The sequence below is a fragment of the Kitasatospora sp. SUK 42 genome, from assembly GCF_015776785.2.
Lineage (GTDB): Bacteria > Actinomycetota > Actinomycetes > Streptomycetales > Streptomycetaceae > Kitasatospora.
Genome location: NZ_LFMD02000007.1, coordinates 338,714 through 421,116 on the forward strand (window position 1 = coordinate 338,714; position 82,403 = coordinate 421,116).

The 82,403-nt window shown below is 72.8% G+C and carries 78 protein-coding genes and 1 tRNA gene (1 of these 79 cut by a window edge); 26 read left to right on the top strand and 53 right to left on the bottom strand.

Annotated features, from left to right (window positions below; translation table 11 throughout):
- A protein-coding gene (locus RZ50_RS23185) for an ABC transporter substrate-binding protein (RefSeq protein WP_196946799.1) crosses the window boundary here: on the bottom strand, window positions 1–299 show its start. Its footprint begins 1,450 nt before the window's first position; the window shows 299 of its 1,749 coding nt (coding positions 1–299); it begins with the start codon at window positions 297–299; the stop codon falls past the left edge of the window.
- Window positions 300–515: 216 nt separating this feature from the next.
- Between RZ50_RS23185 and RZ50_RS23190 the strand changes: the two genes are divergently transcribed.
- Entirely contained in the window at window positions 516–1,967 is a 1,452-nt protein-coding gene (locus RZ50_RS23190; RefSeq protein ID WP_308272095.1) for an aminopeptidase P family protein, read from the top strand.
- 22 nt (window positions 1,968–1,989) lie between these two features.
- Here RZ50_RS23190 and RZ50_RS23195 read toward each other — a convergent pair whose 3' ends face one another.
- From RZ50_RS23195 to RZ50_RS23215, 5 genes are all read right to left on the bottom strand, one after another.
- On the bottom strand, window positions 1,990–2,319 hold the full coding sequence (locus tag RZ50_RS23195; protein ID WP_196946798.1) for a helix-turn-helix domain-containing protein: 330 nt from the start codon (window positions 2,317–2,319) through the stop codon (window positions 1,990–1,992).
- Complete coding sequence (locus RZ50_RS23200; RefSeq protein WP_196946797.1) at window positions 2,316–2,687, bottom strand: type II toxin-antitoxin system RelE/ParE family toxin; 372 nt, start codon at window positions 2,685–2,687, stop codon at window positions 2,316–2,318. Before RZ50_RS23200 ends, RZ50_RS23195 begins: the two co-directional genes overlap by 4 nt.
- 100 nt (window positions 2,688–2,787) lie before the next feature.
- On the bottom strand, window positions 2,788–3,810 hold the full coding sequence (locus tag RZ50_RS23205; RefSeq protein ID WP_196946796.1) for a nitronate monooxygenase: 1,023 nt from the start codon (window positions 3,808–3,810) through the stop codon (window positions 2,788–2,790).
- Window positions 3,811–3,882: 72 nt separating this feature from the next.
- The gene (locus tag RZ50_RS23210) at window positions 3,883–4,509 is read right to left on the bottom strand and encodes a response regulator transcription factor (RefSeq protein ID WP_196946795.1); all 627 of its coding nucleotides are present in this window, start codon (window positions 4,507–4,509) and stop codon (window positions 3,883–3,885) included.
- Complete coding sequence (locus RZ50_RS23215) at window positions 4,506–5,723, bottom strand: sensor histidine kinase (RefSeq protein ID WP_196946794.1); 1,218 nt, start codon at window positions 5,721–5,723, stop codon at window positions 4,506–4,508. Before RZ50_RS23215 ends, RZ50_RS23210 begins: the two co-directional genes overlap by 4 nt.
- 163 nt (window positions 5,724–5,886) lie before the next feature.
- Here RZ50_RS23215 and RZ50_RS23220 point away from each other — a divergent pair, with 163 nt between their 5' ends.
- Together RZ50_RS23220 and RZ50_RS23225 are read left to right on the top strand one after the other, a co-directional pair.
- Window positions 5,887–6,963, top strand: coding sequence for an ABC transporter permease (locus tag RZ50_RS23220; protein ID WP_196946793.1), 1,077 nt, complete (start codon window positions 5,887–5,889; stop codon window positions 6,961–6,963).
- On the top strand, window positions 6,960–7,640 hold the full coding sequence (locus tag RZ50_RS23225) for an ABC transporter ATP-binding protein (RefSeq protein WP_196946792.1): 681 nt from the start codon (window positions 6,960–6,962) through the stop codon (window positions 7,638–7,640). Before RZ50_RS23220 ends, RZ50_RS23225 begins: the two co-directional genes overlap by 4 nt.
- 2 nt (window positions 7,641–7,642) lie before the next feature.
- Here RZ50_RS23225 and RZ50_RS23230 read toward each other — a convergent pair whose 3' ends face one another.
- From RZ50_RS23230 to RZ50_RS23240, 3 genes are all read right to left on the bottom strand, one after another.
- Window positions 7,643–8,239: a Uma2 family endonuclease gene (locus RZ50_RS23230; protein ID WP_196946791.1), complete on the bottom strand. Its 597-nt coding sequence runs from the start codon at window positions 8,237–8,239 to the stop codon at window positions 7,643–7,645.
- A 101-nt stretch (window positions 8,240–8,340) separates the two neighbouring features.
- Window positions 8,341–9,048: a GntR family transcriptional regulator gene (locus tag RZ50_RS23235; RefSeq protein WP_196946790.1), complete on the bottom strand. Its 708-nt coding sequence runs from the start codon at window positions 9,046–9,048 to the stop codon at window positions 8,341–8,343.
- Between the two features lie 160 nt (window positions 9,049–9,208).
- Entirely contained in the window at window positions 9,209–10,093 is an 885-nt protein-coding gene (locus RZ50_RS23240) for an NAD(P)-dependent oxidoreductase (protein WP_196946789.1), read from the bottom strand.
- A gap of 106 nt (window positions 10,094–10,199) precedes the next feature.
- Here RZ50_RS23240 and RZ50_RS23245 point away from each other — a divergent pair, with 106 nt between their 5' ends.
- Entirely contained in the window at window positions 10,200–10,802 is a 603-nt protein-coding gene (locus RZ50_RS23245; protein ID WP_308272099.1) for a TetR/AcrR family transcriptional regulator, read from the top strand.
- Between the two features lie 195 nt (window positions 10,803–10,997).
- On the opposite strand, the gene RZ50_RS23250 is transcribed toward RZ50_RS23245, so the two are convergent.
- From RZ50_RS23250 to arc, 23 genes are all read right to left on the bottom strand, one after another.
- A complete protein-coding gene (locus RZ50_RS23250; RefSeq protein ID WP_308272101.1) occupies window positions 10,998–11,945 on the bottom strand; it encodes an ornithine cyclodeaminase family protein in 948 nt (315 codons plus the stop codon).
- Window positions 11,942–12,970, bottom strand: a complete 1,029-nt coding sequence (locus tag RZ50_RS23255; protein WP_196946788.1) for a proline racemase family protein — start codon at window positions 12,968–12,970, stop codon at window positions 11,942–11,944. Before RZ50_RS23255 ends, RZ50_RS23250 begins: the two co-directional genes overlap by 4 nt.
- Complete coding sequence (locus RZ50_RS23260; RefSeq protein WP_308272104.1) at window positions 12,970–14,325, bottom strand: aldehyde dehydrogenase family protein; 1,356 nt, start codon at window positions 14,323–14,325, stop codon at window positions 12,970–12,972. The genes RZ50_RS23255 and RZ50_RS23260 overlap by 1 nt, the downstream gene beginning before the upstream one ends.
- Window positions 14,326–14,357: 32 nt before the next feature.
- Window positions 14,358–15,362: a proline racemase family protein gene (locus RZ50_RS23265; protein WP_196946787.1), complete on the bottom strand. Its 1,005-nt coding sequence runs from the start codon at window positions 15,360–15,362 to the stop codon at window positions 14,358–14,360.
- A 71-nt stretch (window positions 15,363–15,433) separates the two neighbouring features.
- Window positions 15,434–16,297, bottom strand: coding sequence for a dihydrodipicolinate synthase family protein (locus tag RZ50_RS23270; protein ID WP_254803147.1), 864 nt, complete (start codon window positions 16,295–16,297; stop codon window positions 15,434–15,436).
- A 132-nt stretch (window positions 16,298–16,429) separates the two neighbouring features.
- Window positions 16,430–17,833 carry an NAD(P)/FAD-dependent oxidoreductase gene (locus RZ50_RS23275; protein ID WP_196946785.1) on the bottom strand — a complete coding sequence of 468 codons (1,404 nt, stop codon included), beginning with the start codon at window positions 17,831–17,833 and terminating at the stop codon, window positions 16,430–16,432.
- Complete coding sequence (locus tag RZ50_RS23280) at window positions 17,814–18,131, bottom strand: (2Fe-2S)-binding protein (RefSeq protein WP_196946784.1); 318 nt, start codon at window positions 18,129–18,131, stop codon at window positions 17,814–17,816. The genes RZ50_RS23275 and RZ50_RS23280 overlap by 20 nt, the downstream gene beginning before the upstream one ends.
- A 66-nt stretch (window positions 18,132–18,197) precedes the next feature.
- Entirely contained in the window at window positions 18,198–19,352 is a 1,155-nt protein-coding gene (locus tag RZ50_RS23285; RefSeq protein WP_196946843.1) for an FAD-binding oxidoreductase, read from the bottom strand.
- Between the two features lie 115 nt (window positions 19,353–19,467).
- Window positions 19,468–20,358, bottom strand: coding sequence for a twin-arginine translocase subunit TatC (gene tatC / locus RZ50_RS23290; protein WP_196946842.1), 891 nt, complete (start codon window positions 20,356–20,358; stop codon window positions 19,468–19,470).
- 136 nt (window positions 20,359–20,494) lie between these two features.
- Window positions 20,495–20,839, bottom strand: coding sequence for a Sec-independent protein translocase subunit TatA (gene tatA / locus RZ50_RS23295; RefSeq protein ID WP_196946783.1), 345 nt, complete (start codon window positions 20,837–20,839; stop codon window positions 20,495–20,497).
- 192 nt (window positions 20,840–21,031) lie between these two features.
- Window positions 21,032–21,208 carry a hypothetical protein gene (locus RZ50_RS23300; protein ID WP_196946855.1) on the bottom strand — a complete coding sequence of 59 codons (177 nt, stop codon included), beginning with the start codon at window positions 21,206–21,208 and terminating at the stop codon, window positions 21,032–21,034.
- 20 nt (window positions 21,209–21,228) lie between these two features.
- Window positions 21,229–21,459, bottom strand: coding sequence for a hypothetical protein (locus RZ50_RS23305; RefSeq protein ID WP_196946782.1), 231 nt, complete (start codon window positions 21,457–21,459; stop codon window positions 21,229–21,231).
- 3 nt (window positions 21,460–21,462) lie between these two features.
- Window positions 21,463–22,419 (bottom strand): YafY family protein, encoded by a 957-nt coding sequence (locus RZ50_RS23310; RefSeq protein WP_196946781.1) that lies wholly within the window; start codon window positions 22,417–22,419, stop codon window positions 21,463–21,465.
- Complete coding sequence (locus RZ50_RS23315) at window positions 22,416–23,396, bottom strand: YafY family protein (RefSeq protein ID WP_196946780.1); 981 nt, start codon at window positions 23,394–23,396, stop codon at window positions 22,416–22,418. Before RZ50_RS23315 ends, RZ50_RS23310 begins: the two co-directional genes overlap by 4 nt.
- Window positions 23,397–23,572: 176 nt before the next feature.
- Window positions 23,573–23,956 carry an FKBP-type peptidyl-prolyl cis-trans isomerase gene (locus RZ50_RS23320; protein ID WP_196946779.1) on the bottom strand — a complete coding sequence of 128 codons (384 nt, stop codon included), beginning with the start codon at window positions 23,954–23,956 and terminating at the stop codon, window positions 23,573–23,575.
- A gap of 175 nt (window positions 23,957–24,131) precedes the next feature.
- Window positions 24,132–25,451: an FKBP-type peptidyl-prolyl cis-trans isomerase gene (locus RZ50_RS23325; protein ID WP_196946778.1), complete on the bottom strand. Its 1,320-nt coding sequence runs from the start codon at window positions 25,449–25,451 to the stop codon at window positions 24,132–24,134.
- Between the two features lie 202 nt (window positions 25,452–25,653).
- Window positions 25,654–26,643, bottom strand: coding sequence for an FKBP-type peptidyl-prolyl cis-trans isomerase (locus tag RZ50_RS23330; RefSeq protein WP_196946777.1), 990 nt, complete (start codon window positions 26,641–26,643; stop codon window positions 25,654–25,656).
- Window positions 26,644–26,763: 120 nt separating this feature from the next.
- Window positions 26,764–28,125, bottom strand: coding sequence for a Pup--protein ligase (gene pafA / locus RZ50_RS23335; protein WP_196946776.1), 1,362 nt, complete (start codon window positions 28,123–28,125; stop codon window positions 26,764–26,766).
- Window positions 28,126–28,245: 120 nt separating this feature from the next.
- The gene (gene prcA, locus RZ50_RS23340; RefSeq protein ID WP_196946775.1) at window positions 28,246–29,001 is read right to left on the bottom strand and encodes a proteasome subunit alpha; all 756 of its coding nucleotides are present in this window, start codon (window positions 28,999–29,001) and stop codon (window positions 28,246–28,248) included.
- Window positions 29,002–29,032: 31 nt separating this feature from the next.
- Window positions 29,033–29,875 (bottom strand): proteasome subunit beta, encoded by an 843-nt coding sequence (gene prcB / locus RZ50_RS23345; protein ID WP_196946774.1) that lies wholly within the window; start codon window positions 29,873–29,875, stop codon window positions 29,033–29,035.
- Between the two features lie 161 nt (window positions 29,876–30,036).
- Window positions 30,037–30,255, bottom strand: a complete 219-nt coding sequence (locus RZ50_RS23350) for a ubiquitin-like protein Pup (RefSeq protein WP_031069167.1) — start codon at window positions 30,253–30,255, stop codon at window positions 30,037–30,039.
- Window positions 30,256–30,438: 183 nt separating this feature from the next.
- Window positions 30,439–31,950: a depupylase/deamidase Dop gene (dop, locus tag RZ50_RS23355; protein WP_196946773.1), complete on the bottom strand. Its 1,512-nt coding sequence runs from the start codon at window positions 31,948–31,950 to the stop codon at window positions 30,439–30,441.
- 228 nt (window positions 31,951–32,178) lie between these two features.
- Window positions 32,179–33,945: a proteasome ATPase gene (gene arc / locus RZ50_RS23360; protein WP_196946772.1), complete on the bottom strand. Its 1,767-nt coding sequence runs from the start codon at window positions 33,943–33,945 to the stop codon at window positions 32,179–32,181.
- Between the two features lie 284 nt (window positions 33,946–34,229).
- Here arc and RZ50_RS23365 point away from each other — a divergent pair, with 284 nt between their 5' ends.
- On the top strand, window positions 34,230–34,535 hold the full coding sequence (locus RZ50_RS23365; RefSeq protein WP_196946771.1) for a ferredoxin: 306 nt from the start codon (window positions 34,230–34,232) through the stop codon (window positions 34,533–34,535).
- 4 nt (window positions 34,536–34,539) lie between these two features.
- On the opposite strand, the gene RZ50_RS23370 is transcribed toward RZ50_RS23365, so the two are convergent.
- From RZ50_RS23370 to RZ50_RS23380, 3 genes are all read right to left on the bottom strand, one after another.
- Entirely contained in the window at window positions 34,540–35,220 is a 681-nt protein-coding gene (locus tag RZ50_RS23370) for a hypothetical protein (protein ID WP_196946770.1), read from the bottom strand.
- An 81-nt stretch (window positions 35,221–35,301) separates the two neighbouring features.
- Window positions 35,302–36,261: a tRNA (adenine-N1)-methyltransferase gene (locus RZ50_RS23375; RefSeq protein ID WP_196946769.1), complete on the bottom strand. Its 960-nt coding sequence runs from the start codon at window positions 36,259–36,261 to the stop codon at window positions 35,302–35,304.
- Window positions 36,262–36,309: 48 nt separating this feature from the next.
- Window positions 36,310–37,524 (bottom strand): site-2 protease family protein, encoded by a 1,215-nt coding sequence (locus RZ50_RS23380; protein WP_374199993.1) that lies wholly within the window; start codon window positions 37,522–37,524, stop codon window positions 36,310–36,312.
- Window positions 37,525–37,714: 190 nt separating this feature from the next.
- Between RZ50_RS23380 and RZ50_RS23385 the strand changes: the two genes are divergently transcribed.
- A complete protein-coding gene (locus tag RZ50_RS23385; RefSeq protein WP_254803027.1) occupies window positions 37,715–38,620 on the top strand; it encodes a RecB family exonuclease in 906 nt (301 codons plus the stop codon).
- Entirely contained in the window at window positions 38,620–39,291 is a 672-nt protein-coding gene (locus RZ50_RS23390) for a response regulator transcription factor (protein WP_063346919.1), read from the top strand. Before RZ50_RS23385 ends, RZ50_RS23390 begins: the two co-directional genes overlap by 1 nt.
- Window positions 39,292–39,388: 97 nt before the next feature.
- Here the strand turns inward: RZ50_RS23390 and RZ50_RS23395 are convergent, their stop codons facing one another.
- The 3 genes from RZ50_RS23395 to metH all read right to left on the bottom strand — a co-directional run bounded on the left by RZ50_RS23395 (window position 39,389) and on the right by metH (window position 45,613).
- A complete protein-coding gene (locus tag RZ50_RS23395; RefSeq protein ID WP_196946767.1) occupies window positions 39,389–41,005 on the bottom strand; it encodes an ABC transporter substrate-binding protein in 1,617 nt (538 codons plus the stop codon).
- A 251-nt stretch (window positions 41,006–41,256) separates the two neighbouring features.
- Window positions 41,257–41,961: an HAD family phosphatase gene (locus RZ50_RS23400; RefSeq protein WP_196946766.1), complete on the bottom strand. Its 705-nt coding sequence runs from the start codon at window positions 41,959–41,961 to the stop codon at window positions 41,257–41,259.
- Window positions 41,962–42,103: 142 nt separating this feature from the next.
- The gene (gene metH, locus RZ50_RS23405; RefSeq protein WP_196946765.1) at window positions 42,104–45,613 is read right to left on the bottom strand and encodes a methionine synthase; all 3,510 of its coding nucleotides are present in this window, start codon (window positions 45,611–45,613) and stop codon (window positions 42,104–42,106) included.
- A gap of 142 nt (window positions 45,614–45,755) precedes the next feature.
- Here metH and RZ50_RS23410 point away from each other — a divergent pair, with 142 nt between their 5' ends.
- Window positions 45,756–46,847 carry a hypothetical protein gene (locus RZ50_RS23410; protein WP_308272113.1) on the top strand — a complete coding sequence of 364 codons (1,092 nt, stop codon included), beginning with the start codon at window positions 45,756–45,758 and terminating at the stop codon, window positions 46,845–46,847.
- 333 nt (window positions 46,848–47,180) lie between these two features.
- The gene (locus tag RZ50_RS23415; RefSeq protein WP_196946764.1) at window positions 47,181–48,134 is read left to right on the top strand and encodes a PAC2 family protein; all 954 of its coding nucleotides are present in this window, start codon (window positions 47,181–47,183) and stop codon (window positions 48,132–48,134) included.
- 94 nt (window positions 48,135–48,228) lie between these two features.
- Here RZ50_RS23415 and mshC read toward each other — a convergent pair whose 3' ends face one another.
- The 6 genes from mshC to RZ50_RS23445 all read right to left on the bottom strand — a co-directional run bounded on the left by mshC (window position 48,229) and on the right by RZ50_RS23445 (window position 53,901).
- Window positions 48,229–49,458, bottom strand: coding sequence for a cysteine--1-D-myo-inosityl 2-amino-2-deoxy-alpha-D-glucopyranoside ligase (mshC, locus tag RZ50_RS23420; RefSeq protein ID WP_196946763.1), 1,230 nt, complete (start codon window positions 49,456–49,458; stop codon window positions 48,229–48,231).
- 203 nt (window positions 49,459–49,661) lie between these two features.
- Entirely contained in the window at window positions 49,662–50,498 is an 837-nt protein-coding gene (locus RZ50_RS23425) for a carbohydrate-binding protein (RefSeq protein WP_254803028.1), read from the bottom strand.
- 122 nt (window positions 50,499–50,620) lie between these two features.
- A complete protein-coding gene (locus RZ50_RS23430) occupies window positions 50,621–51,550 on the bottom strand; it encodes an AraC family transcriptional regulator (protein ID WP_196946761.1) in 930 nt (309 codons plus the stop codon).
- Between the two features lie 47 nt (window positions 51,551–51,597).
- Entirely contained in the window at window positions 51,598–52,470 is an 873-nt protein-coding gene (locus RZ50_RS23435) for an SCO1664 family protein (RefSeq protein ID WP_374199975.1), read from the bottom strand.
- On the bottom strand, window positions 52,440–53,009 hold the full coding sequence (locus RZ50_RS23440; RefSeq protein ID WP_196946760.1) for a DUF3090 domain-containing protein: 570 nt from the start codon (window positions 53,007–53,009) through the stop codon (window positions 52,440–52,442). The genes RZ50_RS23435 and RZ50_RS23440 overlap by 31 nt, the downstream gene beginning before the upstream one ends.
- 199 nt (window positions 53,010–53,208) lie before the next feature.
- A complete protein-coding gene (locus RZ50_RS23445) occupies window positions 53,209–53,901 on the bottom strand; it encodes a histidine phosphatase family protein (protein WP_196946759.1) in 693 nt (230 codons plus the stop codon).
- 107 nt (window positions 53,902–54,008) lie between these two features.
- Between RZ50_RS23445 and RZ50_RS23450 the strand changes: the two genes are divergently transcribed.
- Window positions 54,009–54,989 carry a magnesium and cobalt transport protein CorA gene (locus RZ50_RS23450; protein WP_308272116.1) on the top strand — a complete coding sequence of 327 codons (981 nt, stop codon included), beginning with the start codon at window positions 54,009–54,011 and terminating at the stop codon, window positions 54,987–54,989.
- 25 nt (window positions 54,990–55,014) lie between these two features.
- On the opposite strand, the gene RZ50_RS23455 is transcribed toward RZ50_RS23450, so the two are convergent.
- Complete coding sequence (locus RZ50_RS23455; protein WP_196946757.1) at window positions 55,015–56,061, bottom strand: LLM class F420-dependent oxidoreductase; 1,047 nt, start codon at window positions 56,059–56,061, stop codon at window positions 55,015–55,017.
- A 261-nt stretch (window positions 56,062–56,322) separates the two neighbouring features.
- On the opposite strand from RZ50_RS23455, the gene RZ50_RS23460 reads away from it, so the two are divergent.
- Both RZ50_RS23460 and RZ50_RS23465 read left to right on the top strand, forming a co-directional pair.
- Window positions 56,323–57,303, top strand: a complete 981-nt coding sequence (locus RZ50_RS23460; RefSeq protein WP_196946756.1) for an aldo/keto reductase — start codon at window positions 56,323–56,325, stop codon at window positions 57,301–57,303.
- A gap of 82 nt (window positions 57,304–57,385) precedes the next feature.
- Complete coding sequence (locus RZ50_RS23465; protein ID WP_217680804.1) at window positions 57,386–59,557, top strand: helix-hairpin-helix domain-containing protein; 2,172 nt, start codon at window positions 57,386–57,388, stop codon at window positions 59,555–59,557.
- 97 nt (window positions 59,558–59,654) lie between these two features.
- Here the strand turns inward: RZ50_RS23465 and RZ50_RS23470 are convergent, their stop codons facing one another.
- The gene (locus RZ50_RS23470) at window positions 59,655–60,254 is read right to left on the bottom strand and encodes a hypothetical protein (RefSeq protein WP_196948001.1); all 600 of its coding nucleotides are present in this window, start codon (window positions 60,252–60,254) and stop codon (window positions 59,655–59,657) included.
- A gap of 352 nt (window positions 60,255–60,606) precedes the next feature.
- On the opposite strand from RZ50_RS23470, the gene RZ50_RS23475 reads away from it, so the two are divergent.
- Entirely contained in the window at window positions 60,607–60,816 is a 210-nt protein-coding gene (locus RZ50_RS23475) for a DUF5703 family protein (protein WP_033350848.1), read from the top strand.
- A gap of 191 nt (window positions 60,817–61,007) precedes the next feature.
- Here the strand turns inward: RZ50_RS23475 and RZ50_RS29945 are convergent, their stop codons facing one another.
- The 3 genes from RZ50_RS29945 to RZ50_RS23490 all read right to left on the bottom strand — a co-directional run bounded on the left by RZ50_RS29945 (window position 61,008) and on the right by RZ50_RS23490 (window position 63,973).
- Window positions 61,008–61,808 (bottom strand): chaplin, encoded by an 801-nt coding sequence (locus RZ50_RS29945; RefSeq protein WP_308272121.1) that lies wholly within the window; start codon window positions 61,806–61,808, stop codon window positions 61,008–61,010.
- 321 nt (window positions 61,809–62,129) lie between these two features.
- Window positions 62,130–62,372 carry a chaplin gene (locus RZ50_RS23485; protein ID WP_374199976.1) on the bottom strand — a complete coding sequence of 81 codons (243 nt, stop codon included), beginning with the start codon at window positions 62,370–62,372 and terminating at the stop codon, window positions 62,130–62,132.
- Between the two features lie 269 nt (window positions 62,373–62,641).
- On the bottom strand, window positions 62,642–63,973 hold the full coding sequence (locus RZ50_RS23490) for a M20/M25/M40 family metallo-hydrolase (RefSeq protein ID WP_196948004.1): 1,332 nt from the start codon (window positions 63,971–63,973) through the stop codon (window positions 62,642–62,644).
- Between the two features lie 290 nt (window positions 63,974–64,263).
- Here RZ50_RS23490 and RZ50_RS23495 point away from each other — a divergent pair.
- The 13 genes from RZ50_RS23495 to RZ50_RS23555 all read left to right on the top strand — a co-directional run bounded on the left by RZ50_RS23495 (window position 64,264) and on the right by RZ50_RS23555 (window position 79,725).
- Window positions 64,264–64,351 (top strand) — tRNA-Leu (locus tag RZ50_RS23495).
- Window positions 64,352–64,589: 238 nt separating this feature from the next.
- On the top strand, window positions 64,590–65,795 hold the full coding sequence (locus RZ50_RS23500; protein ID WP_196948005.1) for a cytochrome P450: 1,206 nt from the start codon (window positions 64,590–64,592) through the stop codon (window positions 65,793–65,795).
- A 335-nt stretch (window positions 65,796–66,130) separates the two neighbouring features.
- Window positions 66,131–67,186: a type III polyketide synthase gene (locus RZ50_RS23505; protein ID WP_196948006.1), complete on the top strand. Its 1,056-nt coding sequence runs from the start codon at window positions 66,131–66,133 to the stop codon at window positions 67,184–67,186.
- A 452-nt stretch (window positions 67,187–67,638) separates the two neighbouring features.
- Window positions 67,639–69,357 (top strand): multicopper oxidase family protein, encoded by a 1,719-nt coding sequence (locus RZ50_RS23510; RefSeq protein ID WP_196948007.1) that lies wholly within the window; start codon window positions 67,639–67,641, stop codon window positions 69,355–69,357.
- Window positions 69,358–69,601: 244 nt separating this feature from the next.
- Window positions 69,602–70,798 carry an MFS transporter gene (locus RZ50_RS23515; RefSeq protein WP_196948008.1) on the top strand — a complete coding sequence of 399 codons (1,197 nt, stop codon included), beginning with the start codon at window positions 69,602–69,604 and terminating at the stop codon, window positions 70,796–70,798.
- 116 nt (window positions 70,799–70,914) lie between these two features.
- Complete coding sequence (locus tag RZ50_RS23520; RefSeq protein ID WP_196948009.1) at window positions 70,915–72,135, top strand: sedoheptulose 7-phosphate cyclase; 1,221 nt, start codon at window positions 70,915–70,917, stop codon at window positions 72,133–72,135.
- Complete coding sequence (locus tag RZ50_RS23525) at window positions 72,132–73,415, top strand: serine hydrolase domain-containing protein (protein WP_196948010.1); 1,284 nt, start codon at window positions 72,132–72,134, stop codon at window positions 73,413–73,415. The genes RZ50_RS23520 and RZ50_RS23525 overlap by 4 nt, the downstream gene beginning before the upstream one ends.
- Window positions 73,412–74,269, top strand: a complete 858-nt coding sequence (locus RZ50_RS23530) for a TIGR03619 family F420-dependent LLM class oxidoreductase (RefSeq protein WP_196948011.1) — start codon at window positions 73,412–73,414, stop codon at window positions 74,267–74,269. The genes RZ50_RS23525 and RZ50_RS23530 overlap by 4 nt, the downstream gene beginning before the upstream one ends.
- Entirely contained in the window at window positions 74,266–75,951 is a 1,686-nt protein-coding gene (locus RZ50_RS23535; protein WP_217680806.1) for an FAD-binding oxidoreductase, read from the top strand. Before RZ50_RS23530 ends, RZ50_RS23535 begins: the two co-directional genes overlap by 4 nt.
- Before the next feature lie 4 nt (window positions 75,952–75,955).
- Window positions 75,956–76,657, top strand: coding sequence for an HAD-IA family hydrolase (locus RZ50_RS23540; protein ID WP_196949605.1), 702 nt, complete (start codon window positions 75,956–75,958; stop codon window positions 76,655–76,657).
- Window positions 76,654–77,625, top strand: a complete 972-nt coding sequence (locus RZ50_RS23545) for an ROK family protein (protein ID WP_196949604.1) — start codon at window positions 76,654–76,656, stop codon at window positions 77,623–77,625. The genes RZ50_RS23540 and RZ50_RS23545 overlap by 4 nt, the downstream gene beginning before the upstream one ends.
- Before the next feature lie 70 nt (window positions 77,626–77,695).
- Window positions 77,696–78,922, top strand: coding sequence for an alcohol dehydrogenase catalytic domain-containing protein (locus RZ50_RS23550; RefSeq protein WP_196949603.1), 1,227 nt, complete (start codon window positions 77,696–77,698; stop codon window positions 78,920–78,922).
- Window positions 78,919–79,725: an SDR family oxidoreductase gene (locus tag RZ50_RS23555; RefSeq protein WP_196949602.1), complete on the top strand. Its 807-nt coding sequence runs from the start codon at window positions 78,919–78,921 to the stop codon at window positions 79,723–79,725. The genes RZ50_RS23550 and RZ50_RS23555 overlap by 4 nt, the downstream gene beginning before the upstream one ends.
- Here the strand turns inward: RZ50_RS23555 and RZ50_RS23560 are convergent.
- The 4 genes from RZ50_RS23560 to RZ50_RS23575 form a co-directional block, all read right to left on the bottom strand.
- A complete protein-coding gene (locus tag RZ50_RS23560; RefSeq protein ID WP_196949601.1) occupies window positions 79,629–80,165 on the bottom strand; it encodes a MerR family transcriptional regulator in 537 nt (178 codons plus the stop codon). The two genes, RZ50_RS23555 and RZ50_RS23560, sit on opposite strands and share 97 nt — an antisense overlap.
- A gap of 562 nt (window positions 80,166–80,727) precedes the next feature.
- A complete protein-coding gene (locus RZ50_RS23565) occupies window positions 80,728–80,997 on the bottom strand; it encodes a hypothetical protein (RefSeq protein ID WP_196949600.1) in 270 nt (89 codons plus the stop codon).
- Window positions 80,998–81,269: 272 nt separating this feature from the next.
- Window positions 81,270–81,956, bottom strand: coding sequence for a TetR family transcriptional regulator (locus RZ50_RS23570; protein ID WP_196949607.1), 687 nt, complete (start codon window positions 81,954–81,956; stop codon window positions 81,270–81,272).
- Between the two features lie 144 nt (window positions 81,957–82,100).
- On the bottom strand, window positions 82,101–82,403 hold a 303-nt coding region (locus RZ50_RS23575; protein WP_256463757.1), incomplete at its 5' end, for an acyl-CoA dehydrogenase family protein.

Genomic DNA, 82,403 nt, shown 5'->3' on the forward strand with positions numbered 1-82,403 from the left:
TCGGACTTGAAGGTGGTCAGGGTGCGGTAGATCAGCCGGGCGCCGAAGTCCATCTGCGGGAGGGTCCAGTTGCGGGCCGGGTCGAGGTGGGTGAAGTCCTGGTTGGTCAGGACGTTGAGGGTGCCGCCCTTGACCGGGGTGCCGCCGATGACCGAACCGGACGCGGCGCCCGGGCCCTGGCCGTTCGAGGGCGCGGCGTCGCCGCCGCTGTCGCTCTTGTCGTTCTTGCAGGCCCCGAGGCCGAGGGTGAGGGTCGCCGCGAGGGCCGCCGCGAGGGCGGCGTGGGTGCGCCTGGTCATGTGCAACTCCGCTGTGGGGGGCCTGCCGTGAAGCCCGTGGTCCGCCCCGTCAGGTGGTCCGGGGCCCACAGGGGAGGGCGACCGTCACGGTCTGGCCGTTCCCCCGGTGTGAGCTGTAACATAGTAATGTGAAATTGCACTGCACAAGAGGTGGCGGCACCCGTTACCGAGCCGTGTCCGTGCCGCACCTCCCAAGCCCCGCCTAGGAGTTCACCGGTGACCCTTCCCCCGACCGGCCTCAACACCGGAAGCCACGACCTCCCCGTCTCCCCCGCCCTCGAAGCCTTCATGGGCACCCGCTGGGCCGCCACCCCGCTCCCCACCGACCAGCGGGTGCCCGGCTACGACCGCTTCCCCGGCCGCCGCGCCCGGCTCTCCGCCGCCTTCCCCGGCGAGCGGCTGATCGTCCCGGCCGGGCGGCTCAAGGTCCGTGCCAACGACCTGGACCACCGCTTCCGCCCGCACAGCGCGTACGTCTGGCTCACCGGCCTCACCGGCGAGGACCAGGCCGACCACGTGCTCGTCCTCGAACCCGCGGGGCCGGAGGGGCACGAACCGGTCCTCTACCTGCACCCCCGGTCCCCGCGCAGCGGCGGCGAGTTCTACCGCGACCGCCGCTACGGGGAGTTCTGGGTCGGCCGCCGCCCCGACCTCGACGAGGCCGCCCGGCTCACCGGACTGCGCACCGAACACCTCGACGACCTGGGCAAACTGCTCACCGGACCGCAGCCGCCCACCCGGGTCCTGGAGGGCACCGACCCGCTGGTGGACGAGGCCACCGGGCGGCCGGACGAGTACCTCCGGGACGGCGAACTCGCCGCCGTCCTCTCCGAGTTGCGCCTGGTCAAGGACACCTGGGAGGTCGAGCAGCTGCAACTGGCCGTCGACCACACCGTCACCGGCTTCGAGGACGTCGTCCGCGCCCTGCCCACCGCACTGCGCCACCCCCGCGGCGAACGCTGGATCGAGGGCGTCTTCGACCTGCGCGCCCGCGCCGAGGGCAACGGCACCAGCTACACCACCATCGCCGCCTCCGGCGCCCACGCCTGCGTCCTGCACTGGATCCGCAACGACGGCGCCCTCGACCCGAACTCCCTGCTCCTGCTGGACGCCGGCGTCGAGACCGACACCCTCTACGCCGCCGACATCACCCGCACCCTCCCGCTCAGCGGCACCTTCTCCCCGATCCAGCGGCAGGCCTACGAGCTCGTCCTCGCCGCCCAGAGCGCCGGCATCGCCGCCCTGCGCCCCGGCGCGCAGTACCGCGACTTCCACCGCGCCGCCATGCGGGTCATCGCCGAAGGCCTCGCCGACTGGGGCGTCCTGCGCATCCCCGCCGAAGAGGCCCTCGCCGAGGACAACGGCCTCCACCGCCGCTACACCCTCTGCGGCTCCGGCCACATGCTCGGCCTCGACTACCACGACTGCGCCAAGTCCCGCGCCGACCACTACCTCGACGGCACCCTGGAGGAGGGCATGGTCCTCACCGTCGAACCCGGCCTCTACCTCCAACCCGACGACGAGACCCTCCCCGTCGAACTCCGCGGCCTCGGCATCCGCATCGAGGACGACCTGGTCATCACGGCAGACGGCGCCCACCTGATGTCCGGCGCCCTCCCGAGGACGGTCAAGGACGTCGAATCCTGGATGTCCACCCTGCTCAGCTGAGGACCACAGCCGAAGCGGACGATCAAGCCACCTTGATCGTCCGCTCCCCGTACCGAACGGCCACCTCGACCTCCCCGCCGATCGCGGCGGCGTAGGCCCGCAGGTTGTCCAGGCTGTCCACCTGCCCGTGCTCGATCTGCGACACCCGCGCCTGGCTCACCCCCATCAGCTCAGCCACGTGCTTCTGGGTGAGCCCGGCCTTGCGCCGCAGCTCGGCCAGCTCATGCCCCCGAATCTGGGCCAGCGTTTCCTGGCGAATCCGTGCCCGCCTCGCTTCTGCCTCCGGCGTCGCCAGCTCGGGAAACCGCTTCATGACCTCGGCCCGCACCTCGGTCCAACTACGTCCCTTCATCGGCGTGCTCCGTTCCGTTGCTCCTTGACGTAATCCGCGTAGCGCTTCTCCGCCAACGGGATCGACTCCTCGTACCACTCCGACCAACGACCCGATTTGTCGCCCGCCACCAGGATGATGGCCTCTCGTTCCTGGTCGAAGACGAACAGCATGCGCACCTCACTGGCACCCGAGGACCCTGGCCTCAGTTCCTTGAGGTTGTGCAAACGACTGCGGTGGATCCGGTCCACCGCAGGCCGCCCCAGGGTCGGGCCCTCATCGGCCAACAAGTCCAAGGCTTCAAGAATGTTCTCCGCCGTTTTCGGGTCGTCCTCGCAGACCTGCAAGTACCACTCCTCAACCGGCGCCAGAAGTGTGATCTCCCACATGCGGCCACGTTAAGTTGTCCCTTATAGACTACCGCGCGCTTTCCCGCCCAATCCACTCCCGCGAGCGACAACACACCCAGGCTTGCACGCCCCCAACGCGCTACCCCCTCGCTCCCCTCCACAGCTCCGTGACGATGCGCTCCGCCGGGCCCGTGCGGGCCAGGCGGTGGGCGGTGCCGGCCCAGAGGTGCATGGCGTCGGTGTCGGCGCGGCGGGTGGCGGCGGCCCGCAGGGGGGCGGTGAGGTGGTGGACCTCGGGGTAGGCGGGCGGGGCGTACGGGCCGTGGCGGTCCATGAAGGCGTTGCGCAGGCCGCGGGCCGGTCGGCCGGTGAAGGCACGGGTGACGGCCGTCTCCGGCAGTTCGGTGAGCGCGGCCCGGTGGGCGGCCGAGGCGCCGGACTCGTCGGAGCGCAGCAGCGCCGTCCCCAGCTGCACCGCGACCGCCCCGGCCCGCAGCGCCGCCGCGATCGCCGCACCGTCGCCCAGTCCGCCCGCGGCGATCAGCGGCAGCGGCGTCACCGCCCTTACGGCGGCCAGCAGTTCGAGCAGCGGCAGCTCCCCCGGCGCGTCCGCGACCCGGTGGGTGCCGCGGTGCCCGCCCGCCTCCGGGCCCTGCACGCCCAGCGCGTCCATCCCGACCGCCTCCGCCGCCCGCGCCTCCTCCGGCGTGGTGACCGTCCCGACCTGCAGCGTCCCCACCGCCCGCAGCGCCGCCGCCTCCTCGGCCGTCGGCAGCCCGAAGGTGTACGAGACCACCGGCACCGGGTCCGCGAGCAGCGCGGCGAGCTTGGCCTCCCAGTCGTCCCGGTCCGGCCCGATCTCCTCCGGCAGCGCCACGCCCCACCGCTCGGCCTCCGGCCGCAGCCGCTCCCGGTAGGCCGAGACGGCCGCCCGGTCCCCGGGCGGGGACGGGACGAAGAGGTTCACCCCGTACGGCCGGTCGGTCAACTTCCGCACCAGCGCGATCTGTTCGGACATCCACCCGGCGGTGCGGTACCCGGCGGCCAGGAACCCCAGCCCGCCGGCCCGGTTCACCGCGGCCACCAGCTCCGGCGTCGTCGGCCCACCCGCCATCGGGGCACCGATCACCGGTACGGCGAGCTCGTCGAGACGAAGGGTCATCGGGGCCGCTCCTCACACTGCGACGGGCACGGAACGCCCCCAGCCTACGCTCGGCGGATCAGCCCGCGCCCGTCAGCGGATCAGCCCTCGCCCGCGCGCCTCGCGCACCGCCGCCGTACGCGAGTCGACCGCCAACTTGGTGTAGATGTGCACCAGGTGCGACTTCACCGTCGCCTGGCTCAGGTGCAGCCGCTGGCTGATCTGCTGGTTCGTCAGCCCGTCCGCGACCAGCCCCAGCACCTCGGTCTCCCGCGCGCTGAGCGCCGCCGCGGGCGCCCGCATCCGCTCCAGCAGCCGGTCCGCGACGCTCGGCGCCAGCGCGCTGCGCCCCGCCGCGGCCGCCCGCACCGCCTGGGCGAGCTCCTCCGGCGGCGCGTCCTTCAGCAGGTACCCGGTGGCCCCGGCCTCCAGGGCCGGCAGGGTGTCCGCGTCGGTGTCGTACGTGGTGACCACCAGCACCCGCGGCGCGCCCGCCCGGGCGGTGATCGCCGCCGTGGCCTGCGCCCCGTTCATCGCCGAGCCGGGCCCGAACTGGAGGTCCATGAGCACCACGTCCACCCCGGGCTCCGCCGCCAGCTCGACGGCCCGCTCGGCCGTCGCCGCCTCCGCCACGATGGCGAAGTCCGGCTCGCACTCCAGCACCGCCCGCAGCCCGGCCCGCACCACCGGGTGGTCGTCGGCGATCAGCAGGCGGATCACGGCGCCACCTCGGTGACCGGCGGCTGCACCGGCAGCTGCACCGCCAGCGCCGTCCCCTGCCCGGGCGCGGACTCCACCGTGAAGCCGCCGCCGAGCGCCGCGGCCCGGGCCCGCATCGTGGGCAGCCCGAAGCCGCCGTCCCCGCCGGTGCGGCCCGCGACCGCCGCCGGGTCGAACCCGGCCCCGTCGTCGAACACGTCCAACGCCACCTCGCCCTCCATGTAGCTGAGTGTCACCTCGGCCCGCGAGGCCTCGGCGTGCCGCACCGTGTTGCCGAGCGCGGACTGCGCGATCCGCAGCAGCGCGACCTCCTGCGCGGCCGGCAGCCGTACCGGGTCCCCGGAGACGTGCAGCTTCACCGGGAGCGCGCTCTGCGCCGTGGTGGTCGCGCACAGCCGCTCCAGCGCGACCGGCAGCGAATCGCCGTCCAGCGCCGGCGGGGTGAGCTCGCGGACGAACCGCCGGGCCTCGTCCAGGTTGTCCTGCGCGGCCTGCCGCGCCTGCTCGACGTACCCGGCGGCGGCCTCGGTGCGTTCCGGCAGCGCCCGCTGGGCCGCCCGCAGCAGCAGCTGGATGGAGCTGAGGCCCTGCGCGAGGGTGTCGTGGATCTCCCGGGCCAGCCGCTCCCGCTCGGCCAGCACCCCGGCCTCGTGGTGCGCGGCGGCGAGGTCGGCGCGGGCGGCGGTCAGCTCGTCGATCAGCCGGCGCCGCTCCTCGCTCTCCCGGTACAGCGCCTGGTAGCCGAGCACGGTGGCGGTGGCGACGGCCGCGCCGAGCGCGGGCCCGATCGAGGCGGCGAAGCTGAAGCTGTGCTGGTGCCAGGACCACGCGGCGATCGCGGCCGCGGCCGTCAGCCCGACGGCGACCAGCCCGGTGCGCCGCCCGAGCAGGTGCAGCTCCAGGAAGTACAGCGGGAACGCCAGCCACACCCCGTCCTGGGTGGCGACCAGCAGGCCCGCCCAGGTGACGCCGAGCAGCGCCATCCAGAGCGCGGCGCCCCGGCGGGAGGTGCGGACGACGGCCAGCCGCGGCCCGGCGGCGTAGGCGGCGGCCATCGCGGAGGCCGCGGCGGCGACGGCGGCCGGATCGCCGTACCCGTGCCCGCCGAAGGCGGCCCGGGCGACGGCGAGCAGCAGCAGGCCCGCCACGAGCAGGTGCAGGCAGACCTGGAGGACGCGGGCGACGGGGGTGGTACGGGATCGTTCGGTCGCCATCCCTCCAGCGTAAGTTCCGCGCCCGGAAACGCATCAATCAAAAGGTTGAACTCGGGCTCTGCCCTTTGATGCCCAGGAAGCAATCTCCGGCGCGATGCCCCGGGGCCCCCTGCTCGGCGACGGTGGGAGTGTCGGAAAACACCTGTGCAGAGGAAGGCCCACCGTGTTCGTCGCCTGGAGGGATCTGGGGTTCGCCAAGGGGCGGTTCGCCCTGATGGGAACCGTCATCGTGCTGATCACCGTCCTGGTCGGCCTGCTGTCCGGCCTGACCGCCGGGCTCGGCCGGCAGAACATCTCAGCGATCACCGGCCTGCCCGCCGACCACCTGGTGTTCTCCAAGCCCGCCGACGGACAGAAGCTCTCCTTCACCGACTCCCAGGTCACCCCCGGGCAGTGGCAGGCCTGGGCCCGCGAGCCCGGCGTCACCTCCGCCCAGCCGCTCGGCATCACCACCACCAAGGCCGCGGCGGGCACCCGTACCGCCGCCCTCTCCGCCTTCGGCGTCCCGGACGGCTCCGACCTGGCCCCGCAGGGATCCCGGATCGCCCCCGGCCAGGCCGTCCTGTCCAGGACCGCCGCCGAGAACCTGGGCCACCTCGCCCCCGGCGCCGACTTCACCCTCGCCGGGCACCACCTGACCGTGGCCGCCGTCGAGGGCGACGCCGCGTACAGCCACACCCCGGTGATCTGGACCAGCCTCACCGACTGGCAGCAGTTCGCCCCGGGCGGCGCCGGCCACGCCACCGTCATCGCCCTCCACACCGCCAAGGGCGCCGACCTGGGAGCCGCCGACACCCGTCTCGGCACCGAGACCCGCACCCGCGACGACGCCCTCGCCGCGATCGGCTCCTACACCTCCGAGAACGGCTCCCTCCAGCTGATGCGCGGCTTCCTGTTCGCCATCTCCGCGCTGGTCATCGGCGCCTTCTTCACCGTCTGGACGATCCAGCGCAGCGGCGACATCGCGGTCCTCAAGGCCCTCGGCGCCTCCACCCGCTACCTGCTGCGCGACGCCCTCGGCCAGGCGGTGCTGCTGCTGGTGCTCGGTACGGCCGTCGGGACGGCGATCGCGCTGGGCGCCGGCTCGCTGATCGGCTCCGCCGTCCCCTTCGTCCTGGACGCCCCGACCCTGCTGCTGCCCGCCGTCGTCATGATCGCCCTCGGCGCGGTCGGCGCGGCCCTGTCCATCCGCCGGATCACCTCCGTCGACCCGCTGACCGCCCTCGGGAGCGCCCGATGACCCTGACCCTCGACCGCGTCACCCTGACCTACCCGGACGGCGACGGCCGGCTCACCGCACTGGACGAGGTCTCCCTGACCGTCCCCAAGGGCTCGCTCACCGCGGTGGTCGGCCCCTCCGGCTCCGGCAAGTCCAGCCTGCTCGCCGTGGCGGCCACCCTGATCAGCCCGGACTCCGGGCAGGTGGTCATCGACGGCACCGACACCGCCGGGCTCAGCCGCGCCGAACTCACCGCGCTGCGCCGCGCCAGGATCGGCATCGTCTTCCAGCAGGCCAACCTGCTGCCCTCGCTCACCGCCGTGGAACAGCTCCAGGTGATGGCCCACCTCGACGGCCGCTCCCCCCGCTCCGCACTCCCCCGCGCCCTGGAGCTCCTGGACGCCGTCGGCCTGCGCGACCAGGCCGCCCGCCGCCCGCACCAGCTCTCCGGCGGGCAGCGCCAGCGGGTCAACATCGCCCGCGCGCTGATGAACGACCCGACGGTCCTGCTCGTGGACGAACCCACCAGCGCCCTCGACCACGAACGCGGCGCGGCGGTCCTGGACCTGATCACCGACCTCACCCACCGTCGGGCGACGGCCACCGTCCTGGTCACCCACGACCGCACCCACCTGACGGCCGTCGACCAGATCGCCGAAGTCCACGACGGCAGGCTGACGCTGCCCGCGGCGGTGTGAGGCTACTTCTTGACGCGGAGCAAGTCGTCCACCGCGAGCGTCACTGACGCGCCAATCGACTCCGGCAGTGTGAACGACTGCCCGGGGTGGTGGACGGCGTGCACCCGGTACTCACCGTCCTGCGGCTCGGTCAGCACCATGACCTTCAGATTCTTGCGGTCAACGATCAGGTAAACGGGCACTCCGGCGTCGGCATAGATCCCGGGCTTGACCTTCGTGTCCGAGAGATGGTTGGAAGACGTGACCTCCACCACCAGCCGAAAGACCGTCGGGTCGTAGCAATTGTGCTCGATCAGGTGGTCCTGGTAATCAGCGTCGACAACCGACAGATCCGGGATCGCGTAATCGAACGGACCTCCCGGCAGCCACAAACCGATCGCTTGGATCACTCGGGACGCATCGCCGTGAAGCCCTGCCGACCACAGCGGGATCGTGATGTCGGTGAGCGTTTCCCCGTGGGGCCCGTCGGGAGGTGGCGTCACGGTGATCTGGCCTCCGATGATCTCGACCCGGTGCCCCACGAGCTGCTTGGAGATCAGCTCCGAGGCTTCAAGCAGCGTCATCTGCTCGAAGGGCTCTTCCACTGCTGCGGCGGACATGGATTTCCTCCTGGCTGCCGATGTCGAGAGCATCATCGTAGAACGCGAGCGCCTCCCTGCACGCGATCCTCAGTTCTCACCCGAACGAGTGGTTCAGCCCCCTACCGGGCCCGCACCCGTCGGGCCGGGGCCTCGGGCTCGGGCTCCTCCTGGCCCGCCCACAGCGAGCGCACGTGGCTCAGGTGCCGGGTCATGCAGGCCTCGGCCGCCGGGGCGTCGCCGGAGATCATCAGGTCCAGCAGCTCCAGGTGCTCCTCCGCCGAGGACACCAGCTGGCCCTGCTCGTCGAGCCGGGTGAGCCCGTACAGCCGGGAGCGCTTCCGCAGGTCGCCGACCACGTCGACCAGCCGGGCGTTGCCGGCCAGCGCCAGCAGGTCGAGGTGGAACTGCCGGTCCGCGTCCAGGTAGCCGATCAGGTCGTGCTTGCGCGCCGCCGCGACGATCGCCTCGGCCTGGGGGCGCAGCCGCTCCAGCTGCTCCTTGGTGGCCGTGCGGGTCACCCGGCCCACCGTCGGGACCTCGATCAGGGCGCGGATCTCGGTGTAGTCGTCGAGGTCGCGCTCGGTGAGCTCGGTGACCCGGAAGCCCTTGTTGCGGACGGCCTCGACCAGGCCCTCGCGCGCGAGGTCGAGCATCGCCTCGCGCACCGGGGTCGCCGAGACGCCGAAGTCGGCGGCGAGTGCGGGCGCGGAGTACACCACCCCGGGGCGCAGTTCGCCGGAGATCAGGGCCGCCCGGAGCGCGTGGGCAACCTGGTCGCGGAGCCGCTCCTGTACGGAGATCAGGGTGCGGGCTTTGAGGTCGGCCATGGTGTTCCTCCGGTGGGTGCAGAACACCAGCGTACAATGTCACGTTACGTTGAGTGTGCAACAGTCCGCGATGTGAACACCCCGTCAAACGCCAACGCCCATGGTGGCAGCGGCCGTCGGCCGTGACAACGGCCGACGGCACACGATCTGCGGGACGCGCCTACGCGCGGCGGAAGCGCTCCACCATCGTGGTCAGGCTCGCCGCGCCGTCTCCGGCCGCGACGGCGCGGCCGACCGCCTCGGACAGGACGGCCAGCAGCGCGCCGTCCACACCGGAGGCCTCGGCGGTGTGCCGGACGTGCTCGATGCTGGCGTGCACCATCGCCAACCGGTCGACGTCCCCGCCGTGGTTCCCGACCGCGATCCTCGGCGCGAAGAACTCGATCATCCCCGGCATCAGCGAGGCGGTGGCGACGGCGTACGGCCTGAACTCCTCGGCCGAGATCCCGTTGGCCTCGGCGACGGCCATGGCGTGCACGTAGCCACCCATCGAGGACCAGAACAGGTCCATCTGGATCTGGTAGTACAGCTGCGCCAGCCCGGGGTCGTCGCCCCGGTAGTCGGCCCCGGTCAGCACCTCCAGGGCGGCCCGGTGCCGCCGGAACAGCTCGACCGGCCCGCTGTAGAAGGTCGAGGACTCCGGGCTGCCGATGCCCGAGGGCGGCACCTGCACCCCGCCCGTCAGCTGTCCGGCCCCGCGCTCGGCGAGCCACCGCGCCGCCTCCCGGGCCCGCGCGGGAGTGTCGGAGCTGAGGTTCGCGATCACCTTGCCGGCCAGCACCGACTCCACCGACTCCAGTACGGCGAACACCGCGTCGTAGTCGGTGAGGCTGAGCACCACCAAGTCGTTGGCCGCCACCGCCGCCTCGGCGCTCGGCGCCGACTCCGCTCCCCGGGCGACGAGTTCGTCCGCCCTGCCGGCCGTACGGTTCCACACCGTGACGGCGTACCCGGCGTCCAGGAACGCCCCCGCCATGGCCCGCCCCATCGGGCCGAGCCCGATCACCGTCACGGACGCCTTCGATTCCTGCCGCTCGACAGACATGCGCCTACCCATCCCCTAGAACGAACGCTCTACCTAGAGCCGGGAGCGACGCTAGCACAGCAACTGGAACGAGCGCTCTATTCAGTTGATCGGATAGGATCGCCCCGTGAAGACCGCCGTGAAATCCGCCGAGAAGCCCACCACCGGCACCCGCGAGCGGATCGTCCGCGCCACCTCCCGCCTGCTGCAACGCCAGGGGTACGAGGGCACCGGGATCAAGCAGATCTCCCGCGAGGCCGAAGCCACCCTCGGCTCCGTCTACCACTTCTTCCCCGGCGGGAAGCAGGAGTTGGCGGCCGAGGCCATCCGGCACGGCGACGAGGAGTTCGCCGTGCTGCTGCGCGCCGGGCTGGGCTCCTCCGAGGACCTGGCCGAGGCGGTCACCGCCTGCACCACGCTGCTCGCCCGCGAACTGCGCGCCTCCGACTGGCAGGACGGCTGCCCGATCACCAGCACCGCCCTGGAGACGGTCGGCCGCGCCCCGGTGATCGAGCAGGCCGTGGCCGAGGCCTTCGCCAACTGGCGGGCCATCGTCGAGGAGCGGCTGCGCGCCGCCGGCATCGGCCCCGAGGACTCCCGCGAACTGGCCGGCACCGTCATCAGCACCCTGGAGGGCGCCGAACTCGCCGCCCAACTCGCCCGCAGCGAGGAACCGTTGCACGCCTCCGGCCGACACCTGGCCCGACTGCTCTCCACCTACCGCCCCTGACCGGACGCCGAAGAACGCCGACACGGAACCGGAAACGCGAAGGAGCCGGCGCGGCAGGGGATCCCGTCCCGCCACGCCGGCTCCAGCTCCACAACTCCCGACCACAGCCCGGGGTAACGGACGCGGCGGGCCGAATCCGCTGTACGACGGCCGCCCGAACGACGGCCACCCGAACGACGGCCGCGGGACCGCCCGCTACCGCGACCGGCGCCGGGAGCTCTCGTACACCTCCGCCGCGACCGCCAGGTCCTCCCAGGCCATCCCGACGCTCTTGAAGAAGCGCGGCCGCCCGGAGGGCACCAGCGCGTCGCCACGCACCAGCTCGGCCAGGTTCCACACCTGCCGTCCGCCCACGCCCGCCATGATCAGGTCCCCGGCCTCGCGCCGCGCGACCGAGCGCGCCTCCACGTACAGCTCGGCCCGCCCGACCAGCGCCGCGTCCACCTCGCGGGCATCCGGCTCGTGCGAGCCGACCGCCGCGACGGCCGCGTGCCCGGGCACCAGCGCGCCGTCGAACAGCGGCGTCCGCGCGGTGGTGCAACAGACCACCAGGTCCGCCTCGGCCACGGCCTCCGGCGCCCCCACCGAGGCCGCCAGCCCGAGCCCCCGCCCGTACGCCGCGAGCGTCTCCGCCCGTTCGGCGTCGCGCGCCACCACGGTGAGCCGGCGCAACGGCCGGACGGCCAGCAGCGCGTCCAGGTGCCCGTACGCCTGCGGCCCGGAGCCGAACACCACCAGGTGCCCGGCCTCCGGCGCCGCGAGCCGCGCCAGCGCCGCCGCCGTCACGGCGGGCGTGCGCAGGGCCGTGAGGGCCGCGCCGTCCAGCACGGCCACCGGCAGCAGGGTGGGGCCGTCCAGCAGCAGGTAGCTGCCGGTGATCCGGGGCAGTCCCCGCTCCGGGTTGGCCGGCGCCACCCCGGCGATCTTGACGCCCGCGTACGGCCCGGCGGCGGCCGGCATCAGCAGCAGTTCCCCGGCGGGCACCGGTACGGCCGACCGGGCGGGTGCGGCTTCCGGGTCGAACCCGTCCAGCAGCACCCGCTCGATCGCCCGCACCGCGTCGGCGGGCCCGACCCCGCCGACCCCCGGCACGGTGCACTGGAGCGGCTCAGCCGCCGCACCGGGCAGTACGGAGCCGGTCACAGCAGGAACCCCGTTCCCAGCTCGTCCGCGGGTTCCAGCACGAAGGCGTGCTCCCCGGTGCGGTGGGCCGTCCCCGTCACCTCCGTGACGACGCCCTCGCCCAGCGGGTCGCCGCCGGCGAGCACCCGGCCGGTGAACACCGTGCCGATGACGGACTCGTGCCGCAGCTCCTGCCCCGGCGCGAGCCGCCCCTCGGCGGCGAGCACCGTGAGGCGGGCCGAGGTGCCGGAGCCGCAGGGCGAGCGGTCGATCTGCCCGTCGGCGAAGACGGTGACGTTCCGCTGGTTCAACCACCGTCCCACGGAGGGGAGTTCGTCGTACAGCACCACCCCGTAGACGCCGGACAGCCGGGCGTCCGTCGGGTGCGCCACCGCCTCCGAGTCGGCGAGCAGCTCCCTGATCTCCCGCCCCACCGCGGTGAGTTCCGGCAGCAGTCGGGGCTCCACGGCGAGCCCGAGGGCCGCCGCCGGCACCGAGGCGTAGCAGGCGCCGGAGTGCGCCACCGCGACCTCGACGGTGCCGCGCGAGGTGGTGACCGGCAGCTTGAGCGCGCTCACCCGGCTGGGCACGTTGCGGAAGGTCACCCCGGTGGTGCGCCCGTCGGCCCGGTGCACCAGGGCGGTGACCCGCCCCGACGGCACGTCGATCCGCACCCGCGCCACGCCGTCCTCGGGGGCCGCGACGAGCCCGGAGTCCACCGCCCACGCGCCGAGCGCGATGGTGCCGTGCCCGCAGGCCGTCGAGTAGCCGTCCTTGTGCCAGAACAGCACGCCCAGGTGCGCCTCGTCGTCGTCCGGGGGAACGAGGAAGCCGCCGTACATCCCGGCGTGGCCGCGGGGTTCCCGGACGAGGAGTTGACGGACGGTGTCCAGCTCGGACGGCCGGGGCGCGGTCGCGCTGCCGCCCGCGCCGATCGCGATGGCCCGGCGCTCGGCGACGGTGTCGCCGGGGATCGCGGGGACGCCGTCCAGCACGATCCGGAACGGCTCGCCGGCCGTGTGGTAGTCGACGGTGCGGACGTCCATCACAGCCCCCCGCCCGGCAGGACGCTGACGGTCCGGCCGACCGTGTAGAAGTCCAGTGCGGCCTGGCCCTGTTCGCGTTCGCCGTGGCTCGCGCCCTTGGTGCCGCCGAAGGGCAGGTGGAAGTCGACGCCGCTGGAGGGGGCGTTGACCCGGACCATGCCCGCGTCCAGCCGGTCGGCGGCGGCCAGCGCCACGTCCAGGCTGCGGGTGTGCACCGAGGTGGCGAGGCTGTGCGGGGTGTCGTTGGCGAGCGCGATCGCCGCGTCCAGGTCGGCCGCGGCGTGCAGCACCGCGACCGGCCCGAAGAACTCCTCGCGGGCCAGCGGGTGTTCGGCCGGAACGTCGGCGAGCAGGGTCGGTTCGATGAACCAGCCGGCCCGCTCGGGCACCCCGCCGCCGGTGAGCACGCTCGCCCCGGCCTCGACGGCCGAGGCCACCGCCGCCGTCAGCCGCTCGCGCGCGGCGGCGTTGACCACCGGCCCGCAGACCGTGTCGTCCACCGCCGCCAGCGCCTTGACCAGCGCCTCCCGCAGCGGCTCATGAGCCGCACCGACCGCGATCACCCGGCTGGTGGCGGTGCACTTCTGCCCGGCGTACCCGGCGACGGCGGCGGCGATGTGGGCGGCGGCCAGCGCGATGTCGGCGTCCGGCAGCACCAACGCGGCGTTCAGCCCGCCGAGTTCGGCCTGCACCGGCACCCCGCGCTCGGTGGCGGCGCGCACCACGGCCCGCCCGACGCCGGTCGAGCCGGTGAAGGACACCACGTCCACCGCGTCCACCAGCGCGGAGCCCTCCTCCGCCCCGCCCGGCAGCACGGTGAACACCTCGGCCGGCAGCTGGGCCAGTTCGGCGAGCCGCAGCGCGCAGGCGGTCGCCTCGGGCGCGGGCTTGAGCACCACCGTGTTCCCGACCGCCAGGGCCGGCGCGGCCTTCCAGGTCGGGATCGCCAGCGGGAAGTTCCACGGCGTGATCAGCCCGGCCACCCCGTACGGGCGGCGCCGGGTGAGCAGCAGCCCGGGCCCGGCCGCGGTCTCGTGCACCGCCCCGGACGGCGCGTACGGCGCCTGCGCGTAGTACCGCCAGATCGCCGCCGTCCGCGCGACCTCCCCGCGCGCCTCGGCGAGCGGCTTGCCGACCTCGCGCACGATCAGCGCGGCCAGCTCCTCCGCGTGCGCCTCGACCGCCTCGGCGATCCGGCCCAGCGCCGCCGAGCGGGCGCCGGCGCCGGCCGCCAGCCACTCGCCCTGCGCGGCCCGGGCGCGCCCGACGGCGGCCCGGACGGCCTCGGCGCCGGGCTCCTCGACGGCGACCACGAGGTCGGTCGGGTCGGCGGGGTTGTACGAGGTGATGGTCACGACTACCAGCCTTTCGAAGAGTTCACCCGGCGCTACAGCAGGAACCCGGCCGGGAACGGGTCGCTCGGGTCGAGGAAGTACTGGGCGGTGCCGGTGACCCAGGCCCGTCCGGTGACGGTGGGAACCACGGCCGGGTGCCCGGCGACCTCGGTCTCCCCGACCAGCCGCCCGGTGAAGGTCGTCCCGATGAAGGAGTCGTTGCGGAAGTCCCGCCCGAGCGGGAGCTCGCCGCGGGCGTGCAGCTGCGCCATCCGCGCCGAGGTGCCGGTGCCGCAGGGCGAGCGGTCGAACCAGCCGGGGTGGATGGCCATCGCGTGCCGGGAGTGCTCGGCGGTGGAGCCGGGGGCGAGCAGCTGCACGTGGTGACAGCTGTGGATGGACGGGTTCTCCGGGTGCACCGGGCGGTCGGGGCCCGTGTTGATGGCGTCCATCAGGGCGAGGCCCGCGTTCAGGATCTCCTGCTTGCGCTCCCGCTCGAACGGCAGCCCGAACTCGGCGAGCGGCAGGATGGCGTAGAAGTTGCCGCCGTACGCGAGGTCGTAGCCGATGGTGCCGTAGCCGGGCACCTCGATCTTGCGGTCCAGCGCGACGGAGTAGGCGGGCACGTTGCGGATGGTCACGGCCTTGGCGGCGCCGTCCTCGACCCGCACCTCGGCGACCACCAGCCCGGCGGGCGTGTCCAGCCGCACGGTGGTGACCGGCTCGACCACCGGCACCATGCCGGTCTCGACCAGCACCGTGGCGACGCCGATGGTGCCGTGCCCGCACATCGGCAGCAGCCCGGAGACCTCGATGAAGAGCACGCCGAAGTCGGCGTCCGGCCGGGTCGGCGGCTGCAGGATGGCACCGCTCATCGCGGCGTGGCCGCGCGGCTCGTACATCAGCAGGGTGCGGAAGTGGTCCAGGTGCTGCTGGAAGTGCACCCGGCGCTCGGCCATGGTGGCGCCGGGGATGACCCCGAAGCCGCCGGTGATCACCCGGGTCGGCATGCCCTCGGTGTGCGAGTCGACGGCGTGGAACACGTGACGGCTGCGCATGGCTCACAACTCCCTTGACGAAACGGTGGCTTGGGGCCGGCTGTCGTCACAGCCGGCCGGATCGACGACGGTTACGCGAGCCCCTCGGCCAGCGCCTTCTCGGTGGCGGCCCGCACGGCCGCCTCGACCTCGGGGGTGAGCGGCAGGCGCGGCGCCCGGACCGGACCGCCGGGGCGGCCGGCGATGTCCATGGAGAGCTTGATGGCCTGCACGAACTCGGTCTTGGAGTCCCAGCGCAGCAGCGAGTGCAGCGACTTGTACAGCGGCAGCGCGGTCTCCAGGTCCTGGGAGACGGCGGCGTCGTAGAGCGCCACCGAGGCCTCGGGCAGGGCGTTCGGGTATCCGGCGATCCAGCCGACGGCACCGGCCAGCGCCAGCTCCAGCAGCACGTCGTCGGCGCCGATCAGCAGGTCCAGCCCGGGGGCCAGCTCCGCGATCTCGTACGCCCGGCGGACGTCGCCGCTGAACTCCTTGACGGCCACGATCGAGCCCTCGCCGTGGAGCTGGGCGAGCAGCGTGGGAACGAGGTCGACCTTGGTGTCGATCGGGTTGTTGTACGCGACGACCGGCACACCAGCCTTGGCGACCTCGGCGTAGTGCGCGCGCACCGAGTCGTGGTCGGCCCGGTAGGCGTTCGGCGGCAGCAGCAGGACGGAGCCCGCTCCGGCCTCGGCGGCCTGCTCGGCCCAGCGGCGGGACTCGGCGCCGCCGTACGCGGCCACCCCGGGCATGACCCGGGCGCCGTCGCCGGCCGCCTCGATCGCGACCTCCACGATCCGGGCGCGCTCCTCGGCGGTGAGCGTCTGGTACTCGCCCAGCGAGCCGTTGGGGACGACGCCGTCACAGCCGGACTCGATCAGCCAGCGGACGTGCTCGGCGTAGGCGTCGTAGTCGACGGAGAGGTCCGGGCGCAGCGGGATCGTGGTGGCGACCATGATGCCGCGCCAGGGACGGGTGGTGTCGCGGGGGGTGATGGACACGATGCGCTCCTTGGTGAGGTGTGACATTTTATTAGAAGGGACAGGCCGGAGACAAGAGTCCCCGGCCCACGCTTTCGGCGGGTGTTCCTACTCCCCCGCGGCGGCGGCGGAGCCGGCGGCCAGCTGGGAGAGCGGGACCGGGCAGCCGAACGGCCGCCGGTCCGGCCCCGGCTCACCCGAGCCGGACAGACAGGCCACGGCCGGACCGCACATCCGGCCCTGGCACCAGCCCATCCCGGCCCGGGTGAGCAGCTTGACGGTGCGGGGATCGCCCGCGCCCAGTTCCTCCACCGCCTCCCGGACCTTCGCCACCGGCACCTCCTCGCACCGGCAGACGTCGGTGTCGGGGCGCAGCCACCCGGTCCACCCGGGGCCGGGCCGGTGGGCGGCGGCCATCACGTCGGCGAAGGAGCGCAGCCGCGCCCGGCGGCGCAGCAGCGCGGCCCGTGGCAGGGCCCCGGCGATCGCGTGCCCGGCCAGCTCGCCCTCCGCGATGGCGAGGTCCGCGCCGCCGACGCCGTTGGTCTCCCCCGCCGACCACAGGCCGGGCACCGAGGTGCGCAGCCGGGCGTCGACCTTCAGCGCGACCGCGCCGTCCGGCCCGGTGACGGTGTCCGCGCCCAGCTCGGTGGCCAGGTCGATCTGCGGCAGCAGCCCGTGACCGACGGCGAGCGCGTCGCAGTCGATCCGCCGCTCGGTGCCGGGCAGCGGCCGCCACTCGGCATCCAGCCGGGCGACCGTGACCGCGGTGACCCGGTCCGTGCCGTGCGCCTCCACGACGGCGCTGCGCGGCCTCAGCCGCACACCGTGCCGCAACAGCGCGCTCCCGTGCCCGGCGCCCTCGACCAGCTTGGCGGGGACGGCCGCCAGCACGCCGGGGCGCCGGGCGTACCCGAGGTAGTTCGTCGCCTCGACCACCGCCGGAACGTCCGCCCCGGCGGTGACCAGCGAGGAGGCGGCCGCGAGCAGCAGCGGCCCGCTGCCGGCCACCACGATCCGCCGCCCGGGCAGCACCAGCCCGGCCTTGAGCATCGCCTGCGCGCCGCCCGCGGTGACCACCCCGGGCAGGGTCCAGCCTGGGAAGGGCAGCTGCCGCTCGTACGCCCCGGCGGCGAGCAGCACCGTCCGGGCCCGGAGGGTGACCCGGTCGGCGGCCTCCGGCCCCCGGGTGGCGTGCACCGCGAAGCCGTCCCCGGTCCGCTCCAGCGCCCAGACCTGGTGACCGGCCCGGAACTCGGCCCGCTCGGCGGCGCTCAGCCGCTCGGCCAGCCCGGCGTAGACGGACCAGCCGTGGTGCAGCCGGTCCGGCCGGGCCGCGCCCAGACCGGGCGCCGGGTGGCGGTAGTACTGCCCGCCCGTGCTGTGCCCGCCGTCCAGCAGGACGCAGCGCAGCCCGAGTTCGGCGGCGGTGACGGCGGCGGCCAGCCCGGCGGGCCCGGCGCCGACCACCGCGAGGTCGTACGGAAGCGGCTCAGACGGCGAGGTCGGCACGGCCGTGGCCCTCCTGGGTGGTGACGACGGTGCCCGGCTCGGCGGGCAGCAGGCAGGTGCGCTGGTTGGGGCGGCCGTCCACGGTCGCCAGGCAGTCGAAGCAGGAGCCGATCCCGCAGAACGCCCCGCGCGGGCGCCCGCCGATCCGGGTGGTGCGCCAGGCGAGCACGCCGTCGGCCCAGAGCGCGGCGGCGATCGACTGCCCGGGCAGGGCGGGTACGGACCGTCCGTCGAACTCGATGTGGTGGGCGGGCCCGGGCCTGGCCTCGACCAGGTCGGCGGGGGTACGGCGGCGCATCGGCGGTGTCTCCAATCCGGCGGGCGGTCTCACGGGGCGGGTGGTCTCACTGAGGAGCGGGTGGTCTCAGGCGGCCGGGAACCGGTCCGCGCGGAAGGGCGTGAGGTCCAGTTCCGGCCGCTTCCCGGTCAGCTGCTCGCTGATGAGCAGCCCGGTGGCCGGCGCCAGACCGATCCCGGCCCCCTCGTGCCCGCAGGCGTGGTGGAGCCCGGGCACCCGGGGGTCGGCCCCGATGGCCGGCAGGTGGTCCGGCAGGTACGGGCGGAAGCCCCGGTAGGCGCGCAGCACGGCGACGTCGGCGAGCACCGGGAACAGCTCCGCGGCCTGGGCGGCCAGCCGGCGCAGCACCTCCTGGGACAGGGTGCGGTCGAAGCCGACCCGCTCCCGGCTGGCCCCGATCAGCACCGGCCCGCCCGGGGTGCCCTCGACCACGGCGGAGGTCTGCAACGCGGCCGAGCCGCTGGCCACGTCGGCCACGTAGTCGGCGGCGTAGACCTTGTGCCGGACGATCCGCGGCAGCGGCTCGGTGACCAGGACGAAGCCGCGCCGCGGCAGCACCGGCAGGTGCACCCCGGCCAGCGCGGCCAGCTCGCCGCCCCAGGTGCCGGCCGCGTTGATCACGGCGGGCGCGGCCAGCCGGCGCCGGTCGGTCCGTACGCCGCGCACCGCGCCGTCCGGGCCCCGGTCGATGGCCGTCACGGTCTCGCCGGTGATCAGCCCGGCGCCCATCCGGCGGGCCTCGCGCAGCAGGTGGGCGGCGGCGAGGGCGGGCTGGACCTGGGCGTCCTGCGGGTAGTGGAAGCCGCCGGCCAGTCCGGGGGCGAGGTGCGGCTCCAGTTCGCGCAGCCGCTCGGCCGGGACCTCCTCGGCGTCGACCCCGACGGCGGCCTGCGTGGCGGCGAAGGCCCGCAGGGCCCGCTGCCCGTCGGGGGTGGCCGAGACCACCACGCCGCCCTTGGCCTCGTACTCCATGGCCGGGCCGAACCGCTCGGCGAGCTCGCGCCAGAGCCGGGTGCTGAGCAGCGCGAGGTCGAGCTCGGGCCCGGGCTCCTTGTCGGAGACCAGCAGGTTGCCCTCGCCCGCACCGGTGGTGCCCCCGGCGACGGGCCCACGGTCGACGACGGCGACGGCGAGGCCGGCGCGGGCGGCGTAGTAGGCGCAGGCGGCGCCGACCACTCCGGCGCCGACCACGACGACGTCCAGGGGAGGGCTCGGGTTCATCAGCACGCCAGTAATATGTCACATTCCATCGACCCTGCCAAGAGCATCCGGAACGGCGAAAGCCCCGGCCCTCCGCTCGGGGCGGAGGGTCGGGGCTTCACGGGGTGCTGTCGGCTCAGGTGATGTCGTCCATCTGCTCCGCGCGCGTGGCCGGCACCGGCGCACCCGCCGCCGGAGCCGACGAGGCCTGGACCATCTCGGCCCCGGCCACCGGCTGCACGGAGAGGTCCACGTGCGAGGCCTCCTCGTCGTCCAGGTCGGCGTCGGGGTTCTTGCGCCGCTTGCGCCGGTCGTTGAACAACGCGATGGCCACCGCGATGAAGTACAGCCCCCAGATCGGCGCGGCCAGCGCCAGCATGCTCAGCGGGTCGGCGCTCGGCGTGGCGAAGGCCGCGAACACCGTGATGCCCATGATCATGCCGCGCCACCAGCCGAGCAGCCGCTTGCCGGAGACGATGCCGACCATGTTCAGCATCACCAGCAGCAGCGGGAACTCGAAGGCGAGGCCGAAGACCAGCACCATCCGGGTGGCGATGTCGAAGTAGTCGTCGGGCGGCAGGATCGGCGTGGTCTGGTCCGGGGTGAACGAGATCAGGACCTGGACGGTGGTCGGCAGCAGCAGGAAGGCGCAGGCCACACCGGCCAGGAACAGCGGCGCTCCGCAGATCGCGAAGATCACCGTGTACTTCTTCTCGTGCCGGTGCAGACCGGGCGCCACGAACGCCCACACCTGCCACAGCCACACCGGCACCGCTCCGACCACGCCGGTCGTCAGCGCGACCTTGAGCATCCAGGTGAAACCGGAGGTCAGACCGATGGTGGAGACCTGCGCGCACTTCCCGTGGTACTGGCCCGCGGTCTCCTTGGTGCAGGAGGGCAGCGGCTGCAGCAGGAAGGTCTCGATCTGCTTGTGGAAGATCGCCGCCACGATGGTGATCAGCACGATCGCCAGGACCGACTTGACCACGCGGTTGCGCAGTTCCCGCAGGTGATCGGCGAGGGCCATCCGCCCCTCAGGATCCTTGGACGCCTTCGGCGCCTTGGAGAGCTTGCTCAACCCCGGTCCTCAACTCGTGCGTCGAGGCCCGCCGGTCGACGGGCCTCCGTGGTCGCGTACATCGCGTGCGTCACGTGCGCCGCGCTCAGCGCGGACGCTCGCCGTCGGGCGCGGCCTGCCCGGCGGTCGACTCGGCGGTCGACTCGGCAGTCGGCCCGGCGGTCGGCTCCGCCACCGAACGGGCCGTGGCCGTCGCGCCCGGAGCGGCCTGCACGGCCCTGGCCGGCGGCTGCTCCGAACCGGCCGTCCCCGGCGGTACGGGCGGCGCGCCCGCGTCCGGCTCGCCGTCCGAGCGCATCGCCCCGGCCTCGCTCTTGAGGATCCGCATCGACTTCCCCAACGAGCGCGCCAGATCGGGCAGCCTCTTGGCCCCGAACAGCACGATGGCGAACACCACGACCACCACGATCGCGGTCATCGAGAAGCGCATGCGCCGACCACCTTCAGCCTCCGCGGCCCGACAGGCCGTCCGCCGCGGATGGTAACCGCCGCGGATGACGCCCCGACGACGGCCGTCCGAACAGGACAAGCGGCCCCGGTCCGCAGTTCAGGAGCCATCTGAGAGCGTAACCCGCCCCCACCCCCGCGCAGCAGTCCCCGTACCCCCAGATGCCAGGGTGTGCTAACGGGTCGGCACCGCCGAGGCCAGGTCCCCGGCCGCCTCGGCCAGCGCCCGCGAGGCCGCGTCCACGCCCTTGGCGAGCGCCCGCACGTCCAGCCACAGCCGGATCGCGAGGACCCCGAGGACCAGCAGGCCCGCGGTGGCGAGCAGGACGGCGGCGACGAGCATCCAGGACATGCGCCCACCCTATACGGGGGTCACCCCTCCACCGGGACGAGCCGCATGGTGCGCACCCCCGCCCCGGTGAGCGCCTCGACGATCTTCTCCCCGGCCGGCTTGCGGACCGCGGCCCCGCAGAGCGGGCAGCCGAAGCTGTAGTGCGCCTGCGCCGGGGTTCGACCGAGGGTCAGCCGGAACTCCTCGGCCGGGAGCTCCACCTTCTCCCGGCACTCCGAGCAGTACACCTTGAATCTGGTCCCGGGCTCCACCGCTCAGCCCCGCCCCTCCCCGTAGGCGGCCAGCGCCTCCCGCGCCGCCGAGCGCGCCTGCCCGGCCAGGTCGGGCGGCGAGACGATCCGGCCGTCCCGGCCCAGCCGCAGCGCCAGCGGGCGCAGCTGGGAGGGGTCGGCGCTGCGCAGGGTGATCCGCAGCCCGCCGTCGGGCAGTTCCTCGGCCCGGTCGTGGGTGTAGTACTCGGCGACCCAGCGCCCGCCGGAGGAGACCTCCACCACCACCTCGGGGTCGTCCGCCGCCGGGTTGACCAGCCCGCCGCTCAGGTCGCGCGGCTCGCGCCGGGGCGGGTCGGCCGGGACGTCCAGGACGCGGATCTCGGCGACCCGGTCCAGCCGGAACATCCGGTGGTCCTCGGAGGTGCGGCACCAGGCCTCAAGGTAGGTGTGGCCCTCGGTGAGCAGCCGGATCGGGTCGACCTCGCGCTCGGTCATCCCGCCGCGCCCGTGCGAGTAGTAGCGCAGCCAGAGCCGGCGGCCCTCGCTGAGCGCCCGGTCGATGTCGGCGAAGACGTGACTCTCCGCCTCGAAGGTCACGCCGACCCGGGCGCTGCCCTCGGCGCTCTCCCCCGCCGCGTTCTCGATCTTGGCGACGGCCCGGGTGAGCGCCTCCCGGTCCCCGGCCCGCAGGCCCGGCAGCCCGGCCACCGCGCGGGCGGCCACCAGCAGCGCGGTGGCCTCGTCGGCGGCCAGCCGCAGCGGCTGGGCCACGTCGTCCACGTTGTGCCACCAGATCCGCTCGCCGTCGGTGTCGATGTCGAGCAGGTCACCGCCGCGGAAGCTGGTGCCGCACATCGGCAGCACGTTGAGGTCCCCGATCAGCTCGCGCTCGCTGATCCCGAAGGCCCGGGCCACCTCGGCGACCTCGGCCCCGGGCCGCTCGCGCAGGTAGGTGACCAGCGACAGCATCCGTCGCGTCTGGTCGATTGCATTGCTCATGCCCGAACGTCCTCCGAGTCCAGCCCCGCGACCGCCCGCAGCCGGTCGACCACATCCGCCCGCAGCTCCTCCGGCCCGAGCACCAGCACGTCCGGCCCGAACTCCGCCAGGTCGGCGCCCAGCCCGTTGCCGTACGGGATCTCCAGCTCGTCCCAGCCCTCGTCCACCCGGGTGCTGGCGAGCGCCTTGGTGCGCAGCGGGAAGCCCGCGCCCCGGCGGACCCGGACGGTCGCGGTGGCGGTGGCACCCTCCCCGGCGAACTTGGCCACGGTGGCCCGCACGTCCACGTGCTCGGGCACCGTCCCGAGGAAGGCCCCGCTCCTGGCCCGCACCTTGCCGGTGATCCGGCTGAGCCGGAACACCCGGGCGTCGCCGCGGTCGCGGTCGTAGCCGGCCAGGTACCAGTGCCCGCGCCAGCACTCCAGCGCCCACGGCTCGACGCTGCGCTGCTCGACGACGGCGGCGCCGGCCTTGCGGTACTCGAAGGTGACCGGACGGCGGTCCCGGGCGGCGGTGAGCAGCGGCTCGAACGCGGCCTCCCGGGCGGGGATGCGCGGCTCCAGGGCGGGACGGCCCTCGGCCTCGGTGAACGGCACCCCGGCCGCGCGCAGCTTCTGCAGCGCGCCGCTGGCCGCACCGGACATCTTGGCCTGCTGCCAGACCCGGGCGGCCAGGGTCAGCGCGGCCGCCTCCTCGGCGTCCAGCGCGATCTCGGGCAGCCGGTTGCGGTCGGGGCGGGCGAGGTAGCCCAGCTCGCCGTCCAGGGCGCTCTCGTCGACGTCGATCACCAGGCCGAGCTCGCGCAGGTCGTCCTTGTCCCGCTCGAACATCCGGTTGAAGGCGTCCTCGCTGCTGTTCTGCCAGGCCTCGCGGTACGCCTCGATGGATTCCCGCAGCTCCTTCTTGGAGAGCGGACGTCTGGTGTTCATCAGGCACAGGGCGAGATTCATCAGCCGCTCTGCCTTGGCGATCGCCATCGCTGACCCTTCCGGTGTGCCGCGCCGCGCGCGGGGTGCGCCAACCGGGCGGTGCTCACCCGGCGGGACCGACCGTACCGGTAGCGGTACGCGCTGCAAAAGCCGCGTCCACGAACACCCCGGGAACGCCCGCGGGCCGGGCCCCCGAAGGGGTCCGGCCCACGGTCACAGCGGGCTCAGACGGCCAGCAGGTCGACCACGAAGATCAGGGTCGAGTGCGGCGGAATGGCCGGGGTCGGCGACTGGCCGCCGTACGCCAGGTGCGAGGGGATGGTCAGCTCGCGGCGGCCGCCGACCTTCATGCCGACGACACCCTGGTCCCAGCCCTTGATGACCCGGCCGGCGCCCAGCGGGAACTGGAACGCGGCGGTGCCCCGGTTCCAGCTCGCGTCGAACTCCTCGCCGGTCTCGAAGGTCACGCCGACGTAGCGGACGCTGACGACCTGGCCCGGCTTGGCCTCGTCGCCGTCGCCCACGACGATGTCGCGGATCTTCAGCTCGGCCGGGGCGTCGCCGATCGGGAAGTCGATCTCAGGCTTCTCGTTGAGGTTGACGCTCACAGTCCCTCTTCTCACATTCGTGTTGCTGTCACGACCAAGCGGCGGGCGCCCGCACCCGGTCCGCCCGGACGACGAGTCCTGGCGAACCACAGTACGGGCGCCCGCCGCCCGTCAGGGTCCGGCCACGCGGCCGGACCCGAAGGTCACACGCCCACCATTGTCACCCGAAAGTGGATCAGCCCTGACCGGCGTCCAGGATGTCCACCACGAAGACCAGGGTCGCGCCGGGCGGAATGTCGCCCTGGCCCTTGTCCCCGTAGCCCAGCGAGGCGGGGATCACGAGCTCGACCCGGCTGCCGACGGTCTGGCCCACCAGCCCCTGGTCCCAGCCCTGGATGACCTGGCCGCCGCCGACCGGGAAGGAGAAGGCCTGCCCCTTGCTGAGCGAGGAGTCGAAGACCTTGCCGTCCTTGAACAGCGCGCCGGTGTACTGGACGACGACCTTCTCGCCCTTCTCCACCGCCGGCCCGGTGCCCTTGATCAGGACGTGGGTCTTCAGCTCGGTCGGGTCCTTGGCCCCGGCCACCGGGGTGATCTCGGCCGGCTTCTTGCCGTTGTCCTTGACCTGCGGGAAGTCCGCCGGCGGCGGCGTGACCGTACCGCTCACCACGGAGTCGGGCGCGTTGGCGTTGCGGATGTCGATCACGAAGATCAGGTCGTCCTTGGCGCCGATCGACATGTCCGGCTTGCCCTGCGAGCCGAAGGCGGCGGCCGGCGGGGCCACCACCAGCAGCCGGCTGCCGGCCTTCTTGCCGACCACGGCCTGGTCCAGCGCCGGGATCAGCGCGTCGGTGCCGGCCTGGAAGATCTGCGGCTTGCCGTTGTTGTCGTACGAGCTCGGGATGTCCTTGCCGGTGTTCCAGTCCTTGGCGGTGTAGTCCACCGAGGTCCAGGAGTTCTTGTCCACCTTGGGGCCGCTGCCCTCGGACAGCACCTTCACCACGAAGGAGCCGTCGGAGGCCTCGCCCGGCACCTGGATGTCGGCCTTCTTGCCGAACTCGCCGGTGACCGTCGGCAGCACCTTGGCGCTGTCCTTGACCGGCGGCACCGGCTCGGCGGTCGGCGTGGGCGGCGCGGTCTTGGCGGCGTCCGGCTTGGCGGCCGAGGCGTCGTCCTTGGAGCCGTCCTTGTTCACCATGTAGAGCGTGATGCCACTGCCGACCAGCAGGAGGGCGAGCACCGTGCCGAGGATCACACCCAGCTTGCCCACACCGGGCGGGTTCTCGTCGTACCCGGCCTCCGAGCTGTCGGCCTTGCGCACGTTGCTGGCGAAGATCTGCGGGGCGTCCTCGTCCGTCTTCGTCCCGGCCGCCGCGCGCGGCGCGTCACCGGGCTGCGCCCAGCCGGCCTGCTGCGCCAGGATCGCCGGGGGGACGACGATCGACTCGCGGTCCCCAGCGATCGGGCCGCCGGGACGAGCGTCGGCCGGGTCACCCGCAGAGCCGTCGTTCGCCGCGGTGCCGGCCCCGCCCGGGCTCGGCGTCTTCTCAGTCATGACTCCCCATCCATCTCGCCACGAGGTGTTCCAGGTCTGCGCCCGGCGTGGTGAGCGCCGGCCTGCCGTCGCACCGCCCGCCCGGACCGTGGCGCCGGGCGGCGCCGGCCACAAGCGCGAGGGCAGTATGGCAGCTCAGGATGAGGGCGGACGCTACGTCGTACGCGTCCGCCCAAGACTACGGAATCCCCCGGGCCAGTTCCTAGACCGCTTCGAGAATGTCGATCACGAACACCAGCGTGGAGTTGGCCGGCACCGCGCCCTGCGCCTGGTCCTTGTACCCGAGCGCCGGCGGCACCACCAGCAGGACCCGGCTGCCGACGTTCTGCCCGACCAGTCCCTTGTCCCAGCCCTCGATCACGCTGCCGGTGCCGATCTGCACCGCCTGCGCGCCGCCGTGCGTCCAGGAGGTGTCGAACTGCTGCCCGTTGCTCCACAGCACCCCGGTGTACTGCACCACCAGGGTCTGCCCGCTCTTGACCTGCTTGCCCTCGCCCTTGATCAGCACCGACTGCTGGAGGTCGGTGGGCGCGGCCTGCCCGGCCGGGACGGTGATCGTGACCGGCGCCTTGCCGTTGTCCTTGACCTGCGGAAGCGTCGCCGGCGGCTGGGTCATGGCGCCGGTGAGCGTGGAGTCCTGGGGCAGGCTCTCCACGATGTCCAGCACGAACACCACGGTGTCGCCCGGGCCCACGCCCAGCTGGCTGGAGCCCTTGTCCGCGAAGGCCGCCGCCGGCGGGGCCACGACCAGCAGCCGGGTGCCCACCTTCTTCCCGATCACGCTCTGGTCCAGCGCCGGCACCAGCTGCCCGCTGCCGGCCTGGTACAGCTGCGGCTTGCCGCTCGGGTCGTAGGAGCTGGGCAGGTCCTTGCCGGTGGTCCAGTCCTTCGCCGTGTAGTTGACGGTCACCCAGTCGCCCTTGTTGACGGCCGGCCGCTCGCCGTCGGTCACGGTGTTCACCACGAACTGGCCGCTGGGCGGCTGGCCCTCGGGAATGGTGATGGTGGCCTTGCTGCCGAATCCGCCGTCCGAGAGGGTCGGCATCGGCGACGCCTCGTCAACCGGCGCGGGCACCGTGGGGGCGGCGCTCGCCGTCGACGGCGTCGCCGGGCCGGCCGCCTTGGGCGAGCTGCTGCAGGCGACCGCGAGCAGCAGCGGCAGGGTGAGAAGCAAACCGGCGGTGCGGCGCACGGTGGTCCTAACTGTCGGTCGAAGTCGGCTCTCCCGACTCGACGGACAGCGTATGCCCGGCAGGCGTCCGGCCCCGGTAGACACCACCGGGGCCGGTCACCACCTTGATCACATCCGCGGTCACATCCCCGCGATGAGCTTCTCCACCCGCTCGTCCACCGAACGGAACGGGTCCTTGCACAGCACCGTGCGCTGCGCCTGGTCGTTCAGCTTCAGGTGCACCCAGTCCACCGTGAAGTCCCGGCGCTGCTCCTGCGCCCGGCGGATGAAGTCCCCGCGCAGCCGGGCCCGGGTGGTCTGCGGCGGGATCGACTTCGCCTCGAAGGTCTTGAGGTCGGTGGTCACCCGCTGCGCCTGGCCCTTGCCCTGGAGCAGGTAGAACAGGCCGCGCCGGCGGTGGATGTCGTGGTACGCGAGGTCGATCTGGGCCACCCGCGGGTTGGACATGCTCATCTGGTGCTTCTCGCGGTAGCGCTCGATGAGCTTGTACTTCATGATCCAGTCGATCTCGGTGGCCACCCCGTCCAGGCGCTCGGTGCGGACGGCCTCCAGGGTGCGGCCCCACAGGTCCAGGACCTGGGCGACGGTGCCGGTGTTGATGCCCTTGCGGTCGGCGAACTCCAGGGCCTTGGTGTAGTACTCCTCCTGGATGTCCAGCGCGCTGGCCTCGCGGCCGTTGGCCAGCCGCACCTGGTGGGTGCCGGTGAGGTCGTGGCTGACCTCGCGGATCGCCCGGATCGGGTTCTCCAGGGTGAGGTCGCGCATCACCACGCCGGCCTCGATCAGCCGCAGCACCAGGTCGGTCGAGCCGACCTTGAGCAGCGTGGTGGTCTCGGACATGTTGGAGTCGCCGACGATCACGTGCAGCCGGCGGTAGCGCTCGGCGTCCGCGTGCGGCTCGTCCCTGGTGTTGATGATCGGGCGCGAGCGGGTGGTGGCGGAGCTGACGCCCTCCCAGATGTGCTCGGCCCGCTGGCTGACGCAGTACACCGCGCCGCGCGGGGTCTGGAGCACCTTGCCCGCGCCGCAGATCAGCTGGCGGGTCACCAGGAACGGGATCAGCACGTCGGCCAGCCGGGAGAACTCGCCGTGCCGGGCCACCAGGTAGTTCTCGTGGCAGCCGTAGGAGTTGCCGGCCGAGTCGGTGTTGTTCTTGAAGAGGTAGACGTCCCCCGCGATGCCCTCCTCGTGCAGCCGCCGCTCGGCGTCCACCAGGAGGCCTTCGAGGATGCGCTCGCCCGCCTTGTCGTGCGTCACCAGCTCGACGACGTCGTCGCACTCGGGGGTGGCGTACTCGGGGTGCGAGCCGACGTCGAGGTAGAGCCGGGCGCCGTTGCGCAGGAAGACGTTGCTGCTACGCCCCCAGGAGACGACCCGGCGGAACAGGTACCGCGCCACCTCGTCCGGCGACAGCCTGCGCTGCCCGCGGAACGTGCAGGTCACCCCGTACTCGTTCTCCAGCCCGAAAATCCGGCGGTCCATGAGCACTCCATTCTTGTCGGAGCTGTCCGAAACCGCCTCCACGACGACTGGGCCGCCGCAGGGGCACCGGAGTCCCGTACGGCGGCGGTCCGGCCGCCGCACGGGACTCCGCAGGCACTGCTACTCCGGCGTGCCGTCCGCCGGGTTGTCCTCGTCGTCCGCCTCGGCGGACTGGTCCCCGTCGAGCAGCCGGCCGAGCTGGTTGCCCAGGATCCGCTTGAACTTGCGCTGCTGGAACCGCTGGCGGTCGAGGACCGCGACCTCCAGCTGCTCCGGGGTGAGGCTGCGCGGGCTGCCGCCGTTGGGGTCGCGGGCGAGCGAGTCCACGGCGAGCCTCACCGCCTCGGTGAGGCCCATGCCCACCCGGTGGCGCTGGCCCAGGTAGTTCCCGATCGAGTCGGCGTTGCCGCCGACCACCACGTAGTTCTTCTCGTCCACGACCGAGCCGTCCGGCGTCAGCCGGTAGATCTGGTCGTGGTCGCTCGTGCGGCCGACCTCGGCCACGATCAGCTCGACCTCGTACGGCTTCTCGCCGACCGAGGAGAAGATGGTGCCCAGGGTCTGGGCGTACACGTTGGCCAGCCCGCGGGCGGTGACGTCGGCCCGGTCGTAGGAGTAGCCGCGCAGGTCGGCGTAGCGGACGCCGCCGATGCGCAGGTTCTCGAACTCGTTGTAGCGGCCGACCGCCGCGAAGGCGATCTTGTCGTAGATCTCGGAGACCTTGTGGAGCGCCCGGGAGGTGTTCTCCGCGACGAAGACGATGCCGTCGGCGTAGGTGAGCACGACCACGCTGCGGCCGCGGGCGATGCCCTTGCGGGCGTACTCCGCACGGTCCGCCATGGCCTGCTGGGGTGAGACGTAGAACGGTGTCGACACCGGCGGTCGTCCCTTTCCTGTGAGGTGGTGGCTAGATCAGCGGGGCCTGCGGGCCGTTGGGCCGGGTCAGGCGCTCGTCGGTGATGGCGACCGCGATCTCCGCGACCTCGTCGTCGGTGAGCCGGCGGAAGCCGTCCTCGGTGATCAGCGAGACGATCGGGAAGATCTTCCGGGCCAGGTCCGGGCCGCCGGTGGCGGAGTCGTCGTCCGCCGCGTCGTAGAGCGCCTGGACGGCCAGGGTGGCGGCCTGGTCGGCCGTCAGGTCCTCGCGGTAGAGCTTCTTCATCGAGCCGCGGGCGAAGACCGAGCCCGAGCCGGTGGCGGTGAAGCCCCGGTCCTCGGAGCGCCCGCCGGTGACGTCGTAGCTGAAGATCCGGCCCCGGCCGAGGTCCAGGTCGTAGCCCGCGAAGATCGGCACGACCGCGAGGCCCTGCATCGCCATGCCCAGGTTGCCCCGGATCATGGTGGTGAGGCGGTTCGCCTTGCCCTCCAGGGAGAGCGTGGTGCCCTCGATCTTCTCGTAGTGCTCCAGCTCCAGTTGGAACAGCCGGACCATCTCGACCGCGAGGCCCGCGGTGCCGGCGATGCCGACCGCGCTGTACTCGTCGGCCGGGAACACCTTCTCGATGTCGCGCTGGGCGATGACGTTGCCCATGGTCGCCCGGCGGTCACCGGCGATCACCACGCCGCCGTCGAACACCGCGGCCACGATCGTGGTCCCGTGCGGGGCCTCGACCACCGATCCCTCGGGGAGCCCGCGGTGGCCGGGGATCAGCTCCGGCCGGTGCTCGGCGAGGAAGTCGAGGAACGAGGAGGACCCCGGGGTCAGGAAGGCAGCCGGTAGACGCCCGGTGCCACGAGTGATGGCTTCCACACGATTCCTTCCAGGTAGCTTGAAGCGCGCAATGCCCGCACCCTACCCGCCGACGATCCCTGTCCACGCCTGGAGGGGCCGGTGCCGGGCGGCCGGGCGGTCGATCCCGCCCGACCGCCCAGGACGGTCGCGACCGTGAATTCCCGAATACCGGGGACGGGCTATTGCCCGCCCTTCTGGACAAAGCCCCTCACGAAATCCTCGGCATTCGATTCGAGCACCTCGTCGATTTCGTCCAGCACCGCGTCGACGTCGTCGCTCAGCTTTTCCTGCCGCTCCTTGAGGTCGTCGGAATTCTGGGTTTCCGCGGCCTGTTCCTCGACCTCCTCGGAGGAGCGGTTCGCCCGCTGCTGGCCGCCGCCGGTGTCCTTGCTCGCCATTTCCCTCACCCCGCTCGAATCGTCTGGCACGGTTTGGCCGGTCGGTCGTTGCCGGTTGGCACCGACCCTATACACAAGGTGCGACTGCCGCTCCCGGTTTGCCGGTGGCGCTTCCTGTCCAACACCCGCTGCCACCCCGGATGATTCCCATTCGGCGGACGTTCACCCGTGGTGATCTCAACGTCACCCGCCGGACAGGACGCGCAGCAGGTCCTCCGCCGTGCGGCACCGGTCCAGCAGCTCCTTGACGTGGTTCCTGGTGCCGCGCAGCGGCTCCAGGGTGGGGACCCGCTGCAGCGAGTCCCGGCCCGGCAGGTCGAAGATGACCGAGTCCCAGGAGGCCGCCGCGACGTGCTCCGCGTACTGCTCCAGGCAGCGCCCGCGGAAGTACGCCCGGGTGTCCTCCGGGGGCTTGGAGACGGCCCTCTCGATCTCCTCCTCGGTCAGCAGCCGGTCGAACCGGCCGCGGGCCACCAGCCGGTTGTAGAGGCCCTTCTCGGGCCGTACGTCGCTGTACTGGAGGTCGACCAGCTGTAGCCGGGGGCTGTCCCACCCCAGGGAGTCCCGGCTGCGGTAGCCCTCCAGGATCTCCCGCTTGGCGACCCAGTCCAGCTGCCTGGACAGCGACATCGGGTCGCGCTCCAGACGGCCCAGGACGTCCTCCCAGCGGGCCAGCACGTCCACCGTCTGTTCGTCCGCGTCGGTGCCGAAGCGGTCCTCGACGTACTTGCGGGCCAGCTCGAAGTACTCCAGCTGGAGTTGGACGGCGGTGAGCTTGCGCCCGTTGCGCAGGGTGATCAGGTGCTTGAGCGTCGGGTCGTGGGAGACCCGGTGCAGGGTGCGCACCGGCTGCTCGACGGCGAGGTCGGAGGCGATGAAGGAGTCCTCGATCATCGACAGGACCAGTGAGGTGGTGCCCAGCTTGAGGTAGGTGGAGATCTCGGAGAGGTTGGCGTCCCCGATGATCACGTGCAGCCGGCGGTACTTCTCGGCGTCGGCGTGCGGTTCGTCCCTGGTGTTGATGATCGGCCGCTTGAGGGTGGTCTCCAGGCCGACCTCGACCTCGAAGTAGTCCGCCCGCTGGCTGATCTGGAAGCCGTGCGCCGAGCCGTCCTGGCCGACGCCGACCCGGCCGGAGCCGGTGACCACCTGGCGGGAGACGAAGAACGGGGTGAGGTGGCGGACGATGTCGGCGAACGGCGTCGCCCGCTTCATCAGGTAGTTCTCGTGGGTGCCGTAGGAGGCGCCCTTGTTGTCGGTGTTGTTCTTGTACAGGTGGATGTTCTGCCCGTTGGGCAGCTCCAGCGCCCGTTGTGCGGCGGCCGCCATGATCCGCTCGCCGGCCTTGTCCCAGAGCACGGCGTCGCGCGGGTTGGTCACCTCGGGCGAGCTGTACTCGGGGTGTGCGTGGTCCACGTAGAACCGGGCCCCGTTGGTGAGGATCACGTTGGCGAGGCCGATGTCCTCGTCGGTCAGCTGGCTGGCGTCCGCCACCTCGCGCGCGAGGTCGAAGCCGCGAGCGTCGCGCAGTGGGTTCTCCTCCTCGAAGTCCCAGCGGGCCCGCCTGGCCCGGTGCATCGCCGCCGCGTAGGCGTTGACGATCTGGGACGAGGTGAGCATGGCGTTGGCGTTGGGGTGCCCGGGCACGGAGATCCCGTACTCGGTCTCGATGCCCATCACGCGCCGTACGGTCATGCGGCCCTCCTTGCCCGGTGCGCCGCCCCCGGCGGGCGGAACACACTGACGTACCGCTGAACAACACCGGCGCCGGACATCTGCCCGCGGACGGTGGGTCGAGCCTAGGACCCGGCGCCGACCGGCGGGCCCGGAGACGCGCCGTCCGGCTGCGGGGCCGCGAGGCGCCACAGCCGGACGGTGTGCGTACAGCTCCGGGGACCGTCGCCGGCCCGGGTTACCGCGTGTTTACAGGTACTGCCCCGTGTTGGCGACAGTGTCGATCGAGCGGCCGGACTCGGCGCCCTGCTTGCCGGTGACCAGCGTGCGGATGAAGACGATCCGCTCGCCCTTCTTGCCGGAGATGCGGGCCCAGTCGTCCGGGTTGGTCGTGTTGGGCAGGTCCTCGTTCTCCTTGAACTCGTCCACGCAGGCGGCGAGCAGGTGGGAGACCCGCAGGCCCCGCTGACCGTGGTCGAGGAAGTCCTTGATGGCCATCTTCTTCGCGCGGTCGACGATGTTCTGGATCATCGCACCGGAGTTGAAGTCCTTGAAGTACAGGACCTCCTTGTCACCGTTGGCGTAGGTGACCTCCAGGAAGCGGTTCTCCTCCGTCTCGGAGTACATCCGCTCCACCACCGACTGGATCATCGCGACCACCGTGGCCTCGACGGAGCCGTCGTGCTCCTTGACGTCGTCCGGGTGGAACGGCAGCGAGTCCTTGAGGTACTTGGAGAAGATGTCCTTCGCGGCCTCGGCGTCCGGGCGCTCGATCTTGATCTTGACGTCCAGGCGGCCGGGCCGCAGGATCGCCGGGTCGATCATGTCCTCGCGGTTCGAGGCGCCGATGACGATGACGTTCTCCAGGCCCTCCACACCGTCGATCTCGGCCAGCAGCTGCGGGACGATGGTGTTCTCCACGTCCGAGCTGACGCCGGAACCGCGGGTGCGGAACAGCGACTCCATCTCGTCGAAGAAGACGATGACCGGCGTGCCCTCGCCCGCCTTCTCCCGGGCCCGCTGGAAGACCAGTCGGATCTGCCGCTCGGTCTCGCCGACGTACTTGTTGAGCAGCTCGGGGCCCTTGATGTTGAGGAAGTAGCTCTTCCCCTGCGGGCGGCCGGTGACCTCCGCGACCTTCTTGGCCAGCGAGTTGGCGACCGCCTTGGCGATCAGCGTCTTGCCGCAGCCGGGCGGGCCGTAGAGCAGCACGCCCTTGGGCGGGCGCAGCTCGTACTCCTTGAAGAGGTCGGCGTGCAGGTACGGCAGCTCGACCGCGTCGCGGATCAGCTCGATCTGGTTGTTCAGGCCGCCGATCTGGCGGTAGTCGATGTCCGGGACCTCTTCGAGGACCAGCTCCTCGACCTCGGACTTCGGCACGACCTCGTACACGTACCCGGAGCGGGGCTCCAGCAGCAGCGCGTCCCCGGCCCGGATCGTCGCCCCGTGCAGCGGTTCGGCGAGGCGCACCACCCGCTCGTCGTCGGTGTGGCCCAGGACCAGGGCGCGCTCGCCGTCCTCCAGGATCTCCTTGAGGGTGACGATCTCGCCGATGCGCTCGAAGGCCATCGCGTCCACGATGTTGAGGGCCTCGTTGAGCATCACCTCCTGGCCACGGCGCAGTTCGTCCAGGGCGACGTTCGGGCTGACGTTGACGCGGAGCTTGCGACCGCCGGTGAAGATGTCGGCGGTACCGTCCTCGTTCGCTTCGAGGAAGGTGCCGAATCCGGCCGGGGGCTGTGCCAGCCGATCCACTTCCTCCTTGAGGGCCACGATCTGGTCGCGGGCCTCGCGCAGGGTGGAGGCGAGTCGTTCGTTCTGGGCGGTCACGCCCGCCAGGTTGGTCTGGAGCTCGACGATCCGCTCTTCGAGGATCCTCGAATTGCGCGGCGAGTCGGCGAGCTTGCGGCGCAGAACGGCGATTTCCTGCTCAAGGTACGAGACCTGAGCGGCCTCGTCGGAACCACGAGCGGGCCTGCCGGTGCTGCGGTTGTAGTCGTCATCGTGGGCTGCCACGGTCCTCACCTCCTCCGGGGAGCTGGACGCTTCCAGACCCTACCTGGGACCAGGGGTCCGTAAACCCCTAGATCAAGAAAGATGGAACGGGCGTGTCCGATCTTCGCCCCAGCGTGCTTCCCCTCTGCTAGGGGGATACCCAGCGCACACCACCCAAAGCGGGCCAGATGTATCGTCGAGCGAAGTGATATCCGATCGCGACCGCTGTGCTGGGTCCGATCGTTGTACGAATGGCGGGATTGCTCCAGGAATAGGGGCGACCCGGGACAGAAACGGCAGGAGACATGTCGGTGACGGAGCAGACCGCGGCGGCGACCGAGGAGCTGGAGGTGTGGATCGACCAGGATCTGTGCACCGGCGACGGCATCTGCGTGCAGTACGCGCCCGAGGTCTTCGAACTGGACATCGACGGGCTGGCGTACGTGAAGGGCCCGGACGACGAACTGCGCCAGCAGCCCGGGGAGACCGCCCCGGTGCCGCTGACGCTCCTTCAGGACGTGGTGGACTCGGCGAAGGAGTGCCCGGGCGACTGCATCCACGTGCGCCGGGCCGCCGACCGGGTCGAGGTGTACGGGCCCGACGCCGAATAACCCGTCAGACGGCGGAGACCGGGGCGGCGGTCTGGGAGCGTTCCCAGTCGCCGCCCTTGTGCGTCCAGGTGAGGTCGAGTGAGACGTCGGGCCGGAAGCGCGGCACGTCCTCGCTCGAATACCCCTGCGCGTGGCCGGTGATGGCGCCGTCGGAGCGGACGGCGAGCCGGCTCAGGGTGAGGTTCTCGCGCTCGTTCAGCAGGGTGGCGACGACCACTGGGCGCTCGCCCTGGCCGAATCCGAGCAGGTAGACGGAGTCCGGCGGGGTGCCGGTCTCGGTGGCGCAGTGGGCGGCGACGACCGTACCGGGGCGTCCGTCGCCCAGTTCGGCGGGCACGCTGAGCACCGTCTTGACCGGGAACGGGCCGCAGTCCATGGGCAGTTGGGCCTTGGCGGGATCGGGGGCGGCGCTCGCGGCGAGGGCCTTGGGGGCGCCGCCGCGGGAGGGTGCCGGGGTGCCGGTCGCCGGGGAGGCGGCGAGGGCGGTGGCCACCACCGCTCCACAGCCGGCCAGGGCGAGGGCCCAGTGCCAGGGGGCAGTGCGCGCGTGTCCGGGCCGGGTGCGGCCCCGCGGTGTCTGCTGCGTCTGCTGCGTCTGCTGTCCAGCCGTCGCCGTCGTCCCGACCGCGGTCTCCACCAGGCGTCCCCTCCAGAGCTCCAGGAGCTGGTCTGCGTGCGGGAGCATCGTCCCACACGGGGGTGGACGGCGAACGAAAGGGGTGGTGCGAGCACTCGGCTCGCACCACCCCTTCCCGTCGGTTCGGGCTCAGTCCTGCTCGGGCTGCTCGGCCTCGGTGCCGCGGGCGGCCTTGCGGGCCGCGGCGCGCTCCTGGAGGGACGGCTCGGGCGCCCCGTTGTCGTAGTCCTCGCCGTACGCGCCCTTGGCCGGGCGGCGGCGGCGCAGCGGCGGCTCGACGCCGTCCGCCAGGCGGCGGGCGGTGAGCAGGAAGCCGGTGTGGCCGATCATCCGGTGGTCCGGGCGGACGGCCAGGCCCTCCAGGTGCCAGGTGCGGACCATGGTCTCCCAGGCCTGCGGCTCGGTGAAGGTGCCGTGCTCGCGCAGCGCCTCGACGGTCCTGGACATCTGCGTGGTGGTGGCCACGTAGCAGCAGATGAGACCACCGGGCACGAGGGCCTCGGAGGCGACGTCCAGGCACTCCCAGGGGGCCAGCATGTCGAGGATGACGCGGTCGACGTCGGTCTCGACCAGGTTGTCCTGGAGGTCGCCGACGGTCAGCTTCCACGCCGGGTGCGGGCCGCCGAAGTAGCGCTCGACGTTGCCCTGGGCGATGTCCGCGAAGTCCTGCCGGCGCTCGTAGGAGGCCAGCATGCCGTGTTCGCCGACGGCGCGCAGCAGGTACATGCTGAGCGCGCCCGAGCCGACTCCGGCCTCGACCACGCGGGCGCCCGCGAAGATGTCGGCCATCGCCAGGATCTGCCCCGCGTCCTTGGGGTAGATCACGGCGGCGCCGCGCGGCATGGACAGGACGTAGTCGGGGAGCAGGGGGCGCAGCGCGAGGTACGGGACGTTCCCCGTGGTGCGCACGACCGTGCCCTCGGGGGCGCCGATCAGCTCGTCGTGGGGGAACGCACCCTTGTGGGTGTGGAACTGGTTCCCGGCCTGGAGCGTGAACGTGTAGTGGCGACCCTTGGGGTCGGTCAGCTGGACCTGGTCCCCGACCTGGAAGGGCCCGCGTCGGCGGGCGGCACCGGTCGGTTCGGACATGCGGACAATCCTAAGGGAAGCGGGCACCGCCCCCCGACCACGGTCCGGTCACCGTCCCGAGACGGCGGCGGTCAGCCGCTGCTCGATGTCGGTGAGCGCGGCGACACCGTACATCCGGCCGTCCGCCTCGACCACCAGGTACTCCCCCGCCGGGGTGGCCTGGACGGCCCGCAGCAGCGCCTCGCCGCTGAGGTCGGCGTCCAGCCGCATCCCGGGCTCCAGGTCGCGGGCCAGCGGGCCGACCGCCACCCAGGGGCGGCGGTGCTCCGGCACGGCCCGTACCGCGGACTCGCGGACGATGGCGATCGGCTCGCCCCGGCCGTCCACCACGACGACCGCGCCGGCCTGGGCCTCGCGGGCACGGCGCAGCGCCTCGCCGAGCGGGGTGTCGGCGGTGACCTCGACGGCCCGGCGGGCGAGGTCGCGCAGCCGCAGGCCGGGCAGCACCTCCTTGAGCCGGGCGTTGCGCAGGCTGCCGGTGGCGCCGTTCCAGATGATCGCGGCCAGTACGGCGGCGAGCACCGCGTCCACCAGGGTGTCGGTGGTGGTGCGCTCGACCCCGCGGGCGGCGCTGAACAGCGGCAGGCCGATCAGCACGGCGACCGCCAGTGCCCGGCCGACCCAGGCGGCGGCCACCGTGCCGGCCATCGGCTTGCCGGTGACCGCCCAGACCAGGGCGCGCAGCATCCGGCCGCCGTCCAGCGGCAGGCCGGGCAGCAGGTTGAAGGCGGCGACCACCAGGTTGGAGACCATCAGGCCGGTGAGCAGCACCCCCGGCACGGTGGACAGCTCGACGGCGCCCAGCGCGAGGTAGAACACGCCGCCGAGCACCAGCGAGAGCAGCGGGCCGACGAAGGCCAGCCAGAACTCGCGCCAGGGGCTCTCGGCCTCGTTCTCGATCTCGGAGACGCCGCCGAAGAACTGGAGCTGGATCCGCCGCACCCCGAGCCGGTACCGCAGAGCGACCAGGGTGTGGGCCAGCTCGTGCACCAGGACGGAGGCGTAGAAGGCGACCGCGAAGAAGAAGGCGAGCAGGTAGCGGGCCGCGCCGAGCTCCGGCAGGACGTCGCCGAGCTGTCCGCCGAACACCCAGGTGATCAGGGCGGCGATGACGAACCAGGAGGGCGTGACGTAGATGGGCACGCCGAAGGGCCGCCCCATCAGGAGGCCGCCGCCGCGCTCCGGCGGCTGCCCGCCCGGGCGTCCGCCGTCCTGCGGTGGCTGGTCGGAGGTCTGCTGCCCCCTGCTGTCGCTCACCGTGATCCCTTCGGTCGTCCCGCCCGTCGTGTCCCCGGTGCGCCCACGCTACGTGATCGCGCCCATCCGGTGCCGCGCGCCCCTCTGTCTGCCTTCATACCCACTCAGGGCCCGTCCCTCGGATCCTCGCCGCCCCGGGACCGGCTGGCAGCACGGTGGCAGCGGGATGACAGCGAAGGGCAATAGGGTCGTAGGCATGCAGCAGACCGAGACCAGCAGTGCCGCCGACGCCCCGGCGCGCCCGGCGGGGCCCCCGACCGGGCTCTCCCCGTCCCGCGCGGGGGACTTCCTGACCTGCCCCCTGCTGTACCGGCTGCGGGTGATCGACCGGCTGCCCGAGCCGCCGAGCTCGGCGGCGACCAGGGGCACGCTGGTGCACGCGGTGCTGGAGCGGCTGTTCGACAGCCCGGCGACCGAGCGGACGCCGGAGCGGGCGCTGGGCCTGCTGCGCCCCCAGTGGGAGCGGCTGCTGGGCGAGCGCCCGGAGCTGGGCTCGCTGTTCCCGGACGACCCGGACGGCGCGGCGCTCACCCGCTGGCTGGCGGACGCCGAGAAGCTGGTCGGCCAGTGGTTCCGGCTGGAGGACCCGACCCGGCTGCACCCGGTGGAGCGGGAGCTGTACGTGGAGACCGCGCTGGATTCGGGACTGCTGCTGCGCGGCTACATCGACCGGGTGGACGTCGCCCCGACCGGCGAGGTCCGGCTGGTGGACTACAAGACCGGCCGGGCGCCCTCGCGGGACTTCGAGGGCAAGGCGATGTTCCAGATGAAGTTCTACGCACTGGTGGTGTGGCGTTGGAAGGGGGTGATCCCCAAGCGCCTCCAGCTGGTCTACCTCGGCGGGGGCGGGGACGTGGTCACCTACGACCCGGACGAGGCCGACCTGCGTGCGGTGGAGCGCAAGTTGCAGGCGCTGTGGGAGCGGATCAGCCACGCGGTGGCCACCGGGGACTTCCCGGCCACCCGCAACCGCCTCTGCGACTGGTGCGACCACCAGGCCAGCTGCCCGGAGTTCGGCGGCACCCCGCCGCCGTATCCTCTTCCGCTGGCCCGTACATCGGAGAGCGATCCCACGGGGGATCCGATGAGCAAGGAGTCCTAGTGACGATCCGAGTGCTGCTGGTCGACGACCAGCCGCTGCTGCGCACCGGTTTCCGGATGATCCTGGAGGCCGAGTCCGACCTGGTCGTGGTCGGTGAGGCCGGCGACGGTCAGCAGGCGCTGGACCAGGTGCGCGCGCTGCAGCCCGACGTGGTGCTGATGGACATCCGGATGCCGAGGATGGACGGCGTCGAGGCGACCCGCCGGATCGCCGGTCCGGGGCGGGACGGCCCGGCCAAGGTGCTGGTGCTGACCACCTTCGACCTGGACGAGTACGTGGTGGAGGCGCTGCGCGCGGGTGCCAGCGGCTTCCTGCTGAAGGACGTCCCGGCGGAGGAGCTGGTGCAGGCGATCCGGGTGGTCGCGGACGGCGCGGCGATGCTGGCGCCGAGCATCACCCGCCGGCTGCTGGACATGTACGCCACCAAGCTGCCCTCGGGCGAGGAGGCGCCGCCGCAGGCGCTGAGCGCGCTGACCGAGCGGGAGCTGGAGGTGCTGAAGCTGGTGGCGCGCGGGCTGTCGAACGCGGAGATCGCGGCCGAACTGTTCGTCAGCGAGACGACCGTCAAGACGCACGTCGGCCATGTGCTGACCAAGCTCCAGCTGCGCGACCGGGTGCAGGCGGCGGTGTACGCCTACGAGAGCGGGCTGGTGCGGCCCGGCGCCCTGTAGCGGGCCGAACGGCCCGCAACGCCAAGGAGAAACGTGACGGCGGCCCGCCCGCTTCCCCTCGCACTGACGGGGAAGCGGGCGGGCCGCCGTTCGCGCCCTACTTGTTCGTCCGGCTGATCTCCCAGAAGCGGAAGTAGCCGGTGGTGTCGACGGTGGACTCGACGCCGGTGACGTACGAACGGGCCGCGAAGAAGGCCTTGTTCTGGTACAGCGGGATCAGCGGCACGTTCTCGGCGACGATCTGCTGGATCTGCGCGTAGCCGCCCGCGGCGGCGCTGCGGTCGGCCTGCTTGAGGCCGTCCGGCACCAGCTTCTGGCTGATCCGCGGGTCGTCCCAGCCGTGGTGGTAGGCACCGCCGTCGACCAGCAGCGGGGCGATGTAGTTGTCCGGGTCCGGGTAGTCGGCGAACCAACCGATCAGGTACACCTGGTACTTGCCGTCGGCCCAGCCCTTGCGGTAGGCGTCCCAGTCCTGCTCCTGCTGGACCGTCACCTGGAACAGGCCGCCGGTCTCCATCTGCTTCTTGAGCGTGTCGGCCTCGGCGCTGCCGGCCCGCGAACGGGCCCAGGTGAGGGTGAGCTTGACCGGGGTCTGGACCTTGGCGTCGGCGAGGATCTTCTTGGCCTTGGCCACGTCCTGGTCGCCGTAGCGGTCGAAGAAGGCGGTGGTGTGGCCGGTGACGCCGGCCGGGACCATCGCGTACAGCGGCTGGACGGTGCGGGCGAAGACGTCGCGGGCGAGCGCCTTGCGGTCGAGCAGCGCGGCGGCGGCCTGGCGGACGGCGACGTTGGAGACGACCGGGTCCTTGGTGTTGAAGACCAGCGAGCGGGTGTCGTTGCTGTCGCCCTCGACCACCTGGAGGTCGGTCTTGCCGCCCTGCTGGTCGGACCGGATCTGGGCGGCGGTGTTCGGCTCCAGGCTGTTGTCGGTCAGGTCGACGTCGCCCTTGTCCAGCGCGTCCTTGAGGTCGGCCGGCTTGTCGAAGTACCGCACGGTGAACTTGCTGTTCCGCAGCTTGGCGTCGCCGCCGTACTTGTCGTTGGGCGCCAGCACGACCTTGGAGAGCTGCTTGCCGGTGCCGCCGCCGCTCATGGTCTCGACCGACTCGAAGCGGTACGGGCCGGAGCCGATCAGCTTGTCGTTGGGGACGACCTTGTCGGCCGGGTAGGCCTGGTGGTCGACGATGGCGCCGGCCGGGCCGGCCAGCTTGGCCGGGAGGGTGGCGTCGGGGGTGGCCAGGTGGAAGATCACCTCGGTGTCGCCCTTGGCCTCGACGCTCTTGATCGAGGAGAGCAGCGCGGCCGGACCGGTCGGGTCGTTGATCTTCTTGGTGCGCTCGATCGAGAACACCACGTCCTGGGCGGTCATCGGGTGGCCGTTGGAGAACTTCAGGCCGGACCGCAGGGTGCAGTGGTACTCGCTGGCGTCGCCGCTGGTGAAGTCGCAGGACTGCGCGGCGTCCGGGGCGGGCGCGCTGGAGGCGGCCGGGAAGGTCATCAGCGACTGGAAGGTGTTGCGCAGCAGCAGCCAGGAGCCGGAGTCGTAGGCGGCCGCCGGGTCCAGCACGCCGGTCAACTGGGTGGTGCCCATGGTGACCGACTTGCCGCCGCCGTCCCCCTTCACGGCGTCGGTGACGGATCCGCAGCCGGCCACCGTCACGGCGACCAGTCCGGCACAACCGAGTACGGCCAGGCGTTCAGCTGAAGTCTTCACGGGAGCGTCCTTCTGGGTGGCACGAACCCGAGTAGCGTGCCATATCGAACACGGACGACCGATACCCGTGCAGATGACGTTTGGGACACGGTAGTTCGGGGCAGCACGAGGCACCCGACGAGTTGTCAGCCAATGCCCGTTTTCTCCCCGGGCGACCCCGGACGACGGACGGGCCCAGCCGATTACCGACGAGTAGGGTGTGGCCGCAATGAGATGACAATCACATTCGTGGGAGGCTCGGGTACGGGCCCTCAGACCCGCGAGGCGACCACCGAACGCAGCAGTTCGAGGTCGACCTGCTCCAGCGAGGAGAGCACCAGCCGCCCGGGCGCCGGCTCGATCGGCGCCACCGAGGGCACCGCGATCACCGGGCAGCCGGCCGCCTCGCCCGCGCGCACCCCGGTCGGGGTGTCCTCGATCACCACGCAGCGGACCGGCTCCGCGCCCAGCCGGCGGGCCGCCTCCAGGTACGGGTCCGGGAAGGGCTTGGTGCGCGGCACCTCGTCCCCGCCGATGCTGAAGGCGAAGTGCTCGGCGCCCAGCGAGCGCAGCACGATGTCGATCACGTGCCGGTGCGAGGCGGACACCAGGGCGGCCGGAACGCCGTGCGCGGCAAGGGTGTTGAGGAGGCGCTCGGCGCCCGGCATCAGCGGCACGCCGCCGGCCAGCAGGTCGACGAAGCGCTGGTTGACCAGCACGCCCAGGTCGGCCGGGGCGATGTCCACCCCGGTCCGGCCGACCAGGTAGTCCATCACCCGGGTCATCGGACCGCCGACCACCTGGGCCCGGTCCCGCTCGTCCAGCTGGTGGCCCAGCTCCGCGAAGAGCGAGACCTCGGCCTGCCACCAGAAGTCCTCGGTGTCCACCAGCGTCCCGTCCATGTCCAGCAGCACCGCCTGCAGGCCGCGGTCGTCCCCGTGGTCGAGGATGCGCGTGGCGGTGGGGCTGGTGGTCATGGCGGGAGTCCTTCCGGCAGTGCCCCAGGGGCGTCCCGGGGATGGCACAGGCCGGCCCGCTGGTGAGCGGACCGGCCCGTTCAGGATCATCAAGGATACGCCCGCTCCGCCCGGAAGGAGCGAACGCGGCGGGACGTTCGGATTACCGGGCGTTGAAGTACTTCGCCTCGGGGTGGTGGATCACGATCGCGTCGGTGGACTGCTCCGGGTGCAGCTGGAACTCCTCGGAGAGCACCACGCCGATCCGCTCGGGCTTCAGCAGCTCGGCGATCTTGGCGCGGTCCTCCAGCTCGGGGCAGGCCCCGTAGCCGAGCGAGAAGCGGGCGCCCCGGTACTTCAGCGCGAACATGTCCTTGACGTCCTGCGGGTCCTCACCGGAGAAGCCCAGCTCGTAACGGACCCGGGCGTGCCAGAACTCGGCCAGCGCCTCGGCCAGCTGCACCGACAGGCCGTGCAGCTCCAGGTAGTCGCGGTAGGAGTTCCCGGCGAACAGCTCGTTGGCCGCCTCCGAGATCCGGTTGCCCATGGTGACCACCTGGAGGCCGACCACGTCCCGCTGGCCGGACTCCTCCGGGCGGAAGAAGTCCGCCAGGCAGAGCCGGCGGCCGCGCCGCTGGCGGGGGAAGGTGAAGCGGGTCCGCTCGGTGCCGTCCTCGTGGAAGACGATCAGGTCGTCGCCCTTGGAGTTCGCCGGGTAGTAGCCGTAGACCACGGCCGCCTCCAGCCAGCCCTCGGTCTGGAGCCGGTCCAGCCAGGCGCGCAGCCGCGGCCGGCCCTCGGTCTCCACCAGCTCCTCGTACGACGGGCCGTCGCCGGCGCGGGAGGCCTTGAGGCCCCACTGGCCCTTGAACAGCGCGTCCTCGTCCAGCCAGGAGGCGTAGTCGGCGAACGGGATGCCCTTGACGATCCGGTCGCCCCAGAACGGCGGGGTGGGAACGGCGTTGTCCACCACGACGTCGGAGCGGATCTGCCCGAGGTTGACCTCGGGCTCCGACTCCTCCACCTCGACCCGGGCGTGCCGGCGCTGCTTGAGCTCCGGCAGGGTCGCGCCGGGCACGCCGCGCTTGACCGCGACCAGCGCGTCCATCAGCCGCAGGCCCTCGAAGGCGTCCCGGGCGTAGCGGACCTCGCCCTCGTAGATCTCGTGCAGGTCCTGCTCGACGTAGGCGCGGGTGAGGGCGGCGCCGCCGAGGATCACCGGGTAGCTCGCGGCCAGCTTGCGCTGGTTGAGCTCCTCCAGGTTCTCCTTCATGATCACGGTCGACTTCACCAGCAGGCCGGACATCCCGATCACGTCCGCGTTGTGCTCGTGCGCGGCGTCCAGGATCGCCGAGACCGGCTGCTTGATGCCCAGGTTGACCACGTTGTAGCCGTTGTTGGACAGGATGATGTCCACCAGGTTCTTGCCGATGTCGTGGACGTCGCCCTTGACGGTGGCCAGCACGATCGTGCCCTTGCCCTCGCTGTCGGACTTCTCCATGTGCGGCTCCAGATGGGCCACCGCGGTCTTCATCACCTCGGCGGACTGGAGCACGAACGGCAGCTGCATCTGGCCGGAGCCGAAGAGCTCGCCGACCACCTTCATGCCGGCCAGCAGGGTCTCGTTGATGATCTCCAGCGCCGGGCGCCCGGTCAGCGCCTCGTCCAGATCGGCCTCCAGGCCGTTGCGCTCGCCGTCGATGATCCGGCGCTGCAGCCGCTCCTCCAGCGGGAGCGCGGCCAGCTCCTGCGCCTTGGAGGCCTTGACCGAGGCGGTGGAGACGTTGGCGAACAGCTCCAGCAGGCGCTGGAGCGGGTCGTAGCCGTCCCGGCGGCGGTCGTACACCAGGTCGAGGGCGACCTCGCGCTGCTCCTCGGGGATGCGGGAGACCGGCAGGATCTTGGAGGCGTGCACGATCGCCGAGTCCAGGCCCGCCTCCACGCACTCGTGCAGGAAGACCGAGTTGAGCACCACCCGGGCGGCCGGGTTGAGGCCGAAGGAGATGTTGGACAGGCCGAGGGTGGTCTGCACCTTCGGGTGGCGGCGCTTGAGCTCGCGGATCGCCCCGATGGTCTCGATGCCGTCCCGGCGGGACTCCTCCTGGCCGGTGGCCAGGGTGAAGGTGAGGCAGTCGACCAGGATCGAGCCCTCGTCGATGCCGTACTCGCCGGTCAGCTCGGCGATCAGCCGCTCGGCGATCTCGACCTTGTGCTCGGCGGTACGGGCCTGGCCCTCCTCGTCGATGGTCAGCGCGATCAGGCCGGCGCCGTGCTCGCGGGCCAGCGAGGCGATCCTCCCGAAGCGCGAGTCGGGGGCGTTGCCGTCCTCGTAGTTGACCGAGTTGAGCACCGCGCGGCCGCCGAGCGCCTCCAGGCCGGCCCGCAGCACGTCCGGCTCGGTGGAGTCCAGCACGATCGGCAGGGTGGAGGCGGTGGCCAGTCGGCCGGCGATCTCCTTCATGTCGGCGACGCCGTCGCGGCCGACGTAGTCGACGCACAGGTCCAGCAGGTGGGAGCCGTCCCGGATCTGGTCGCGGGCGATCTCCACGCAGGCCTGCCAGTCGCCGGCCAGCATCGACTCGCGGAACTTCTTCGAGCCGTTGGCGTTGGTGCGCTCGCCGATCGCCAGGTACGAGGTGTCCTGGCGGAACGGCACCGCCTGGTACAGCGAGGCGGCCGAGGGCTCCGGCTGCGGCTCGCGGGCGGCCACCGGACGGCCCTGGACCCGCTCGACCACCTGGCGCAGGTGCTCGGGGGTGGTGCCGCAGCAGCCGCCGACCAGCGAGAGGCCGTACTCGCGGGTGAACACGTCGTGCGCGTCGGCCAGCTCGGCCGGGGAGAGCGGGTAGTGGGCACCGTCCTTGCCGAGCACCGGCAGGCCCGCGTTCGGCATGCAGGACAGGCCGATCCGGGCGTTCTTGGCCAGGTAGCGCAGGTGCTCGCTCATCTCGGCCGGGCCGGTGGCGCAGTTGAGGCCGATGTAGTCGACGCCGAGCGGCTCCAGGGCGGTGAGCGCGGCGCCGATCTCGGAGCCGAGCAGCATGGTGCCGGTGGTCTCCACGGTCACCTGCACCAGCACCGGCAGGTCCAGCCCGGCCTCGGCCAGGGCGCGCTTGGAGCCGAGGATCGCGGCCTTGGTCTGGAGCAGGTCCTGGCTGGTCTCGACCAGCAGGGCGTCGACGCCGCCGGCGATCAGGCCGGCCGCGTTCTGCTGGAAGCCGTCGCGCAGCGTCTCGTACGGGGCGTGGCCGAGGGTCGGCAGCTTGGTGCCGGGGCCGATCGAGCCGAGCACCCAGCGGGTGCGGCCGTCGGCGGCGTGCTCGTCGGCCACCTCGCGGGCGATCCGGGCACCGGCCTCGGCCAGCTCGAAGATGCGGTCGGCGATCTCGTACTCACCCAGCGCCGAGAAGTTGGCGCCGAAGGTGTTGGTCTCGACGCAGTCCACGCCGACGCCGAAGTAGGCCTCGTGGACGGAACGCACGATGTCGGGCCGGGTGACGTTGAGGACCTCGTTGCAGCCCTCCAGGTTCTGGAAGTCCTCCAGCGTCGGATCCTGGGCCTGGAGCATGGTGCCCATCGCACCGTCGGCCACCACCACCCGGGTGGCGAGTGCCTCACGCAGCGCGTTCGCGCGGCTCTGCTGAGTGATGGACGGGTTGGCTGCAGTGGCCATGGGGCTTCTCCCTGGTGCGACGGCTGTCGGCTTTGCGGCCCGCTTGCTCGGGCACGCACGTGGCCAGGGTATCCGGCCCGCGACAGTGCTCGCCGGGGCATTCCGTATCCTGAGCGCTCGACCGCATGGGGGGAGCATCCGCGTGGCCCGGTTCCGGACCGTGACGCGGCGCACCGGCCGGGCCCTCGGGGCCCCGCTCCGGGCGCTGCGCGACCGCTGGCGAGGCTGGTCCCGGTGGCGCCGGGCGCTGCTGGTCCTGGCACTGGTGGCGGCCGTGCCGGTCGCCGCGCTGGGCTCGCTGTTCGTCTCGATCCGGCTGCACTACTCGGGTGAGCCCGCCGCCGAGGCCCGCACCCGGGGCCGGGACGCCGTCTGGCTCGGGCACGCCTGGGTGGACGGGCGCAGGACCGAGGCCGACGTCGAGGCGCTGGCCCGGCAGCTGGCCGGGACCGGCGTGCGCGACCTGTACGTGCACACCGGCCCGCTGGAGCACGACGGCTCCCTGCCGCCGACCGTCCACCCGAGGGCCCGCTGGTTCACCGAGGCCGCGCACCGGACGCTGCCGGGCGTACGGCTCCAGGGCTGGCTGGGCGACGAGGTCAAGCCGGAGAAGGACGCCCTGGACCTGGACGACGCGCCCACCCGCGACCGGATCGCCGCCTCCGCCCGCCAGGTGCTGGACCAGGGCTTCGACGGCGTGCACCTCGACATGGAGCCGATCCGCCCCGGCTCGGCCGGCTGGCTCGCCCTGCTCGACCAGGTCCGCCCGGTCACGGCGGCCCGCGGCGCCAAGCTCTCGGTGGCGGCCCCGCAGATCGACCCGGTGCCCGGCCTGCACACCGCCGGCATCCTGCTCACCGACCACGGCAAGTGGTGGGACCAGGCGTACTTCCGCGAGACCGCCCGCCGGGTCGACCAGATCGCGGTGATGACCTACGACACCTCGATGCCGACCGAGCCGCTGTACGGCGGCTACGTCGCGCAGCAGACCGAGCTCGCGCTGCGGGCCACCCCGCCCGAGGTCGACCTGCTGATCGGCCTACCGTTCTTCTGGGACGACAAGTGGGGCCACTGGGGCGCCGCCGAGACCGTCCCGGCCGCCGTCCGGGGCGTCCGGCTGGGCCTGGGCCGCCAGGACCTGCGGCGGGCGAACTTCGGCGTCGCGCTGTACGTGGACTTCGCCGCGACGCCGGAGAACTGGGCGGCGTACCGGCGCGGCTGGGTGGAGGTCTGAGCGCACCCCGCGAATCCGGGCCCGCCACGCTCGGCGAACAGTCCGTCGCCCTGTGTTGCCAATCCGGCACCGGCCGCTCCCGCACCAGATCCTGACGGTTCGTCATCCAAGGGTGCCCGGATATCCGCTGGATCCCGGCGGCCCGCTCCCCCAGACTGTCCCGGTGCCCGGCCGCCGTGCGCATCAAAGCCCGTAGGCTGGGCAGGTAGGGACCGTGGAGCGAGGCGTTCCACGGGAGACGAGAGGTTCGACAGGCGGCAGCCGACCCGTCGGTGCCCCGGCAGGCCAGCCGGGGCGGTGCCGGTCCGACCGCCGACCGGAGGGAGACGCTGGGTGATCGAGCTGGAAGATGTTCCCGAGTTGATCGACCCGGTGATGGTCTGCGCCTTCGAGGGGTGGAACGACGCGGGCGACGCCGCCTCCGCGGCCCTGGCGCATCTGGACGAGACCTGGGGTGGCAAGGTGTTCGCCGCCCTCGACGCGGAGGAGTACTACGACTTCCAGGTCAACCGGCCGACGATCTGGCTGGACGGCGGCATCCGACGGATCACCTGGCCGACCACCAGGCTCTCGGTGATCCGGGTGACCGAACCGGTGACCAGGGACGTGGTGCTGGTCCGCGGCATCGAGCCGAGCATGCGCTGGCGCTCGTTCTGCAACGAGCTGCTCGGCATCGCGCACGAGTTGGGCATCGAGCTGGTGGTGATCCTGGGCGCGCTGCTCGGCGACACCCCGCACAGCCGCCCGGTGCCGGTCAGCGGGGTCACCTCCGACCCGGAGCTGGCCCGCCGGCTGGACCTGGAGGAGAGCCGCTACGAGGGCCCGACCGGGATCGTCGGGGTACTCCAGGAGGCCTGCACGCACGCCGGGGTGCCGGCCGTGACGCTGTGGGCCGCGGTGCCGCACTACGTCGCCCAGCCGCCCAACCCCAAGGCGACGCTGGCGCTGATCAACAAGCTGGAGGACCTGCTGGACCTGCGCATCCCGCCGGGCGAGCTCGGCGAGGACGCCCGGGCCTGGCAGCTCGGCGTGGACCAGCTGGCCGCCGAGGACAGCGAGGTCGCCGAGTACGTCCAGCAGCTGGAGGAGGCACAGGACACCGCGGAGCTGCCGGAGGCCTCCGGGGACGCCATCGCGCGCGAGTTCGAGCGCTACCTGCGCCGCCGGGAGAACGTCGGGCCGACCGGCGAGAAGCCGGTGGCCGGGCACGCGACGGCCGAGCGGCCGGCCGAGCCGGAGTCGCCGGGCACCACCCGGGAGAGCCCGGAGGGCTCCGAGGAGGAGTAGTTCCGGCCGCGAACGCCGGGAACGCCGGGAACAACGCCGAAGGGGCGTCAGGACACCTGGTCCTGACGCCCCTTTCCGGCTGCTACGGCCGCCGCTACAGCGCGACGCCGAGCAGGGCGTCCACGGTGCGGGAGACCAGGCCGGGCGCGCCGGTGTCGGTGCCGCCCTCGCTCTCCTGCTGCGCCGCCCAGCGGTCCACGGCGACCAGCGCGGCGGGCGCGTCCAGGTCCTCCGCGAGCGCCGCACGGACCTCGGCGAGCAGCCGCTCGGCCGACGGACCGTCCGGCCGGGAGACCGCGGCCCGCCAGCGGGCGAGGCGCTCGACGGCCTCGTCCAGGGTGGCCTTGGTCCACTCCCAGTCCTCGCGGTAGTGGTGCGAGAGCAGTGCCAGGCGGATCGCCGCCGGCTCGACGCCCTCGCGGCGCAGCGCCGAGACGAACACCAGGTTGCCGCGGGACTTGGACATCTTGTGGCCGTCCAGGCCGACCATGCCCGCGTGCACGTACGCCCTGGCGTACGGGTGGGCGCCGGTGGCGACCTGGGCGTGCGAGGCGCCCATCTCGTGGTGCGGGAAGGACAGGTCGCTGCCGCCGCCCTGGATGTCGAAGGACATGCCCAGGTACTGCAGCGCGATGGCCACGCACTCGATGTGCCAGCCGGGGCGGCCGTGGCCGAGCTCGGTGTCCCAGGCGGGCTCGCCCGGGCGGGCGGCCAGCCAGAGCAGGGCGTCCAGCGGGTTGCGCTTGCCCGGGCGGTCCGGGTCGCCGCCGCGCTCGGCGAAGACCGGGCGCATGGCCTCGCGGGTCAGCCCGGAGACCTCGCCGAAGCGCGGGTCCGCGTCGACCGAGAAGTAGATGTCCCCGTCCACGTAGTAGGCGGCGCCGGAGGCGAGCAGCTTCTGCACCAGCGGGACGATCCACGGGATGGACTCGACCGCGCCGATGTAGTGGGCCGGCGGGAGCAGCCGCAGGGCGGTCATGTCCTCGCGGAACAGGGCCGTCTCGCGCTCGGCCAGGGCCACCCAGTCCTGACCGGTGGCGACCGCGCGCTCCAGCAGCGGGTCGTCGACGTCGGTGACGTTCTGGATGTACAGGACGTCGTGGCCGGCGTCCTTCCACACCCGCTGCACCAGGTCGAAGGCGTTGTAGGTGGCGGCGTGGCCCATGTGGGTCGCGTCGTAGGGGGTGATGCCGCAGACGTAGATCCGGGCGGTGCCGTCCTGCGGCACGACCTCGCGGACCTTGCCCGCTGCGGTGTCGAAGATACGGAGGGGGAGCCCCTGACCAGGCAGGGCGGGAACCTCGGAGGCGGGCCAGGCATGCATGGGAACGACTTTAACCTTGAGAACATTTGAAAGCCTAACCAGTACGGAAGATCGACTGGATCCCGCCGTTGCCCGCGCGCTTCCGGACTGCTAGCGCCCCGCCGTGGTCACGCCTGAGCCCCCGGCCCCGGACACGGGTGAGCGCCCGGTCGGCCCTGCCGCCGACCGGGCGCCCGGCTCCCCGGGGGACGCGGCCGGAGCCGCTACGACCGCTGCCAGAGGGCCGGCACGTTCGGCGGCTCCCAGCCCACCATGGAGGTGTGTGCCTGGAGGCAGACGTAGGAGACGCCGGAGTAGGTGACGCGGTCGCCCGCGTTGTAGGCCTTGCCCGGTGCCCAGGTGCCGCTCGGCGGCGTGGTGGGCCCGCCGGTCGGGGTGGCGGTCGGGGTCGGGGTCGGCGAGGGCGTGCCCGGGGTCTGCGGCACGTCCAGCACGAAGTCGAAGCTGGCCTCCCGGACCTGGCCGTTCTGCCGGACGTTCATCAGCAGCCGGGGGTCGTAGATGGTGTCCGTGTTGTTGCGCGGCTCACCCGGGAAGTAGAGCTGGGTGGTCAGGATCGAACGGCCGGGGGCCTGCACCTTGACGTGCAGGTGCCGGGTGCGGCCCGGGTAGAGGCCGGGGACGATGGTGTCCAGCTTGTACGCGCCGTTGGCGTCGGTGAACTGGTGCCCGCGGAAGGTGAAGCCGACGTTGTCGTAGTTGCCGCCGTCGTCGGCCTGCCAGAAGTCCAGCAGGACGCCGGAGATCGGCAGGCAGGCGCGGCCGAAGACGTAGCCGCTGACGGTCAGCCGGGTGCCCGGGCCGTCGTTGACCATCGAGCTGCGCAGCGGGGAGTTGGGCTTGAAGTACGGCCCCTCGATCTGCTCGATGGTGGGGTCGTCGCCGTCGTGGCAGTCGGGGGTGAGGCCGGGGGCCTGGCCGCTGCCGGCCTGTTCCCGGGCCAGGGCGACTCCGCCGCCGATCAGCAGCGGCGCGACCCCGAGTGCGGCGGCGGCCTTCAGGACGGTCTTGCGGCTGATCATGCCGTCGGACGGGGGCATGCGCCGTCTCCTTCCCATGGGAGGTGGGGGTGGGGGCGGCCCTTGCCATGGTGGGGGCATGACAAGGGCCGAACCGGCCGCCGTCCGCGCGCCGGACCGGCCGCCGGTGGCCAACACTGAAGTTACGGGCCGTCCGGTGCGACCGCGATGGACATGATCCGGGGATCATGGTGATTTCCGTCGACCCGGGAGCGGAACTCCCCCGGCGTCATCCCGGTCTCCCGCCGGAAGAACCGGCAGAAGTACGCCGGGTCCGCGAAGCCCGCCTCCTTGGCGACCTGACGAATCGTCAGGTCCGTGCAGGCGAGCAGCCGCTTGGCCTCCAGGGTCTGCTGCCGGCGGATCAGCCCGCCCGGGGTGCGGCCGGTGGCCTGCTTGACCAGGGTCTGCAAGTGCCCCGGGGAGACGCCGAGTTCCTGGGCGGTGGAGGCCACCGAGTGCCGCACCCCGCCCGGCCTGGCGATCAACCGGGTGAAGGCGGCGGCCAGTTCGGCCGGACGGCTGGGCACCGCGGGCCGCTCGTCCGGGACGCAGGCGCGCAGCGCCCGGACGATCAGGATGTGCAGGCTGGCCCGCAGCACGCCCTGGTAGCCGGGCGCCCTGGTCCGGTACTCGTGCTCCATGTCGGCGAGCAACGCGCCGATGGCACCGGCCTGTTCACCGAGCGTCAGGGCGGGCTTGGAGGCCAGGGCGCGCAGCGCGGCGAGGTCCTGCGGGTGGCCGAGCAGGAAGTCCTCGTTGAACAGGACGACCCTGCCCGTGAGCTCCTCGGCGTCCGCCCAGTGGTGCACCTGGCCGGGCGTGATCACGCACAACTGCGGTGGGGCCAGCGACCGGTGCACCAGGTCCAGGGCGTGGGCGCCCCGGCCGCCGGTGACGTGGACGATCTCGTAGAACGAGTGGCGGTGGGGGAAGTTGGCCCGGGAGAGCGGGCCGATCGCGTCGAAACTGCCGATGGCGAAGGGGAGCAGGTGGGGCAGCGGGACCTGCAGCCGGTGCAACGGCAGGTCCGGCGTGGTTCGGGGGGTGGGGGTGGTCCGTCGCGCATCCATCGGAGCAGTGTGCGACCTATTCCCGGAATAGGTCCAGACCACCGGTGCTACATCGGCGGCCAGGGGATCGCGGGCCAGTCCCGGGAGGGCAGCGGGTGCCGGCCCGAACCCTGCAGCGCGGCCACCCGGGCGCGGGTGGCGTCCAGTTCGGCGGCGGTCAGGTGCGGGGCCAGGCGCTCGGCCAGCGCGCCGTCCAACTGCTCGGCCAGCCGGGAGAGCACCTCCAGCGCCTCGTCGGGCAACGGGTCGCCCGCCCAGCCCCAGAGCAGGGTGCGCAGTTTGTCCTCGGTGTTGAAGGTGACGCCGTGGTCGATGCCGTACACCCGGCCGTCGGCGGCGGGGATCAGGTGGCCGCCCTTGCGGTCGGCGTTGTTGAGCACCGCGTCCAGCACCGCGAGCCGGCGCAGCCGACGGTCGTCGTGGTGCACCAGCAGCGCGGTGCGGCCCTCGCCGACCTCGGCCCGGACGATCGGCAGCCAGCCCTGCTCGGGCCCCTCCGGGTCCTGCAGCGCCAGCAGCGGCTCGGCCTGCGGGTCCGGCTCGACCCACAGTTGCACCATGCCGGGGCCGTGCGGGCCCTCGCGCAGCACGGTGGGCGGTATCAGCGCCCAGCCGGTCGCGGCGGACAGCTCGTACGCGGCCACCTCGCGGCCGGCCAGCGTGCCGTCCGGGAAGTCCCACAGCGGGCGCTCGCCGGCCACCGGCTTGTAGACGGCCTGCGCGCTCAGCGAACCGTGCTCGACCGTGCAGTACAGCGCGGCGTTGGAGGCGTCGGTGAGCCGCCCGTGCACGGTCAGCTCGCCCTGGCGCAGCAGCGCGAGGGCGGTGGGCACGTCGGCGGCGAGGGCGGCGGCCGCGGCCGGGTCGGCCTGCGGCGGGGTCTCGGTGTTCAGCGCCGGTACCCGTTCGCGCGGGGGCACAGGTGACCCTCGGGGTCCAGCGGCAGGTTGCAGAACGGACAGGGCTTGCGGCCGGCCGCGACCAGGTCCAGCGCGCGCTTGGCGAACACCCGGGCCATCGCGCCGGACAGCCGCACCCGCAGCATGTCCGGGCCGTTCTCGTCGTCCCGGAAGACCGCCTCCTCGGCCTCGCCCTCCTCTTCCTCCTCCACCATCGCCTGCGCCTCGACCACCAGGCAGCCGTCCACGCTGTCCCAGGCCAGGGCCATGGTGCCGACCCGGAACTCCTGCTCCAGCGGCAGGTCCAGCGGGGCGGTGTCGAGCAGGTCCCGCGGCGCGGTGGCCGGGATCGAGGCGTCGCCGCCGCTGCGGCGCAGCGCCTCGTCCAGCACCTCCTCGATCCGCTCGGCGAGCGCGGCGACCTGGGTCTTCTCCAGCAGCACACTGGTGATCCGGCCCCGGGCGCTGGCCTGCAGGTAGAACGCCCGGGCGCCGGGCTGGCCGACGGTGCCGGCCACGAACCGTTCGGGCTGGTCGTAGAAGAAGACCTGACGGGGCACGCTCTCGCTCCGGATCGTGTCGGTCGGCTCGGATCCGCCATGGGGGATCGCGCGGTGGTGGGACTCGCGAGTCGTAGGACTGGCGAGCCATCGGACTCTTACGTCACTCGTAAGTCACCCTACGACCTCCGGGCCCCGCCCGGGGAGCCGAGCGGGAGGCCGGGGGCGGGGTGGCACCCGGGGGTCTGGGCGGTGCCGCTCAGGCGGTCCCGCCGACCACGGCGTCGCCGGCCGGGGCCGTCGGAGCCGGGCCGGGCCTGGGGGCCAGCGAGGAGAGGTCGCCGGTGTCGCCCATTCTCAGCACGAAGGGCCGCTGCGGGGTGTACCGGATCGCGGTGACCGAGCAGGGCTCGACACTGATCCGCTGGAAGTGGTCCAGGTGCAGGCCGAGGGCGTCGGCCACCACCGCCTTGATCACGTCACCGTGCGAGCAGGCGATCCAGACCGCGTCCTCGCCGTGCTCGGCGGCGACCTTCGCGTTCCACTCGCGGACCGCGCTCACCGTGCGGTGGCTCAGCTCGCGCAGCGACTCGCCACCGGGGAAGGCCGCGGCGGCGGCGTGGTCCTGCACGGTACGCCAGAGCGGCTCCTTGGCCAGCTCGGCCAGCGGACGGCCGGTCCACTCGCCGTAGTGGCACTCGCCGAGCCGCTCGTCCTGGATGGGCTGCGCCAGCTCGGGGCGGGCGGCCAGCAGCGGCTCCAGGGTCTGCCGACAGCGCTCCAGCGGGCTGCTGACGACCTGCGCCAGCGGGATCCCGGCCAGCCGGCCGGCCAGCGCGGCGGCCTGCGCGCGCCCGGTGTCGTCCAGGTCCACGCCGGGGGTCCAACCGGCCAGGATTCCGGCGGTGTTCGCGGTCGAGCGGCCGTGTCGGACGAGCAGCAGCGTGGGCATGGGGCCTAGCCTACGGCCTCCCGGGGGTGCCGTGGTTCCGCATTCCCGCCCCGGCCCCGGGGGCCGGCTCCGTGCCCCGCGCCCGTCCCCGGGTCAGAATGGCCCGCATGATCGTCCACTGCGCCGCCTACCACGACGGCCACCGCCTCGACGCCCCCGACGACCTGGCCGGCGCGCTCGCCGCCGCGCGGGCGGCCGGACCGGGCGGCTTCGTCTGGATAGGCCTCTTCGAGCCCACCGCCGAGGAACTCGACCAGGCCGGCAAGGAGTTCTCGCTGCACCCGCTGGCCGTCGAGGACGCGGTCAGCGCGCACCAGCGCCCCAAGGTCGAGCCCTACCAGGGCTCCCTGTTCGTCACCCTCAAGACGCTCGGCTACCGCTCCGGCGCACACGCGGTCGCCGTCGGCGAGGTGATGGTCTTCCTCGGCCCGGACTTCGTGATGACCGTCCGCCACGGCGCGGACACCCCGCTCAGCGGCCTGCGGGCCCGGCTGGAGCGGGAACCCGAACTGCTGCGCTACGGGCCCAGCTCGGTGCTGCACTCGGTCTGCGACACCGTGGTCGACGGCTACGTCGAGGTGACCACCGCGCTCCAGACCGACCTGGACGAACTGGAGGCGGACGTCTTCGCCCCCGGCCGGGTCGGCCGCGACAACGCCGGGCGGATCTACGGCTGCAAGCGCCAGGTGATGACCGTCCGCCGGGCCACCCTCCCCCTGCTGGAGCCGATGCTGCGCCTGGAGCGCGGCGCCCCCTTCGTCCGCCCGGAGACCGCCCCCTACCTGCGGGACGTCGCCGACCACCTGGCCCGGGTGAACGACCAGGTGGACGGCATGGACCGGCTGCTGTCCGACATCCTCAGCGCCAACCTGGCGCAGGTCAGCGTGCAGCAGAACAACGACATGCGGAAGATCTCCGCCTGGGCGGCGCTGGCCGCCGTACCGACGATGATCGCGGGCGTCTACGGGATGAACTTCGAGGACATGCCCGAACTGCACCAGCCCTGGGGGTACCCGGCGGTGCTGTCCCTGATGGCGCTGGTGTGCGTGGTGCTGCACCGGGTGTTCAAGCGGCACGACTGGCTGTAGCACCCGCCGTGCGCCGACCGCGGGCTCAGGCCAGGCCCGCGCGCTCCAGCGCCTCGACACCGGTGCGCAGCGCCCGCACCCGCTCGTCCAGGGTGAAGCCGGACGGGGCCAGGGTGAGGGTGGTGATGCCCGCGTCGGCGTAGGCCTGCATCCGGTCGGCGATCCGGGCGGTGTCGCCGATCAGCGAGGTGGCGTCGATCAGGTCGTGCGGGACGGCGGCGGCGGCGCCCGCGTAGTCCTTGGCCAGGTACTTCTCCTGGATCTCGTCGGCCGCCTGCTCGTAGCCCATCCGCCGGGCGAGCTGGTTGTAGAAGTTCTTCTCCTTGCTGCCCATGCCGCCGATGTAGAGCGCGGCGTAGGAGCGCTGGGCGTCGGCCGCGGCCTTGACGTCCTCGCCGACCGCGATGTTGACGGTCGGGCAGAGGTCGAAGCCCTCCAGGGACTTGCCCGCCCTGGCGCGCCCGGCCTTCAGCGGGTCGAGGGAGAGCCCGGCGTGCTCGGGGGCGAAGAAGATGCCGAGCCAGCCGTCGGCGATCTCGCCGGTCTGCTCCAGGTTCTTCGGGCCGATCGCGGCGATGTACAGCGGGATGTGCTCACGCACCGGGTGCACGGTGAGCTTGATCGGCTTGCCCGGGCCGCCGGGCAGCGGCAGGGTCCAGTGCTCGCCCTCGTGCACCAGGCGCTCGCGGGACATCGCCTTGCGGATGATCTCCACGTACTCGCGGGTGCGGGCGAGCGGCTTGTCGAACCTCACCCCGTACCAGCCCTCGGACACCTGCGGGCCGGAGACGCCGAGGCCGAGGCGGAAGCGGCCGCCGGAGAGGGTGTCCAGGGTCGCGGCGGTCATCGCGGTCATGGCCGGGGTGCGGGCCGGGATCTGGAAGATGGCGGAGCCGACGTCGATCCGCTCGGTCTTCGCGGCGACGAAGCTCAGCACGGTCGCGGCGTCCGAGCCGTACGCCTCGGCCGCCCAGCAGACCGAGTAACCGAGCCGGTCCGCCTCCTGCGCCACCGCGATGTTGTCGGCGTCCATGCCGAGTCCCCAGTAGCCGAGGTTGATGCCGAGTCGCATGTGCCGAACCTTCCAGTCGGGTGGGCCTGGCGGCCAGTCGCGCGGGCTTGGTGGCGAGCGTAGCCGCGCGCTCCCGGGTCATGCTACTGACGGGTAGTGGTGGTCTGGGTCACACCACCCGTACTGATCGTTCTGCGGGTCGACCCACCTGTCCGCGCACCGGCCGCTACGCTCAGCCGACGTGGGGAGCACTCTCCCCACCTGCGCGTTTACAGGGCCACCGGGGCCACCGGGGCCACCGGCCAGTGGAGGGCCCGTCCGATGGAAAAGCGCCACCTCGGCCGTACCGGCCTACAGGTCTCCCGCCTCGGCCTCGGCACCATGAACTGGGGCCGCGACACCGACGAGCACGAAGCCGCCGAACAGCTCAAGGAGTTCGTCGACGCCGGCGGCAACCTGGTCGACACCGCCGACGTGTACGCGGACGGCGGGGCCGAGTACCTGATCTCCCGCCTCACCGAGAACCTGATCCCCCGCTCCGAACTCGTCATCGCCACCAAGGCGGGCAGCGTCCCCGAGTCCGCGCGACGCTTCGACGGCTCGCGCGGGCACCTGCTCGCCGCCCTGGACGCCTCGCTGCACCGGCTCGGCACCGACCACGTCGACCTGTGGCAGGTCCACGCGTTCGACCCGATGACCCCGGTCGAGGAGACGCTCAGCGCCCTCGACATCGCCGTCGCCTCCGGGCGCGCCCGCTACGTCGGGGTCTGCGACTTCAGCGGTTGGCAGCTCGCCAGGGCCGCCACCTGGCAGCACGCCCACCACGGACGGGTCCCGCTGGCCGGGGCGCAGCTGGAGTACTCGCTGCTCCAGCGCGGCATCGAACGCGAGGCGCTGCCCGCCGCGCTGGACACCGGGGTCGGGGTCCTCGCCGGCTCGCCGCTCGGGCGCGGGGTGCTGACGGGCAAGTACCGGCACGGCGTCCCGCAGGACTCGCGCGGCGGCTCGCCGTACCTGTCCGGGTTCGTCCAGCCGTACCTCGGGGAGCGCTCGCGGCGGATCGTGGACGCCCTCGCCACCGCCGCCGACGGGCTCGCCAGCAGCCCGCTGGCGGTCGCCCTGGCGTGGGTCCGGGACCGGCCCGGGGTGGCGAGTGCGCTGGTCGGGGCACGGACGGCGGCGCAGTTGCAGGCGGCGCTGTCGGTGGAGGAGCTTACGCTTCCGGGTGAGATCCGCGGCGCGCTGGACGACATCTCGTCGCCGGTGCACCGCTACCCGGACCAGGACTGGAGCGAGCTGTAGGCCCCCGGATCCGGGTCGTCGAAGAGAACGTGCAGTGAAGTGAAGTGCAGTGCAGTGGAGTGGACCTTTGGAGCGGACGACGATGACTGACACGGGGAACGGCGCTCCGGAGGAGACCTCGGCGGCCCCCGCCACACCCGCCACCCCGGCCTCCCCGGCCGACAAGGCGGCGGCGATAGCGGAGCTGGCTCAGCGGATCCGGAGCATCGCGCCGCAGCCGTCGGCTCCGGAGGCTTCGGGTGGCTCGGGTGCTCCGGGAGCTTCGGAGGCTTCCCAGGCTCCGGAGGCTTCTGGGGCTTCTGGGGCTTCTGGGGCGGCGGGCGGGGACAACCCGGCCGCCGTGGCGGCCCCGGCCGCCGGGGAACCGGACCGGCAGCGCGGCGACGCCCTCCGGGAGGCCGCCGGGGTCCTGACCTCCGGCGGCGCCCCGGCCGAGCTGGCCGCCGCGGCCGTGGCCGAGTTCGGCGACGACGCCGCCGAGCGGCTGCGCGAGGACCCGTGGGCGGTGCTGGGCCTGCCCGGCGTCCGCCCCGAGCACGCCGACGGCTTCGCCCGCGAGCTGCTCGGCCCCCAGGCCGCGCCGGGCGACCCGCGCCGTGCCCAGGCGCTGGTGCTGTGGCTGCTGGAGCAGGCGGTGCTGCGCGGGCACTCGGCCCTGGAACTCCCCGAGGTGACGGCCGGGCTCGACCGGCTCCGGATGCCGGACCCGGCCGCCGCGATCCAGGCCGCCGTCGCGGAGGGGCGGGTGCTGCCCTTCCAGGAGGAGCTGTCCGGCGCCGAGGCGCACGCGGCGGGCGGCGAGGACGAGGAGCCGCCGACCCGGACGCTGCTCGCGCTCGAACGGCTGGCCATGGCGGAGGACAGCCTCGCCGAGGGGCTGCTCCAGCTGATGGCCACCTTCGTACCGGGTGAGGACGTCGAGCCGGAGGACGCCGAGTCGGAGGGCGCCGAAGCGGAAGGCGCCGAAGCGGCGGACGCCGAGCCGACGGAGGCCGAGTCGGAGGACGGCGGCTCGCCGGAGGCCGAGGCGGAGGCCGCCGTCCCCGAGGCCCCCGCCGCGCCCGGCCCCACCGCCTGGGCTGCCGCCGCCGAGGCCGCGCCGTCCTCCTCCGCGACCGCGCTGATCCGGGCCGTCGCCGACAGCGCCCTGGTGCTGCACACCGGCGGCGAGGCCTCCCGCGCCGAACCGGCCGCACTGCTCGCCGCCGCCGGCCGGCTCGGGCTGCGGGCCTGGGCCGCCACCTGGACCGACCAGGGCAAGGAATCCTTCGCCGCGCTCGCCGGGGCCGACACCGCCGTCCCCGTGGTCACCCTCGCCGAGCTGCTGTCCGGTGCGGCCGGCCCCGGCCGCTCCCCCGACGGCACGCTCGCCGTGGACGTCCTGATCGTCCTGGACGCGCCGCTGCTGGACGTCGAACTGGCCGCCACCCTGCTGGAGTCGCTCGCCGACGGCACCCGGCTGGTGCTCAGCGGGGACCCGGGCCAGCTCTGGTCGGCCGGCCCCGGCCGGTTCTTCGCCGACCTGCTGGCCGCCAAGGCCTGCCCGGCGGTCGCCTCCCGCACCCCGGACTTCGGCCCGATCGGCGAGCTGGTCTCCGGCGTCGGCATCGGCGAGCTGCAGCCGGTCGAGGCGCCGGACAAGGAGGTGGTCATCCTGACCGCCAAGGACGGCGGCGAGGCCGTCCACCGGGCCATCCAGCTGCTCACCGACTCCATCCCGCGCGCGCTCGGCATCCCGGCCGAGCAGGTCGTGCTGCTGACCCCCGGCCACGGCGGCCCGGCCGGCACCCGGGCGCTGAACGCCGCCGCCAAGGCCCGACTCAACCCCGGCCCCGGCCGCTTCGGCGGCTTCGACCCGGGCGACCGGGTGGTGGAGTCCCCCGCGCCCGGGATCACCCGCCCGGCCCGGGTGCTGGACGGCGACGCCACCGGCCTGCACCTGGAGTACGCGGACGGCTCGCGCCGGACCGTCCCGCCCGCCGAGGCCGGCCGGCTGCGGCACGGCTGGGCGCTGACCGTCCACCAGGCGCTCGGCCGCCGTTGGCCGGCCGCGGTGGTCGTGCTGCCGGAGGACGCCGGCCAGGTGCTCACCCGGCAGTGGGTCTACACCGCCTTCGGGCGGGGCGAGCGGCACCTGTCCGTGGTGCACGCGGCGGGCCCGGCGCTCGCCCAGGCCGTCGCCGAGCGCCCGGCGCAGCCGCGTACCACCCGGCTGCGGGCGATCCTCGCGGAGAACGCCGCCTCGGCGTACTGAGCCGCCGTGGGGCGGGCGGGCGCCGTACCGCTCCGCCGACAACGCGACGGGCGGGCCCGCTTCCCGCGGGCCCGCCCGTCCTGCGCACTGGATCGCGTCAGTCGTCCGGGTCCTCGTCGTCGTAGACCTCGCTCACGTCGAACCGGCAGATCAGCAGCTGCGGATCGGCGTGCTCGAAGGGTTCCGGCAGCCACTCCCCCGGCTCCGTCGGCTCGGCGGCCGCGACCCAGAGCGTGGAGTCCGCCTCCTCCAGGCCGAACTCCTCGCTGCGGGCGGCGATCTCGTCCGGCTCGTACTCGCCGAACAGCACACCGATCGCGGCGTTCACCCCGCCGGCCCCGCCCGGGGTCAGCGACTCGTCGAGCCGCTCGGCCTGGGCGCGCAGCCGCTTGGGGTCGACCACGTGGTAGTCGCGGCGGATCAGCACGCTGATCGCCTCGGGCTGTTCCGGGCCGTGGTAGCCGCCCGGCCCCTCGTCCCCGGGGATCTCGAAGGGGGTGACCTCGTCGTAGGCCTCGTACAGGAGCTGGTCGTACGCGATGGCCGCCGTCGCGAGCTGCTCGTAGGCGGCGGACACGGCGGGATCGTCGGCTGCGTTGGGGCTTGACACCGCTTCCAGATGACGGTCGATGGCGGCCTTGACCGCCTCAGCGGCGGCGCGTACCTCGGCAATGGTGGGCTGCGCGGCATCAGACATGGTGCAGACGCTATCTCCCCTCGGCGCCGGTACGCACAGCGGTTGTCACCTACACCCGCGATTTCACCGCAACTTCCCCCCTGATGTCCGATCCAGGTGGATCTGTCCCCGCGCGGAACGGGCGCGGAGGGCGTGCGGCGGGTCGGACGGGGCCGTCCGGGTGCCGCTTCACGCGCCGGGATCGGGGTATCCACTCCACAGGAACAACACAGCTGATGCACTGTCAGCGGGACGCCCGCGCCACGCGCCGTCGAACCCCCGCCCCGGCCCGGGAGGACGGCCGGAAATACCCGGGCCGAGTGTCCGGAGCAGGCCGTAGGCTTGCGTGCAGTTGATCCTCAGGAGGAGCGTTTTGACCCCACCGAAGCCGGTCCGGCAGCCGGAGTACGAGTACCAGTCGCTGCGCATGCCGCGCGGCACCACGCGCAACGCGGCGCGCCAACTGCTCACCGAGCACGCCGAGTACGGGCACTGGGAGCTCGACCGGCTGCGGTTGTTCCCCGACGGCAGCCGGACGGTCCGGCTGAAGCGGCGGATCATCCGGCAGGTCCGGAGCTGGTGACGGGCGGGGTTCCCGTCCCGCCGGGAATTCGCGGCCGGGCGGTGTCCGGCGGTTCCCGCCGGGCGTGAACCGCCGGACACCGCCTCAGCCTTCACGCACCCGCGGCCGCCCGTTCTCCGGGCGGCCGCGGGTGCTTCGTTCCGGCGCCGGGCACCGGTCCGCGGTGGACCGTACTCAGCGGTGGACCGTGCTCAGCGGGCGCCGGCGCGGGCGCGGCGGTAGAGCACACCGCCACCGAGCAGCAGCGCGAGCCCGGCGGCACCCAGCATCTCGACACCGCCGGCGCCGGTCTCGGCCAGCTGGCTGTCCGCGGCCTTCTGCACGACCGGGGCGGCGGCCGGAGCGGCATGGGTGCCCGTGTCGCTCGCGACGGACGTCGCGGGGGTGGACGGGCCGACGTTGCGCGGGATGCCCGGGGTGGTCTCGCCGCCGGTCGACGGCGGGACGAGGGGGGTGTGCCCCTCGGGGCAGTCCTCGGTCGGCTTCGGGGAGGGCGCGGCGACGTTGCCGCAGGTGTTGCCGAAGGCCGGGTTGCCGACGCCGACCACGTTCACGGAGTTGCCGCAGGCGTTGACCGGGACGTCCACCGGGGCCTGGACCTGGTTGCCGGAGATCACCCCGGGCGAGTTGACCGCGGTGCCGCCGGCGGAGGCTCCCGAGGCGACGGGGCTCTGGCCGACGCCGGTGTTCGAACCGCCGACGCCGCTCCCGGGCTGGCCGCCGTGGCCGGGCTGACCGGTCTGGCCGGTCGGTGCGGAATGCGGGGCCACATGGTGGCCGCCGGTGCTCACGTTGGCGCAGCGGTTGCCGAACGCAGGGTTCAGGGCGCCGATCACGTCGATCGTGTTGCCGCAGGCATTGACCGGCACCGTGATCGGCACCTGCACCGAGTTGCCCGAGGCCACGCCCGGCGAACCCACGGCACCTCCCTGCGCCTCGGCGGCCGCGTAGGCGTAGCCGGCTGTCGAGGCCAGCACACTGCCGGTGGCCACGGCAGTGAGGATCCCCTTCTTGGCTACATTCCTCATTTTTTCCCCTGACGTTTTGAGATGACGTGGCAACCCTGACGTGAACCTTATGAAAGTCGGAATTTCCAGACATCCGTAAATCACGCAGGGTCTGCGACTGCACAGGGGTTAACGAGGGGCCAACGGGGAGGTTGAGCCGAACGAAGCGGCTTCACCCGATCGAGCGATCGCACCCTTCCGGAGCCCCGGCCGCCGGGCACGCGCGAAGGCCCCCGGTGCGGCGCGTCCGCCGCCCGGGGGCCGGAATGAGTCGGCTCAACAGGCCTCAGCGGCCCGGAGGTTGACTCAGAAGTTGGCGCAGTGGTTGCCGAACGCCGGGTTCAGCACGCCGACCACACTGATGGTGTTGCCGCAGAGGTTCACCGGGACGTGCACCGGGACCTGGACCTGGTTGCCGGAGACGACACCCGGGGAGCCCGCCGCCACACCCTGGGCGCCGGCACCGCCGTGAGCCGACGCCACACCGGCGGCGGCGAGCACCAGGCCACCCGTGGCGGCGGCGACAGCGGCGATCTTCTTGACCTTCATCATTCCTCCTGTATGAACAACGCAACCCGTTCGGCGGGCTACACAGGAGTGAACGACGCTGCGGCAAACGGGGTACGGAACAGATTTCCCATTCACCCGCAACGGTGAGGCTTCGCACAGACGGTCGGCTTGGAATGGCATAGGAGAATCGGTTCTGTTGATCTCCTTGAACCCGTCCCACAATCATGCGCTCGGACAATGCGGTCGGCCCGCCCCCGGCACTCCGGGAGCGGGCCGACCCAGTCGCCTGATCAGCAGGCCGCGGGGGTTCAGCAGGCGTCGATGAAACGGTCCAGCACCCGGACGCCGAACTTCAGCCCGTCCACCGGCACCCGCTCGTCCACGCCGTGGAACATCCCGGCGAAGTCCAGCTCCGGCGGCAGCTGGAGCGGGGCGAAGCCGAAGCAGCGGATGCCGAGGTCCTGGAAGGACTTGGCGTCCGTACCGCCCGACAGGCAGTACGGCACCGCACGGGCGATCGGGTCCTCCGCCCGCAGCGCGGTCTGCATCGCCTCGACCAGGGCGCCGTCGAAGCCGGTCTCGATCGCCCGGTCCGAGTGCAGGCTCTCCCGCTTGACGCGCGGGCCGAGCACGCTGTCCAGCTCGGCCAGGAACTCCTCCTCGTAGCCGGGCAGGAAGCGCCCGTCCACGTGCGCGGTGGCCTGACCGGGGATCACGTTCACCTTGTAGCCGGCGCCGAGCATGGTCGGCTGGGCGGTGTTGCGCAGCGTGGTGCCGATCATCTTGGCGATGCCGCCGAGGACGCGCAGGGTCTCGTCCATGTTCTCCGGGTCCAGCTTGACCCCGAGCGCGTCGGACAGCTCGTCCAGGAACGCCCGGACGGTCTTGGTGATCCGCAGCGGGAACTGGTGCCGGCCGAGCCGGGCGACCGCCTCGCACAGCTCGGTGATCGCGTTGTCGTCGTTCTCCATCGAGCCGTGCCCGGCCCGGCCCTCGACCGTCAGGCGCATCCAGTGCATGCCCTTCTCGGCCGTCTCCACCAGGTACAGCCGCACCTGGTCGTTGACCGTGAAGGAGAAGCCGCCGACCTCGCCGATGCCCTCGGTCACGCCCTCGAACAGCTCCGGGTGCTTGTCCACCAGGAAGCGCGCCCCGTACGTGCCGCCCGCCTCCTCGTCGGCGACGAAGGCCAGCACCAGGTCGCGCGGGGGCTTGCGGCCGGTGCGCAGCCGGTCGCGGACGACGGCGAGGGTCATCGCGTCCATGTCCTTCATGTCAACCGCGCCGCGCCCCCAGACGCAGCCGTCCGCGATCTCGCCGCTGAAGGGGTCGTGCGTCCAGTCCGCGGCGTTGGCCGGCACCACGTCCGTGTGCCCGTGGATCAGCAGGCCCGGACGCGACCGGTCCTCACCCTCGATCCGGACCACCGTGGAGGCCCGCCCCTTGGCCGACTCGAAGATCTGCGGTTCGAGCCCGAACTCGGCGAGCTGCTCGGCCACGTACTCGGCCGCCTTGCGCTCGCCCGGGCCGGACCCGTCACCGTAGTTGCTGGTGTCGATCCGGATCAGATCGCGACAGATCTCGGCGACCTCCGACTCAGCCGTCACCTTCGGCGCCGCCGACTCGCTCCGCTCGCTCACGGTCACTCCTCGTCTTGGGCCCGCACCGACGCACCAGCGCGCCACCCCCAGGACCTGCACCCGGGCCGTACGAGCACGTCCGCCCATCCTCCCCCAGCCCCCGATCGGGATCCACCCCCCGCACAACCCCGAAACCCCCTGGTCACGCCCCCGCCACACACCGACCCTTGCCCCCGCCACCACCCCGTTCCCCCGCCCCGGGCCGTTTTGGGACCCCAAGCCGATCTTTGCTACAGTTACATCTGTCAGCGCGACGGACGAGAGATCGGAAGCCGCGAGGACGACACCCGGTCCGGGTGGCGGAATGGCAGACGCGCTAGCTTGAGGTGCTAGTGCCCTTTATCGGGCGTGGGGGTTCAAGTCCCCCCTCGGACACCAGCGAAGACCCCTGTTCATCAGGGGTCTTCTGCTTTTCCCGGACAGTCACGTGACCACTCCCGTGACCAGCCCCGTGGCCGACGGGGCGAGGAGGGCGAGTTCGCCCCCGCTGATCGGCCCGGATGAATTACCGGCGGTCTCGCACGTCCACCGGTGTGCGCGGACGACCGATCGGGTACCGGTGCATCTTCCGTCCGCCTTCACATCCGGCCCGCACGGCCCAGACCTGGAGGTCCACATGTCCACCGGCTCCAGCGCACGGAACTGCCCGTTCGACTTCGCCGAGGCCCTCGAATTCGACCCGACGCTCCGGCAGCTCATGAACGAGGCACCGGTCAGCCGCATCCGCCTCCCCTACGGCACGGAGGAGGCCTGGCTCGTCACGGGGTACGACGACGTGCGCACGGTGACCACCGACCGGCGTTTCAGCCGCCACGCCATCGTCGGCCGGGACTTCCCGCGCATGACCCCCGAGCCGATCGTCCAGGCCGAGGCGATCAACGTCATGGACCCGCCCGCCAGCGCCCGGCTGCGCAGCCTGGTGTCCAAGGGCTTCACCCCCGACCACATCGAGCGGATGAGGGAGCGCACCCAGCGCGTGGTGAACGAGCTGCTCGACCGCATGCGGGACCAGGGCCCCCCGGCCGACCTCATGGAGCACCTGGCCCATCCGCTCCCGCTGATCACGATCTGCGAGGTCCTGGAGATCCCCGAGGCCGACAGCGCACAGCTGCGCGCCAACGCCCGGACGATGATGAACGTGAGCCTGGAGAACAAGCCCAACGCGGTGCGGGCCAAGGCCGACATGCGGGCGTACTTCGCCGAGCTCACCGCCGAACGGCGCAGGAACCCCGGCGAGGACCTGATCAGCGCGCTGGCCACGGCCCGCGACGGCGACGAGGTCCTCGACGAGAAGGAACTCACCGTGATGGCCATGGTCCTGCTGATCACCGGCCAGGACACCACGACGTACGAGCTCGGCAACCTCTCGTACGCCATCCTCACCCGGCCCGAGGTGCGCACCGCGCTGCGCGAGCGGCCCGAGTCGCTGCCCCAGGTGCTCCAGGAGCTGCTGCGCTTCATCCCCTTCCGCAAGGGCGTCGGCATCCCCCGGGTGGCGCTTGAGGACGTGGTGCTGAGCGGGGTGACGATCCGGGCGGGGGACATCGTGCACGTCTCCTACCTGACGGCCAACCGGGACGGCCGCAGGTTCGACCGGCCCGACGAGCTGGACCTGGAGCGGACCACGCCCTCGCACATGACCTTCGGCTGGGGCGCGCACCACTGTCTCGGCGCACCGCTGGCCATCACCGAACTCGAAGTGGCCCTCGGGACCCTGCTGGAGCGCTTCCCCGGGATCGCGCTGGCGAAGCCGGCCGCGGAGCTGCCGTGGAACACCACGTCGATCTGGCGCTACCCGCTCGCGCTGCCGGTCACCTGGTGACGGTGCCCCCACCCTGCGGGCGCCCGCCCGCACCATCGCGTACGTCGGCCCGCACACCCCGGGGTGTGCGGGCCGACGTGCGCGATGGGCACACCTTCCGTAAATTGGGCTGAGTGGCCCGAACCAACTTGCGGCCAGCACGACCGCCCGCACCGCGAGCATCCGATCCTCGCCCTGCCGGCTCGTCTGCCGCCGTGTTGGGTCCCGCCCGGTGAGTCCCGCCGACCGCGCCGTCTCCGCGTGTCCGGCTCGCTCTCGCAGCGGCTGCCGTCGAGTGGTGAATCCCCGTCCCGCCAGGGCCGCACCGGGAACACCACCCGTCAGGAGGAAGTCCCATGGCAGTTCTGTGCAAACCGGCGATAGCCGTGCCCGAGCACGTCATCACCAACGAGGAAACCCTCGAACTGGCGCGCAAGCTCCACCCCGACCATCCGCAGCTCGAACTGGCGCTGCGTCTCATCAAGAACACCGGAGTGCAGAAGCGGCACCTGATCCAGCCCATCGAGACGGTGCTGAAGCACCCGGGGCTGGACGAGCGGAGCGCCGTCTTCGAGGCGGAGTCCAAGGCCCGCGTCCCGGCGGTGGTGGTCAAGGCCCTCGAACAGGCCGAAGTGGAGCCGTCGCAGATCGACCTGATCGTCTACGTGTCGTGCACCGGCTTCATGATGCCCTCGCTCACGGCGTGGCTGATCAACAAGCTGGGCTTACGGCCGGAGACCCGGCAGCTGCCGATCGCCCAACTGGGTTGTGCGGCCGGCGGCGCGGCGGTGAACCGGGCCCACGACTTCTGTTCGGCCTATCCGGGCGCCAACGTGCTGATCGTGGCCTGCGAGTTCTGCTCGCTGTGCTACCAGCCCACGGACCTGGGTGTGGGGTCGCTGCTGTCCAACGGCCTGTTCGGTGACGGGATCGCCGCCGCCGTGGTCCGGGGCGAGGGCGGGACCGGGATGCGCCTGGAGCGCAACGGCTCGTACCTCATCCCGCACACCGAGGAGTGGATCTCCTACGCCGTCCGCTCCACCGGGTTCCACTTCCAGCTGGACAAGCGGGTGCCGGGGACGATGGAGCCCCTCAGCCCGGCCCTGCGCGCGGTGGCGGAGCAACACCAGTGGGACGTGGGCACGCTGGACTTCTACATCGTCCACGCCGGCGGCCCGAGGATCCTGGACGACCTGAGCCACTTCCTGGGGGTGCCGCCCGAGGCGTTCCGCTTCAGCCGGGCCACCCTCACGCAGTACGGCAACATCGCCAGTGCGGTCGTGCTCGACGCCCTGGCCCGGATGTTCGACGAGAAGTCGGCCCTCGACGGCCACCAGGGGCTGCTGGCCGGGTTCGGCCCGGGCATCACCGCCGAGATGTCCCTGGGCACCTGGGCGTCGTCCGGCTCCTGACGCGCCCAGTCGAACCGGTCCGCCTCCGAGTCGGGGCGATCGAGCCCGTCGTAGGGCTCGATCGCCCCGCGGTGCCGTCCGGGGTGCCGCTTGCCGCCGTCGGACAGCCGCCGCCCCAATGGCTCCGCTCCTCCATTCGGCCGTTCGTCCCGCCACCGGCCCACCCCTGACGGTGGATCCGGGCGGGGGCCGACACCCGCGCCACCTGGCCGCAGGCCGTTCCCGGGGCCCGGCCCCGGGCGGGTGCGGTCGCGATGCAGAGCGCGCGGAGCTCGCTGATACTGGGCGAACGGGCGGTTACGGAGCGCGGCAATGGCGCTACGGTCCGACACGCCCGGCCCGCGCGCCGTCGTGGGCGCGGCGGCCACCGAGCAGGGCCGCCGGAAGCCACGACCGACGACCACTTGCCCGGCGGCGAACCGACCGCCGAGTCCTGGACAGAGAGACCGGGAATGCTGAACCGACGAGACCTTCTGAAAGCCGCCACCATAGGCGGCCCGGCGGCCCTCCTCCCGTGGGACCGCACCTGGGACCGCGCACCGGGCGGGGTCCGGGCCTCGTCCCTCACACTGCCAGCCGCCCCGGCCGCCCCGGCCGCGTCGGGGCCCGAGCGGTCGACCGCCCGGATCGCCCCCTTCGAACACGCCATGCCGCTGCCCCCGGTGCTGAGCCCGGCGTCGCGGACGGACACCTCGGACCTGTACCAGCTGCGGATGGCCGAGACCCAGGTGGAGATCGTCAAGGGGCTGCAGACCACCGTCCGCACCTACGGCGGCTGCTTCCCCGGTCCGACCATCCGGGCGGTCATGGGCCGGGAGGTGGTGATCCACCAGACCAACGACCTGAGCGTGCACACCTCCGTCCACCTGCACGGCGGCCAGGTGCAGTCTCAGTACGACGGCCTGCCGATGGACCTCATCGCGCCCGGCGCGACCCGCGAGTACCGCTACCTCAACGAACAGGTGGCCGCCTCGCTCTGGTACCACGACCACGCGCACGAGCTGGAGGCCGAGAACGTCTACCGCGGCCTGGCCGGCGCCTACCTGCTCAGCGACCCGCACGAGAGCGGCCTGCCGCTGCCGAACGGCGAGTTCGACATCCCGCTGCTGATCCGGGACGCCCGGATCGAGGCCGACGGCCGGCTGATCTACACCGACCCGTACGAGTGCCCGCACATGCTCGTCAACGGCAAGGAGCGGCCCTTCTTCGAGGTGGCGGCACGCAGGTACCGTCTGCGGGTCTTCAACGTCTCGCCCAACCGTCACATCTCCGTGCGCCTCGCCGACGGCACGCCGTTCCACCAGATCGCCTCCGACGGCGGACTGCTCGCCGGGCCGGTGGAGTTGAACGAGCTGACCCTGGCCGGTGCGGAGCGTGCCGAGATCGTGGTCGACTTCGCCCGCTACCCGGTCGGCACGTCGATCGTGCTGGAGAACACGGCCGCGCTGGAGAGCGAGCGCTCCGAGGTGCTGCGCTTCGACATCACCCGGGCGGCCGAGGACCAGAGCCGGGTGCCGGACGTCCTGGCCACCCTGCCGCCGATCCCGGAGGCGACGGTGCACCGGGAGTTCGACCTGACGACCTTCCCGGACACCAGGATCAACGGGCGCAAGTACGACCCGAACCGGACCGACGTGCGGACCACCCTCGGCAGCAGCGAGATCTGGACGATCCGCAACCACCTCACCCGCAAGCCGGCCGGCGTCTTCCACGCCCCGCACTCCTTCCACACCCACCTGGTGCGGTTCCGCGTGCTGGACCGTGACGGGGTGCCCGTCGGCCCGGCCGAGGCCGGGCTGAAGGACACCGTCACGATCCACCCGGGCGAGGCCGTCCGGATCGCCATGACCTGGGGCGCCTATCCGGGCGAGTACGTCTACCACTGCCACCACATGGTGCACTCCTCGCACGGCCAGATGGGCCGGATCGACGTGCTGCCCGCGGGATCGGAGGACAACTCCTCCGACTCGTCCCCGTCCTCCGGGGCGAAGGAGTCCGAGGCCAAGGAGTCCGGAGCGAAGGAGTCCCAGGCCAAGGAGTCCGGGGCCAAGGAGTCCGGGGCGAGGACGTCGGGGTCGTCGGCGTCCGGAGCCGGCCGGCGGCGACGGCGCCACCGCTTCCACCACCACGCGCGCCGGCGCCACCACCACCGGGGCCGGAAGCACCGGTGACGCCGGGATCACGCCCACCGGAGCGGTGAACCACGATGCGGGTCAGGAGGAGTCCTGACCCGCATCTCGCGTCCTCGGCGCCTGCTGCGGACGCGGTGCGACCGGCCGGGATGACCTGGACCGCGTGATGGGGATCACCGCTGAACGGGCTCCATGCTCACACGATGTCAGGTCCTAGGGTCGAATCATGGACCAGACGGCGTTAGCGGATACGCGCCGGCGGCTTCTGTTCGCCGGATTCATCGTGGGGGCGTTCGCCCTGGGCACGAGTGAGAACGTGGTCGCGGGCATCCTGCCCAACATCGCGCACGGCCTCGGGGTGACCGAGGGGTCCGCGGGGCTGCTGGTGACGGCGTACGCCGCCACCGTGACGGTGGCCGGGCCGCTGCTGACGCTGTTCCTCGACGGGGCCCGGACCAAGCGGCTGCTGCTGTGGTCGCTCGTGGTGTACCTGGCGGGCTCGGTGCTCGCCGCGACCGCCACGACCTTCGCCGTCGGGCTGGCCGCGCGGGTGCTGACCGGTCTCGTGCACACCACCGTCCTGGTCGTCTTCATGACGACCGCGATGCGGCTGGCGCGCCCCGGCAAACAGGCGTCGGCGGCGGCCGGCATCACCCTCGGCCTGTCCCTGGCCACCGTGCTGGGTGTGCCGATCGGGGTGCTGCTCGGTCAACACGTGGGCTGGCAGGCGGCGTTCGCTCTGGTGGCGGTGCTGTCCGCGATCAGCCTCGGTGCCGTGGCGCTGACCTTCCCGCCCGACGAGGCACCGGCCGAGCGGGCCTCCGGCAACCGGTCCGCCGGGCTGCGCGGGCTGGGCCGGGCGCCCCTGCTGCTCGGTGTCGCGGTGACCGCGCTGACCGGCATGGCCGCCCTCACCCTGGTCACCTACGTGGCCCCGTTCCTCACCGACGGCGCGGGGCTGGACCGTTCGCTGATCGTCTGGGTGATGCTCGTCTACGGCATCGGCTCGGTCGTCGGCAACACCGCCGGCGGCCGGCTGGCCAACCGCAACGTCGTACGGGCCATGGCGATCACCGTCACCGCCACCCTGGTCGTGCTGGCCGGGCTGGCGATCGGCGCCACCAGCACCCCGGTGGCGGTGGTGCTGACGGTCCTGGTCGGCCTCGCGTACTTCTCGACCTTCCCCGCGCTGAACACCTGGGTGGCCACCAACGCCGGCGAGGTGTCGCCCATCCTGGCGCTCTCGGTGAACAGTTCGGCGTTCAACGTGGGCATCGCCCTGGCCGGCGCGGTGGGCGGCGCCTACCTCGACGGCGGACGGCCCGCCGAGGGGCTGCCGCTGCCGGCGCTGGTGCCCGCCGTGGCCGCCGCCGCCCTCGCCTGGGTGCTCTTCGCCCGGTACGGCCGTGCCCGCACGACGCCGCCGCCGGCCGCGAACGACGCCGAGCCCCCGGTGGAGGAGCCGGCCCGGAGCCGGTGAACCGGGGCCGGTGAGCCGGAGCGGATGAGCGGGACCAGTCGGTCCGTCCTGCCCCGCACCAGGAAAAGCGCTGAATTCGGACTTTCAGACCATCGCGTCATGTCATGGAGGAATCAATGATCCCCACTGAGGAGTACCGGCACCGCCTGGCCCGCGAGGCCGGGGGCCGGTGGACCGTCGACGCGGTCAAGCAGGTCAGCTACGAAGTCCTGGTCCACCGGGACCTGTTACACCCCGACGATCCGTACCTCTCGGACGCGCTCCGCACCAGTGCCGGCCCGGCCGGACGCGCCAGTGACCGGCGGCTGCTGGTCGTGGACGCCGTGGTGGAGCGCATCTACGGCTCGGCCATCGACGCCTACTTCCACGAGCACGGCTTCCGGACCGCCAAGCTCGTCCTCGACGCGCACGAGCAGGTCAAGGACTGGGCCAGCGTGGACAAGGTGCTCGCCGCCATGGACGGCTTCGGGGTCGACCGCCGCCGTGAGCCGGTGATCGCCATCGGCGGCGGGGTCCTGTGCGACGTGGTCGGCTTCGCGGCGAGCATCTTCCGCCGCGGCACCCCGTACGTCCGCATCCCCACCACCCTCATCGGGCTCGTCGACGCGGGCGTCGGCGTCAAGACCGGCGTCAACCACCTGGACGGCAAGAACCGCATCGGCACCTACGCGCAGCCGCTGCTCAGCCTGCTCGACTCCCGCTTCCTCGGCTCGCTCCCCGTCCGCCACCTGAGCAACGGCATGGCCGAGATCCTCAAGGTGGCGCTGGTGAAGTCGCGCCCGCTGTTCGAGCGGGTCGAGGAGGCCTCGCTGACCGACCTGCGGGGCGTCTTCGAGAGCCCGCGGAACGCGGAGACCGCCGACTACGTCATCAAGGAGTCCATCCACCTGATGCTCGAAGAGCTCCAGCCCAACCTGTGGGAGGGCGTCCTGGAGCGGTGCGTCGACTACGGGCACACCTTCAGCCCGACCGTCGAGATGCACGCGGTCTCCGAGCTGCTGCACGGCGAGGCCGTGGCCATCGACATGGCGCTCACCACCGGCATCTCGCTGGAGCGCGGCCTGATGACGGAGGACGACGCCGTCCGCGTCCTGGACGTGATGACCGGCCTCGGGCTGAGCCCCTGGAACGACGCGCTGAAGGAACAGGAGCTGCTGGTCAAGGCGCTGGAGGACACCGTCCGCCACCGCGACGGCCTCCAGCGGCTGCCGCTGACCCGGGGCATCGGCGACCACGTCTTCGTCAACGACGTGACGCCGGCGCAGATCGAGGCGGGCGTGGCCTTCGTGGAGTCCTACGCCCGGGACCTCGCCCGGTGGCAGGGGTCGGTGGCATGACGGGCCTGCACGAGACGGCGGACACCGACGGCAGACCGGCCCCCGGCAGCAGACCGGCGCCCGACGGCAGAACGGCACCCGCGGCAGGCCCGGCCGGCGCGGCGCCGGCCGACGGCGTGCACGGCTCGGTGGCCCCCGGTTACGAGGCGGTCCGGGAGGTCTTCGCCACCAACCTCCGGGAGGTGGAGGCCGGCGCGGCCTTCTCCGTCCACCGCTACGGCGAATGCGTCGTGGACCTGTGGGGCGGGATGGCGGACGGGCACTCCGGCGCGCCGTGGACGCGGGACACCCGGGCGCAGATCTTCTCCGGCTCCAAGGGCGTGATCGCCACCATCCTGCTGAGGCTGTGCGACGAGGGCGTCCTCGACCTCGACCGGCCGGTGGCCCACTACTGGCCGGAGTTCGCGGCGCACGGCAAGTCCGGAGTCACCGTCGGCGACGTCGCGACCTACACCGGTGGGCTGCCCGCCGTCACCTCCCGGGTGGTCGACCACCAACTGCTGGGCAACGCCCGGGAGATGGCCGCCATCCTGGCCGCGCAGAAGCCGGTGCCCGCCCCGCGGCTCGTCTACGGCCCGTACACCATGGGCTGGATCCTGGACGAACTCGCTGTGCGCACCACCGGCCTGACGCTGCGGGACGTCTTCCGCGCCTGGATCGCCGAGCCCCACGGGCTCGCCGTGGACTGGACCGCGTGGTCCCCCGGGCAGGTCGCCCGCGTCAGCTACGACGACGCCTTCACCTCGCAGTACGACCGCTTCAACACCAGCGAGGACGCGCTCGTACGGGCGATCTGGGCCAACCCGATCCCGTTCCCGCAGGGTGCGGTCGTCTGGAACTCCCCCGGCCTGGCGGACACCTACGTGCCGGCGGCCAACGTCGCCGGCACGGCCCGGGACATCGCCCGGATGTACGGCCTGGTCGCCGAGGACCTGCGCCGGCGGGACGGCGGACGCGGCAACATCGCCCGGGCGTCGATCGTGCGCGCGGCGGTCACGCCGTCCGTCCGGCAGGAGGACCCCGCGCTCGGGTTCCCCTTCGCCTACGGGCGGGGCGGCTACCGCCTCAAGGGGGTGCCGCGCGGTGGTGTCGACAGCGACATGTTCGGCCACGACGGCGGCGGCGGCTCCGCGCACTTCGCCTGGCCCGGCAGCGGCATCTCGCTGTCGTACACGCCCAACCGCCTGCTCGACCTCGGCAACGACGACCACCGCGCCGGTTCGCTGATCCGAGCACTGAAGCTGTCCCTGCACGAACTGGAGGACGCGTCCGCGTCATGAAGACCAGCATCTCGATTTTCCAGACCGCCGACACGGCCCCGGTGCCGGACCTCGCGCGGTACCTGGAGGACGCCGGGTACGGCGCCCTGTATTTCTGCGAACACACCCACCAGTCGGTGCGGTTCGCGGCCCAGGCCCCGACCCTGGGGCGGCGCTTCCGGGAGACCTACGACCCGTTCGTCGCCGCGCAGGCCGCCGCGTCGGCCACCAGCGCGCTGCGGGTGGGTTCCGCGGTGACGCTGCTCGCGCAGCACGAGCCGATCGCCATGGCGAAGCGGCTGGCGTCCCTGGACCGGGTCATCGGCGGGCGCCTCGACGTGGGGGTGGGCGCCGGCTGGATCGAGGATGAGATGGAGCGCCACGGGGTCGACCCCCGGCGGCGCAACGCCCGGCTGACCGAGCACGCTCTGGCCGTCCGGGCGCTGTGGTCGGGCGAACCGACCACGGTGCACTCCGAGCACATCGACTTCGAGGGCGTCGTGGTGCTGCCCACCCCGCTCCAGCGGCCGGGCCCGCCGATCTACGTGGGCGGCTCGGGCCCCCGCGCCCTGGAGCGGATCAAGGCCTTCGGCGACGGCTGGATGCCGGACTTCGGGTCGGTTCCGCCCCGGGTGCTCCTCGGCCGGATCGGCGAACTCCAGGCCCGGGAGCAGGAGTGGGGCCGCCGGATCCCGATCACCGTGATGGGCGTGCCGCACGACCCGACCGTGATCGAGGCGCTGGCCGCCGCGGGCGTCGACCGGATCGCCACGCTCGCGCCGTCGGCGCCGCTGCCCGAGATCCGGGCCTTCCTCGACCCGTTCGAGCGGGCCCTGCGGGCCGTGTTCGGCGCGGGGACGGAGGCTCAGGGGTGAGCACCGGCGCATCCGGGCCGGACACGGCCCCCGCCGGCGGCGGCTCGCGCGCCGACCGCCTGGGCAGGCGCGGATTCCTCGCCCGGGCGGCCGGCGCGGGGCTGGCGGGCGCGGCACTGACGGGTGCGACCGTCCTGCGGGAGACGCCCGCCGCGGCGAGCCCGGCCCCCACCGCGGAGGCCGCCCCCCGTACCCCGGCGGAGGTTCCGGTGGTGCTGGAGGGCCGGGATCCCCAGTACGACTCCCTGCGGGTCGGCTACAACCGCCGCTTCGACGTCCACCCCGACGAGATCCTGACCCCGCGCGACGCGGAGGAGGCCGTCGCCGCCGTCCAACGGGCCCTGGACCAGGGGCGCCGGTTCACCGCGTACGGCGGCGGGCACTGCTTCGAGGACTTCGTCCTCTCCCCCGACGTGCGCTCCCTGATCAACATGAACTCCCTGGACGCCGTGGCCTTCGACGCCGGGCGCGGGGTCTACTCGGTGGGCGCGGGCGCCCGGCTGCTGAACGTGTACGACAGCCTGTACCGCCGGTACGGGGTGACCGTACCCGGCGGCGTGTGCTACTCGGTCGGCGTCGGCGGGCACGTGCTGGGCGGCGGGTACGGTCTGCTCTCCCGGCTACACGGCCTGACCGTCGACCACCTGCACGGCGTCGAGGTGGTCACGGTCGACGCGCAACGCCGGGCCTCGCTGACCTACTGCGACCGGAACAGCACCGGCGACCTCAAGGACCTCTTCTGGGCCCACACCGGGGGCGGCGGCGGGAACTTCGGCCTGGTGACCCGGTTCGACTTCCGGACACCCGGGGCGGAACGCTCCCTCGTCTCCCCGCCGGCCGGCGTGCAGATCGTCACCTGCGACTGGCCGTGGGAGGGCGTCGGCCCGGCCCAGCTCGGCGCCTTCTTCTCCGAGTTCGCCGACTGGTGCGCCCGCCACCACGCCGACGACCCGGCCTACGACGCGGTCTTCCCCTGGCTGACCGTCCGGCACCGGGACTTCGGCGGCATCGGGATGGTCATGCAGGTCTCGGCCCCGGACTCGGCGCCGCTCGGCGACGCCCTCGTGGCACGGCTGGCAGCGACCCTCGGCCGCGACGCGGGCCCCTCCCACGTGACCCGGGAGTCGATGCCCTGGCTCAACTCGGTCCGCCTCATCGGCACCTCCAGCGCCGAGAACAGCAACCCCAACCGGCGCGGCAAGCAGGGATCCGCCAACTTCCGGGGGCAGTTCACCGAGGTCCAGAAGGCCGAGATGTACCGGGCGCTGACCGAGCCCGTCGAGGGGTCGGTCTCCGCCGGGATCGACGTCGCCGCCCTCGGCGGCGCGATCTCCCGGCCCGCCCCCGGCGACACGGCCGTCCACCAGCGCGACGCGACCATGCGGCTCCTGGTGCAGACCTTCTGGCAGGACGCCGCGCACGACACGCCGAACATCGCCTGGCTGCGGCGCGCCTACCACGGCATCTTCCGCGAGACCGGCGGCGTGCCGGTCCACAACGCGGTGACCGCCGGGAGTTACGTCAACTACCCGAACAGCGACCTCTCCGACCCCGCCCTCAACACCTCGGGCGTCGGCGCGGGAGAGCTGTACTACGGGCAGAACTACGCGCGGCTGCGCGCGGTCAAACGCCGCTGGGACCCGACCCGCGTCTTCCACCACGCCCAGTCCGTCGAGGGGTGAACCCATGAGCACGTCCTTCACGTCCTTCACGTCCGCCGCCGTCCGCGCCGTCCTCTTCGACATGGACGGCACCCTGATCGACTCCACCGCCGCCATCGAGCGGGTCTGGACCGACCTCGCGGTGCGCCGCGCACTGCCCGTCCCGGACGTCCTGGCGGCGCTGCCCGGCCGGACGGCCCACGACATCCTCGCGGGCTTCCTCGCCGACCCCGCCGAGGTGGAGGCCGAGGCCGCACGGCTGCGGAGCGTCCAGCTCTCGGCCGTCGACGGCATCGAACCACTGCCCGGTGCACGCGAGTTGACCGCGTCGCTGCCACCGGAGCGCTGGGCGGTGGTGACCGCCGCGCCGGAGGGGGTCGCCCGCGCCCGGCTGGCGGCGGCGGGCCTGCCCGTACCCGTCGTGCTGATCGGGGAGGAGTCGGTGACCCGCGGCAAGCCCGACCCGGAGGGGTACGCCCGGGCGGCCCGCGCTCTGGGCGCGGAGCCGTCGGAGTGCGTCGTCTTCGAGGACGCCGAGGTCGGCCTGCGGGCCGGGCGGGCCGCGGGCGCCCGGTGCGTCGGGCTGGGCCCGGCCGTCGCCGCCTCCCCGAACGCGGACGCCTGGCTGCCCGACCTGCGCGGGATCACGGTCACGGCGGTTGCGGCGGGCGGTGCCCTGGAGCTGCGGCTGCCCGTCGCCGGCCACCCGTCGGGGAGCCCGCGGTGACCCGGGAGGCACCCGCCGAGGTCGGCGTCGACGTCGGCGGCACCTGGCTGCGCATCCGCAGCGGCGGGGCCACCGAGCGCCGCCCCGCTCCCAGCCTGCTGAACCATCCGCGGCTGTCCACCGACGAGCTGGCCGAGCTGCTGCTCGACGAGCTGCTGGGCGCGGCCCCCGCCGACGGCGGCCGGGTCACGGTGTCGCTGGGCGCGGCGATGGACGACCGCAGCGGCCGCGTCCACGGCTCGGCGCCGCTGTGGGGCGAGGCCCGGATGGAGCGCGACCTGGTCGGCGAGCTGCGCGCCCGGCGCCCGGAGGTCGGCTGGCACGTCCACAACGACGTCACCTGTGCCCTCGCGGACTTCGCGGCCTCCGTCGCGCACGAGGGCCACCGGCAGGTCGGCTACCTCACCGTGAGCAGCGGCATCGCGCTGAAGGTCGCCGACCTGCGCACCCGCGACCTGGCCGTCGACGCGAACGGGCTGCAGGGCGAGGTCGGCCACCTGCAGACCGCCGTACCGGCGCACCTGCCGCAGCTCCTCGGCCTGCCCTGCGAGTGCGGCGGCACCGGCCACCTCGCCTCGGTCTCCTCCGGGCCGGCCATCGCCCGGGTGGCGGAGGCGCTCGGCACGCCCGGGTTCCGGGCCGACACGTTCGCCGATCGGCTGGCGGCGGGGGATCCGGAGGCCGCGGCCCTGCTGGCCGCCGTCACCTTCCCGGTGGCGCAACTGCTCCGCTGGCTGCGCGCGACCCACCCACTGCTCGACCTGGTCGGCATCGGCGGGGGCGTCGCGGAGGGCCTCGGCCCGTACTACGAGGACGCGCTGCGCGCCCAGCTGGCGCAGGACTCCGGCTACTTCGAGGGCGGTACGCCGTCCGGGCCCGGTGTGCGCGTGCTGCGACCGGGCGAGGTGGACCCCATCCGCGGGGCGCGGCGCATGGCCGACGGCTTCCTCACCGTCGTCACGTCCTGAAGCCGACCGACCGAATCCGACCGAATCAGACCTGATCCGACCGACCGAATCCGACCGAAGGAGAGCGCACATGGAACACCTGGCGATCGAGCGCCACGGCGGACTCAGCCGGGTGACCGCGCGGGCCACGCCCGTGCCGGGCCCGGGTGAGGTGGTGCTCGCCCCCGAGTCCGTCAGCCTGTGCGGCACGGACATCCAGATGCTGCGGGGGCTGCGCGACGATCCCTCGCCGGTGATCGGCCACGAGGGCGCGTGCCGGGTGGTCGCGGTCGGGGCCGGGGTCACGGAGGTCGCGGTCGGGGACCGCGTCGCCGTCAACCCGACGCACCCGGGCGACCCGTCGTTCCTGCTGGGGCACAACGTCGACGGGCTGTTCCAGCAGCGGGTGCTGATCGCCGCCTCGGCGGTCACCGCGGGGCTGCTCGTCCCCCTGGGCGAGAAGCTGGAGTCCGCCGCCGCCACCCTGGTCGAGCCGACGGCGGTGGTGACGTACGCGACCGACTGCCTGGCCGGCTCGCCGTACGAGGAACTGGTGGTCATCGGGGACGGGCTGATCGGCAATCTGGCCGCGCTGCGGGCCTCGCTCGACCCCGCCGCCAAGGTCACCCTGGTGCACGGCGGCGAGGCCGGGCTGGCGTGGTCCGCACGGCACCTGCCCGGCGGCACGGTGCGCCACGTCCTCGCCCGGGACCTGGTCCGGGTGGCGGCCGAGAACGCGGACCGGCCGGTGGCGGTGCTGATCGGCACCCACCGGGACCGCACGGTGGCCTCCCTCGACCTGGCCCGCCAGGCCTACGGGGACGCCGTACGGGCGGTGCACCTGATCGGGGGCGTGGCCCCGCACGCGACCAGCCGGTACTTCCCCGGGGTGGACCTCCCGGGCGTCCGGGCGGCCAACACCGGCGGCCCGGTGCCGCCGCACGAGGTGCGGTGGTCGGACGGCCGGACGCCGCCGGTGCGCTTCACCGGGAACCGGGGGGTCACCGGGCGGGCGCTCGCCGCCGCGGCGGCCGAACTCACGGCCGCGGACGGCAGGTTCGACGTCCTGATCACCCACCGCAGGTCGATGCGGGAGGGCGCCGAGCTGATGAACCGCATGATCCACGGTCGGAGCCGGGTCGTGGACGGCGAGGTGGTGATGCGGCTGGTCGTCGACCTGAACGACGACCTGCTGGTCCGCACGGCGGACGCCGGCGCCGAGTCCGCGGGCACCGACCGGTCCGATGCCGCCGGCGTCGGCCGTACCCCTGGCGGCGCCGGCAGCGGTGACGCCGACGACATCCGAGGAGTCCGATGACACAGCGTATCGCCCTGGTGACCGGGGCCAGTTCGGGCATCGGGCGGGCCACCGCGCTCGCCCTGGGCCGGGCGGGCCTCGACGTGGTCGTCGGCTACGGCCGCAACGCCGGGGCCGCCGAGGAGGTCGCCGAGCTGCTCCGGGAGAAGGAGGGCGTCCGGGCCTGGACGGTCGGCCTGCCGCTGGAGGAGCCGGAGGCGGCGGTGGCCGCGCTGCGCGGCGCGGTCGAGGAGGCCGGCGGGCTGGACGTGTTCGTGAACAACGCCGGGGTGAACCGCCGTGCCCCGTTCCTGGAGGAGAGCCCCGAGGACTGGCAGCGGGTGCTGACGGTGGACCTCACCAGCCCGTTCCGGCTGGCGCAGGAGGCGGCGCGGGCCATGGTGCGGGCCGGCCGGGGCGGGCGGATCGTCAACGTCACCAGCGTGCACGAGCACATCCCGATCGCCGGGGGCAGCTCCTACTGCGCGGCGAAGAGCGCGCTGGGCATGCTCACCAAGACGATGGCCCTGGAACTGGGCGCGCACGGCATCCTGGTGAACTCCGTCGCCCCCGGAGAGACGGTGACGCCGATGAACGGCCACGCCGAGGGCGTCGACGCCCGCTCGCTGGCCCGACCGGTCGTTCCGGTGGGCCGGCCCGGCGCCCCCGAGGAGGTCGCCGGGCTCATCGTCCACCTGGTCTCGGAGGGCGCCGCCTACACGACCGGTCAGTCGTTCGTGATCGACGGGGGGCTCTCGCTCATCGCCGCGGACGCCAACGTCCAGTCGGTGCTGGGGATGCGCCCGGAGAGCACCGCGATGTAGCGGCGGGTCAGTTCCAGTGACCGGATCTCGTCGGAGATGCGCTCGAATTCGCGGTCGAGGGTGTCGTCCAGCTCACCGCAGAGCCGGGCGAGGTTCAGCCCGTCGTGGACGCAGTCGATCAGCAGCTGGATGTTCTTGGTGCTGATGCGCCCGTCGATCAGCACCCGGATCAACCGCACTCTGGAGACGTCGTTCTCGCGGTAGAGGCGGTGCCCCTGGGGGGTGCGGGAGGGTTCCAGCAGGCCGCGGCTCTCGTAGTAGCGCAGCAGCCGCTCGCTGACGCCGGTCCGGTCGACCATCTCACCGATGCGGAGGGTTCCCTCCCCCGCGTGGGGGGTGGGCTCGGCGGCGCCGCCGTACGCCCGGGAGGAGAGCCGCGTCAGGGGATCGGCCGGATCGGCCGGATCAGCCAGATCGGCCAAGGGGGAGAAAGAGGTCATGGACACGGGTCACCTCCAGTGGTGGGTGGGAAACGACCGGCCCGTGGCACGGCCGTCGCGGGTGGTGGGAGCCGTCGCTCCGACGGCTGGTGGCTGCTCGGCGCTACACATCTCTTCCCCCGAAGGCATCTCTCGTCGTCCGCCGTACCGGTCCCCCGCATCGAAACACCGGAGCCCGGTGGTGACGGGCTCGCCACCGGTGGCAGGTGTACGGGGGATTCCCTGACGGGCACTCCCCCGGTGCGTCTGAACCATCCGGTGCCGTGGAGGTCTCGTCGCCGAGCCTCACGGGGCGAGGGGAGAACTCCGCGGGTACTTCCCGCGGCCCCCTCCGGTATGCGGAGCAAAACCTCGAACAGCACACCGCACACGCAGCGTTTCCGTCAAGCGATCACCGCTCAACCAGTCAGGAACGTTTGGCCGAAACAGGCCTGTCCTGCCCGTGGTGCGGAGACGGCAATGAGCGGGCCCCCGCCGGTCGGCGGGGGCCCGCTTCTGCTTGCCCGGCCGGCTCGCGCCGGGCGCTCAGGACGCCCTCAGGCGAGCGGCACCGGGAGGGTCGTCAGCCCTTCTGCCAGGTCGCGCCCGCGCCCGCGAAGGCGCCGGAGACACCGGAGTCGTCGGCCCAGATCCAGAAGTCGGTGTGCTGGAGCCCGTCGGCGTTGACGACGGAGTTCGTGTCCGCGACGCCGGCGCCGTGCTCGTTGACGACGAACTGCCCCTTGCCGAAGTTCGCGTCCAAGCCTTCCTGGGCCGAGGCCAGGCCGGCGCAGCCGATCACGAGCGGGGCGGTGAGGGCACTGACGGCCAGGACACGCTTGAGAGCACGCATGAAGATCTCCTCCACGGAGTTCGGGGTCGGGGCGGCGGCGCCGGTCGGCCCTGCCGCGCTCCCAGACAGCCACGCTCCGCATCCGGTCGCAACCGACGCCACGCCGGGCCGACCTCACGCCCCGTCAGAAACGCCGCGATAACCAGCAGAAATACAGATCAGGTGATTATCGCGAGGATCAGTCGGCCGGAGCACGCCCACCACAACCCGACCGGCTCACTGTGGGTGACTCCCCCGGGGCCGACGACGTCCGGGCGAGAGACGAGGGCCCCTCAGACGCGGCGGGGGTTCTCCAGGGCGCCCTCGATGCCCTGGACCATGCGCCAGAGCGGGGCCCGGCGGCTGGCGACCAGGACGACGACGTCGTCGGTCGCGGGCTCGCCACCCGGGGTGCGGTCGGCGGGGCGGTCGCTCCAGGTGCCGGTGACGAAGGCCATCGCCGCGTCCACCTCGGCCACCCAGTCGCTCTCGCCGCCCGAGCGCAGCCAGGTGCGCAGGGCGTGGTTGTGGGCGGAGACCACCGCGGCCGCGATCACGTCGGCGCGCAGCGGGCCGTCCGGGCGGTCGGCGAAGCGGCCGCGCAGATAGGCGGCGAGGGTGTGCTCGTAGCGCCAGACGACTGACAGCTCGTAGGCCCGCAGGCCGGGGACCTTGCGGGTGAGGCGGTAGCGCTGGACGGAGAAGGAGGGCTGCTCCGCGTACATCCGCAGGACCAGGCGGGCGGCGTCGCAGGCGTGCTTGACCGGATCCTCCTCGCCGGTGCCGGAGTCCAGGAACTCCGTCATCTCGGCGAGGCTGCGCTCGTGGTCGGGGAAGACCACGTCCTCCTTGGCCGGGAAGTAGCGGAAGAAGGAGCGCCGACCGACGCCGGCCAGCGAGACGATGTCGTCGACGGTCGTCTGCTCGAAGCCGCGCTCCAGGAAGAGCTCGAAGGCCGCGGCCACCAGCGCCTCGCGCATCGCCGGCTTCGAGGGCCCGTCGTTCATGGGCTGGTCCTGCTCTTCCTTCTCACTCATTCTCCGGAACTTAGCATCGGCGCGACGAACCGGCCCCGACGGCCGGGCGGCTGACCGGACCGGCCGTCGGGGCACGTCAGGCCGTGGTCACGGCAGGTTGCGGGCCATGACGATGCGCTGGACCTGGTTGGTGCCCTCGTAGATCTGCGTGATCTTCGCGTCCCGCATCATCCGCTCCACCGGATAGTCCCGCGTGTAGCCGTACCCACCCAGCAACTGCACCGCGTCCGTGGTCACCTCCATCGCCACGTCCGACGCGAAACACTTCGCCGCCGCCCCGAAGAACGTCAGATCCGCATCCCCACGCTGCGACTTCGCCGCCGCCACATACGTCATCTGACGAGCGGCCTCCAGCTTCATCGCCATGTCCGCCAGCATGAACTGCACACC

Excerpts from the sequence above, each read along its gene's own strand:
- RZ50_RS23195 (WP_196946798.1), bottom strand. The coding sequence starts at position 2,319 with ATGAAGGGACGTAGTTGGACCGAGGTGCGGGCCGAGGTCATGAAGCGG.
- RZ50_RS23200 (WP_196946797.1), bottom strand. The coding sequence starts at position 2,687 with ATGTGGGAGATCACACTTCTGGCGCCGGTTGAGGAGTGGTACTTGCAG.
- RZ50_RS23205 (WP_196946796.1), bottom strand. The coding sequence starts at position 3,810 with ATGACCCTTCGTCTCGACGAGCTCGCCGTACCGGTGATCGGTGCCCCG.
- RZ50_RS23215 (WP_196946794.1), bottom strand. The coding sequence starts at position 5,723 with ATGGCGACCGAACGATCCCGTACCACCCCCGTCGCCCGCGTCCTCCAG.
- RZ50_RS23225 (WP_196946792.1), top strand. The coding sequence starts at position 6,960 with ATGACCCTGACCCTCGACCGCGTCACCCTGACCTACCCGGACGGCGAC.
- RZ50_RS23230 (WP_196946791.1), bottom strand. The coding sequence starts at position 8,239 with ATGTCCGCCGCAGCAGTGGAAGAGCCCTTCGAGCAGATGACGCTGCTT.
- RZ50_RS23235 (WP_196946790.1), bottom strand. The coding sequence starts at position 9,048 with ATGGCCGACCTCAAAGCCCGCACCCTGATCTCCGTACAGGAGCGGCTC.
- RZ50_RS23240 (WP_196946789.1), bottom strand. The coding sequence starts at position 10,093 with ATGTCTGTCGAGCGGCAGGAATCGAAGGCGTCCGTGACGGTGATCGGG.
- RZ50_RS23255 (WP_196946788.1), bottom strand. The coding sequence starts at position 12,970 with ATGGACGTCCGCACCGTCGACTACCACACGGCCGGCGAGCCGTTCCGG.
- RZ50_RS23265 (WP_196946787.1), bottom strand. The coding sequence starts at position 15,362 with ATGCGCAGCCGTCACGTGTTCCACGCCGTCGACTCGCACACCGAGGGC.
- RZ50_RS23270 (WP_254803147.1), bottom strand. The coding sequence starts at position 16,297 with ATGGTCGCCACCACGATCCCGCTGCGCCCGGACCTCTCCGTCGACTAC.
- RZ50_RS23280 (WP_196946784.1), bottom strand. The coding sequence starts at position 18,131 with ATGCGCCGCCGTACCCCCGCCGACCTGGTCGAGGCCAGGCCCGGGCCC.
- RZ50_RS23285 (WP_196946843.1), bottom strand. The coding sequence starts at position 19,352 with ATGAACCCGAGCCCTCCCCTGGACGTCGTCGTGGTCGGCGCCGGAGTG.
- tatC (WP_196946842.1), bottom strand. The coding sequence starts at position 20,358 with ATGGCCCTCGCCGATCACCTGCGGGAACTGCGCAACCGCGTGGTCAAG.
- tatA (WP_196946783.1), bottom strand. The coding sequence starts at position 20,839 with ATGCGCTTCTCGATGACCGCGATCGTGGTGGTCGTGGTGTTCGCCATC.
- RZ50_RS23300 (WP_196946855.1), bottom strand. The coding sequence starts at position 21,208 with ATGTCCTGGATGCTCGTCGCCGCCGTCCTGCTCGCCACCGCGGGCCTG.
- RZ50_RS23310 (WP_196946781.1), bottom strand. The coding sequence starts at position 22,419 with ATGAGCAATGCAATCGACCAGACGCGACGGATGCTGTCGCTGGTCACC.
- RZ50_RS23315 (WP_196946780.1), bottom strand. The coding sequence starts at position 23,396 with ATGGCGATCGCCAAGGCAGAGCGGCTGATGAATCTCGCCCTGTGCCTG.
- RZ50_RS23325 (WP_196946778.1), bottom strand. The coding sequence starts at position 25,451 with ATGACTGAGAAGACGCCGAGCCCGGGCGGGGCCGGCACCGCGGCGAAC.
- pafA (WP_196946776.1), bottom strand. The coding sequence starts at position 28,125 with ATGGACCGCCGGATTTTCGGGCTGGAGAACGAGTACGGGGTGACCTGC.
- RZ50_RS23350 (WP_031069167.1), bottom strand. The coding sequence starts at position 30,255 with ATGGCGAGCAAGGACACCGGCGGCGGCCAGCAGCGGGCGAACCGCTCC.
- dop (WP_196946773.1), bottom strand. The coding sequence starts at position 31,950 with ATGACCGTACGGCGCGTGATGGGCATCGAGACCGAGTACGGGATCTCC.
- RZ50_RS23365 (WP_196946771.1), top strand. The coding sequence starts at position 34,230 with ATGTCGGTGACGGAGCAGACCGCGGCGGCGACCGAGGAGCTGGAGGTG.
- RZ50_RS23370 (WP_196946770.1), bottom strand. The coding sequence starts at position 35,220 with ATGCTCCCGCACGCAGACCAGCTCCTGGAGCTCTGGAGGGGACGCCTG.
- RZ50_RS23375 (WP_196946769.1), bottom strand. The coding sequence starts at position 36,261 with ATGTCCGAACCGACCGGTGCCGCCCGCCGACGCGGGCCCTTCCAGGTC.
- RZ50_RS23385 (WP_254803027.1), top strand. The coding sequence starts at position 37,715 with ATGCAGCAGACCGAGACCAGCAGTGCCGCCGACGCCCCGGCGCGCCCG.
- RZ50_RS23400 (WP_196946766.1), bottom strand. The coding sequence starts at position 41,961 with ATGACCACCAGCCCCACCGCCACGCGCATCCTCGACCACGGGGACGAC.
- metH (WP_196946765.1), bottom strand. The coding sequence starts at position 45,613 with ATGGCCACTGCAGCCAACCCGTCCATCACTCAGCAGAGCCGCGCGAAC.
- mshC (WP_196946763.1), bottom strand. The coding sequence starts at position 49,458 with ATGCATGCCTGGCCCGCCTCCGAGGTTCCCGCCCTGCCTGGTCAGGGG.
- RZ50_RS23425 (WP_254803028.1), bottom strand. The coding sequence starts at position 50,498 with ATGCCCCCGTCCGACGGCATGATCAGCCGCAAGACCGTCCTGAAGGCC.
- RZ50_RS23430 (WP_196946761.1), bottom strand. The coding sequence starts at position 51,550 with ATGGATGCGCGACGGACCACCCCCACCCCCCGAACCACGCCGGACCTG.
- RZ50_RS23445 (WP_196946759.1), bottom strand. The coding sequence starts at position 53,901 with ATGCCCACGCTGCTGCTCGTCCGACACGGCCGCTCGACCGCGAACACC.
- RZ50_RS23450 (WP_308272116.1), top strand. The coding sequence starts at position 54,009 with ATGATCGTCCACTGCGCCGCCTACCACGACGGCCACCGCCTCGACGCC.
- RZ50_RS23455 (WP_196946757.1), bottom strand. The coding sequence starts at position 56,061 with ATGCGACTCGGCATCAACCTCGGCTACTGGGGACTCGGCATGGACGCC.
- RZ50_RS23460 (WP_196946756.1), top strand. The coding sequence starts at position 56,323 with ATGGAAAAGCGCCACCTCGGCCGTACCGGCCTACAGGTCTCCCGCCTC.
- RZ50_RS23465 (WP_217680804.1), top strand. The coding sequence starts at position 57,386 with ATGACTGACACGGGGAACGGCGCTCCGGAGGAGACCTCGGCGGCCCCC.
- RZ50_RS23470 (WP_196948001.1), bottom strand. The coding sequence starts at position 60,254 with ATGTCTGATGCCGCGCAGCCCACCATTGCCGAGGTACGCGCCGCCGCT.
- RZ50_RS23485 (WP_374199976.1), bottom strand. The coding sequence starts at position 62,372 with ATGAAGGTCAAGAAGATCGCCGCTGTCGCCGCCGCCACGGGTGGCCTG.
- RZ50_RS23500 (WP_196948005.1), top strand. The coding sequence starts at position 64,590 with ATGTCCACCGGCTCCAGCGCACGGAACTGCCCGTTCGACTTCGCCGAG.
- RZ50_RS23505 (WP_196948006.1), top strand. The coding sequence starts at position 66,131 with ATGGCAGTTCTGTGCAAACCGGCGATAGCCGTGCCCGAGCACGTCATC.
- RZ50_RS23510 (WP_196948007.1), top strand. The coding sequence starts at position 67,639 with ATGCTGAACCGACGAGACCTTCTGAAAGCCGCCACCATAGGCGGCCCG.
- RZ50_RS23520 (WP_196948009.1), top strand. The coding sequence starts at position 70,915 with ATGATCCCCACTGAGGAGTACCGGCACCGCCTGGCCCGCGAGGCCGGG.
- RZ50_RS23525 (WP_196948010.1), top strand. The coding sequence starts at position 72,132 with ATGACGGGCCTGCACGAGACGGCGGACACCGACGGCAGACCGGCCCCC.
- RZ50_RS23530 (WP_196948011.1), top strand. The coding sequence starts at position 73,412 with ATGAAGACCAGCATCTCGATTTTCCAGACCGCCGACACGGCCCCGGTG.
- RZ50_RS23540 (WP_196949605.1), top strand. The coding sequence starts at position 75,956 with ATGAGCACGTCCTTCACGTCCTTCACGTCCGCCGCCGTCCGCGCCGTC.
- RZ50_RS23550 (WP_196949603.1), top strand. The coding sequence starts at position 77,696 with ATGGAACACCTGGCGATCGAGCGCCACGGCGGACTCAGCCGGGTGACC.
- RZ50_RS23555 (WP_196949602.1), top strand. The coding sequence starts at position 78,919 with ATGACACAGCGTATCGCCCTGGTGACCGGGGCCAGTTCGGGCATCGGG.
- RZ50_RS23560 (WP_196949601.1), bottom strand. The coding sequence starts at position 80,165 with ATGACCTCTTTCTCCCCCTTGGCCGATCTGGCTGATCCGGCCGATCCG.
- RZ50_RS23565 (WP_196949600.1), bottom strand. The coding sequence starts at position 80,997 with ATGCGTGCTCTCAAGCGTGTCCTGGCCGTCAGTGCCCTCACCGCCCCG.
- RZ50_RS23570 (WP_196949607.1), bottom strand. The coding sequence starts at position 81,956 with ATGCGCGAGGCGCTGGTGGCCGCGGCCTTCGAGCTCTTCCTGGAGCGC.